We start from the raw sequence: 111251 nt of genomic DNA on the forward strand, positions 1-111251 counted from the left end.
CAACAAGTTCTCCGCGCTGAACACGGCGGTGTGGTCTGGCGGCTCGTTCATCTACGTGCCGAAGGGCGTGCACGTCGAGATCCCGCTGCAGGCCTACTTCCGGATCAACACCGAGAACATGGGCCAGTTCGAGCGGACGCTGATCATCGTCGACGAGGACGCCTACGTCCACTACGTCGAGGGCTGCACCGCGCCGATCTACCAGTCGGACTCGCTGCACTCCGCGGTCGTCGAGATCATCGTGAAGAAGGGCGCCCGCTGCCGCTACACGACGATCCAGAACTGGTCGAACAACGTCTACAACCTGGTCACCAAGCGCGCCAAGTGCGAAGAGGGCGCGACCATGGAGTGGGTCGACGGCAACATCGGCTCCAAGGTGACGATGAAGTACCCGTCGGTCTTCCTGATGGGCGAGCACGCCAAGGGCGAGGTCCTCTCGGTCGCGTTCGCGGGCGAGGGCCAGCACCAGGACGCCGGGGCGAAGATGGAGCACCTCGCGCCGCACACGTCCTCGACCATCGTGTCGAAGTCGGTCGCGCGCGGCGGCGGCCGCACGTCCTACCGCGGCCTGGTCAAGGTCGCCAAGCGGGCGCACCACTCGCGCTCCAGCGTGGTCTGCGACGCCCTGCTGGTGGACACCATCTCGCGGTCGGACACGTACCCGTACGTGGACATCCGCAACGACGAGGTGTCCATGGGCCACGAGGCCACGGTGTCCAAGGTCAGCGAAGAGCAGCTGTTCTACCTGATGTCCCGCGGCCTGGCCGAGGACGAGGCCATGGCGATGATCGTGCGCGGGTTCGTCGAGCCCATCGCGCGCGAGCTGCCGATGGAGTACGCGCTCGAGCTGAACCGCCTGATCGAGCTGCAGATGGAAGGGTCCGTCGGCTAAATGGAGTCAACACAGTCCGTGGCCTCGGAGAACAACGTTTCCGAGGCGCTCCGCGAGGGGGCCGTCATCCCGGCGGCCTCCCGCGCGGAGCGGTTCACCTCCTACGACGTCGAGGCCTTCGAGGTCCCCGGCGGCCGGGAGGAAAACTGGCGCTTCACCCCGATGAAGCGCCTGCGCGGCCTGCACGACGGGTCCGCCGTCGCCTCCGGCGAGATCACGCTGGAGACCGAGGCCGCGCCGGAGCTGAAGATCGAGACCGTCGGCCGCGACGACGCGCGCCTCGGCGAGGCGGGCGTGCCGAGCGACCGCATCGCGGCGCAGGCGTACTCGTCGTTCGCCAAGGCCACGATCGTCACGGTGCCGAAGGAGACCGAGACGTCGAAGCCGTCGGTGCTGCGCGTGCACGGCCCCGGCGAGGGCAAGGTCGCCTACGGCCACCTGCAGGTGCGCGCCGAGGCGTTCGCCAACGCGGTGATCGTGCTCGACCACGTCGGCTCCGGCACCTACGCGGACAACGTCGAGTTCGTCATCGGCGACTCGGCCAAGATCACCGTCGTCAGCGTCCAGGACTGGGCCGACGACGCGGTGCACGTGTCCGAGCAGCACCTGCGGCTGGGCCGCGACGCGACGCTCAAGCACACCGTGGTCACCCTCGGCGGCGACCTGGTGCGCGTGTCGCCCACGGCGACCTTCGCCGACCGCGGCGGCGACGTCGAGATGCTCGGCCTGTACTTCGCCGACGCCGGCCAGCACCAGGAACACCGGCTGTTCGTGGACCACGCGGTGCCGAACTGCAAGTCCAACGTGATGTACAAGGGCGCCCTGCAGGGCGACGGCGCGCACACGGTGTGGATCGGCGACGTGCTGATCCGGGCGGCCGCCGAGGCCACCGACACCTACGAGCTGAACCGCAACCTCGTGCTGACCCCCGGGGCGCGCGCCGACTCGGTGCCGAACCTCGAGATCGAGACCGGCGAGATCGAGGGCGCCGGCCACGCGAGCGCCACGGGAAGGTTTGACGACGAGCAGTTGTTCTACCTCCAGTCGCGCGGGATCGGCGAGGAGGCCGCGCGGCGGCTGGTCGTGCGCGGGTTCTTCCACGAGATCCTGGCCCGCATCGGCGTGCCCGAGGTGCGCGAGCGCCTCGAAGCCGCGATCGAGGCCGAGCTCGAAGCCGTGGGCGCCTGAGCCCGTCGTCCGTCCACTTCAGACTCTTTAGGAAAAGCAGAATGGCTACCCTGGAAATCAAGGACCTGCACGCTTCGGTGACCACCGAAGACGGAGCCAAGGAGATCCTCAAGGGCGTCAACCTGACCATCCGGTCGGGCGAGACGCACGCGATCATGGGCCCGAACGGCTCCGGCAAGTCCACCCTGTCCTACGCGATCGCCGGGCACCCGAAGTACACGGTGACCTCCGGCGAGGTGCTGCTGGACGGCGAGAACGTGCTCGAGATGAGCGTCGACGAGCGCGCCCGCGCCGGCCTCTTCCTCGCCATGCAGTACCCGGTCGAGGTCCCCGGCGTCTCGATGTCGAACTTCCTGCGCACCGCGGCCACCGCGGTCCGGGGCGAGGCTCCCAAGCTGCGCCACTGGGTCAAGGAGGTCAAGGAGGAGATGGGCAAGCTCGGCATCTCCCAGGAATTCGCCGAGCGCTCGGTGAACGAGGGCTTCTCCGGCGGCGAGAAGAAGCGCCACGAGATCCTGCAGCTGGCGCTGCTCAAGCCGAAGTTCGCCATCCTCGACGAGACCGACTCCGGCCTGGACGTCGACGCGCTGCGCGTCGTGTCCGAGGGCGTCAACGAATACAAGGCGGGCAACGAGGTCGGCGTCATGCTGATCACGCACTACACCCGCATCCTGCGGCACATCACCCCGGACTTCGTGCACGTCTTCGCCGACGGCCGCATCGTCGAGTCCGGCGGCCGCGAGCTGGCCGACGAGCTGGAGGAGAACGGCTACGTCAAGTACGCCGGCTCTCCCGAGCCCGCCAAGGCCTGACCGTTTTCCGCGCCCCGTTCCCGACGACACCGAGAGAGAGGAGTTGGCTCGATGACCACCACGGCTTCGAACAGCCCGACCAACTCTGTTCCCCTTGACGTGGCGGCACTGCGTGCCGACTTCCCGATCCTGACGCGCACCGTGCGCGACGGGAAACCCTTGGTGTACCTGGACTCCGGGGCGACCTCGCAACGGCCGGTGCAGGTGGTCGACGCGGAACGGCGGTACGTGTTCACGTCGAACTCGGCCGTGCACCGCGGCGCGCACCAGCTGTCCGAAGAGGCCACCGACGCCTACGAATCCGCGCGTGCCAAGACCGCGGAATTCGTCGGCGCGGACCCGGAGGAGCTGGTGTTCACCAAGAACGCCACCGAGGGCATCAACCTCGTGGCGTACGCGATGAGCAACGCCGCGACGGCCGGACCCGAGGCGGAGCGGTTCCGGATCGGCGAGGGCGACGAAATCGTCATCACCGAGATGGAGCACCACGCGAACCTGGTGCCGTGGCAGCAGTTGTGCCAGCGCACCGGGGCGACGCTGAAGTGGTTCAAGGTCACCTCCGAGGGCAGGCTCGACCTGTCCGACCTCGACGGGGTGATCACGCCGCGCACGAAGGTGGTCGCGTTCGCGCACCAGTCCAACGTGCTCGGCACCGTCAACCCGGTGGCCAAGCTGGTGGCGAAGGCGAGGGAGGTCGGCGCGCTGACCGTCCTCGACGCCTGCCAGTCGGTGCCGCACTTCCCGGTGGACTTCCACGCGCTCGGCGTCGACTTCGCGGTGTTCTCCGGCCACAAGATGCTGGCCCCGTCCGGGATCGGCGTGCTGTACGGCCGGACCGAACTGCTCGAGGCGATGCCGCCGTTCCTGACCGGCGGCTCGATGATCGAGCTGGTCACGATGGAGCGCACCACGTTCGCCGCGCCGCCGCAGCGGTTCGAGGCCGGGGTGCCGATGACGTCGCAGGCGATCGGCCTCGGCGCGGCGGTGGACTACCTGTCCGCCATCGGGATGGACCGCGTCGCGGCGCACGAGCACGAGCTGGCGGCGGCCGCGATCGCGGGCATCAGCGAGATCCCGGGCGTGCGCATCGTCGGGCCGACCGACCTGAAGGACCGCGGCGCCACCGTCGCGTTCGTGATCGACGGCGTGCACCCGCACGACGCCGGCCAGGTGCTCGACAGCCTCGGCATCGCGGTGCGGGTGGGGCACCACTGCGCGTGGCCGCTGCACCGGGCCTGCTCGGTGCCGGCGACCGTGCGGGCGAGCTTCTACCTGTACAACACCTTGTCCGAAGTGGACGCTCTGGTCGCCGGGATCCGCGAGGCGCAGAAGTTCTTCGGGGTGGCTCAGGACGGGGCTGCGCGATGAATCTCGAGAGCATGTACCAGGAGATCATCCTGGACCACTACAAGAACCCGCACGGGCGCGGCCTGCGCGAACCGTTCGACGCGGAGTCGTTCCAGGTCAACCCGACCTGCGGCGACGAGATCACCTTGCGGGTGAAGGTCAGCGACGGCAAGGTCGAGGACGTGTCGTACGACGGGCAGGGCTGCTCGATCAGCCAGGCGTCCGCGTCGGTGCTCACCGACCTGGTCGTCGGGCACAGCGTCGGCGAGGCGTTCGAGACCATGGACGCCTTCGTGGAGCTGATGCAGGGCAAGGGCAAGGTCGAACCGGACGAGGACGTACTGGAGGACGGCGTCGCGTTCGCCGGCGTCGCGAAGTACCCGGCGCGCGTGAAGTGCGCCCTGCTCGGCTGGATGGCGTTCAAGGACGCGGTGTCCAGCACCACCACAGGAGCTGAGAAGGCATGAGCGAAGAGACGGCTACCGACCCGCGCGAGGGGCGCACCGCCGCGGACCTGCCCGAGCAGGCCGCCGCCGTCCCCGCCGACATCGCCAAGATCGAGGACGTCGAGGAAGCGATGCGCGACGTCGTCGACCCGGAACTCGGCATCAACGTCGTGGACCTCGGCCTGGTCTACGACATCCGGGTGGAACCCGACAACACCGCGACGCTGGACATGACGCTCACGTCGGCGGCCTGCCCGCTCACCGACGTGATCGAGGACCAGACGTCGGCGGCGCTGACGTCCGGCGGCCTGGTGAACGACTTCCGGATCAACTGGGTCTGGATGCCGCCGTGGGGCCCGGAGAAGATCACCGACGACGGCCGCGAGCAGTTGCGGGCGCTCGGTTTCACTGTCTGAGGTTCGGTGCGTGCGAAGGCCGCTTCCGGTTCGCCGGGGGCGGCCTTCGGCGTGTCCGGTACTGGTGCGTCCGGGTGCCCGCGGGCGGAACGCCGAATTCTGTCGGGTTGGGTGCTGTTACTGGCTGATGACCGAACCTGACTCTGGAACCGTGGCCTCTTCCGGGGACAGACCTGGCCGCGGCCTGGCCGTCGCGGCGGTGTCCGTGGCCGCGGTGTGTTTCGCGCTCGGCGTGGCGACCTGGCTGGCCTGGCTGCTCGTGCGGCCGAGGCTGCTCATGGGCGGCGTCTACCCGATCGTGGCCGAGGTGTTCGTCCTGGTGCTCGGCGGACTGGCCTTCGTGGTGGCGCTAGCCGGAACGGTCGCGTTCACCTCGAATCCCGGGTTCGCGACGGGACAGTTCGATGTCCGGCCCGGCCACGCGACCCTGGGCCGGTGATGTCTGTATAACGACCTATACGGCACCGGATGGTTTCGGGTGTCCATTATGGACAGAACGGCACAATCCGCCCGGACGATCCCGGGCCGCGTAACGGATCCGCGGTTCTCGCCGATCCTCGCGAGGTGATCGACGGTTTCCCGGCTCCGCCGCCGGTGTCCCGCGCGCCTCGCCGGTTTTCGGCGGTGCTGGCGCTGTTCGTCGTGGTCGCGCTGGCCGGGGTGGCCGGATGCGGGTACGGGCTGGTGACGGTGTTCAGCTATCGCGGGGTGAAGGTGCCGGTGAACGCGATGGCCCCGGCGGTGCCCGCCCACACGATTGCCGTGCTCGTCAACCGGGACGGGCAGGTCTACCACCGGGGCGACGTAGTGCTGGCACGCATGCCCGCGCAACCGGACGACAAGGCATACGCCCTGATCGGCCGGGTGATCGGCGTGGGCGGCGATGACGTGCGGTGCTGCGACGGTGCCCGGCGGATCGTGGTGAACGGGAAGTCTGTCGACGAATCCTACGCGAGCGGCGACGGCCCCCAGTTCCACGTCCTCGTCCCGCTGGGCACGGTGTTTCTCGCCAGCGATCGACGCGACGTGGGATGGGACTCGCGGCAGGTGGAGGTCCGTTACGGAGGGAACAGCGGCTCGGTGCCGGTGTCCGAGGTGTACGGGGTGGTCGTGGCCACCGGAGCGAACCCGTGGTGGGTGCGCACCCTGCCCCCGACGACGGCGTTCACCGCCGCGGGGCTGCCGGGCGCGCCGGAGGTCGATCAGGGGCCGTTCGTGGGGCGGGTGCTCGTCGGGGCGGGGGCCGGGGCGTTCCTGATCGGATTCCTGGGCGCGGTGGTCACCGGGGTGCGCCGGGGCAGGAAACGCCGCCGGGCGGCCGCCGCGGAGGGGTGGGTTTCCGCCGGGTAGCGGCGGAACCGAGGATCGCTCAGTTTCCTGGGCTGCTCAACGGATTCGCCGGTCTGCCCGTGCCTGCCGTCCGGAGCGGCGGAAGACGACGAAAAGCAGCCGCAGTCCCGCCAGCGCGCTGATCATCAGCAGGTTGTAGCCGAACACGTGGTTCAGCGTCAGCCCGGGCACCAGCTGCGGGCCGCTCGAACTCGCCAGCAGCAGCACGGCCATGAGCCCGGTCGCGATGCCGACCAGGGCCAGCAGCACCTCGTGCACCAGGCCGGTCACCAGGTCGCGGTCCCGTTCGTCGGAGAACAGCCGCAGGTTCACCGACAGCCTGCCTTCCTCCAGCGCAGCGCCGATCCGGTCGACGCGACGCGGCAGGCGGCGCAGCACCGGCAGCAAGGCGGTGAATTCGTCGGTGACGGTGCGACGCAGGGTTTCCGGGCGCAGGCCGATGCGTTCGGCGGCGAAGGCGCGGGATTCGGCGACCAGGTCGAAGTCGGGGGCGAGCGTCGCGAGCGTGCCTTCCATGGTCGCCAGCGCCCGGAACACCGCGGCGATCGGCGGCGGGACGGCCAGGCGGAAGTCGGCGATGACGCGGAACAAGCCGGTGAACAAGTCGAGACCTGGTGTCCGGCCGGGTCCGAAATGCCGGGCCAGCAGGGTGCCGAGGGCGCGTTCCAGACGTTGTTCGTCGAGATCGTCGGGGCGGTGGACGATTTCGAGCAGCCCGTCGCGGACGCCGGCCGGGTCGCCGCGGTCGATGGCGGGCAGCAGCGCTTGCAGCCCGGCGCGCAGGCCGGTGTCGAGACGGCCAACGGAACCGAAGTCGAGCAGTCCCAGGGTGCCGTCTTCGAGCAGCAAAACGTTGCCCGGATGCGGATCCGCGTGGAATACCCCGCCCAGCAGCACCTGATCGAGCAGGCCGCGCAGGAAGGTCCGGGCGAGGTCCTCGCGGGAGTGCACGGAACTTGTCGAGAGCGGCTTGCCCTCCAATCGTCGCATCACCAGAACGCGCTCCGTGGACAGTGCTTTGTGGACAGTCGGCAGCGTGACGCCGGGAACCGGATGCGCGGCAATGGCTTCGATGTTCGCGGCTTCGGTGCGGAAATCGAGTTCGTCCTCAAGGGACTCGGCGAATCCGTCCGCCAGCTCCCGCACGCCGAGCGAACGTGCCCAGCCAGCGCGTTCGTACAGCACGGCGGCGAGGCGGCGGACGATGTCGATGTCCCGGTCCACCTGCTCGCGAATTCCGGGTCGTTGCACCTTCACGACGACCTCGGCGCCGGACCGCAGCCGGGCACCGTAAACCTGCGCGATCGACGCCGCGGCAAGGGGTTCGTCGTCGATGTGCGCGAAGGCGGTGAGGTCGGTTTCCTCGCGCAGCAAAGCGCGCACCTCGTCTTCGGGAGCGGGCGGAACCTGGTCGTGCAGCCGGCTGAGTTCGCGGATGTACACCGGCGGCAGGAGATCCGCGCGCGTCGAGAGCAGCTGGCCGAACTTCACGAATGTCACGCCCGCTTCTTCGAGGGCTAGCCGCAGGGATCGCGCGAGCTTCGCCGAACCGTCGGGATCCGCGGTGCGACGGCCGGTGAGGAACGAGCCGAGGCCGTGCCGGATCGCGATGCGCATGATCCGCGAGTAACGGCGGGTGCGGGCCGCGCGGGACCGCAGTGAGCGCATCCGGGCGAACAAGCCCGGCCCGCCGGACGGAATCGCGAGTTCGGCGACGAAAAGGACCAGCAGGGTCACCGCGAGCGCGCTGCCCGCCAGCGGGATCAGCAGGCCGACCGCGACGCCCGGGGTAGTCAGCACGACCAGCGGGAACGTCCGGACGACAGTGCCCGCGACGAGCCAGCCCGCCAGCGCGGCGCCGAGTGCCCGGACGATTCCGACGCGCACCCCGAGCACTTTGCGCGCCGCGGCGACGAGCGGCCACAGCACAACGACGTAGGCCAGCAGGCCGAGCAGCAGCGTTTGCATGCCGACGAGCACACCAGCGCGGCGGCGCGCGCGGATCCAGCCGCGGCGGGACGGGCCTCCCTCTCGAGGGGGAGCCTCCTACTTTCGGACGTAGTCTCCGGCGGTGGTGAACTTCTAACGTCGTCGAGCGGACAAGGGTTGCTTGCTTTCTCGACGAGCTACGGAGGACACGATGCACGCACGAGGGTTCCGGCGGATCGCCGCACTGGCCATGGCGACCGCCGCGCCGCTCGGCTTCGGCCTGGCGACCGCGCCCGCCGCGTCCGCCGCCGCGACGACCACCGTCTACTACAGCTCGGCCGGCGCGCCGGACTACGTCGCGCAGATCGACCAGGGCGCGGCGAACTGGAACGCCGCGGTCAGCGACGTGCGGCTGGTGAAGGACGAGGGCAAGGCGACGGTCGTGATCCACGAGGTGCACAGCGGGGGGTCGTACACGCAAACCGACGGGCACGGCAAGGGCGACGTCTACCTGGACACGAGCCAGGTCGCCGAGGGCTACGACCCGACCCGCATCGCCGCGCACGAACTCGGCCACAACCTCGGGCTGCCAGACCACTATTCGGGCCCGTGCTCGGAACTGATGTCGGGCCACGGGCCGGGGACGTCGTGCACCAACGCCAAGCCGGATGCGCAGGAGTCGGCGAAGGTGCAGCAGTTGTGGGCCAACGGGTTCCGGACCGAGGGCACCCGGGTGACGACGACTGTCTACTGAGGACCTGGTGAGTGTTTATGCCGGTTAGAACCGGGATCGCCGCTCACGACCGCTATAAGGAGCGAAGCCCTGGGCTTGGCGCTGCTCAAGTCGAATCCGGACACTTCGCCACCGTGTTCGAGCAGGGTGCCGGTCAGCGGTCCGGCATCACGTACGGCGTTGAGCGTGCGCCTCCCGGCCACGTCAACGGCCAACGCCAGAACGGCGAGCCACTCGTGGTCGGCGTTCTGATTTCGCTGTCCGACGAGGTGGTGTAGTAAGCGTCGGCCAGCAGGCCGCCAGAAACTCCGCGGCAGGGTCCCGCTCTGGAGGGAGGCGTTCGCCGGAACCGCCTGTCAGGATTGGCGGGTGCGTTTCTTCCGTCCGCTGGTCAGCGCGGTCACCTATCGCCGGTGGGTGTACTTGATCCTGGGCGCCGCGCTCAGCGTGCCGTACCTGCTGCTCGCCGTGGTCGCGATGCCGTCGCTGATGCCGTTCGCCACGACGGTGGGCTGGGCGAGTCTCGTCGGTTTCGTCGTGATGCTCGTCGTGCTGGCCGCGACCGCGTTCCTTCCCGCGGTGCGGGTGCTGGAAGCCGCGGCGGTGCGGGAATTGCTCGCCCAGCCTGCGCCAGGACGCGGCCGCGTGCGGTGTGCGGCGATGTTCGTGCTGCACGTCGTGGCCGGCATGTTCACCGGGCTCGCGACGCTCGCGCTGCCGGCCGGATTCGGGTTCGCGATCAACGCCGTCTTTACCGGTCGGCTTGTCGACACGCCAGATGCCCACCTGACGGTTCCGCGCGGCTGGGCGTCGGCGTGGCTGCCCGCGGCGTTCGTGGTGGCCTTCGTCGTGCTGATCTACTTCGTGTGGGGCGTCGGCGGATTGCTGCGCCGCGCGGCGGCCCGGTTGCTCGGCTGGTCCGCCGCCGAACGCATCGCGCAGCTCGAACGCCGCACCGACCTGCTCGCCGAACGCACCCGGCTCGCGCGCGAACTCCACGATTCCGTCGGCCACGCGCTGTCAGTGGTCACGCTGCAAGCCGGGGCCGCGCGGCGGACGCTGCACACCGACCCCGGCTTCACCGAGGAAGCGCTCACCGCGATCGAGGAATCGGCTCGCACCGCCCTTGACGATCTTGACCACGTCCTCGGCCTACTTCGCGAAGAAGCACGCGACCGGACGCCGCACGCGGGCCTCGCCAACCTCCCCGCGCTGATCACCGTCACGCAGCAGTCCGGCACGGATTGCCGCCTCGAAGTGGAAGGCGACATCGCGAAGGTGCCCGCAGTGGTGTCGCGCGAGGTGTACCGGATCCTGCAGGAATGCCTCACCAACGCGGTGCGGTACGCGGGCAAGGTGCCGGTGACCATCGCGTTGGCGGTCGCTGACGGGCAGTTGCGGGCCGCAGTCGCGAACCCGCTCGGCTCGGCCCGGCCGTCGCGCGCCCGCGGCGGCCGCGGCCTGCGAGGCATGGCGGAGCGGGCGGAACTGGTGGGTGGCAAGCTGGCCGCGGGGCCGGTGGGCGAAAACTGGGAGGTCGTGGTGACGGTGCCGTGGGGGAACCGGTGAGCGTGCGAGTCCTGCTGGTGGACGACGAACGGCTGATCCGGGCCGGACTGCGCGCGATCGTGGACAGCGAACCGGACCTGACCGTGGTCGGCGAGGCGGCCGACGGCGCGGAGGTGCCGGGTCTCGTCGAGCAGCTGCGCCCGGACGTCGTGCTGATGGACGTGCGGATGCCCGCGGTGGACGGGATCCGCGCGACTGGGCATCTTCTGTCCACTGTGGATAATCCGCCGAAGGTGATCGTGGTGACCACCTTCGAAAACGACGACTACGTGTACGACGCGTTGCTCGCCGGGGCGAGCGGATTCCTGCTGAAACGTGCTCGCCCGGAGGAGATCGTCGCCGGGATCCGCACGGTGCTGGCGGGGGATTCGCTGCTGTTTCCCGCCGCGATCCGGGGCATGGCCGCACGTCGTTCGCGCGCGACTTCGGCGGCGCCGCTGGATTTCCTGACCGAACGGGAACGCGACGTGCTGCGGCTGATGGCGGCCGGACTGTCCAATGGGGAAATCGCCGCGGAGCTGTTTCTGGGGTTGCAGACGGTGAAAACGCACGTCGGGAACGTGCTGTCGAAGCTCGGTGCCCGGGACCGGACGCAGGCGGTGATCCGGGCTTACGAGTCGGGCTTTGTCACGCCGACCGGCTGATGGCGACTTCCCGGCCGATGCCGCGCAGGACTTCGACGCGGTCGCTGCCGGGGCGGCTGAGGACCCAGCTGGATCCGGGGACGGCTTTGGCGCGTTTCTTCAGCGGGGCGAGCAGCCGGGAAGCGTCCCGATAGGACGGAATCGTGCCGCTGCCGCATACGAGCGTCGCCAGCGAGACCGTGACCGGCATGCCTTCGGCGGACCAGCGCGTGTCCAGCAAAGCCGCGGCGACCGTGCCGATTTCGTCCACATCGCACACGATCAGGAAATCGTCGCCGCCGACGTGGCTCACGCGCATCCGCGGCAGCCGCCGGGACAGGTCGGTGAGGGTTTCTCCCAGGGCGCGGATCAGGTCGTCGCCCGCGGCGAACCCGGCGTTGTCGTTGACGGACTTGAACGAGTCGACGTCCAGCCACGCCGCCACGAACTGCTCGCCGCTCGCGATCCGGCGTTCGACGTCGCGCGCCGCGGCCTCGCTGCCCGGCAGCCGGGTGAGCGGGCTGAGCGTGACCGCCTCTTCGACCTTCGCCTCGGCGACCCCGCGCACGACCTCGGTCACCAGCACGACGCCGAGACAGCGCCCGGCCGAATCGACCACCACGACGTCGTCGCCGGTGCGGCCCCAGTCGGCGTCGGTGACCAGTTCGAGGAATTCCAGTGCGCTCGCGCCCGCCTCGATCAGGTGCGGTTTGTCCGCCAGCCGCGCGGCGGGCCGCTTCGCGTGCAGGGCGTGCCCGTACGGGCCGGTGATGGTCACGAGGAACCGCGTCCGGTCGACTGACCACTGTGGACGGTTGTCCGCGTCGACGCCGACCACGCCGCTCGGCGCGTCCGCGGCGGCGAGCACCTCGCGGACGTCGTCGCAGGTCGCGTCGACCGGCAAGGTCGTGGCCGGACGCAGGAAATCGCCGACGCGCGGGGCCTGCGGCGGCGCGGGCGTGCGCCGGTCCTCCGGAAGGACCGCGCCGGAGGCGGGCGCGGACCGGTGCGCGGCGGGCGGCGCGAGCAGGTTGCCCTGCGCGATCCGGACGCCGAGGCTCTGCGCCGCGTCCAGCTGCGAATCGGTCTCGATCCCGGTCGCGACCAGCCGGATGTTCGTACGCGTCGTGTAGTGCAGCAGCGCCTCGACCACCGCGGTCGACGCCGGGTCTCCGGGCAGGCCGCGCAGCACGCTGCGGTCGAGTTTCACCAGGTCCACCGGCGACTGCGCGAGCAGCGCCAGCGGCAGGTCGCCGCGGCCGAGCCCGTCGAGCGCGAGCCGGAAGCCCAGTTCGGTGAGCGCGCGCATGCCGTCGAGCAGACGGCCGGTGGGCAGATGCGTGAACGGCGGGCCGACCTCGAGCACCACGTCGCGGGTGCGCCGTCCGGCCGCGCTGAGCTCGGCGATCAGCTCGTCGAAGGACTCCAGCGGGGACGCGAGCGTGCGCGCGGAGAGGTTGAGGTGCAGCGGGAGCGCACTGGGACGCTCGGCCTCCTGGCGCACCGCGGCGGCGGCCAGCCCCAGATCGACCTCGGTGAGCCGGCCCGCGCGGCGGGCCTCGGCGAGCAGTTCGTGCGCCGTGCCCCGGCCCGGCCGGGCCAGCGCTTCGTACGCGACGACTCCGCCGGTGTGCAAGCTGTACATCGGCTGGAAGGCGAATCGGACCGCACGCAGCGTCGTCACGGACGCGATACTCGCACCGTCGAAGGGACCGCGAAACCGTTGTCAGCTGATGTTCACCGACGCGGCACTTTGCCCCACCGGATCGGAGTAACAGAATGCTTTTCCGTTCCCTCGATCGGGCGCGGGAAAATTCCCGGCACGTACTCAGCCGAGCAGTCTCCGGCGAAGGCCGCCCGGGGCGGAGCGGAACAGTTTTGCCATGGTCGCGGCAGTGCCGGGCAGGTCGGCGCGGCCCGACGTGAACGCGCGCTGCGCCGGGACGGGGAGGCTGAAGAACAGGTCGAAGAATTGCGCCGACTGGGCAGGTGACATTCCGCACAATGCACGGAGTCCGTGGCGGCGCAAGGCATGCACAGCACGGGCTTCGGGCGGCCACAATGCCTTCCGGGCAGCGCTGGCCGCGGCGGGCGGGCCCGCGTCGAACGCGTCCGCGAGAGCATCCGCGACGCGAGGCGCGAGCTGCAGGGCGGTCGCGAGGCTGTAGCCGGTCGCCGGGTGCACGAGCGCGCCCGCGACCCCGAACGGCACCGCCTGGCCGCGCTTCGGCACCGGGACGTCGAGCACGATCCGCACCCGTTCGACGCGGCCTGCCGGACGGATGCCCGCCGCGGTGAGCCGCGCGTGCAGCCGCTGGGCGAGTTCGGACACCGGGAGCCCGGGCTTGCGGGCCAGGGACGTCTCCTCGACCAGGACGGACCCGTCGCCGAGGGGCAGCAGGTAGCGGAAGCTGTCCGTGCCGTCGCGCCAGTCCATGAAGACGGCGGTGTCCGCCGGGGCGAGCCGCTCGGCCTGGTCCGCGGGGAGCACGAGCCCGTACGCCGTCTGCTCGGCGCGCGGAGGACGGAGCTTGGGCGCTCCCGACGCGTCGGCGAACACGGCCGCGGCCAGCCGCCGACCGTCGGCGAGCAGGATCGTCGAACCGTGCGGGCCGTGTTCCGCGCCGGTCACCTTGCCCGTGACGACCTGGACCTTCGGGTCGGTGAGCCACTCGCGCAGCCCGGCGTTGTCGAGCACCCGGTACGCCCGGTCGACGCGGTGCTCGCGGGTCCCGAACGCCAGCGTCGCCGCCGGAGCCGCGGCGATCGCGTTGCCCGGCAGCTCAGGCACTTCGTCCGCCCACAGGGCGTAAGTGTTCGCCCACTTTCGGTGCGGATCCGGGTCGATCAGGGCAGTTTCCAGCCCCCGCCGGGCGCACGCGGCCGCCAGCGCCCGTCCGGCCGGGCCGCCGCCCGCCACCAGCACGTCGGTCATCCCGCAATCCTGCCGGACGGCCGGATACGGTGGGACACATGGACGAGACCGATCCGAGGGCAGCGCGCCGGGACCCGGAGAACGGAGCCGGCGGGTTCACCGATCTGGCGACCAGCCCGTTCCGCGTCGACCGCGACCGGATCACCGCGTCGCCGTTCTTCGCACGTCTCGGCGGGGTGACCCAGGTCGTCAGCGCGGGCGGTGCCGGGCTGCTGCACAACCGGCTGACGCACAGCCTGAAGGTCGCGCAGGTCGCGCGCGGGATCGCGGAGCGGATCACCGGGTCGAGCGAGTCGGCCGAGCTGGCCGCGAAACTCGGCGGGTGCGACCCGGACGCGTGCGAGGCCGCCGCGCTGGCGCACGACCTCGGGCACCCGCCGTTCGGGCACCTCGGCGAGCAGACCCTGGACCGCATCGCGCGGCACCGGTTCGGCCTCGCCGACGGTTTCGAGGGCAACGCCCAGACGTTCCGGATTCTCACCACGACGGACGTGCGCGGCCCGTCCGCGATCGGCCTGGACCTGACGACCGCGGTCCGCGCCGCGGTCCTGAAGTACCCGTGGGCGCGCCTGCACTACCCGCGGCCGCATCCGACCGCGATGCCGCAGCCGCCGCGTGGCGCCGCCGAACCGGACGACGCTCCGGGCACCGGCGCGAGCAAGTTTTCCGCCTATGTCACGGAATTGGACGACTTCGAGCAGGCGCGGGCCCCGTTCGCCGGGCGGATCGAGCCGTGGCAGCAAACGGTCGAAGCGTCCGTTATGGACACTGCCGACGACATCGCGTACGCGATCCACGATCTGCAGGACTTCCACCGCATCGGCGTCCTGCAACACGCTCCCGTCGCCGCCGAACTGGGGGAGTGGCTGGCGCACGCCGTCGATCTGGCTTCGCTGGACGACGCGCGGCTGAACGCCGAAATCCGCCGTCCAGGCCGTTCCCTGGAGCGGATGCGTCGCCGAATGCACCTGAAGGACAGCTGGATCGTGGACGACGACGCCTTCGCCGCGGCGGTCGCCCGGGTCCAGCGCGAACTGGTCGACGGCCTGCTCGCGGACGGCTTCGACGGCTCGACCGAAGCCGAACAGGCGACGGCCGCGTTCTCGTCGAACTGGATGGTGCGGCTGGTGGACGGGGTTTTCGTCCTGTCCTCGCCCCCGACCCGGTCCGGGCACGTCTCGCTGCGGCCCGCGCAGTGGCACGAGGTGCAGGTCCTGAAGTTCGTGCACCGGCGGTTCGTGTTGCTGCGCCCCGATCTCGCCCTGCACCAGCGCGGTCAGGCCAGCCTGGTGACGACGCTGGTCGACGCGCTGGACGCCTGGCTCCTGGACCGCGACGAGGCGTCCCGGTTGCCGCGCCGGCTGCACGACTTGATGGAACTGGCGCACGGCGAGTACTCGGCCCTCGCCCGGACCGCGCCGGAGCTGCTGGTGGGCGCGACGGGCGAGCGGGTCGAGGGCGCGGACGCGGTGCGCGGCCTGGCCCGGGGGCGGGCCGTCGTGGACTTCGTGGCCTCGCTGACGGACAAGCAGGCGGTGACGCTGCTGGAAGCGTTGTCCGGCCGGTCGAGCCAGCCTTGGTCGGATTCCTTTGTGCTGTAAATAGGTTGCGCCCTCGGGCGTCCGGTCAGCACGGTAGGCAGATGCCTTGTGCGATCCGGGAAGCCGGTGCCGGCGATTGGCCGCGGATCTGGCCGATCGTTCGGGACGTGGTGACCGAGCAGCGGACGTTTCCGTACGACCCGGCCATGAGCGAAGCGGAAGCCCGGCAGCAGTGGATGCTTCCGGCCCCGGCCCGGGTGGTGGTCGCGGTCGAGGGCGACCGGGTGCTGGGCACGGCGAACATGTACGCCAACCGGCCCGGTCCGGGCAGCCACGTCGCTTCGGGGAGTCTGATGGTGTCCCGCGACGCGCGCGGCTCGGGCGTCGGGCGGGCCTTGGCGGTCGACCTGATCGCTTGGGCGCGGCGGTCTGGGTTCGCGGCGATTCAGTTCAACGCAGTGGTCGAGACCAATGTCCACGCGATCCGGCTGTACGAAAGTCTGGGGTTCGTGACGCTGGGCGTCGCGCCGGGAGCGTTTCAGCATCCGGTCGAGGGGCGGGTCGGATTGCGCATTATGTGGCTGGAGCTGTGACCGGGCGGTTTTGCGCGGCAGGAGATTCAGGGAGGATCCGTCGCGGACGAGACTGGCTCGGCTGAACGGCCTACGACGTCCGGCGGGCCGGCCACGGCCGAGTCCAAAATAGACAGAAAGCTGCTCGTGCGGGAGAAGATGCGCACGCAGGGCCTGAGTGCGGCCGCATCGCCAAGACCACGGTGACTGCGGCACCGGGTGCGGCCTCAGCCCGCCTGAGCGATGCGGGGCCGTCGCACCACGCGGCGGCCCCGTACCGTTTCGGATATGGCACGGCAGGTCGCAGGCGGCGGACGGGCGGTGGAAGTCCCGCCCGAACGGCTCGAGCGCTGGTTCGCGCGCTTCGCCGAACGCAACGACGGCGTGCGCACCACCGTGCTCGCTGCGACACAGGTGCGGATCGAAGCCGGAAACGGCACCACGGCCACCGCGACTGTCCCGTTTGGACCCTTACGAGAGCAAGGCGAATACCCCGGACTGGCCGTCGAACCGTTGCTCCGCCACGTGCGGACGCCGAGGCTGATCGCGCTGCTGCTGGTCCGGAAAGGCGGACACTCGCTCGGACTCGCCTACGACGGCCGCGTGATTCTCTCCCGGACCGACCGCCATCGCGTGCAGGGCCGAACCGCGGCGGGCGGCTGGTCGCAGCATCGCTTCGCACGCCGTCGTGAAGGCCAGACCCGAGCCGCACTGCAGGCGGCCGCACAGGACGCCTGCGAAGTCCTGCTGCCGCGACTGTCCGAAGTGGACGCTGTGGTGCTCGGCGGCGACCGCCGGGCGCTCGACGAACTGCGCGCCGACCGACGGCTCGCGGAGCTGTTCGACCGGGCCGAGCCGCGCGTGCTGGACATCCCCGAACCCCGTCGCGAGGTGCTGGCCGAAGCGGCGCTGCGGGCCCGCGCGGTGGAGCTGGTGGTGAGAGAACAGACAGTGGACAGCGAGTGAATCCGGACACGGCCGCGAAAACCGTTCGACGCCGACCCGTACACTGGGTTCGTGGTCAACAGGGCATTGGTGCGGATTCAGAGAGAATAACCGCCCGCCCCGCATCGCACGCGGTGCTGGGGCGCTCCAGCACGTCCACCTGACCGCCCCCGTCTCCGGGAGTTCTCTTGATCACGGCCACCGGCCTTGAGCTGCGCGCCGGTTCGCGCATCCTGCTCAACGGCGCCACCCTCCGCATCCAGTCCGGCGACCGCATCGGCCTCGTCGGCCGCAACGGCGCGGGCAAGACCACCTCGCTGAAAGTCCTCGCGGGCGAGGGCGAACCGCACGCCGGCGACGTCCGGCGCAGCGGCGAACTCGGCTACCTGCCGCAGGACCCGCGCGAGGGCGACCTGTCGGTCACCGCGAAGGACCGCGTGCTGTCCGCGCGCGGGCTCGACACCCTGCTGCGCGACATGGAAAAGGCGCAGACCGCGATGTCCGAGCTGGTCGACGAGAAGCAGCGGGACAAGGCGATCAACCGCTACGCGCGGCTCGAGGAGCGGTTCTCCTCGCTCGGCGGGTACGCCGCGGAGAGCGAGGCCGCGCGGATCTGCTCGAACCTCGGCCTCGCCGACCGCATCCTCGCCCAGACGCTCAGCACGCTGTCCGGCGGCCAGCGCCGCCGCGTCGAGCTGGCGCGCATCCTGTTCGCCGCCGCCGAGGCGGGCGCGGGCGGCAAATCCGAGACGATCCTGCTGCTGGACGAGCCGACCAACCACCTCGACGCCGACTCGATCAACTGGCTGCGCGGGTTCCTCAAACAGCACGACGGCGGGCTCGTGGTGATCAGCCACGACGTCGAACTGCTCGGCGACGTCGTGAACAAGGTGTGGTTCCTCGACGCCACGCGTGGCGAGATCGACATCTACAACATGAGCTGGCAGCGCTACCTCGACGCGCGCGCCACCGACGAGAAGCGCCGCCGCCGCGAGCGCGCGAACGCCGAGAAGAAGGCGTCCGCGCTGCAGGCGCAGGCCGCGAAGCTCGGCGCGAAGGCGACCAAGGCCGTCGCGGCCAAGAACATGGCCCGGCGCGCGGAGCAGATGCTGTCCTCGCTCGACGAGACCCGCCAGGCGGACAAGGTCGCCCGGATCAAGTTCCCGGAACCGGCTCCGTGCGGGCGCACGCCGCTCACCGCGGACGGATTGTCCAAGTCGTACGGTTCGCTCGAGATCTTCACCGGCGTCGATCTGGCGATCGACCGCGGTTCGAAGGTCGTGGTGCTCGGACTGAACGGCGCCGGAAAGACGACCTTGCTCCGGCTGCTCGGCGGAATGGAAACCCCGGACACCGGATCCGTCGAACCGGGTCACGGATTGCGTTTGGGCTATTACGCACAGGAACACGAAACGCTCGACCACGAAGCGTCGGTGTGGGAGAACATCCGCCATCTCGCGCCGGACACCGGCGCGCAGGAGCTGCGGAACCTGCTCGGCTCGTTCCTGTTCACCGGCGAACAGCTCGACCAGCCCGCCGGAACGCTGTCCGGCGGCGAGAAGACCCGGCTCGCGCTCGCCGGACTCGTGTCCAGCCAAGCCAATGTGCTGCTGCTGGACGAACCGACGAACAACCTGGACCCGGCCAGCCGCGCGCAGGTTCTCGACGCGCTGCGCAGCTTCGCCGGCGCGGTCGTGCTGGTGACGCACGACCCGGGCGCGGTCGAGGCGCTCGAACCCGAGCGCGTGATCCTGCTTCCGGACGGAACCGAGGACCACTGGTCGGCGGATTATCTGGAACTTGTCCAGCTTGCCTGACCGAGTGCGTCCGTTCGGGTGCTGACCGTGTCGGGCACGGCACTGGAATGGCCCAATGTGATCGCGGTTTCGATCGTTTTACGGCTGTCGTCTGGCAATCCGGCGCGTAGTGTTCGATCATTGCCCCGGCAGGGGCCGTGAATGGCCCGGAACCACCACTCGGCGGGAAGGCGATCGACGTGGCTGATCTCAAGAAAGGCGCGCGGATCACCGGCAACACGCGCGACAAGCTGGCCGCTGACCTGAAGAAGAAATACGAGAAGGGCTCGAGCATCCGGGCGCTGGCGGAATCCACCGGACGGTCCTACGGGTTCGTCCACCGGGTGCTGTCGGAGTCCGGGGTCCAGCTGCGGGGGCGCGGCGGGGCCACGCGAGTCAAGAAGAAGTAGCGTCAGCGCGGCCGTTGCGCGGGGGGCGCGCGGTCGGTCCGGAGGCCCGGAAGGTCAGTGCGGCGCCGAGGAGTACCAGCGGGTACACGAGGTAGCCGTACCGGGTGGCCGGAGTAAGCAGGATCAACGCGCCGAGTCCGACGGCGGTTCGCGTCAGCGCAGCGGATCCCGTCGCGGGGGGCCGGCGTGCCAGCCAGATCAGCATCGCCACTGCCGCAACACCCACCAGCACCAGGGAAATCGCGGTGCCGGCCGGTCCGGCCTGTGCGATCAGATGCCCGGGCAGCGGGCTCGCCGCGGGGGAGCGGACGGCGCCCATGCCGAGCGGGAAGCGGATCACGTGCTCGGTGAACGCCGCCGGGTTCGCCAGATACACCGGCAGATGCAGCGCGATCGTCGCCGCGGCCAGCGCCGCCGCGAAGCGACCCGTTGCCGCCCAAGGATTTCCGCCGCGAGCACGTCGGTAAACGAAGACCGCGAGCACCGCGGCCGCCGGCGCGACGATGAGTTTCGCGCTGATCACCAGCGCCAGCACGAACCCGCTCCATCCTGGACGGTCCGCCGCGGCGAGCGCGAACGTCAGCACGAGCAGGCCCACGATCGCGAGGTCCGGACCGGCCACCGCCCAGGTCAGCGCGGTCAGCGGACAGGCGATCGCGAGCTGTGCGGCGAAAACCGGGATCCGGGGCCGGTTCAGCAGCCGCCAGGACGCGTACGCGCAGAGCACCGCGGCGAGCGCGAACATCCAGCGCGCGTCGGTCAGTGCGTTGAGGACCGGGCTGCCGCCGAACAACGCGCGCGGAAGCCCGAAAACGGTCATCACCGGGCCGTACGGCGTGTAGTCGTTCACTTCCGGTGCGCGGCCGAGCGCGGCGATGTCGACGTACGGGGTTCCGTGCCGCAGCAACAGATCCGCGCTGCGTTCGATCACCCACACCTCGGGCTGCGCGGCCCAGGAGAACGGGGTGATCAGCCAGTCCGTTCCGGTCAGCCGCCGGATCACGAGCATCAGCAACGGCGCGCACATCGCGAGTACGACAACGGCGCCGATTCCGATCCAGCGCGAGGAGAATTTGCCGTTAGTTTGCATTCCGCGGCGCGCGGAAATGGTGAGCCAGGCGCTGTACGCGGCGGCCAATCCGTATCCGGCGACGGCGAAATTGCCCCAGATCCGGTATCCGTAGAACTCCGAAGCGAGCGCGGTGCCGAGCGCGAAGGCGAAGCAGCCGAGATAAAAAACGAGATCCCAGGCGGCGACGCGCACGGGACGGGCCGCTTCGCCGCGCGCAGGGGCCATCAGCAGTTGCACCCGCGTTTCCTCCCCGGCTCGCCGACCCCGAAACGCCAGGCTACCGAGCCGGGCCGCACCGCCGGTGCCCCGGTCCGCGAGGGAATCGGAGTCCCTCGAGGTTCCCCTCGCGGCCGTCGGGAAGAATGCCGGTCGTCCCGGTGTTGTGCAGGGCATCTCCGGAAAAAAGTTCAACTAAACTAGAGGTTTTCACCAACTGGGGGACACTCCGATGGACAACACGTGGGCGCTGCTGAGCTCCGCGATGCGGGCGGGCGACGCGCCGAAAGCGCTGACCAGGGGAACGGTCCGCCGGGTCGCGCGGTTCGCCCGTCCGCACTGGGCGCGGCTGCTCGCCTTCCTGGTGCTCACCGTGATCTCGGCGGTGCTCGCCGTGACGACGCCGGTGCTCGCGGGCAAGGTGGTCGACGCGATCGTCGGCGGGCACGAGCTGAACGTGGTCATCTGGCTGTCGGTGGTGATCGCGGCGCTCGCGATCCTCGACGCCGGATTCGGGCTCGCCGAACGCTGGCAGTCGGCCCGGATCGGCGAAGGCATCATCTACGACCTGCGCGTGGCGGTGTTCGAGCACGTGCAGAAGCTGCCTATCGCGTTCTTCACGCGCACCCGCACCGGTGCGCTGGTCAGCAGGCTCAACAACGACGTGATCGGGGCGCAGCGCACGTTCACCGCGACTTTGTCCGGTTTGGTCACGAATGTGATCCAGCTGGTGCTGTCGCTCGCGGTGATGGTGTCGCTCTCGTGGCAGGTCACGCTCGTCGCGCTGGTGCTGTTGCCGATTTTCGTCCTGCCCGCCCGCCGGCTCGGCCGCCGCATGGCCGGACTGCAGCGCGAGGCCGCGCAGCTCAACGCCGGGATGACCACGCAGATGACCGAGCGGTTCTCCGCTCCGGGCGCGACGCTGGTGAAGCTCTTCGGCCGGCCGCGCCAGGAGGTCGCCGACTTCGGCCTCCGCGCCGGGCGGGTGCGCGACATCGGCGTCCGCACCGCGATGCTGACGCGCTGGTTCATGACGAGCCTGACGCTCGTGTCCGCGCTCGCGCAGGCGCTGGTCTACGGCCTCGGCGGCTACCTGGCGCTCACCGGGAAGCTCGAACCGGGCACCGTGGTCGCGCTGGCGCTGCTGCTGACCCGGCTGTACACGCCGCTGACCGCGCTCGCGAACGTGCGCGTGGACGTGATGACCGCGCTGGTGTCGTTCGAGCGCGTTTTCGAGGTGCTGGACCTGGAGCCGATGATCAAGGAGCCGGCCGAGCCGAAGAAGCTGTCCGCGGGCGGGGTTTCGGTCGAGTTCTCCGATGTCCGGTTCGGGTACCCGGCGGCGGACAAGTTCTCCCTCGCCTCGCTGGAGGACGTGGCCACTTTGGACAGCCGAGGCGGCGAAGAGGTGCTGCACGGCGTGAGCTTCCGGGCCGAAGCCGGGCAGATGGTCGCGCTGGTCGGTTCGTCCGGTGCGGGCAAATCGACGATCGCTTCGCTGCTGCCGCGGCTGTACGACGTGGACGCCGGTTCGGTGCGTTTGTCCGATGTGGACGTCAAGGAGCTGAGTTTCGCTTCGCTGCGCGAAACCGTCGGCGTGGTGACCCAGGACGGGCATCTGTTCCACGACACGATCCGGGCCAACCTGAGCTACGCGCGCCCGGAGGTCACCGACGACGAGATCTGGTCCGCGTTGGAAAAGGCCCGGCTGGGCGATTTGGTGCGTTCGCTGCCGGACGGACTCGACACCACGGTCGGCGAACGCGGTTACCGGCTCTCCGGCGGGGAACGGCAGCGGCTCACCATCGCGCGCTTGCTGCTGGCGCAGCCGAAGGTCGTGGTGCTGGACGAGGCGACCGCGCACCTGGACTCGGAATCCGAGGCCGCGGTGGGCGAGGCGCTCACCGGAGCGCTGGAAGGCCGGACGTCGCTGGTGATCGCGCACCGGCTGTCGACCGTGCGGGCGGCGGATCTGATCCTGGTGGTGGAAAACGGCGACATCGTGGAACGCGGCACGCACGAGGAACTGCTGGCGAGGGAAGGCCGGTACGCGGAGCTGTACCACACGCAGTTCTCGGAGGAACCTGCCGCGGCGTAGGGGCTCGTGAGTGTTGATCACGGTTAGAACCGTGATCAACACTCACGACGCGATCAGCGCAACGCGGGCACCCGGGGCTCGTACTTGGCCAGCAGCGCCGCGTTCGCCGCGTCGCCACCCTCCACATTGGAGCTGCGCCACAACGGGATGTCGAGCCCCTCGGCGGTGCCCCGGTCGTAAACCTCGGCCAGGATGAGGTTCCACAGAAACGCATTGACCACAGTGGACAGCGGTCCGGTGCGGGGCGCGGACGCCGGGTAACTGGCGTCACCGGGAATCACCAGCGAATCCAGCACCACCGTGCCCTCCTCGACCAGCGTCGTCGCGGACCGGCGGGGCGCGGCGGCCACGCAGGCCCGCGAGGTCACGGCGATCACCGCGGCGCCGCGGCGGCGAGCACCGGCGGCCAGTTCTACCGGGTACGGATTCACGCCCGACGTGGAGAAGACGACCAGCACGTCGTCCGGTCCCGGCGCGCGTTCGGCCAGCACCTCCTCGGCGAGCCCGGAACGGCGCTCGGTGCGGGTGCTCTGCTGCGCGCCGTGCAGCGGCAGCAGTTCCGGGTGGTACAGCGGATACACGCTGGCGAGCCCGCCCGCGCGGTAGAACGTCTCGGCGACCGCCGCCAGCGAATGCCCGGCTCCGGCGGTGAAGACGAGCGCGTCGGCCCGGATCACCCCCAGCAGCAGGCCGGCGGCGGCGGACACCTGCTCGGCGTTGGCCTTCGCGGCCGCCGCAAGCTGGTCCGAAGTGCTCTTCACGAGATCCGTGGCGCTCACCACACCTGCCCTTCCTCGCGGGTCCGGGGACCGAATCTATCGGGTGGACACGTTTTGTGGTGGATTACCGTGGAGTTGATCGCGACGGGGGTGCCGGTGAACGGGAAATGGCAAGGCGGCCAGGCGGATCCGGCCGTGCGGGTGTGGCGGGCCCCCGGGCAGACCCGCGCGGTGGCGCTCGTCCTGCACGGCGGGGCCGAACGCAGCACCGTGGTCGTCCGGCCCTGGCGATTGGCGTATCAGCGGATGGTGCCGCTGGCCCGTGCGCTGCACCGTGCCGGAGGGCGGCACGGCCTGGAAGTGCGGCTGATGCGGAACCGGCTGTACGGCTGGAACGGGCGGACCGAAAGCCCGGTGCCGGACGCCCGCTGGGCCCTCGACCGGATCCGCGCCGACCATCCCGGGCTTCCGGTGGTCCTCGTCGGCCATTCGATGGGCGGCCGCGTCGCGCTGCGGGTCGCCGACGACCCGGCGGTGACCGGGGTGTGCGCCCTGGCCCCGTGGACGCCGCAGGGCGAGCCGGTGGACGCCGTCGCGGGCCGTGCGGTGCTGATCGCGCACGGCACCCGCGACCGGATGACCTCGCCCGCCGAGTCCTACGCCTTCGCCGCGCGCGCCCGCGAGGTCACCGACCTGGTGGCGCGGTTCGAGATCGCCGGGGAAGGCCATTCGATGCTCCGCCATCCCGCGGTCTGGACCCGGCTGATGTGTGCTTTCACACTGGACCGGATCGGAGTGGGCGAGACGGACGAAACTCTTCGTCAGGCCTGGTCCCGCCCTTCCGCCGATCGGCTGCGCATCCCGGGGTAACCGGAGGGCGCGGCCCGGTCGCGAGGGCAGCGGGGACGAAGCGGGAATATCATGGGGAAGGGCTCGAAAGCCCGTTCGGAGGGAGTGTCTTGTCCACGTCACGAGTCGATCCGACAGTGGTCTCGCAGCCGGTGCCCGACGAATCCCGATGGCCCGGTCTCGCCACCCCGCCGCATTCGCCGCTGCGGGCGCGCGCGGCCGAGGCGCTGTTCCGGCACGCGGTGAAAACGCTGGACGTACGGGTCACGTTCCCGGACGGCACGGTGCTCGGCGCGGGCGGCCCGGACGCGCCGGAAATGCGCATCCACCGTCCCGCCGCGTTCTTCCACCGGCTCGGCGCCGACGCGAAGATCGGCTTCGGCGAGGCGTACCTGGTCGGCGACTGGACAGCGGAAGACCTGGCCGGCGTGCTGACGCCCTTCGCCGAACGGCTCGCCACGCTCGTGCCGCCCTTCCTGCAGCGGTTCCGCCGGTTCGCCGAGCGCATGCAGCCGTCGTCGGAAGAGAACACGATCGAAGGCGCGCGGTCGAACATCCACCGGCACTACGACCTGTCGAACGACCTGTTCAGCGCGTTCCTGGACGAGTCGATGATGTACTCCTCGGCGCTGTTCGGCCCGGGGGACACGCTCACCCAGGCGCAGCACCGCAAGCTCGACAGCGTGCTCGACTACGCCGGCGTGCGCGAAGGCAGCGAGGTGCTGGAAATCGGCACCGGATGGGGCGAGCTGTCCATCCGGGCGGCCTCGCGCGGCGCGAAGGTGACGTCGCTGACCATCTCGCAGGAGCAGAAAGTGCTCGCCGACGCGCGGATCGCCGAGGCGGGCTTCTCCGACCGCGTAGACGTGCGGCTGTGCGACTACCGCGAGGCCACCGGCGAGTACGACTCGGTCGTCAGCGTGGAGATGATCGAGGCGGTCGGCGCGTCCTACTGGCCCACGTTCTTCTCCACGATCGGCAAGCGCTTGCGCCCGGGCGGGCGGTTCGGCCTGCAGGCGATCACCATGGACCACGACCGGATGCTGGCCGCGGCCAAGTCCTACACGTGGATCCACAAGTACGTCTTCCCCGGCGGCATCATCCCGTCGGTGCAGGCGATCGAGGACGGGATGCGGGAGAACACCCGGCTGAAGCTGGCCGGGATGCGCGAGTTCGGCCAGGACTACGCCCGCACGCTCAAGCTGTGGCGGGACCGCTTCCAGCAGCGCTGGGACGACATCCGCGGGTTCGGGTTCGACGACGTGTTCCGGCGGATGTGGGAGTTCTACCTCGCCTACTCCGAGGCCGGGTTCCGGTCGGGGTATCTGAAGGTCCACCAGTTCGGGTTCGCCGACCCGCGCTGAGCCCGTCTCCCGCTTCCGGAACAACCCGCGTAGGGTCCCGCACGTCCAACGCAGGAGGGCCGCGCAGGAGGCTGTGCGGCCACGCGCACCACCGGATCGGGGAGACAGGCCCATGACGTACGGAGGCGACGACGGCAGGCGGCGGATGCCGCCCAGGCCACCGCAGCCCCCCGCACGCCCGCGGCAGCAGCAGCGGGCACAGATGCTGCCGCTGCCAGGGAGAGGACCCAGCCCGTACGACGGCCGCACCCGGCCGATGGGCGCGCGCGGCGAGGCCCCGGCCCCGCCGCCGCCCGCGCCGCCGAGGCAAGACCCTCCGGACTACGGGGGCCGCCAGCCGCGGCCGCGCCGTCGTCGCCGCTGGAGCATCGGCAAGATCCTGATGACGTTGCTCATCGTGTTCGTGCTGTTCCTCGGCGCGATCTGGGCGTACCTGGAGTTCACCATCAACCGGGTGGACGCGATCGGCGACTACTCCGGCCGCCCGGCCGCGGCCTCGGGCACGAACTGGCTGATCGTCGGGTCGGACAGCCGCCAGGGCATGACGGCGGCCGACGAGGAGCGCCTGGCCACCGGCGACTCGGGCGAGGCGGGCGGCGCGCGCACCGACACGATCATGATCGCGCACCTGCCGGACAATTCGACCAAGCCCACGCTGCTGAGCCTGCCGCGCGACTCGCAGGTGAAGATCCCGGGCCACGGCACCAGCAAGATCAACGCCGCGTTCTCGCTCGGCGGGCCGAAACTGCTGGTCCAAACCGTCGAAGGGGCCACCGGCCTGCACATCGACCACTACGCGGAGATCGGGTTCGGCGGGTTCGCGAACATCGTCGACGCGATCGGCGGGGTCGACATGTGCATCGACAAGGACATGAACGACCCGATGACCGGCATCGACATCAAGGCAGGCTGCCAGAAGCTCGACGGACGCTCGGCGCTCGGTTTCGTCCGGATGCGGCACGCCGAAGCGACGCCGCGCTCGGACCTCGACCGGGTGGCGAACCAGCGCAAGTTCATCGGCGCGCTGGTGAGCCAGATCGCGAGCCCCGGGACGCTGCTGAACCCGTTCGACTTCTTCCCGCTGCTGGGCTCCGCGCCGAAGGCGCTGACCATGGACACCGGCGACCACGTGCACAACCTGGTCGGCCTGGCGTTCGCGATGCGCGGCATCTCGTCGGGCGGGGTCACGACCACGACGATGCCGATCACCGACGCGTCGGCGGAGCACTGGGACAAGAAGAAGTCTGCGGAGCTGTTCGACGCGCTGAAGAACGACACCGAGGTTCCCCAGGACATCGTGGTGAACTGACGCTCGGTCGCGAGACGGCGGCGGGCTTCGCGGAAAATCGCGAGCCCGCCGCCGTTTGCGCTGTCAGGATGGCCCGATGGAAGACACGCTCACCGACGGTGTGGTCACCCTCGCTCGCTGGCGTCCGGAGCATCGGGACGTGCAGGTGGATACCGTCATGGGATCCCTGGACCATCTGGCCGCGTGGATGCCGTGGGCGATCGACGGGTACGACCTGGCCAAGGGCGACGAGTTCCTGACGCGCGCGGCTTCGCAGTGGGAGAGCGGCGAGGAGTACAACTACGCGATCTGCACCCCGGACGGCGAGCTGGCGGGCAGCTGCGGCTTGATGCGCCGCGCGGACGGGTGGGAAATCGGGTACTGGCTCGCGAAATCCCAGACAGGCAAGGGGTATGTGACGCGGGCGAGCGCTCTGCTGGTCGCTCTGGCTTGGCGGCTGGGGGCTGCGCAGGTGATGATCAAGCACGACGCGCGGAACGTGCGCAGCCAGGCGGTTCCGGAGCGGCTGGGGTTTTCCCGGGTGGGGGAGGAACCGGCGGAGGGGCGGCTTCCGTCGGCCTGCAGCGGAGTGAACGTGGTGTGGCGGCTCGAGCGGCCCGCGTAATCGGCTTGAGGCCGTTCTCGACTGGGTGCCGGTCAGGCGTCCGCACGCTCCCGCAGCACCTTCAGCGCCCGGTCAGCATGCGCGGTGAAGTTCAGCTCGCTCTTGATCACGTCCAGCACCCGCCGGTCCGTTCCGATCACGAACGTCTGCCGTTTCGTGTGCAGGGGCAGGATTTTGCGCCACACGCCGAACTGCTTCGCCACCGCACCGTCCACATCGGACAGGAGGGGGTAGTCGAAACCGTGCTTGGCGGAGAACTCGCGCTGTTTGCCGACGGCGTCCGGGCTGATGCCGACGCGTTGCGCGCCCGCCTCGGCGAATTCCGCGGCCAGGTCCCGGAAGTGGCAGCTCTCCGCGGTGCAGCCGGTCGTCATCGCGGCCGGGTAGAAGAACAGCACGACCGGGCCGTCGGCGAGGAGGGCCGACAGGGTGCGCTCCACGCCCTGGTCGTCGGGAAGGGTGAAGTCGGGGGCGAGGTCGCCGGGCTGCATCGCGGAGGGGTCCTTCCGGTCGGATCGGTGGCCTCATCTTGCCCGGGTGTCCGGTAGGCCGCGCGGCGGCCCGGGCCACCGGGCAAGGGCGGCCAACGAATGGCCAGACGCGCTACACCTCACTGGTGAGTAACGTTCGGTAGACGCCGACCGGATCGCGTAACACCCGGGGGTGCCTACGCGACCGACAGCCCATGAAGTGCACGACCGCGAATGTGGCTGCGTTGACGGCGATCATGGCTGCACTTACCGCATGCTCTGGCCAGACACCCGCCGCGCCAGAGGCGACTCAAGCTGGCCAGCCCAGCACGCCCACGTTGGCGCCGACGTTCACGATGAAGGGTGCCTTCGATATTCCGGCAAGCGGCGGCGAAAATCTGACGCAGGGGACGGCCTGCAAGGGCACAGGCACCTACGCAGACGCGGAATCTGGAGCCCCGGTGCGCGTCTACAACGCCAACGGCGAGGTGATCGCTCAAGGTGCCTTGCCGAACGGGACCTTCCAAGTCACCCCCATTGGCAGCGCGTGCGTCTTCTCGGTCACGGTGTACGCGGTCCCGGACGGGCTGCTTCAGTACGGAGTCCAGATCGGCGAGCACGGCGTTCGCCCGGTGAAGTCGGACGAGACGCACGCATGGGTGTTCCTTCACGCCAGCTGGACAATCGGGCCGAACCAGCCCCGGGCCAGCCTCGCCTGACTGCGGCAGAAGGAGCTGGGAGGTTACGGCACAGAGACCGTGGGCTTCGGCCCGTCAGCTGGCGTGCCGGGCGATCATTTCGTCGACCTCGTCGCCCGTCGCGGATTCCGCCACGAACGAACCCCGTGCCGCGAGTACGCCCTGTTCCCGCAGGCGTTCCGCGTGTCCGGCGTCGCGCACGCCCTCCGCGCCGATGCGCAGCCCCAGTTCCTTCGCTCGCGTGACCAGCTGCGACAGGTGCCGCACGTCGGTCTCGGACGGGTCGGGGACGGCCAGTGCGTCGACGACCGGGCCGCTCAGGATCACGTGCTTGACCGGGAGCTGGTAGCGCGGGATCAGTTCCAGGTCGGACGATCCGGAGATGGTGAGCACGAGCTGCGCGCCGAGGTCGGCGAGCACGCTGAACGAGTCCAGCACCTCGCCCTCGCCGTCGAAGAGCGACTCGCGGTCGGTGCACAGCCGCAGCGCTCGTGCGGGCAGGCGGTGCCGGTCGAGCTGATTCTTGACCAGCAGCACCAGATCCGGGTCGATGGCCAGCCGGTTCGGCAGCTTGATGCAGACGTCCGGCGCGGCGGGGCCGTACTGCTCGCGCCAGCGCGCGGTCGCGCCGAGCGACTCCTGCAGCAGCCATTTGCCGAGCGGCACGGTCATCCCGGTGGTCTGCGCGAGCGGGTAGAACTCCTCGGGGCCGAGTTCGCCGCGTTCGGGGTGGCTCCAGAGCAGCCCGGCGTTCACCGCGGCGATCTCGTCCGGTTTCGCGAGTTTGACCGTCGGCTGGTAGATCAGCGAGAACTCGCCGTTCTCCAGCGCACCGGCGATCACCGCGCCGAGCTGGTAGCGGTTGCGGTCTCGCGCGTCGAGCTGCGGGTCGAACAGCATCCACTGCGCCTTGCCCGCCTCCTTGGCGCGGTGCAGCGCCAGTTCGGCCGCGCGCAGCAGGTCGCCGTGGCTGCCTTCGTTCGCCGGGCGCACGACGATGCCGATGCTCGCGCTGACGCCGATGCCGTGCCCGTCGACGTACACCGGCTCGCTGAGTTCCTCCAGCACCCGGTCGGCCAGCACGACCGTCTTCTGCGCGGTCAGCTCCGGGCCGCGCAGCAGCACCGCGAAGCCGTCGCCGGACAGCCGCGCGACGTAGCCCTCGTGCTGACCGGCGAACACCGTCTCCAGCTTCCGCGAGATCGCCTTCAGCACCAGGTCGCCCATGCCGGCGCCGAGCCCGTCGTTGATCACCTTGAACCCGTCGATGTCCAGGTACAGCAAGGCGATCTCGTCGGACCCGCCCGAGCCGAGCGCGACTTCGAGCTGGGCGTTGAACGCGGCGCTGTTGGGCAGTCCGGTGAGCGAATCGTGCAGGTTCTGGTGCCGCAGCCGTTCGCCGAGCAGGTGCAGGTCGTCGTCATCGGCCGCCATGAACACCGGGAAGTACGTGTCCGGCCGGTCGCCGGGCAGCGACGCGAGCGTGACGTTCGTGGTCAGCTCGCCGTCGCGGCTGTGGCCGAGCTGTACGCTCTGGACCGTCCGGCGGGCGTCGGCGGTGAGCGGCAGGTGCTCGAGCGCGGCGCGCAGCCGCTCGGCGTCCTGCGGACCGGCGGCGAGATCGGCGATGTGCTTGTCCCGCAACGCGGTCGTGGACGTGCCGAGCAGCCGGGCCAGCGCGGCGTTCGCCTCGACCACGGTCCCGGCCGGGTCGGTGAGCGCGATGCCGAGCGGCGCGGACGAAAAGAGCGCGGTGAACCGCCGCGTGGCGCCCGCGTCCTCGGGACGGGCGGCGACCTCGCCGGCGAAGTCGAGCAGCAGGCGCTCCACCTCGGCGGGAGGGAGCGTTACTCCGTTGGTGTCGGTCAGCGCCGCCGCGTACTTGCGCGCGACGTCGACCAACCCTGGCATGGCACCAGGCTCCGGCACACTCCACCTCTTCATACGCGGACAAAGACCAGCTCAGGCCCGGTGCGGAGGATCCGAAGACCCACACTGGGTACGAGTTGGCCGCAAGTGATGCCACGGCATCACGGACCAAACAGGGTGTCTACCGGCTGAACGAGTGATGGATGCTACACAACTGGTGACATCAAGTCACCTTGAGTACACGAAGGTGGCTTGTGCTGCGGTTTTGTCTCCAGCTGTCGACCATTCCGTCCGGCGCGGCGGCCGTCAACGATAGGCCAACCGGGCGGGCAGGCCGTCGGCGGGCACCGGAAGCGAGACGTAGTCCCATTTGGCGACGTAGTCCTCGGGCACCGACCAGCGGTGCGCCCGCAGCAGCTCGTGCATGAGCGCTTTCACCTCCAGGCCGCCGAACTGCAGCCCGATGCACTTGTGCGCGCCGCCGCCGAAGGGCATCCACGCGAACCGGTGCGATTTGTCCTCGCGGCGGTCCGGGCCGAACCGCTCGGGGTCGAAGCGCAGCGGATCGGTCCAGTGCTCGGGGGAGTAGTGGTTCAGCGTCGGCGAAACCCCGACCAGCGTTCCTTCCGGCAGGTAGTGGCCGAGGACCGCAGTGTCCTTTGTGGTCTTCCGGGCCAGCGACGGCACCGGCGCGCGGAGCCGCAGCGCCTCCTTCATGACCAGGTCCAGCGTTTCGAGGCTTTCCAGCGCCTCGAGGTCCGGCAGGTCATCACCGAGCCGCAGCGACTCCTCGCGGGCGCGGTCCTGCCATTCCGGATGTTTCGCGAGGTAGTAGGCCATCGCGCTGGCGGTGATGGTGGTCGTGTCGTGCGCGGCCATCATCAGGAAGATCATGTGGTTGACGATGTCGGCGTCGCTGAACCGGTCGCCGTCCTCGGAGACGGCGTGGCAGAGCGCGGAGAACAGGTCGTCGCCGTCCGCGTCGCGCTTCGCCGCCAGGTTCTCGCCGAAATACCGCTCCAGCGTCCGCCTGCCGCGCAAACCCGCGGCCCAGCGCCCGCCAGGCACCGGATAGCGCACCACGGCGGTACCGGCGCGCACAGCGGCCACGAACGCGCGGTTGATGCGCTCGGCGTCGGAGGCCGAGCGCATGCCCATGAAAACCTGCGTCGCGACGTCCAGCGTCAGCTGTTTGAACGCCCAGTACAGCCGGGGACGGCCGGACGGCAGCACGGCGACGCCTTCGCGCAGCGCCGGGCCCATCTGCGCGACGTAGCCGCGGAGCCGGTCGCGGGTGAACGCCTCCTGCATGATCCGCCGGTGCAGGTGGTGCTCGCCGAAATCGAGCAGCATGAGCCCGCGCTCGAAGAACCGCTCGATGAAGAACTTCCAGCCCTCCTGGGAAAACGCCTTGTCCTTGTTCACGAGCGCGGCCTGGGTGGCCTCGGGCCCGGACAGCGTCACGATCCGCTGGCCGAAGACGCCCATCCACGACACCGGGCCGAACTGGTCGAAGCGGCGCAGGCTGAAGTCGAGGCCGAACCGCATCCCGTCCAGCGTGTGGCCGATCAGCGGCGGCCCGTCGTCGCCGAGCACCGGTTTCAGGCCGCTGCCCGCGGGCGGCGCGGCGAGCTCGCGGACCGGCCAGCGCGCGCCGAGCCAGCGTTCGTCGACCTTGCGCGGCAACGGGATCGCGGTCAGCGGCGGCATCCGGCCGCGCAGGTTTTCCGAGAGCCGGGTGACGCCGTCGCTTCCGGCGTGGGCGAGGCTGCCGAGCGCGCCGCCCGCCGTCGGGATTCCGGTTTTCGCGGTCGTGTCCGCCATGGCGGCCCTCCCGGTCCGGGATGTCGGTCGCCCTCCACGGTCCACCCTTGTTGACGCATTGACAATACCCGCGAGCGTGCCGTTCGGGTGATCCTCAGACGCGACTCGGCCACGCCCTGGCGAACCAGAGCGTGGCCGAGCGGTCAGCGGGCGCCTCGGGATCAGTCCCAGTCGAGCGCGCCGCCGGACTGGTACTCGATGACGCGGGTCTCGAAGAAGTTCTTCTCCTTCTTCAGGTCCATCGCCTCCGACATCCACGGGAACGGGTTTTCGTTCTCGCCGTAGATCGGGGCCAGCCCGATCTGCTGCGCGCGCCGGTCGGTGATGAAGTGCATGTACTGCTCGCACAGGTCAGCCGACAGCCCGAGCATGCCGCGCGGCATGGTGTCGCGCGCGTAGGCGACTTCCAGTTCGCACGCTTCCTGCAGCATCCCGCGCACCTCGGCCTGGAACTGCTCGGTCCACAGGTGCGGGTTCTCGATCTTGATCTGGTTGATGCAGTCGATGCCGAAGTTCAGGTGGATCGACTCGTCGCGCAGGATGTACTGGTACTGCTCGGCGATGCCGACCATCTTGTTCCGCCGGCCGAGCGACAGGATCTGCGCGAACCCGGTGTAGAACCACATGCCCTCGAAGATCACGTAGAACGCCACGAGGTCGCGCAGGAAGGCCTGGTCGGCCTCCGGCGTGCCAGTCTCGAAGTCCGGGTTCTCAAGGTTCTGCGTGTACTTCAGCGCCCACGCGTCTTTGTCCGAAATGGACGGAACCTCGCGGTACATGTTGAACAGCTCGCCCTCGACGAGGCCGAGGCTTTCGCAGATGTACTGGAAGGTGTGCGTGTGCACGGCCTCCTCGAAGGCCTGGCGCAGCAGGTACTGGCGGCACTCCGGGTTGGTGATCTGCCGGTACACCGCGAGCACGATGTTGTTGGCCACCAAGGACTCCGCCGTGGCGAAGAAACCGAGGTTGCGCTTGAGCATCTGCCGTTCGTCCTCGGTGAGGCCGTCCGGCGACTTCCACAGCGCGATGTCGGCCTGCATCGCGACCTCGGTCGGCATCCAGTGGTTGTTGCACGCCGCGAGGTACTTGTCCCAGGCCCACCGGTACTTCATCGGCAGCAGCTGGTTGACGTCGGCACGCGCGTTGATCATCCGCTTGTCGTCGACGTTGATCCGGGCCGCGCCGACCTCGATCTCGCCGAGGCCGGTCGCGTCCGTCGTTTCCACGTTGGTCATGGTGCAGGGATTCCTTACTGGCAGGCTTCGCAGTCGGGGTCGTCGATCCGGCAGGCCGCGCCCTCGGTGGCGACGAAGTCGACGTCGGTCTTCGGCATCTCCTTCGGTTCCGCCGGGACGGCCGCGGCGGGCGACGGCGACGGCGCGGGGGAGACGGCCGGAACCGCGGCGGACGGCGAAGGCGACGGCGCCGGGGAAGGCGCGGCGGCCGGGGCCGCGGCAGCCGGAGCGGCCGGTGCCGGGGTGGCGGAGACGGCGTTCAGCTTGCCGTCGGTGCCGCGCAGGGTGCTCTTCTCCACGTGCGTCGCGGACTGCGCCCGCAGGTAGTACGTGGTCTTGAGGCCCTTGTGCCAGGCGTAGCGGTACAGCTCGTCGAGCTTGCGGCCGCTCGGAGCCGCGATGTACAGGTTCAGCGACTGCGCCTGGTCGATCCACTTCTGCCGCACCGAACCGGCGTCCACGATCCACTTCGACTCGATCTCGAAGGCGGTCGCGTACAGCGCCTTGAGGTCGTCCGGAACCCGGTCGATCTGGCCGAGGCTGCCGTCGAAGTACTTCAGGTCGCTGACCATGACCTCGTCCCACAGGCCGCGTGCCTTGAGGCTCTTGACCAGGTGCGGGTTGACGACGGTGAAGTCGCCGGACATGTTCGACTTGACGTACAGGTTCTGGAACAGCGGCTCGATCGACTGGCCGACGCCGGAGATGTTGGAGATCGTCGCGGTCGGCGCGATCGCCATGACGTTGGAGTTGCGCATGCCGACGGTCTTGACGCGCTCGCGCAGCGGGGCCCAGTCCAGCGTCGTGGAGGTGTCGACGTCGAGGCCGTCGCCCTGGCGGGCGTCGATGAGCAGCTGCATCGAGTCGATCGGCAGGATTCCCTTGCTCCACAAGGAACCCTCGAACGTCTGGTACTGCCCGCGCTCCTCGGCGAGATCGGTCGAGGCCGAGATCGCGTAGTAGGAGAGGTGCTCCATCGACACGTCGGCGAACTTCACCGCTTCTTCCGACGCGAACGGCACGCCGAGCTCGAACAGCGCGTCCTGGAAGCCCATGATGCCGAGGCCGACCGGACGGTGGCGCAGGTTGGAACGGCGTGCTTCCGGGATCGTGTAGAAGTTGATGTCGATCACGTTGTCGAGCATGCGGACCGCGGTGCGCACGGTCTTCTCGAGCCGCTCGGTGTCCAAACCGGACGGAGTGACGTGCTTGAGCAGGTTCACCGAGCCGAGGTTGCAGACCGCGACCTCTTCGGTGTTCGTGTTCAGCGTGATCTCGGTGCACAGGTTGGACGAGTGCACGACGCCGACGTGCTGCTGCGGCGAACGCAGGTTGCACGGGTCCTTGAAGGTGATCCACGGGTGGCCGGTCTCGAACAGCATGGTCAGCATCCGCCGCCACAGCTCGACCGCGCGGACCTTGCGGAACACCTTGATCTCGCCGCGCGCGGCGGCCGCCTCGTACTCGCGGTAGCGCTGCGCGAACGCGTTGCCGTAGAGGTCGTGCAGGTCCGGCGTCTCGTTCGGCGAGAACAGCGTCCACTCGGCGTTCGCCTCGACGCGGCGCAGGAACTCGTCCGGGACCCAGTTGGCGGTGTTCATGTCGTGCGTGCGCCGCCGGTCGTCGCCGGTGTTCTTGCGCAGGTCGAGGAATTCCTCGATGTCGACGTGCCAGGTCTCCAGGTACGCGCACGCCGCGCCCTTGCGCTTGCCGCCCTGGTTGACCGCGACCGCGGTGTCGTTGGCGATCTTCAGGAACGGCACGACGCCCTGGGACTGGCCGTTGGTGCCCTTGATGTGCGCGCCGAGGCCGCGGACCGGGGTCCAGTCGTTGCCGAGGCCGCCGGAGTACTTGGCCAGCAGCGCGTTGTTCTTGTACGCCTGGAAGATCGAGTCCAGGTCGTCGTCCACAGTGGTCAGGAAGCAGGACGACAGCTGCGCGCGGTTGGTGCCGCTGTTGAACAGCGTCGGGGTGGACGCCATGAAGTGGAACGTCGAGAGCAGTTCGTAGAACTCGATCGCGCGGGCTTCGCGGTTGTCCTCGCGGATCGCCAGGCCCATCGCGACGCGCATGAAGAACGCCTGCGGCAGCTCGAACCGCACGCCGTTGTGGTGCTGGAAGTACCGGTCGTACAGGGTCTGCAGGCCGAGGAAGCCGAAGTCGAGGTCGCGCTCGGGGCGGATCGCGGCGGTGATCTTGTCGAGGTCGAACGTGGTCAGCTCGGGGTCGACCAGTTCGAGTTCGACGGCGCGGCGCAGGTACGCGCGGAAGTACGGCGCGTACTCGCTCGCCATCTCGTCCTGGCTGGCCTGGCGCGGGGCGCCGGCGAGGTAGCTCAGCGCTTCGCCGCGCAGCTTGTCCAGCAGCAGCCGGGCGGACACGAACGAGTAGTTCGGCTCCTGCTCGACGAGCACGCGCGCGGCCATGATCTGCGCGAGCGCCAGTTCGTCGGCGGTGATGCCGTCGTAGAGGTTGCGCTTGGCCTCGGCCAGCACCGGCTCGGCGGACACGTCCTCGAGCCCGGCGACGGCCTCGCCGACGACGTGCGAAACGCGCGCCCAGTCGAGCGGGCGCAGCGTTCCGTCGGCGCCCTTGACGCTCAGCGCGACCTCGGGGTGCGCCGGCGCGGCGGCCTCGCGGGCCTTCGCGCGCTCGTCGCGGTAGAGGACGTACGCGCGGGCGACCTTGTGGTGCTCGCCGCGCATCAGGGCGAGTTCGACCTGGTCCTGGATCTGCTCGATGTGCAGCGGGGTCTCCGGGCCGGTGTGGCGCAGCAGCGCCGCCTCGACCTGCCCGGTCAGCTCCGCGACCACGTGGTGCACGCGGGAGGACGCGGCGGCGTCGCCGCCCTCGACCGCGAGGAAGGCCTTGGTCAGCGCCACCGAGATCTTGCCCGCGTCGAAGGGCGAGACGCTTCCGTCCCGCCGGATGACGCGGACCGCGCTCGGGGCCCCCTCCGCCGCCGACGGCGGCCGCTGACCGGTTTCCACTGACATGCGTGTCTCCAACAGTTCCTCGAAATGGGCGCGTTCGAGCGGCACACGGCCGGTCAAGGCCATGCGCTGCGGTTTCGGCGAAACAGCCCGGCCGCCCTCTTCAAGCGGTCTCCCCGTCGCTGGGGGCTGCCGGTTCCCAGAGACTACATGTTGGGGTGGAGGCTCGCACGGGCCCCAAGGTATGGCGTGTCGGTCTCACCCTGGCGGGTTATCCGATCACCGAGGGCAAGATCCGAAACGGAGCTTCGCGGCGCGCAGTGCCGCACTGGCCAGGGGCCGTTTCCCGGCCAGGAAGCCCAGCGGCCCGGCGGGGTTGACCGACCAGTCAGCGGCGGCCGCGCGGGGCTTCGAACGCCACTCGACCGGGGTACGCAGCGGGCTGCCGCCGCGGTCCTGGGCGATCTCGAAGCGTATCGGGACGGTCATCGGGAGCCCGAGGCGCGGGGTGAAGGCTGCGGTGGCGATCCAGTCGTCGGAAGTCGCCGCGGTGAAGGTGCGCCCGCCGGTGAAGGTGAAGGTCGCGAGCTCCTTGGGGATGGCCCACAGCTCGCGCCCGCCGGCGAGCGAGACCTCGCTGTCGACCCAGATGTCGGTGATCGACGCGGCGAGCCCGCGGCCGCGCACGGCGACGCAGGAAAGGAGTTCGTGGTAGCTCAGCTGGCCGGACGGCAGGTAGTCGATCCAGGTGGTGAAGACGGCGGCCTGCTTATTGACCACGAGGGGTTCCGCGGGCAACGCGGGCAGCTCGTCGACGGGGACTCGCCACATCGAGATGCACGCGTCGGCGACGAGGTGCCACGGTTCGGGCGGGTAATCGGTCATTCGGTGATCCAGGGCAGATACGGCGGCAGATCGCGGTCGACGCGCAACGGGAACTCGGGCGGGCGTTTCTGGAAGAAGGAAGCGATGCCTTCGACGGCGTCGGGGTTCGAGCCCAGCTGGGAGATGAGCTTCGAGTCCACCTGGTGGACGTCGAAGGGAGACGGGGCCGAGGCCATCCGGTAGAGCAGCTGCCGAGTAACCGCCACCGCGACCGGTGCGGTGGTTTCGGCGATCTCCTTCGCCCTGGCTTGCGCTTGCGCGAGGACGTCGTCGGGGTCGTGGACCTGGTGGACGAGCCCGGCTCGGAGCGCTTCGTCGGGGCCGAAGAGCCGTCCGCTGACCATCCAGTCGACGGCCGCGCCCATCCCGACGAGGCGGGGGAGGAACCACGCGGACGCGCCTTCGGGGTAGATGCCGCGGCGGGTGAAGACGAAGCCGAACTTGGAGTCGGTGGAGGCGAACCGGTAATCGCAGGACAGCGTGATGGTGATGCCCGCGCCGACGGACGCCCCGCGCAACGCGGCGAGGACCGGTTTGTTCATGGTGAAGATCCGCTTGGAGACGCGGCCGGCTGGTTCCTGCCAGTCGTCCGGCGGCCGGTCACCGAAGTCGAAACCGCCGGAGGAGAGATCGGCCCCGACGGAGAAGTCCTTGCCGGTCGTCCCGAGCACGACCGCGCGGACGTCCTCGTCGCGGTCGGCCCGGTCGAGGGCGTGGGCGAGTTCGTCGGCCATCCGGATCGTGTAGCCGTTGCGGGCTCCGGGCCGGTCGAGCAGAACGGTCGCGACCTTGGCGGCGACCTCGTAGGCGATCTCCGCGTAGGAGTCCATGGGAGGACGGTAGGGCGCTTGTTTTCACGGTGTCAACAGTGGCCCGGCATGCTGGGGCGATGCTGAAGGTGGGCACGGTGGTGCTGGGAGTCGAGGACTTGGAGCGCGCGGTCGCGTTCTGGAGCGCGGCGCTCGGGTATGTGCGGCGGGACGACGCGACGGATTTCGTCGTGCTGCAGCCTTCCGGAGGTGCGGGGCCGCGGATCGCGTTCCAGCGGAGTTCGGCGCCGGCGCAGGAGGTGCCGCGGGTGCATCTGGACCTGTACGCGGGGGATGCCGCGGAACAGGCGGCGGAGGTCGAGCGGCTGGTCGGGCTGGGTGCGCGGCGGGTCGCCTGGCCGCATTACCCGGAGGATCCGGACTTCGTGGTGCTGGCTGATTCGGAAGGCAACCGGTTCTGCGTGATCGACACCGCGCACGGCTGACCTGAAGGTCCGTGAAGGACTCCTTGAGGGAATCAGATTCCCGCAAGGAGTCCTTCACGGAGCGTGGCCGGACCAAAAACAATCAGGCGCGCTTGATTTTTCTGCCGTCAGGGGTCACGCTGGGTCCGCACGAGGTGGTGCGGCGGACGCAGGGAGGCGCAGGAATGGCTGATCTCGCGGGGATCCTCCGGGATCTCGCGGCCGAATCGCAGGCGGTCGACGACCTGGTCGCCGGGTTGCCCGCCGAGGAATGGGCCCGGCCAACGCCGGCGCCCGGCTGGAGCATCGCGCATCAGATCGCGCATCTGGCGTGGACCGACGGCAAATCGCTGATCTCCGCGAGCCGGCCGGAGGACTGGCAGTCCGAGGTCGAAAACCTGTTGAGCATCGGCGAAAACTACGTCGACGCGGGTGCCGAGGAAGGGGCTCAGCTGCCCCCGGCCGAACTGCTGGCGCAGTGGCGAGCCGGACGAGCCGCGCTGGCCGAGGCCCTGGCCGCGGTGCCGGAGGGGCAGAAGCTGCCGTGGTACGGCCCGCCGATGAGCGCAGCTTCGATGGCGACCGCGCGCATGATGGAGACCTGGGCGCACGGCCAGGACATCGCCGACGCGCTCGGCGTCGAGCGCGAGCCCACCGAACGGTTGTGGCACATCGCCCGCTTCGGCACGCGGACGCGCGATTTCGCGTACAAGGTGCATTCGCTCGCGCCGCCGACCGAGGAGTTCCGAGTCGAGCTGACCGCGCCGGACGGCAGCACGTGGGCGTTCGGACCGGAAGACGCGAAGCAGCGGCTGACCGGCAGTGCGCTCGACTTCTGCCTGGTCGCCACGCAGCGCCGGCATCCGGCGGACACTGATCTGGTCGCGACGGGCGCGGATGTCGAGGAATGGCTGGGCATCGCGCAGGCGTTCGCCGGGCCGCCCGGGGCGGGCCGCAAACCGGGGCAGTTCGCATGAGCGCGCCGTTGCGTGTCGGGAACGCGTCCGGATTTTACGGCGACCGGTTCTCCGCGGTGCGGGAAATGCTGACCGGCGGCCCGCTCGACGTTCTGACCGGCGATTACCTCGCCGAGCTGACCATGCTCATCCTCGGCCGCGACCGGATGAAGGACCCGGCTCGTGGTTACGCCAAAACGTTCCTTCGGCAGATGGAGGAAAACCTCGGGCTGGCGAAGGACAAAGGCGTCCGGATCGTCGCGAACGCGGGCGGGCTCAACCCGGCCGGGCTCGCCGACGCGCTGCGCGAACTGGCCGCGAAACTCGGGGTCGAGGTGAAGATCGCGCACGTCGAGGGCGACGACCTGATCGCGCGCGCCGACGAGTTCGGGTTCGAGAAACCGTTGACCGCCAACGCTTATCTCGGCGCGTGGGGCATCGCGGAATGTCTCAAGGCCGGCGCGGACGTGGTGGTGACCGGGCGGGTCACGGACGCGTCGGTGATCGTCGGACCGGCGGCAGCGCACTTCGGCTGGGCCCGCGACGACTACGACGCGCTGGCCGGTGCGGTCGCGGCGGGTCACGTCATCGAATGCGGCGCACAGGCGACCGGCGGGAACTACGCGTTCTTCCGGGAACAGCCGATCGGCGTGCCGGGGTTCCCGATCGCGGAGATCCACGCGGACGGGTCCAGCGTGATCACGAAGCATCCGGACACTGGCGGTGTCGTCAATACCGGAACTGTCACGGCGCAGCTGTTGTACGAGATTACCGGCGCGCGGTATGCGAATCCGGATGTGACGGCGCGATTCGACACGCTGTCGTTGTCGGACGACGGACCGGACCGGGTGCGGATCAGCGGGGTTCGCGGGGAAGCGCCGCCGCCGACCTTGAAGGTGTGTCTGAACCGGCTCGGCGGGTTCCGGAACGAGACGACGTTCGTCCTTACTGGACTGGACATCGAGGAAAAAGCCGCGCTGGTGCGGGAACAGCTGGAAGGCGCGCTGGCGAAGCGTCCGCCAGCCGAGGTCCGGTGGACGCTCGCGCGCACCGATCACGCGGATGCCGACACCGAGGAACGCGCGAGCGCGCTGTTGCACGTCGCGGTGAAGGACAACGATCCGAAGATCGCCGGACGCGCGTTCAGCGGAGCGGCGATCGAGCTGGCGCTTGCGAGCTACCCGGGATTCCACGTGACCGCACCGCCTTCGGACGCGTCGCCGTTCGGGGTCTATTCGGCGGCCTTTGTGGACGCTGCCGCGGTACCGCATGTCGCGGTGCTGCCGGACGGATCCAAAGTAGACATCGCCCCCGCTTCCGAGACGCTTGAGCTGTCCGAAGTGGACGAGCCAGCACTGCCGGAACCGTTGCAGGCGGACAAGGTGCGGCGCGTGCCGCTCGGGCTCGTGGTGGGGGCGCGCAGCGGCGACAAGGGCGGCAACGCGAACCTCGGCGTGTGGGTGCGGTCCGAGGAAGCCTGGCGCTGGCTCGTGCACCGGCTGACCGTCGGGGAATTCCGCCGTCTGCTGCCGGAAACCGAAGGACTGCCGGTCACCCGGCATCTGCTTCCGAACCTGTGGGCGATGAACTTCGTGGTCGAGGGCATTCTCGGCGACGGCGTCGCTTCGCAGGCCAGGTTCGATCCCCAGGCGAAGGCGCTCGGCGAGTGGCTGCGAGCGCGCGAACTCGACGTTCCGGAGGCCCTGCTGTGACCGTGGATCCGTTCCGCACGCCGGAACGCACCGAACTGCGCGCGACGGTGCGCCGGTTCGTGGAGAAGGACGTGCTGCCGCACCTGGACGACTGGGAGCGGGCCGGGGAACTGCCGCGCGACCTGCATCGCAAGGCGGGGCAACTGGGCCTGCTCGGGGTCGCGTTCCCCGAATCCGCGGGCGGCGGCGACGGCAATTACCTCGACGCGCTCGTGGTCGCCGAGGAAATGCACTACGCGGGCGGGTCCGGCGGACTGTTCGCGTCGCTGTTCACCTGCGGGATCGCGGTCCCGCACATCGTCGAGGCCGGCGACCCGGTGCAGATCGAACGCTGGGTCCGGCCGACCCTCGAAGGCGAGAAGATCGGTTCGCTGGCGGTTACTGAACCGGACGGCGGTTCCGACGTCGCCGGGATCCGCACCACGGCCGTGCGCGAGGGCGACGAGTATGTGATCAACGGGGCCAAGACGTTCATTACGTCAGGGTGCCGCGCGGACTTCGTGACCACTGTGGTTCGAACGGGCGAGGCAGGCGCGCATGGGCTTTCGCTGATCGTGGTCGAGCGCGGGACGCCTGGGTTCACCGTGTCGCGCAAGCTGGAGAAGATGGGCTGGGCGGCTTCGGACACCGCTGAACTGTCGTATGTGGACGTTCGAGTGCCGGCGGAGAACCTGGTCGGTGCGGAGAACAGCGGGTTCGCTCAGGTGGCCACGCAGTTCGTCACCGAACGGCTTTCGCTGGCGGTGCAAGCCTATGCGCACGCGCAGCGAGCACTCGATCTGACGCTGGACTGGTGCCGGATGCGCGAGACGTTCGGGCGTCCGTTGATTTCGCGGCAGCTCGTCCAGCACAAGCTCACCGAGATGGCCTGCAAGATCGACGTCGCGCGGACGTACGCCCGGCAGGTCGCGATTCGGCACGTGTCCGGCGAGGAAGTGATCGCCGAAGCGTGCTTCGCGAAGAACACCGCGGTGCAGGCTGCCGAATGGGTTGTGAACGAGGCGGTGCAATTGCACGGAGGACTCGGCTATATGCGCGAGTCCGAAGTGGAGCGGCACTACCGAGACGTCCGCATTCTCGGCATCGGCGGCGGCACCACCGAAATCCTCACCGGACTGGCCGCGAAGCGATTGGGATACACCGCATGACCACTATCAGGTCCACAGTCGACACCCGGGCCGACGAGTTCGCCGCGAACCGCGAGGCGATGCTGGAGAAGCTCGCGGAGATCGACGCCGAACACGCCAAGGCGGTCGCCGGCGGCGGGGAAAAGTACGTCGAACGCCACCGCAAGCGCGGGAAACTGCTGGCGCGCGAGCGGATCGAACTGCTGCTGGACGAGGATTCGCCGTTCCTGGAGCTGTCGCCGCTGGCCGCGTGGGGCTCGGACTACCGGGTCGGCGCGAGCGTGATCACCGGCATCGGTGTCGTAGAGGGCGTCGAATGCCTGATCTCGGCCAGCGACCCGACGGTCAAGGGCGGCGCGAGCAATCCGTGGACGACCAAGAAGTCGTTCCGGGCGGCGGACATCGCGGCGCAGAACCGGCTGCCGGTGATCAACCTGGTCGAGTCCGGCGGCGCGGATCTTCCGACGCAGAAGGAAATCTTCATTCCCGGCGGCCGGATCTTCCGTGATTTGACACGTTCTTCGGCGGCGAAGGTACCGACAATCGCGTTGGTGTTCGGCAACTCCACCGCGGGTGGCGCGTATCTGCCGGGCATGTCCGACTACGTCGTGATGGTGAAGGAACGCGCGAAGGTCTTCCTCGGCGGTCCGCCGCTGGTCAAGATGGCGACCGGCGAGGAATCCGACGACGAATCCCTCGGCGGCGCGGAGATGCACGCGCGGACGTCCGGGCTCGCGGATTACCTCGCGGTGGACGAGGAGGACGCGATCCGGCTCGGCCGCGGCATCATCAAGCGGCTCAACTGGACCAAACAGGGTCCGTCCCCCAAACCGGATTACGCCGAGCCGTTGTTCGACGCCGAGGATCTGCTCGGCATCGTGCCGACCGACCTGAAGATCCCGTTCGACCCGCGCGAGGTGATCGCACGCGTCGTGGACGGGTCGGATTTCGACGAGTTCAAGCCGCTGTACGGGCCGAGCCTGGTCACCGGATGGGCGAGCATCCACGGCTATCCGGTGGGAATCCTGGCCAATGCGCAGGGCGTGCTGTTCGGCGAGGAATCGCAGAAGGCCGCGCAGTTCATCCAGCTGGCCAACCAGATCGACACGCCGCTGGTGTTCCTGCACAACACGACCGGCTACATGGTCGGCAAGGAATACGAGCAGAGCGGGATCATCAAGCACGGCGCGCTGATGATCAACGCGGTGTCGAATTCGAAGGTGCCGCACCTGTCCGTCCTCATGGGAGCGTCCTACGGGGCCGGGCATTACGGAATGTGCGGCCGCGCCTACGATCCGCGGTTCCTGTTCGCCTGGCCGAGCGCGAAATCCGCGGTGATGGGACCAGCCCAGCTGGCCGGCGTGCTGTCCATTGTGGCCCGTGCCGCCGCGGCGAGCCGCGGCCAGGAGTACAGCGAGGAGAACGACGCCGCGATGCGCGCCATGGTGGAAAACCAGATCGAGGCGGAATCGATGCCGATGTTCCTTTCCGGCATGCTTTACGACGACGGCATCATCGACCCGCGCGACACCCGCACGGTGCTCGGGATGAGCCTGTCGGCGATCCACAACGGACCAGTGAAGGGCGTCGAAGGCGGCTTCGGCGTCTTCCGGATGTGAGGGCCATGATCCAGAATCTGCTGGTCGCCAACCGGGGCGAGATCGCCCGCCGCGTGTTCCGCAGCTGCCGGGACGCCGGAATCGGCACGGTCGCGGTGTTCTCCGACGCGGACGCCGACGCGCCGCACGCGCGGGAAGCCGACGTCGCGGTCCGGCTGCCGGGCAACGCTCCGGGCGAGACGTATCTGCGCGCCGAACTGATCGTCAAAGCCGCAGCGGACGCCGGGGCCGATGCGATCCATCCCGGGTACGGGTTCCTGTCCGAAAACGCCGGTTTCGCCCGCGCGGTGCTCGACGCCGGGCTGACCTGGGTGGGCCCGCCGCCGGCGGCGATCGAGACCATGGGCTCCAAAGTGGAGTCGAAGCGGCTGATGGCCGCCGCCGGGGTCCCGGTACTGTCCGAATTGGACCCGGAAACGGTGACCGAGGCCGATCTTCCGCTGCTGGTCAAGGCTTCCGCCGGGGGCGGTGGTCGAGGCATGCGCGTGGTCCGCTCGCTGGACGAGTTGGCCGAAGCGGTGGAGAGCGCCCGTGCCGAAGCCGGGTCGGCGTTCGGCGATCCGACGGTGTTCTGCGAGCGGTACCTCGAAACCGGACGGCACATCGAGGTCCAGGTGCTCGCCGATTCGCACGGCACGGTCTGGGCGGTGGGGGAGCGGGAGTGCTCCATCCAGCGCCGGCATCAGAAGGTCGTCGAAGAAGCGCCATCGCCCTTTGTGGACGAGGCCATGCGGGCCGAACTGTTCGACGCCGCGCGCAAGGCCGCGCAGGCGATCGACTACGTCGGTGCGGGAACCGTCGAGTTCCTGGCCGGTCCGGACGGCCGGTTCTACTTCCTGGAAATGAACACGCGGCTGCAGGTCGAGCATCCGGTGACGGAGAACGTCACCGGGCTGGACCTGGTGGCGTTGCAGCTTTCGGTGGCCGAGGGCGCTCGCTTGCCTGGGGAGCCGCCTGCCGCCAACGGGCATTCGATCGAAGTCCGCCTGTACGCCGAAGACCCGTCGGCCGGTTGGCAGCCGCAGAGCGGGACGCTGCACACCTTCGAAGTGTCCGGAGTGGACCGCGAATTCACCCACGGCGCCGGGCTGCGGCTGGACTCCGGGGTCGAATCCGGTTCAGTGATCGGCGTCCATTACGACCCGATGCTGGCGAAGGTCATCACGTGGGCTCCTACGCGGGCGGAAGCCGCGCGTCGGCTCGCCGGTGCCTTGGCTGGCGCGAAGATTCACGGCGTGGTCACCAACCGCGACCTGCTGGTCCGGATCCTGCGCCACGAAGCTTTCCTTGCCGGAGAAACGGATACCGCGTTCTTCGACCGGCACGGACTGGACACTTTGGCCGCGCCGCTGGCCACTGTGGACACCGAGCACTGGTCCGCGCTGGCCGCCGCACTGGCCGATGCTGCGGGAAACCGGGCCTCCGCGACCACTCTGGGGCGGCTGCCCAGCGGTTGGCGCAACGTCCGTTCCGGCGGTCAGCGCAAGGTATTCGCCAAGGGAGACAACCGTTACGAGGTCGTCTACTCGCTGACCCGCGACGGCCTGCGTGCCGAGGGTTACGACGACGTCGCCTTGGTCGCCGCGACGCCGGACCAGGTGGTTCTCGACATCGCCGGAGTGCGCCGGACCTTCGCCGTCGCCCGGCACGGCGCGGTGTCCTATGTGGACTCTCCGTTGGGTTCGGTGACATTGACCGCCGAGCCGCGGTTCGCCGACCCCGATTCGGCACTGGCGGCGGGTTCGCTGCTCGCGCCGATGCCGGGCACGGTCGTGCGGCTCGCAGTGTCCGCAGGAGACAGTGTGCGGGCGGGCGATCCGTTGCTGTGGCTGGAAGCGATGAAGATGGAACACCGGATCTCGGCCCCGGCGGACGGCGTGGTCGCCGAACTGCCGGTCGAGGTTGGGCAACAGGTCGAAGTAGGCGCGGTGCTGGCTGTGGTGGGAGAGACCGAATGAACGCGATGAACTTCGTCGAGCCCGAAGAGCGGGTGGCGCTGCGGAAGGCCGCGGCCGACCTGGCGGGCAAGTACGGGCACGGCTATTACGCGAAAAAGGCCCGCGCGGGCGAGAAGACCGACGAGCTGTGGAACGAAGCCGGGCGGCTCGGCTACCTGGGCGTGAACCTGCCGGAGGAATACGGCGGCGGGGGAGCCGGGATCGCGGATCTCGCCGCGGTGCTGGAGGAATTCGCGGCCGCGGGCTCGCCGCTGCTGCTGATGGTGGTGTCGCCGGCGATCGTCGGGACGGTGCTGTCGCGCTTCGGCACGCCGGACCAGAAGAAGCAGTGGCTGCCCGGAATGTCGGACGGCAGCAAGAAAATCGTCTTCGCGATCACCGAACCGGACGCCGGTTCCAACTCGCACAAGATCACGACGACCGCCCGTCGCGACGGCGGCGACTGGGTGCTGTCCGGGCGCAAGGTATTCATCTCGGGCGTCGACGAGGCGGACGCGGTGCTCGTCGTGGGCCGCACCGAGGACGCGAAGACCGGCCGCCTGAAGCCCGCGCTGTTCGTGGTGCCGACGGACGCGCCCGGGTTCGAGTTCACGAAAATCGACATGGACATCGTCGCGCCGGAAAACCAGTTCTCGCTGTTTCTGGACGATGTGCGGCTGCCCGCGGAAGCCCTGGTGGGCGAGGAGGACGCGGCGATCGCGCAGCTGTTCGCGGGCCTGAACCCGGAGCGCATCATGGGCGCGTCGTTCTCGCTGGGCACCGCGAGGTACGCCCTGGACAAGGCGGTCGGCTACGCCAACGAACGGCAGGTGTGGGGCGCGCCGATCGGGTCGCACCAGGGGCTCGCGCATCCGCTCGCGCAGGTGAAAATCGAGCTTGAGCTGGCGAAACTGATGACGCAGAAGGCCGCCTCGCTGTACGACGCCGGCGACGATTTCGCCTCCGGCGAGTCCGCGAACATGGCGAAATACGCGGCGGCGGAGGTCGCGATCCGCGCGGTCGACCAGGCGGTGCAGACCCACGGCGGAAACGGGCTGGCGACCGAATACGGCCTGGGAAGCCTGGTGACGGCCGTGCGCCTGGGCCGGATCGCGCCGGTGAGCCGCGAGATGGTGCTGAATTTCGTGGGTCAGCACAGCCTCGGGCTGCCGAAGTCGTACTGAGCAAGGGTGAAGTCATGAGGTGCGTCGGCGATCGGTGGTTCGTGAGGGGAACCCTGAGGGAATCAGATTCCCTGTGGGTTCCCCTCACGAACTGCTGCCGGTGCGGACTGGCTCGGGCGGGTGAGAGCTGATGCTCCGCGAACCGCAACAGGAACGCAGCCGTACCACCCGGCGGCGGCTGATCGAAGCCGCGATGGACTGCATCGGGGAGCGTGGGTGGCACGGGGTGACCGTCGCGGTCATCGCGGAGCGGGCCGGGGTCTCCCGGGGCGCCGCGCAGCACCACTTCCCGACGCGGGAATCGCTGGTCGCCGCGGCGGTCGAGTTGCTCGGCGAGGCCCAGCTGGACGAACTGCGCACGCGCGCGGCCGGGTCGCCGGGCGGCTCGTCGCGGATCGAGTGGGTCGTCGAGATGCTGCTGACCCTCTACACCGGGCCGATGTTCCGCGCCGCGCTGCAGCTGTGGGCCGTCGCGTCGACGGACGACCAGCTGCGCGACGTGCTGGTGCCGCTGGAGGCGCGCGTCGGGCGGGAGGCGCACCGGGTCGCGGTCGAACTGCTCGGGGTCGACGAGGCCCAGCCGGGCGTCCGCGAACTGGTCCAGGCCACTCTCGACCTCGGGCGCGGGCTCGGCCTCGCCAACCTCCTCACCGACGACACCCGCCGCCGCGAGCAGATCGTGCGCGAGTGGGCGCGGACGCTCGAGTCTCGCCTGGCGGGAACCGAACAGGTCTAGGCATCGTCACATTCCCGAACCGCTACAGTGTGGCTGTTAACACATTCGGCCCAATCGGCGATAACGTTGAGTAAGTAGCCCACGAGGAAGAAGGCGATCCCGGTGTCCGGTGCAGAAGGGGTGACCGTCGAGCTGACCCATCGCGCGATGGCCATGCTCAAAGCGGTCGCGCAGCAGCGCGCGGAGATGTCCACCAGCTGCGAGCCCGACCTGTTCGTCGACGGTTTCGCTTGCTGCGACCAGATGACCGCACACGCACTCGCCAAGGGCGGCTACGTCCGTCCGGGTATCGGTGTCACCGCCGCGGGCCGGGTTCCCGCCGAACTGACCGAGGCCGGCGCGGCCGCGCTGTCGGTCACCGCCGCTGCCTGATCTTCACTCGTTCGGCCGTATCCGTGCACGATGTGTGACGGACGGCAGAACGGGGACCTCCCGGTCGGGAAGGCCCCCGTCGCCAGACCCGGCGGCCGTGATCCGCGCGCGAGGTGGTTCAGTCCACCGGGGTGACCCGCGAGTCTTCGCTCGAAGGGCGCCTGGTTCGCTCAGTTGAACCGCCGCCGGTTTGATCCGGGCCGGTCGAACCCGCCAACCTGGCCCGAGTCGGCGGAGTTGCTGCCCGGCTTGATCCGGGCCAGCCCAATCGCTGCCCAGCCGGGCCAGGGCCAGCCGAGCCGCCGTCAGTTCGGCCGAGGTCGGCAGGATCGCTGCTCGACTTGACCCGCCTCGCCGCAACCGCCACCCGGCTCAACCCAGCCCGGCCCGTGATCAGCCGTTGTACCCGGCCACGACCTTCGTGAACGCGTAGTTCTCCTGGTCGATCCCGCTGCAGCCGCCGCAGTCGCGGTTTGTCGCCCAGAACGTGACGCGGCCCAGGTGGTGTTCGGCGGCCCAGTCGCGGATCGCGGTGAAGTCCGCGACCGACACGACCTCGCCCGCGCGGTCGGTCTTGCCGTTCATCGACGACAGTCCGGCGCGGTGGTAGGCGGTGGCGTCGTCCCAGCCGAACGTCGACTTCAGTTCGCCGACCAGGCCGTCGACCGCGGATTTCGTCATCGCGACCATGTCGCCGCCGTCGGAGAAGTCGAACGGCATGAGCGACCACACGTCGACGTCCGCGCCCAGTGCCTTCGCCTGCGAGACCAGGCGCTTGCCCCAGTCGTTCGGGCCCTGCGGCGTGGTGCCCATGGTGATCACGACGCGCACGTTCGGGTTCTTCTCCTTGACGATCTTGACCGCGCCGAGGATCCGGTCCTGCACCGCCGCGTTCTCGAACTCGTCGGTGTTCTCGATGTCGAGGTCGATCGCCTTGAGGTCGTAGGCGTCGATCACCTTCTGGTACGCGCCGGCCAGTTCCTCCGGCGATCCGCAGTTCGGGCCCAGTTTGTTGCCCTGCCAGCCGCCGAACGACGGGATCACGTCGCCGCCCGCGGAGCGGATCTTCTGGATCATCGCGGCGTCGGTCCCGTCGAGCGGGCGGTTGCCGTCCCAGGCGGGGGTGCAGCCGCCGCCGGAAAGCATGAACGCGAGGGTGAACGCGCTGACGCCGGTCGCCTCCATCGCGGCGGACGGATCGCTCTGGCCGCCCCACTGGTACAGGTACGGGGCCGCGAGGACCGGGTCTCCCGCGGCCGAGGCGGTGCCGGTCGCGGTGGACAGAGCGGCGCCCGCGACGAGCGCCAGCACGCCGAGACGTCCGGCGAGTTTCCGGCGGGAACTGGTGCGGCGCAAGGATTTCATGGGTCCTCCAACGGGGGAACGCGCACCTCGCGGCGCGCGTCATCGGAGCACCTGGCGAAGCCGGACGTGGCGGCGGCGCCCCGCAGGCACTCGGGGGAGTGTGTGCGCAGTCACAATGGACTAGACCATTGAGAAGTGTCAAGACATGGGCGGGAGTGGGAAAAAACCTCACCGAGGGCGCCGAGGTCGCCGGGAGGTTCCGGGGCGCCGGTCAGCGGGACGATCGGGAAGCGGTGCGTGGCCGGGAGGGCAGCCGAGTCCGCTCAGCGAGCGCGGCCGCGCGGCTGTGTCAGGCTGGAAGGCGAGCGAACGAAGTGGGAGCGTCATGACCGAACCGGTCCGGATCAGCGGTGCCGACGTCGCCCCGGAGCAGCAGGCTGTCCGGTACGAGCTGGCGATTCTGTCGTTCCAGCTGCTCGACGGTCCGAAAGCCGCCGAGGGCGTGCTGCCGTGGGTCGAGGGGCACGGCGAGTTGCTCGGCTGCTGGCAGACGGAAAACGGTCCGCTCGGCAGGCTGGTCGTGCTGCGCGGGTTCGAGAATCAGCAAGCGCTGGACGAGGAGCGGCTGCGCGCCCGGCACAGCCGCGCACCGTTCGGCGGCGGCTGCCTGACCGACCTGTCGCTGCAGAGTTTCGCGCCGTTCCCGTTCGTGCCGCCGGTGCGACCGGGCAAGTACGGCTCGGTGTACGAAATCCGCGACTACCACCTTCGGCCGGGCGGCCTGACCGCGACGATCGACGGCTGGCGTGAAGCGTTGCCCGCACGGCATCTGGTCGATCCGCTGACCGTCGTGATGTACGCGCTCGACGGCCCGGACCGGATCATCCAGATCTGGCCGTTCGCGAGCCTGGACGAACGGCTCGCGATCCGCCGCGACCTCTACGCGAAGGGGATGTGGCCGCCGCCGGGCGCGCCGGAGGAGATTCTCGACGCGGAGTCGGTCATCGCGGTGCCGCTGGAGTTTTCGCCGCTGGCATGAGTCACGTCTGTTCGCCGATGTCCTCGAACCAGAGCGCCGGTTCCCGTTCGATGAATTCCGTCATCAGGGCGACGCAGGCGGGGTCGTCGAGGAGGTCGACGCGGACGCCGTGGTCGGCGAGCCAGCCGTGGCCGCCGGTGAAGGTGCGGGATTCGCCGATCACCACGTGCGGGATGCCGAATTGCCGGACCAGGCCGCTGCAATACCAGCACGGCGACAGCGTGGTGACCATGATCGTGTCGCGGTAGTGCGGGCGGCGGCCGGCGGCGCGGAAGGCTGCGGTTTCGGCGTGCAGGGACGGGTCGCCGTCCTGGACGCGGCGGTTGTGGCCGCGGCCGAGCAGCTTCCCGTCGCGGTCGAACAGGGCCGCGCCGATCGGCACGCCGCCCTCGGCTTTTCCGGCTTCCGCCTCTTCGCGGGCGACAGCGAGCAGGTCGTCGAGCATGCGTCACTTTCGCACGCCGCCGGGACGCCCTGGCGATCGAGGACCGAAGCTGTCCGCGAAGCGTGGCAGAGTACTCGGCATGTACGGAACGTCCGAACGCCTGTTGCGCCTGCTCTCGCTGTTGCAGGCGCGTCGCGAATGGCCTGGCCCGGACCTCGCGGGCCGGCTGGGGGTCGACGTCCGGACGATCCGCCGCGACGTCGAACGGCTGCGGCAGCTCGGCTATCCGGTGCACGCGACGCCGGGGGTCGCGGGCGGGTACCGGCTGGGTTCCGGTGCGGCGCTGCCGCCGTTGCTGCTGGACGACGACGAAGCGGTCGCGGTGGCGGTTGGCCTGCGCACGGCGGCGAACGGCACTGTGTCGGGCATCGAGGAGACGTCCGTGCGGGCGCTGGCGAAGCTCGAACAGGTGCTGCCCGCGCGGCTGCGGCACCGGGTGCGGGCGATGGATTCGGCGATGGTCCGGATCCCCGGCGGCGGGCCGACGATCGACGCGGAGCTGCTGACCGTGGTCGCGGCGGCGTGCCGGGACAACGAGCGCCTGCGGTTCACCTACGGCACCCACGCGGGCGAGGTGGCCGAACGCGACGTGGAACCGTTGCGGCTCGTGCACGCCGGATGGCGCTGGTACCTCGTCGCGTGGGATCTTGGCCGAGACGACTGGCGCACCTTCCGGCTGGACCGCATCGACGGTGTCCCGGTGCCTAGTTTCCGTTTCACGCCAAGGGAACCCCCGGCCGAGGACCTCGCCGCTTACGTGTCGAGCCGGATCGCGACCGCGCCGTATCCGCACATCGTGACCCTGCGCGTGTCGGCTCCGGCGGAAGTGCTGACGGCGTGGATTTCCCCGACGACGGCGGTGATCGAGCCGATCGACGACGAAACCTGCCGGATCCGCACCGGCGCGAAAACCTTCGAATCCATCCCGTTTTACCTGGCGCAGTGGGAATTCGACTTCGTGGTGGAGGACGGTCCGCCGGAATTGCTGGACCGGATGGCGAAGATCGCGGAACGATTCGCGCGGGCGACGTCAGGCCGGACTTCCGCCGGTGGCGACGGCGAGCAAGTCCGCGGCGGCAATTGACAGGGCTTCGGGGAAACCGTTGCTGTCACGGTGTTCCTCGGCCATCCAGCGTTCGGTCGCGAGTCGCAGGACGGAGAGTCCGAGGTCGGTGGCCAGCCGGGCGGTTTGGGGATCGATGCCGCGGTCGTTCAATGCGCTGGTGAGGGTTTCGGAGATGGTGACGAGTTTGATCAGTTCCCGTTCGCGCAGCGGGGGATTGGCGGCGATCACTGTTGCTCGGCGCAGCAGGAATTCGCGCGGACGGAATACGCGTGGCGCCGTAGCGAAGGCAGTCAGCAGGGTCGGCAGCGCGGGCGTTCCGGGCGGGACGGCGTCGATCGCGGTGACGAATTCGGTTTCCAGTTCCTGGCTGCCGCCGAACAGCACTTCCCGTTTGTCCGCGAACCAGCGGTAGAACGACCGCTCGGTGAGGTTCGCGCGCTGGGCGATCTGCGCGACCGTCGTGCGGTCGTAGCCCTGTTCCTCGAACAACTCCAGTGCGGCTTGCTCGAGCCGGTTCCGGGTGTTGCCCTCCCATCGCGCCATGGGGCCAGTGTAGCGACAGCAGATGCTGTCATCACTCTGGTAGCGTCAGTGACGACAGCTTCTGTCATCACTCACGAGGAGACGGCCGGATGCGCACCCTTCGTTTCTCTGAACACGGTCCTGCGGCCCAGGTTCTGCGGGTCGAGGACGCCGCGGTCCCCGAACCCGGGCCGGGGCGGATCCGCGTCGCGGTCCAGGCGTGCGGCCTGAACCCGGCGGACTGGGCGTTGTGCGAGGGCCTCTTCGCCGGTGACCTGCCGCGCGGGATCGGCCTGGAGGTGTCGGGCACGGTCGACGCGCTCGGCGGAGGCGCGACCGGCGTCGACGTCGGCGACCCGGTTTTCGGCATCGCGCCGTTCACCGGCCCCACCGCGGGCGCGTCTGAACAGGCGCTGCTCGATACGTGGTTCCCGCGGCCGGACGGGGTCGACGCGGTCCACGCGGCGGCTCTGCCGATGGCGGTCGGAACGGCTTACGCGGCGCTCGACGCACTCGGCTCCGGCACCTTGCTCGTTCACGGCGCGGGCACCACCACCGGGTTCGCCGCGGCGCAGATCGCGCTCCTGCGCGGCGCACGCGTGATCGTCACCGCGGGCGAAACGCACGCCGCCGCGCTCCGTTCGGCCGGCGCGGAAGTCACCGGCTACCAGGACGGAATCGCCGAACGCGTGACGGCGCTGGCCGGCGGACCGGTCGATCGCGTGCTGGATGCGGCGCCGTTCAGCGGCAAGGTGAGCGAGCTCGTGCGCACGGTCAAGGAGCCCGGACACGTGCTGAAGCTCGACCTCAGCTCGGACCAGCCCGGGGTTCAGACCATTGTCAGCTCGGGCGCTCAGCCGCGCTACGACGTCCTCGGCGAGTTCGCGTCGCTAGCGGCGGAGGGCCGGTTTTCGATCCCGGTTTCCCGGATTTTTCCGCTGGACGACTGGCGGGCCGCGCTCGAACTGAGCCAGTCGCGGCGGGCGCGGGGCAAGCTGGTGCTGGCGCTCTAGCCCGCGCCGAGCATGCGGAGGACGAGTTCGCCGTACTCCTTGCCGAGTTCAGTGGGGGTCTGCCGGGTCCGCTCGCTGTACCAGCGCGCGACGTCGACGCCCAGCGACAGCACCGCGCGCGCCGCGATCCCGACGTCGCCGACGGTGAACGCACCGGACTCGACCCCGTCGGCGATCACCTCGCGCACGCGCTGCTCGATCTTCCGCCGAAGCTGTGCGACGACCTGGTATTCCTTCTCCGGCAACGCATTCAGCTCGTACTGCACGACCCGCGCGACCGTGTGCCGCCGCGCGTGCCAGGCGACGAAATCCTCGACGAGCAACCGCATCCGCTCCACCGGGCCGGTGACGCGCCCGATCACGTCCTCGACGAGGGCCAGCGTCTGCTCGTGTCCGTTGCGGCTGATCGCGAAAAGCAGCGCGGCTTTGGACGGAAAGTGCACATACAGCGCGGCCGGGCTCATCCCGGCCGCACCGGCGATGTCCCGCGTGGTGGTGGCGTGGTAGCCGCGCTCGGCGAACGACTCCACCCCGGCGAGCATCAGCCGTCGCGCGGTCTCAGGCTGCACGTCGGGCCACAGGTCGGCCGAGAGCGTGGTCATCCGGCGATCCTCCTCTAGTCCCGCGCCGGCCGGTGAGTCCGCCCGTCGGATTCATTGTAAGCGCTCGCTCAGTGGAGGAATCCGGTGATGCATCCCGCACTCGGGGATGTCCTGCCGATGAGCAAAGCCGAGCCACGCGACTGCGGCCGGGAAAAATAGCGCCTTTGGTGGTCGCGGGCTCGCATTGTGCAGTCGCTGGAGCCAGCCGCCGGGGTGCCGGAATCAAGGTCGATCGGGGCTGAACTGCGGCATTGGCCGGGTGTATACAGCGGTGGCGGCCGGCGGCTCGGGTCGCAGCAGCGCGTTCGGTCCAGGCCGTGAGCTGTGCCGGGGGAGCTTCGTGCCAAGCCTGACCGTGGCAGGCGCGGTACGCGGCGTCCTTCGTGCGCCGGTGACGGACATGGTCGTGATGTCGCTTCGGCGGGCGCGGTCGGGTCTTCCAGGAGTTCGATCAAGACCTGGAGGGGAAGACAGCCACGGGCTGGCTCGTCTGTTTGCCTTCGCCGCCGCTCGGGTACTTTGCGATTCGCTGCACGTCCTGGTGTCTGTCGCGATAGTCGAGGGTGGGTGAAATATGCTGGCACGCATTCCCCGCACCGCAGACCGCGAGTCGTTGTCCGTGGAATTCTGCTGTGATCTGGGGCCGACGTCGCTGCGCGAGATCCGCCGCGCGGTTCAGCGGCTGCTGGCCGGCCGGGACGGTTTCCTGACTTCCGACGCGGTCCTCGTCGCCGACGAGCTCGCCGGCAACGCCTGCCGGCACGGGGCGGCCCCGGCGAAGTGCCGCCTGACCGCCGATCATGGGCGCGGCGTGTTCCGGATCGAGGTCGACGACGCGTCGTCCGCGATGCCCAGGTTGCGGTCTCCTGACCACACCGGCGGACGGGGGCTGGTCTTGGTCGATCGGCTCGCCTCGTGCTGGGGGGTCCGCAGTTTCGCGCGGCACAAGACAGTCTGGGCCGAGTTCGCGCTCGACGCCGCCGCTTCGCCTGAGCAGGGACGAAGCGTGTCACCGGGCCATCCCGATGGTGCCCTGAGCGCTTCCTGACGGGCGGTCTTTCCAGCCGCTGCGGAGCGGCGCGCGAGGAGAGGAAGCCGACCCCGCCCGCACCGTCAGCGCGCGGCTGCCCGGTCCGGTCAGGGTTGTGCCGCGGGCATAGCACGGTACTTGTCCAGCGTGGCCGGGTCTTGCAGCGACATCCACCGCATGACCTCGCTGTAGGTGGCGCACACGGTCTCCGGTTTGACGCACACCTCGCCCATGAAGCTTTCCGTGGCCTTCGCGAAGGCGCCGCCCGCCCAGTCGTTGAAGTGGTTGGCCACCACCAGCGGTGCGCGGTTGCCGGTGAACGCCGCTTCGTAGGCTCCGCGGTAGGTGTCCAAAGTGTCCTGGGTGTACTCCGCGGTGCGGGAGCTGTCCTCCCGCGCGTGGTTGAACTGGAACCACAGGTTGTAGTCCATCATGATGACTTTCTTGTGCAGCGCCGGAACCTTCACATACGGCATCCAGAACTCCCAGATGCCGTTCGCCTGGGCCGGCCACCTCACCCCGTCCGAGGGCTGGCTGGAGTCGTAGCGCATCCCCGCCTGGCGCATCGCCGGGAACGCCTGGGCCCAATCGCCCTCCAGGCACGGGGTGCGGCCGCCCTTGATCGTCGCCGGGTCGACACGCAGGCCGCGTCCGGCGCGTGCGGCGTCGACGAAAGCGAAGAACTGCCGCAGCTCGTTGTCCCATGCGGTCGTGTTCCAGCGTCCGACGCTCGGCTCGGAGCCGGTGCAGAAGTGGCCGTTGTAGTGCGTGCCGATCTCCTCGCCCTGGTCCACGGCCGTGTTCAGGTCCGCCACGAGCGTGCGCACGTCGTCCTCGGAACCGCCGAATCCGATCGACGCCTTGCCCGGCCGATGCCCCGGCCCGGCGTAACGGTCTCGCTGGGAATCGGGCAGCAAATAGATGCCCGACAGGAACCCGCTGAAGTGCGCGTGCACGGACTTCGCCAGCGGCAGCACGCGTCGCCAATGATCGTGGGATCCCGCGCCGTCGAAGGAGAACAGCACGAACTGCGGCGGCTTCTCGCCCGGTGCCAGTCTGTGCATCCACGCCGCGTCCCGGGACGGCGGAGCCGCTGAGGGCAGCGGCTTTCCGTCCGGCGGCGGACGGCCGTCGAGCACCACCAGTGCGACAGCCGCCAGCGCCACCGCGACGGCCACCGACAACCACGTTCCCGGTTTGCCGGCCAAGCGTGCCATTTCCCACCCCCTGCCCGGATCTTCCCCCTGAGGGGAAGACGCCGGGCGCAGCCTCGGGTGGCGCGTCCGTGTGACTGCACACCGAAACGCAACCTCGCCCCCAGCCAGATGCCGCGACAGCGCCGTCGACGTCACGCGGTGCGGACGCTCCGTGAGGGGAACCCTGAGGGAATCTGATAGGGCTTTGTCCGGGTGGGGGTTGTTGTTGGCATAGCGCGCAGGCCCCGGTCCAGCTGGTGAGCAGGTTCTGCGGGAGCAGGGCGGTCTGTCCGAGTGTCAGGCCGGGGCCGCGTGTTTTGGTGTGCGGGCGCGGTGTTCGGCGAGGAAGAGCAGTGCTGCGGTGACGAGGGTGACGTGGCGGTGCCAGCCGGGCCAGGTGCGGCCTTCGAAGTGGTCGATGCCGAGGGTGTCTTTGAGTTCGCGGTAGCCGGTTTCGACGGCCCAGCGGGTTTTGGCGAGCCGGACCAGGCGCTGGAGGGCGGGGCGGGCGGTGCCGGGCAGGCTGGCCAGCCACAGGTGCGCGGGCGTGGCGGGTTTCTCGTTGTCCCGTTGGACCAGCAGCCAGCGGTCGAGCAGGGCGGTCCCGGCTTTCGAGGCTCGTCGCCGGGCCGGGATTCCGGCCTCGCGCACGTGCCGCAGGCTGAAGCCGGCGACCCGGTCGCCCTCGGCGGCGGGCCAGGACACCGGGGCCCGCGCGGCGGCGCTTGCCTTCCCGCGCCCAGGCGGTGTCGGGTTCCCGCTGCCAGGGCAGCACGCTGAGGTCGCTTACCTCTGGGGCAAGCCCGCGGCGGACGCGATCGGCGCGGCCGTGACCGGCCGCGACGATCGCGGAAAACCGTTGTCCTGGGTGCAGATCGGCTCGGTCGCGGGAGCGGAGGCACCGGTTCCGTCGGCCGCTCTGCGCGCGTCGGGCCTGCAGATCGTCGGCAGCGACCAGGGTGCGGTGGGCCTGCGCGGAATCCTGGCCGAACTGCCTGCCCTCGCCGGGGAGATCGCCAAGGGCTCCCTGCGGCCCCCGGGCGGTGCCGGTGGCCGAGGTCGAGCGGGTCTGGGCCGCGACCTCGAACCCGGAGGAACGGACCGTCCTGGTTCCGTGGCTGGGCGGCAAGCAACCGGAATCGCGAACCGGTCCGTTCCGGGAGGTGCTGAAGAGGCGCGGGGTGCGACCGCCCCGCGTTCACGAAGCGCGGGGGAACGGCTCGCTCAGTGGAGGAATCCGGTGCTGTGTCCCCCGGAGCGACAGGGGCCGGGCGACCGCGAACCGAGGCTCCGGGAAGCTGCCGAGCATGCCCGGGCGCGGGGAAGCCGCCGGGAACCTGATGAACGCGAAGCAGCGCGGGGTCGTCCCTGCCCGGCGCCGCCGAGACGGCCGCGCCGCGTTGCTCCCGCTGTCGCGAGCCCTATCCTGGGCGCACGTTCGCGAAACGGAGGTTCGATGTCGATCCGCAACCCCGGGCACCTCGTCGGGACCCCTCTCGCCCGGGCGGGCCGGTGAGCTGCCCGCTGGAGCCGATCGGGGTCGTCCGCACGCCCCGGCGGCGGCGGGACCGGACGCCGGTGCAGGCCGCGCTCAACCGTGCCGAGGAGGGCGTCCTCGAAATCGCCGAGCCTTACGCCGCCGGGCTCGCCGACCTCGACGGCTTCGACTACGCCTGGCTGTTGAGCTGGCTGCACCGCAATGACGATCCCGGCGGGCCGCCGCCGATGACCCAGGTGCCCTTCCTGCTGCGGCCCACGCCGCGGCAGATCGGGGTGTTCGCCACCCGCGGGCCGCGCCGGGTCAACCCGATCGGGCTGAGCCTGGTCCGGATTCTCGACGTCACCGGCCGGAACGTGCGCTTCGCGGGCGTCGATCTGGTCGACGGCACGCCGGTCATCGACCTCAAACCGTATGTCGCGGAATTCGACCGGCCGCCCGGCGAACCCCGCTGCGGCTGGCTCGACACCGTCCCGCTCCGCGAAGGCGCCACTCCGGCGGATCTCAAGCCCGGCGCGCAGTGACGCGTGCCCGTTCGCGGGTCCGCGCCGGAGGCTCGGGCGGCGGATTCAGTAAATGCTGAGGTCGTCGTTGAAAGGGGGCGTGGCGGCCGTCACGATCGCAGCATGCAGGAAGTCGTGCCCGAACTCGTCGAGGACTGGCGAGCCGGCCGGGCAGCCGGTCTGGCCACTGTCGTGCGCACTATGAAGTCGGCACCACGTCCGGTGGGCGCTTCCTTGCTGCGCCGGGCCGACGGCGCGGCGGTGGGATCGGTATCCGGCGGCTGTGTCGAAGGCGCGGTCTACGAACTCGCCGCGGAGGTAGTCGAGACGGGCGTCCCGGTGCTGCGGCGCTACGGGGTCAGCGACGACGAGGCGTTCGAGGCCGGTCTCACCTGCGGCGGAATTCTCGACGTGTTCGTCGAGCCGGTCGACCGCACGCGCTACCCGGAACTCGAAGGGGTGGCCGACGACATCGCGGCGGGGCGGGCGGTCGGGACGGTCACGGTCATCCGGCACCCCGATCCGCGGCAGGTGGGCCGGCGTCTCGTCGTACGCCATGGTTCGGCCGAGGGCAGCCTCGGCGCCGCGGAAGTCGACCGCCTGGTGGCCGCCGACGCCCGCGGGCTGCTCGCGGCGGGCCTCAACACCACTCTGGAGTACGGCCCGGGGTGGGAGCGGCAGGGCGAAGGCATCGAGGTGTACGTCGCCTCGTACGCCCCCGCACCGCGAATGCTCGTGTTCGGTGCGATCGACTTCGCCGCGGCGACGGCCCGGCAGGGCAAGCTGCTCGGCTTCCACGTCACCGTCTGCGACGCGCGGCCGGTCTTCGCTACCCGGGCCCGGTTCCCCGACGCCGACGAACTGGTCGTCGAGTGGCCGAGCCGGTACCTCGCTCGCGAGATCGACGAGGGCCGCGTCGACGACCGCACGGTCGTCTGCGTGCTCACCCACGACCCGAAGTTCGACGTGCCGGTCCTGATGGAGGCGTTCCGGATGCCGGCCGGCTGCTTCCTCGGGGCGATGGGCTCGCGGCGCACGCACGAGGACCGGCTTCGCCGGCTGCGCGAGGCCGGCGCCGCCGAGACCGACTTCGCCCGGCTGCACAGCCCGATCGGGTTCGCCATCGGCGCCCGCACCCCCGCCGAGACCGCTGTCTCGATCGCCGCCGAGATCATCGCGGCTCAGTGCGACGGCGCCGCCGTGAGCCTCGGCGTCACCAGTGGCCCGATCCACGCACGACCGGAGTGACCCGCCCGAGCGTACGGTCACAAAGCCCGGTCGAACGCTTCGAGCGGGTTGCGGAACGGAGGTGGACATGCAGGTCCCGGCGCCACTGGAATACGAGCGGGCGACGAGCGCGGCCGACGCGATCCGGCTGCTGGAGCGGCTGGGCGGCGAGGCACGGATCATCGCGGGCGGGCACAGCCTGCTGCCGATGATGAAGCTGCGGCTGGCCAACCCGGAATACCTCGTCGACATCAACGACCTGCACGGCGAGCTCGGCTACGTCCGGCGGGTCGGGCAGCAGGTCCGGATCGGGGCCATGACCCGGCACCGCGAACTGCTCGAATCGGACGAGCTGCACGAGCACTTCCCGATCTTCCGCGACGCCGAGCGGGTCATCGCGGACCCGCCGGTGCGCAACCGCGGCACCCTCGGCGGCGCGCTGTGCCAGGCCGACCCGGCCGAGGACCTGCTGTCGGTGTGCACGACGTTGAACGCCAGCTGCGTGATCCGGGATTCGCGGGGCGACCGGGTCGTGCCGATGGAGCAGTTCTACCGCGGGCCCTACGAGACCGCGGTCGGCCAGGCCGAGATGCTGATCGAGGTCCGGCTCCCGATCCGCCCGGGCGGCAGCAACGCCTACGCCAAGGTCGACCTCCGCTCGGGCGCCTGGGCGGTCACCGCCGCGGGCGCCGCGCTGTGGCTCGACCGGCACGGCCGGATCGCCGACGCGCGGGTCGGGCTCGCCGCGGTCGGGCCGAGCACCACCGGCATTCCCGAGATCTCCGCCGCGCTGCGGGGGAGCGAGCCGGACGCCGGGGCGTTCGACATCGCCGGCCGGATCGCCGCCGAGAGCTGCCAGCCGGTCACCGACAGCCGGGGCAGCGCGGCGTACAAGCGCCACCTCGCCGCCGAGCTCACCCGTCGCACGCTCGCGACCGCCCGCGACCGGATCCTCGCCAGGGCCGAGGGGAGGGCCTGACGATGCAGGTGGGAATCACGGTCAACGGCGAACACGTCGTCCGCGAGGTGGAGCCGCGGCTGCTGCTGGTCCACTTCCTGCGCGACGTGCTCGGCCTGACCGGCACGCATTGGGGCTGTGACACCAGCAACTGCGGCACGTGCGTCGTGCTCTATGACGGCGAGCCGGTCAAGTCGTGCACAGTGCTCGCCGCGATGGCCTCCGGGCATGACGTGCGCACCGTCGAGGATCTCGAACGCGACGGGTTCCTCGACCCCGTCCAGCAGGGCTTCATCGAATGCCACGGGCTCCAGTGCGGCTTCTGCACGCCCGGGATGCTGATGACCGCGCGCGCCCTCCTCGACCGCGACCCCGACCCGGAGGAGCCCGTGATCCGGGAGGCGATCTCCGGGCAGATCTGCCGGTGCACCGGCTACGCGAGCATCGTCCGGTCGGTCCGCTGGGCGGCCGAGCACCCGGAGGTCGTGCCCGAACCGGACCTGCCGTGGCCTGTCGTCGGGACCGCGACATGAGCGCCGCCCTCGATCCAGCGGAACACGGGTTCGGGAGGCGGACGCTGCGGGAGGCGCCGCGCTTCGTCCGCGGCCGCGGCACGTACGTCGACGATGTCCAGCTGCCGGGCATGCTGCACCTCGCGGTGCTCCGGGCACCGGTGGCCCACGCCAGGATCGCGAGCATCGACACGACCGCCGCGCAGGCGCATCCCAAGGTGAAGGCCGTCGTCACCGGTGCCGACCTCGCCGAGCGCGGCCTCGCCTGGATGCCGACGCTGTCCGCGGACACGCAGGCGGTGCTGGTGACCGACAAGGTGCGGTTCCAGGGCCAGGAGGTCGCGTTCGTCGTGGCGGAGGACCGGTACTCCGCGCGCGACGCGCTGGAGCTGATCGAAGTCGAGTACGACGTCCTGCCGCCGGTCGTCGACGCCCGCACCGCCCTCGCCCCCGGCGCGCCGCTCGTCCGCGACGACGTCGAAGGGCGCACCGACAACCTCTGTTTCGAGTGGGAGAGCGGCGACGCCGCCGCCACCGCGGCGGTGTTCGAACGGGCCGAGGTCACCCTCGCCCAGGACATGGTCTACCCGCGGATCCACCCGGCGCCGATGGAGACCTGCGGCGCGGTCGCCGACTACGACCGCATCGACCGGCGGCTCACTCTCTGGTCCACCAGCCAGGCACCGCACGCCCATCGCACGCTCTACGCCGTCATCGCGGGGCTGCCGGAACACCGGATCCGGGTGATCTCGCCCGATGTCGGCGGCGGTTTCGGCAACAAGGTCCCGATCTACCCGGGCTACCTGTGCGCGATCGTCGGGTCGATGCTCACCGGCCGTCCGGTGAAGTGGATGGAGGACCGCACCGAGAATCTGGTCAGCTCGACCTTCGCGCGCGACTACGTGATGCGCGGCGAGATCGCCGCCACCCGCGACGGGCGGATCCTCGGGTTGCGCAGCCAGGTGCTGGCCGATCACGGCGCGTTCAACGCGGCCGCGACGCCGACGAAATACCCCGCCGGGTTCTTCGGGGTGTTCACCGGCAGCTACGACATCGAGGCCGCGCACTGCGCGGTCACGGCGGTGCACACCAACAAGGCGCCGGGCGGGGTGGCCTACGCCTGCTCGTTCCGGATCGCCGAGGCGGTGTACCTCGTCGAGCGGATGGTCGACCTGCTCGCCCGCGAACTGGGCATCGATCCGGTCGAGCTCCGGCGCCGCAACTTCATCCGGCCCGACGCGTTTCCCTACACCACCCGCACCGGCTGGGTCTACGACTCGGGGGACTACCCGGCCGCGATGGCCGAGGCGGTCCGGATCGCCGGGTACGACGAGCTGCGCGCCGAACAGGCCGAGCGCCGGGCGCGGGGCGAGCTGATGGGGATCGGCGTCTCGTTCTTCACCGAGGCGGTCGGGGCCGGTCCGCGCAAGGACATGGACATGGCGGGCCTCGGCATGGCCGACGGCTGCGAGCTGCGGGTGTACCCGACCGGCAAGGCGGTGGTCCGGATCTCGGTGCAGTCGCAGGGCCAGGGCCACGAGACCACGTTCGCCCAGATCGTGTCCGAGGAACTCGGAATCCCGGTCGACGACGTGGACGTCGTGCACGGCGACACCGATCTGACGCCGTTCGGGCTCGGCACTTACGGCAGCCGGTCGACCCCTGTCTCGGGTGCCGCCGCCGTGCTCGCCGCGCGGAAGGTGCGGGAGAAGGGCCGGCTGCTCGCCTCGTCCGTGCTGGAGGCGGCGGTGGCCGACATGGAGTGGGCCGACGGCGCCTACCGGGTGAAGGGCGACCCTGGCACGGCGGTGACCATCGCGGAGGTCGCGGCCCGCGCGTACGGCGCCCGCGACCTGCCGGCCGGACCCGACGGCGAGCCGCTGGAGGGCGGCCTCGAAGCGAGCGTCTCCTACAACCCCGAGAACCTCACCTACCCCTATGGCGCCTACCTGTGCGTGGTCGACGTGGACCCGGGCACCGGCAAGGTCGCCGTGCGCCGCTTCATCGCGGTGGACGACTGCGGCACCCGGATCAACGAGGCCGTGGTCGAGGGGCAGGTGCACCGCGGGCTCACCGACGGCGTCGGGATCGCGCTGATGGAGTACGTCGGCTACGACGAGGACGGCAACTGCCTCGCCGGTTCGCTGATGGACTACCTCATCCCGACCGCGCTGGAGGTCCCCGACTGGGAGACCGGCGCGACCTACATCGCCTCGCCGCACCACCCGATCGGAGCCAAAGGCGTCGGCGAATCCTCCACGGTCGGCTCGCCGCCCGCGGTGGTCAACGCCGTGCTCGACGCGCTCCAGCCCTACGGCGTGCGTCATGCCGACATGCCCCTCACCCCCGGCCGGGTGTGGGAGGCCATGCAGGGGAACCCCACGCCACCCAGCTGACCGCTCAAGGAGGAGCGCGATGAACACACACCTTGCCCGGCGCCAAGCCGAACTGGTCGCGGCCCGCAGGCCGTTCGTCCACGCGACTGTCGTCCGTGCCGCGGCGCCGACGTCGGTGAGCACCGGCGACCACGCGATCGTGCTGGAGGACGGCACCCTCGAGGGATTCGTCGGCGGCCAGTGCACCCTCGCCTCGGTGAAGCTCGCCGCGCTGGACGTGCTCCGCGACGGCGCCAGCCTGCTGCTGCGGGTGCTGCCGGAGGGCGGTCCGGAGTTCCCCGCGACCGATGGCGCCCGGGTGGAGGTCAACCCCTGCCTGTCCGGCGGCGCGGTGGAGATCTACCTTGAGCCGGTGCTGCCCGCGCCGGTCGTCCACGTCGTCGGCACCTCGCCCATCGCCCGGGCGGTCGCCGACCTCGCCGGCGCGGTCGGGTACGAGGCGACCAGCGACGAGGACGGCGCGACCGCCGCCGGGGCGGCCGCGGTGGTGATCGCCCGGCACGGCGGTCCCGAGCCCGACGACCTGCGGGCGGCGCTGGCCGCCGAGGTGCCGTATGTCGGACTGGTGGCGAGCACGGTGCGCGGGCACGCCGTGCTCGACGAGACCGGGCTGGACGAGGACCAGCGGGCCCGGGTGCACACCCCGGCCGGTCTCCCAATCAGCGCGGGAACGCCGGAGGAGATCGCGCTGTCGATCCTCGCCGAGATCGTGTCCGTGCTGCGCGCCCGGGACGCCGCCGGGCACGAGGGCTCGGAGCCGCCGCCGTCCGCCCGGCCTGCGGTCGCGACCGACCCGGTCTGCGGCATGAACGTCGTGGTCGCGCCGGACGCGATCCATCTCGACGTCGACGGGACCGACTACTACTTCTGCCGCCCAGGCTGCCGCGACGCGTTCAAGGCCGAGCACAGCGTGAGCGTGGGATGACCGGGGACGGAGCAGCTCTCGGCCGGGTGACGGGCCTGGTACTGGCGGCGGGCGGCTCGCGCCGGCTCGGCAGGCCGAAGCAGCTGCTGCCCTATGCGGGCGGCACACTGCTGGACGCGACTCTCGCGACCGCCCGCCGATGCGGGTTCGGCCAGCTCCTCGTGACGCTCGGCGGGGCGGCCGAGCAGGTCGAGGAGACGGTGGACCTGTCCGGCACGGAGGTCGTGCGCAACCCGTCGTACGGCGAGGGATGCTCGTCGTCCATCGCGGCAGCGCTCCCGGCCGTGCACGACAGCGCGCACGGCGTCGCACTTCTGCTCGGCGACCAGCCGACGGTGCGGCCCGCCGACGTCGCCGCGCTGGTCGCGGTCGCGGCGCACCGCCCGATCGGCGTCACGGCGTATGACGACGGTATCGGGCATCCCTTCTGGCTGGGCCGCGAGCTGTTCGGCGAACTCGCGACCCTGCACGGCGACAAGGGCGTCTGGAAGCTGGTCGACCGGGCGGGCGACGACCTCGCGGTCCATCGCGCCGCCGGGCCGGTGCCGCCGGACGTGGACACCTGGGCCGACTACGAGCGGCTCGTCGGCGGCGCGAGGGAGGCGCGGTGACCCGCCTCGACAGTCCCGACGCGGTGCGACGCGCACTGCTGGCCGAGGACCACTTGGTCGACGAGGGGCTGGCGACTGCCCTGCACCTGGCCGTCGACCTCGGGTTGCCGCTGCTGCTTGAGGGAGAGCCGGGCGTCGGCAAGACCGGCGCCGCGGCCGCGCTCGCCCGCGCGCTCGGGTCGCGGTTGCACCGGTTGCAGTGCTACGAGGGGCTGGGACCGCACGAGGCGCTTTACGAGTGGAACTACCAGCGGCAGCTGCTCGCGATCCGGCTGGCCGAGGCCCAGGGTTCGGCCATCGGCGAGGAAGACCTGTTCAGCGAGCGATTCCTCGAAGACCGGCCGCTGCTGGCCTGCCTGCGCCACGACGGGCCGGTGCCGCCGGTGCTGCTGATCGACGAGATCGACCGGGCCGACGACGAGTTCGAGGCACTGCTGCTGGAGTTCCTCGGCGAACGGGCGATCACCATTCCCGAGTTCGGGACTGTCCGCGCCGCGGGACCGATGGTGGTCGTGCTCACTTCCAACCGCACTCGCGAACTCCACGACGCACTGCGCCGCCGATGCCTCTACCACTGGATCGATTTCCCCGGGCCCGACCAGGTCACGGCGATCCTGCGGCACCGGGTCCCGGACGCGTCGGGGGACCTGGTCGCGGCGATCGGCCGCGGCGTCAGCCGCCTGCGGGAGCTGGACCTGGACAAGGCGCCGGGAATGGCGGAAGCGATCGACTGGGCACGGGTGCTCGCCGCGCTCGGGGCGGACGTCCCCGATCCCGCCTCCGTGGCGCCTTCGCTCGGCGCGATCGCCAAGACCCCGGACGACCTGGCCGCGGTCGGGCGCGCCATCCGGGAGGGAGCGCTGGGATGAACTCAGGCCGAGAGCTTTCCGGCCGCGAGGCAGGGAAAGGCGCCGCGAACCGGCCGCGCGCGGGCGATCGGGCGGACCCGGCCGTCCCCGCCGCACCTGGTCCCGAACGGCCGGACCGGCCCGACTTGGCGGCACTGGCGTCGTTGCTCCTCGCCCGCCTCCGCGAGGCGGGAGTGGCGGCCGACCCGCGCGGCGCGGCGGCCTTGACCGCCGCGCTGCCGGGCGTTTTCGCGGCTCCGGGCGACCGGCGTTCGAGGCTGTACTGGACCGCCAGGGTCACGCTCGTGTGCGGTCCCGGCGACCTCGCCGCCTACGACCGGGTCTTCGACGATCTCGTCGGCGTCCCGTCCGGCGGGTCGCCCGCGCCCGGCGCAACGCTGGCGGCGACCCGGCCCGCCGCCGCGCGCCGCGCCGTGCCGAACGCCCCGGCCGGGACGGAAACGGAGGGCGCGGTGCCGTGGGTGACGCGTCCGCGCCAGACCGCGGCCGGCGGGCCCGGCCGTCCCGACGGGCGGGCCGTCCCGGTGCCCGCCCCGGGGTGGGCGGCAGCGCGAGCGGCCCCGGCCTCGTTCGACGACCTCGACGAGCGGATGCTGGCCGATCTCGGGGCCCGGCTGCGCGACGCCGCGCACCGGCGCCGGACCCGGCGGCGGGAAGCGAGCCGATACGGCCGCCTCGACCTGCGGCGCACGGCCCGCCGCTGGCGGCGTACCGGAGGCGAGCCGCTGCACCTGGTCCGGACCCGGCCGCGGCACCGCCCGCGCAGGCTGGTGGTCCTGTGCGACGTGAGCGAGTCGATGCGGCCCTATGTCACCGCGTTCCTGCACCTGATGCGGGCCGCCTCGGTGGAGGCGGGGGAGACCTTCGCGTTCGGCACCACGCTCACCCGGCTTTCGCCCGCGTTGCGGCGGCGCACTCCGGCCGAGGCGGTCGCCGAGGCGAGCTTGCTCGTCGGCGACCGGTACGGCGGCACGCGCATCGCTTCGAGCCTGCGGACCCTGATCCGCTCGCCCCATGCGGAACTGCTCCGCGGCGCCGTGGTGGTGGTCGCGTCCGACGGCTGGGACACCGATCCGCCGGAGCGGCTCGCGGCGGAGATGGCCCGGATCGCGCGCCGCGCGCACCGCGTCGTGTGGATCAATCCGCGCGCGGGAGAACCCGGCTACCGGCCGCTCGTCGGCGGCATGGCCGCCGCGCTGCCGCACTGCGACTCGGTGCTCCCCGCCGCGACGCTGGCCGAACTGGCCGGCGTCGTCGACGAGCTCAGCTCCACAGCGTCACGTAGACCGCGGGGCGGAACCTCCTGATGGGCACCCCGGACCCCTTGATCATCGCCTGGGTGGCCCGAGGCGTCTGCAGGAAGCGCAGCAGTTCCGCGCTCGTCTGCTCGCGGTCCTCCTCGCGGGCGGAGGCGACCCAGACCCCGCGCTGTTTCGTGCCCTGCCCGGTCACCCGCACCAGCCTGCCCGCGGCCAGGTTGGCCGAGACCGAGAACACCACCGCGGGGGCGACCGCCGCGGCGTGGTGCACCTCCTCCAGCGCCGAGGCCTCGCTCTGGAAGATCCGCTGATGCGACTCCGGAACACGCAGCCGCTGGAGCATCGCCGGGATCGCACCCGCCGGGCCGACCGCGGACGGGCCGAGGTGCCAGGTCGCGCGGGCGAGCTCGGCCGCCGAGACCGGGCGCCCGGCGAGCGGGTGGTCCGGCGTGGTGACGACCTCGACGTCGTAGGCCAGGAAGGCGCGCTGGACGAGGCCCGGGCGGGGGCTCGCGGCGGGCGGCCCGATCGCGACGTCGATCGCCCTGGTCCGGAGGAGTTCCTCGAACTCGCTCGCCTGGTGCACGCTCAGCTCGACTTCGAGATCCGTGGCGCGCTGGGTGAAGGATTCGATCAGCCCCGGCGCCGCGTGTTCGGCGAACAGCGACGTCGCGCCGACACGCAGCAGCCGGAGCCCCTGTGCGGCCTGGCCGATCTCCTCCACGGTGCGGTTCTGCAGCCCGAGCAGCTCGACCGAACGGCTCGCCAGCCGCAACCCGCCCGGGGTGAACGCCAGTCCGGAACCGGTGCGCGTGAAAAGCGGATCGCCGAGTTCCTTGCGGAGCTGGGCGACGTGCATGGAAACGGTGGACTCCGAGACGCCGAGCGCCGCCGCGGCCGATTTGACCGAGCCGTACCGCACGACGGCGGCGAAGGCGCGCAGTTGCGGGATCGTCACCCACTCACTCCTAGGACGTTCACCCGATGATGACTCCGTCGCAGCTCAAAGCGTATTCCGCGGTGGCGCGGCTCGGCTCGGTCAAGGCGGCCGCGGCCGAACTCGACGTGAGCGAAGCAGCGGTCTCGCTGCACGTCGGCCAGCTCCGGAAGGAACTGGGCGACCCGCTCTTCACCCGTACCGGTTCCGGCCTCGCCTTCACCCCGGGCGGACTGCGGCTGGCGAGCCGTTCGGTCGAGCTGCTCGGCCTGCGCGACCGCACCATACAGGAGGTGAAACAGGCGGGCCGGGGCCGTCGCCTTCTCCGGCTCGGGGCCTCCGGACTCTTCGCCGAATACGCCGCGCCGGGGCTGATCGAGGCGTTCACCCAGCGGGCCGCGGACCTCGACGTCGAGCTCAGCACGGACGGGAGCGGGCGGTTCGAGACCCTGCTCGTCACCCGCAGCCTGGACGTGGTGATCGCGCCCCGGGACCAGCTCGGCGGGCGCGACGTCCAGAGCAACCACTTCCTCAACTACGAGGTGATCACGGTCGCGGCGCCGCGGCATCCGGCGGTGAGTTCGCCGCCGTCGGTTCGCCTGCTCCGGGAACAGCCCTGGCTGCTCGGGCCGTCGGCGATGGAGCGCGGCGGGACGGTCACCGAGATGCTGCGCCGCTTGGGCGTGCCCGAGCAGCGGCAGCGCATCTTCCAGAGCCACGCGGCGGCGATCGAGGAGGCCAAGCGCGGACACGGAGTCGCGCTCACCGTCCGCTTCGCGGTGACCGAAGATCTCGAAAACGGCGCGCTCGCCCGGGTCGAAGGACCGCTGCTGAGCGGCCGCGGCGGGTGGAGCATCGCCACTCTCGTCGGCGACCGGGCGCCCTCGTCCGCGGCGGAGCTGTGCCGCTTCGTCGCGACGCCGCGGGCGACGAGGGCGATGCTCCAGCGCCGAGGGGCCGGCGTGGGCCGGTTCCGCCCGGCGGTCCACGTGACCCTCTGGTCCTGACCCCCGTCGCGCCCTCGACCGCACTCAGCGTTCGCTTAGCCGCGAATAGACGCACGACGTGCGCGCTGGGAGGTTGGGATCTCAGGTGGCGACGGCGCTCCCCGGGGCTGCTGCGCCGAGATCCAGCAGGAGGTGCCGCACCCATGCCGGCTATCGAGTCCGACGGTCACAGTCCGGGCAATCCGCGCATCTACGAGCTGATCGAGAACGCGCCCCGCGAGGGCACCGGCGTCTCGCCGACGATCTTCGCGTACTCGCAGCTGGTCGACTTCTTCAAGATCGCCGGGCAGCCGGTGCAGGGCCCGTGGCCGCCGCACCAGCAGCCCCGGCCCGATCCCGCCGAGGCCGAGGCGGGGCCCGTCGCCGTGCCGGACCCGCAGTCCGAGTACGTCCCCCGCCGCAGGCTGTCCATCGACGGCCCGGACGGCGCCCCCACGAGCTAGGAGAGAGCCCGCATGTACCCCGGACGCTTCCGCTACGCGTCGCCCCGCGCGCTCGACGAGGCCGTCGAACTGCTCCAGAAGGCCGAGAGCGACGGCAAGGTGCTGGCCGGCGGCCAGAGCCTGATCCCCTTGCTCAAACTGCGGTTCGCGAGCCCCTCGATCCTCGTCGACATCAACAACCTGCCGGGCCTCGACCGCATCGAGGTCGAGGCGGACGGATCCTTCCGGATCGGTGCGCTCGCCCGGCACGGCATGCTCGAACGCTCCGCCGAAATCGGCAGGCGCCAGCCCACCGCGGCGGCGGCCGCGCCGTTGATCGCGGACCCGATCGTGCGCAGCCGCGGCACCCTGGTCGGCTCGGTGTGCCACGCCGACCCGCAGGGCGACTGGGCGGCGGTGATGATCGCGCTCGACGGCTCCGTCGTCGCGTACGGCCCCGAAGGCAGGCGCACGATCGCGGTCAAGGACTTCGTGACCGGGCCCTTCCAGAACGTGCTCTCCTACGACGAGATCGCGATCGAGGCGAGGATTCCCGCGCCGAAGGGGTCGGTCGCCGGCGGTTTCCTCAAACTGGAGCGCCGGGTCGGCGACTTCGCGACCGCGGGCGCCGCGGTCGGCCTGGAACTGGCCGGGGGCCGGGTGGTCCGGGCAGGCATCGCGCTCACCGGCGTCGGCAGCGCGACCATCAACGCCGAGGCCGCCGCGGGCGCGTTGCTCGACCGGCCGATCGGCGCCGACACCGTCGCCCGCGCCGCGGACCTCGCGGCCGAGGCCGCCAACCCGAAATCCGACCACCGGGGCAGCGCCGAGTACAAGCGGCACGTCGTGCACACCTTCGTCCGGCGGATCCTGGCCGGCATTGGCACCGATCAAGAAAGGGCGGCTGTCTAATGCTTTTGTCAAGCGGCAGGGGTGACTGTGGTGTGGTTGGCCTGGTACGGCTGGCGGGTGCGCAGGATCGCGTAGAGAACCGTCACGCGGCGGCGTGCGAGTGCGATGAGGGCTTGTTGGTGTCGTTTGCCTTCGGCTCGTTTGCGCGCGTAGAACGCCTTGCTGGCCGGGTCGGCTTGGATAGCGCAGAACGCGGAGTGGTAGAAGACGCGTTTGAGGTTCTTGCCGCCGCCGGTGGCTCTGCGCAGGTAGTGCATCTTCCCGGACTGTTGCAGCACAGGAGCCAGGCCCGAGGCGGCAGCGAGCGCGTCAGCGCCGGCGAATCGGGCCAGGTCGCCTGCTTCGGCCAGGAATTCGGCGGTGAGGGTGGCCCCCATTCCGGGCAGGCTCCGGACGAGGGCCGCGTCAGGGTGCTGGTCAAGAACCTCGGCGATCTCGGAATCCACGGCGGACAGACGAGCGCGCGTGGTGAGCGCATCGTTGGCCAGCTCGCGCACGAACTGCGCGGTGCGGGTTTCGCCGGGCACCCGCACGCGTTGGTGTCCGGCGGCCTCGAGCGCGGCAGCGGCAAGTCGGTCGGCGCGGTCGCTGCGGACCCCGTTGCGGTGCAGGTAGGCGGTGATCCGGGCTCGTCCGGCCCGGCGGATCTCGGCCGGTGTGGTGTAGCGCGTCAGCAGGCGCAGGTCCCCGAGGTTGGTCAGGTCCAGAGCTCGCTCCAGGCCGGGGAAGATGCCGGTCAGCATGTCGCGTGTCCGGTTGATGCGGCGGGTTTGCTCGGTCACCAGGTCGCTGCGGCGCGAGACCAGCAGGCGCAGGTCGAGGGTCAGCTCGTCGTCGCCGGTGACCGGCCGCCAGTCCTCGCGCAGCCGCAGCTGGTCGGCGATGACCCGGGCGTCGCGGGGGTCGGATTTGTGCTCGCCGCCGCGGGTGCCGTGGCGGGAGCGGTTCACGGTCAGGCCGGGCACGTGCACCAAGCGGTGTTCGGTGTCCAGCAGCATCGCGGTGACCAGGCCCGCGATTCCGCCCAGCACGTCGATGCCCACTGTCGCCGGACCGTGCTCGGCGGCGGCCTGGGCGAGCTCGGCAATGAACTCGCCGATGGCGTCGGGCGCATTGTCCACTCGCCGCGATACAAGCTCCCGCCCGGTTTCAGCCACAACGATTGCGGCCCAATGGAATTCCTTGGCGATGTCGATGCCCGCCACCAGCGTCACGGCTCCTCCGGTCCTTCAGCGAACGGCTTGGCGCGGCAACCTCATTCCGCCGTCAACGCCCTACATAGCGATGGTCCGCAGCGCCTAATCAGCGGTCAGAACAAGGTGGCGGGACCGGTGGCGGAGCCACCTGAGCCATCGGGGAGCAGCGTGATGAAAGCCATGCCGATCCCGCCCGCGCCCACCGATCATTCCGGACGACCGGCGGCACGTCATGAAGGTAGGGCGTGATGACCAGCCTGTTCGACGAAATCGCCGAGCCCGTTCCCGACGACGTCCCGGTCAACCGCGTCACGGTCACGGTCAACGGCAGGCGGCGCACGGCCGACATCGAGCCGAGGCTGCTGCTCGCCCACTTCCTGCGCCAGGGGCTCAAGCTCACCGGCACGCACACCGGGTGCGACACCACCAACTGCGGCGCGTGCACCGTGCTGCTGGACGGCAAGCCGGTCAAGAGCTGCACCGTCCTCGCCGTCCAGGCCGACGGGCGCGACGTGACCACCGTCGAGGGCATGGCGAAGGGCAGCGAACTCGACCCGGTGCAGGAGGGCTTCAAGGACGAGCACGCCCTGCAGTGCGGCTTCTGCACCCCCGGGATGATGCTGTCCGCCCGCGCCCTCCTCGACGAGAACCCGAACCCCACCGAGGACGAAGTGCGGTTCGCGCTCTCGGGCAACCTCTGCCGCTGCACCGGCTACCAGAACATCGTCAAAGCAGTGCTGTGGGCCGCCGCGAAGGAACGCGGCGACGACCCGCACAACGCCGTCGCGGACTACACCGCGGCACAGCAGAACGGAGCACACCGGTGACCCAGACGGCAGAACCACGGCCGACGGCGCCGCCGCCGCTGGACGAGATCAAGCTGGGCGGCCTCGGCGCCAGCCGCCGTCGCGTGGAGGACAACCGGTTCATCCGCGGCAAGGGCAACTACTTCGACGACGTCGTGCTGCCCGGCATGCTCCACATGGAGGTGCTGCGGAGCCCGATGGCGCACGCCCGGATCAAGTCGATCGACACCTCGAAGGCCTGGGAAATCCCCGGCGTGCGCCTGGTGCTGACCGGCGAGGCGCTGGCGACCCGCAACCTCGGGTGGATGCCCACCCTCAGCTACGACACGCAGGCGGTGCTCGCCACCGACAAGGTCCGGTTCCAGGGCCAGGAGGTCGCCGCGGTCGTCGCGGACGACCCGTACATCGCGAAGGACGCGGTCACCGCGATCCAGGTCGAGTACGAGCCCCTCCCGCCGGTCGTCAACCCGGAGCAGGCGCTGGCCGCCGACGCGCCGCTCATCCGCGACGACAAGCTCGGCCAGGAAGACAACGTCGTGTTCGACTGGGAGGTCGGCGACAAGGCGGGCACCGAGCGCGCCTTCGACGAGGCCGATGTCGTGTCCCGGGTCAAGCTGCACTACCCGCGTTCGCATCCCTCCCCGCTGGAGGCCTGCGGGGCGATCGCGGACTTCGACCGGTCGACCGGGAAGCTCACGGTCTACCTCACCACGCAGGCGCCGCACATCGTGCGCGCCGCCGTGGCGCTGATCGCCGAACTGCCCGAGCACCAGATCCGGATCATCTCGCCGGACCTCGGCGGCGGCTTCGGCAACAAGGTCCCGGTCTACCCGTCCTACGTCGTCGCGATCCTCGCCTCGATCCTCGCCGAGCGTCCGGTCAAATGGGTCGAGGACCGCACCGGCAACCTGATCTCGACCGGGTTCGGCCGGGACGTCTACCTCGACGGCCAGGTCGCGATGCGCAAGGACGGCAAGATCCTCGCGGTCAAGATGAACACCACCTCCGACCACGGGGCGTTCTTCGCCGACGCGCAGCCGAGCAAGTTCAAGATCGGGCTGATGCACTCGGCGTTCGCGGCCTACGACGTCCCGTATGCCCACCTCGCGGCGCGCGGCGTCTACACCACCAAGGCGCCCGGCGGCGTCGCCTACCGGTGCTCGTTCCGGGTCACCGAGGCGATGTTCTTCCAGGAGCGGATGGTCCAGGCCGCGGCCGAGGACGCGGGCATCGACCAGGCGGCGTTCCGCAGGCTCAACCTGGTCAAGGACGACGACTTCCCGCACCGCACGCCGTACGGCTTCCTGACCGACTCCGGCCAGTACGGCAAGGCGCTCGACCTGGCGCTCAAGGAGATCGACTACGAGGGCTTCCTCGTCGAACAGGCCGAGGCCCGCAAGCGGGGCAGGCTGCTCGGCATCGGGATCTCGACGATGACCGAGCCGCTCGGCGCGGGCAACAGCCGCGAGTACGACATCCTCGGCATCAAGATGTTCGACTCGGCCGAACTGCGGGTCCACATGACCGGCAAGGCGCTGCTGCGCACCGGCGCGAAGACCCAGGGCCAGGGCCACGAGACCACGTGGGCGCAGATCGTCGCCCACGAACTGGGCCTGCCCGCCGACGACATCGTCGTCGAGGAGGGCGACACCGACACCGCGCCGTTCGGCATGGGCACCTACGCGTCCCGGAGCACGCCGGTGGCCGGAGCCGCGATCGCGATGGCCGCGCGCAAGGTCAAGGCCAAGGCCCGCAAGATCGCCGCGCACCTGCTCGAAGTGTCCGAAGAGGACGTCGAATGGGAACTCGGCCGGTTCTACGTGCGCAGCCAGCCCTCGCGCGGAGTGACCATCCAGGAAGCGTGCCTGGCGGCGTACTCCAACATGCCCGACGGACTCGAACCCGGCCTGGAAGCGGTCTCCTACTACGACCCGCCGAACCTGACCTGGCCGTTCGCCGCGTACGTCTGCACGGTCGAGATCGACCCCGAGACCGGGGTGTGGGACGTGCTGCGGTTCGTCGCCGTCGACGACTGCGGCGTCCGGATCAACCCGCTCATCGTCGAGGGCCAGATCCAGGGCGGCCTGACCGAGGCCTACGCGATGGCGAGCATGCAGTTCATCACCTTCGACGCCGACGGCAACTGCGTCGGCTCGAACTTCATGGACTACCTGCTGCCCACCGCCTGGGAGACCCCGGGCTGGGAGCTGCACGAGGTCGTCACGCCCTCGCCGCACCATCCGATCGGCGCCAAGGGCGTCGGGGAGTGCGCCACCGTCGGCGGTCCCGCGGCCTTCGTCAACGCGGTGGTCAACGCGCTTTCGCACCTGGGTGTGCGCAACGTCGACATGCCGATGCTGCCGGACCGGGTCTACGAAGCCCTGTCCAAGGGCGTCGACGTGTCCGGCGCGCCGCCGGTGAAGACGGACTGAGAGGAGCCGCGCGATGCTCATCAACAAAGACGTCGTCGTGCCGCAGCCGATCGACAAGGTGTGGGCGTTCTTCAACGACATCCCGCAGGTCGCGGCGAGCCTGCCCGGAGCCGACCTGAACGAGGACCTCGGCGACGACCAGTACAAGGGCAAGGTCATGATCAGCATGGGCCCGGTCAAGCTGGCCTTCGGCGGCCTGGCCAAAGTGCTCGAACGCGACGACGCGGCGAAGAAGCTGGTCGTCGACGGCGCGGGCTCCGACGAGAAGGGCCGAGGGAACGCCTCGCTGATGCTCACCGCACAGCTGCTGTCGGTCGCGAAGGGCACCAAGGTGGATCTCTCGATCGACCTGACCTTGTCCGGCGCCGCGGCGCAGTACGGCCGCGGCATGGTTTCGGACGTGACGTCCGTCCTGATCGGACAGTTCGCCGACAACGCCCAGCGGCGGATCGAGGCGATCGAGCGCGGCGAGGACCTGTCCAAGCTCGAAGCCAAGTCGGCGAGCGGTCTCGCGATCGGCTTGCAGGCAGTGAAGCTCGCGTTGCTGCGCGTCTTCAGCCGCTTCTTCCTGCCCTACCAGCCCCAGCCGCGCTGAGGCTCCGCTCTCAATCGAAGGAGAACCCGATGCTGTGGTGGATCGGCAACGCGCTGTTGCTGGTGGCCGTGGTGCCCATCCTGGTCGCGTTGCTCAACCGCGTGCTGGCGGCGCTGGAGCGCATCCGCGGCGCGGCCGACGACATCCTCGCCGGCGGCGGTGCGCTCGCCGGAGAGCTGGACGGCGTGCCGGAACAGCTGGCGGTGACCGACCGGACGGTGCGCGAGGTCGCCGTCGGCGCCGCGCGGTACGGCGGCTCCGTCGCGAAGCTGCTGGGCTGAGGGGAGTACTGAGGATGCCTGCCGAAGCTTGGGTCACCCTGGTCCTCGCCGCGCTGATCATCGCGGCCGCCGCACTCGGCCTGACCCGCGTCATCTTCCACCTGAGGGCGACCGCCGCCACTCTCGACGGCGTCATCGACGGGGTCCGCGTGATCGCGGACCGCACCCGGCCGGTGCCCGCCGTCGTGCCGTCGGTCAACGCCAGCCTCAAGCCCGTCCGCGACTTCACCGAAACGATCTGAGGAGGCCTCCGATGAGCTCCACCGCCGGATGGACCCTCGGCTACGTGATCGCGATCGTCGTCGTTCTCGTCGTCGTCGCGCTCGTGGTGCCGATCCTGCTGCTGGCCCGCCGCATCGGCCGCCAGGCGGGCGACATCGACGACTCGCTCGCCGAGTCCGTCGCCAACACCGCCGCCCTGTCCGGGCTGCGCACCACCATCGACCACGCCGGGGTCATCGTCGCCGGCCTGCGGCGCGGACGCGAAAGGCTGGGTGGCTGACATGAGCCTCGCGCTCACCGAAACCGACGAAACCCTCTGGACCATCGCCAACATCGGCGGCATCGTGGTCGTGCTCGCGGTCGCCGGGCTGCTGACCGTCCTGGTCGTGCTGGTCGCCACCATCGAGAAACGCGTCACGAAGGTACGCGACAAGCTCAAGGCGGCCGCCGCCAACACCGAAGACACGGCCCTGATCGCCGAGACGGCGGCGGGGGTCGAGGCGGTGCTGGGCGAGGGCCTCAAGCACCACCTGTTCCTCGGCCGGGTCTACGAGAAGGTGAGGTCCTGAGCCATGGTCCTGACGAGCGTCCTCGTCATCGTCGCGCTGATCGCGGTGCTGGCCGGCTACTTGTTCGTGGTCGGCGGCCAGCTCACCCGGGTCGCGGCGCTGCTGGAGGAGTGCGCGGAGCTGGTGCGCGCGATCAAGGCGAACGCCGAGCCGATCCGGCCCGGTCTCGACCACATCAACCGCACCGGCGGAGTCGTCGCGGGCGCGCTGCCGCTGCTCTACGGGTTCGCCGAGGGCATCGTCACCGGCGTCTCGCCGCGGCGCGATCCCGACCCGGACGACCGCCTGCCCGCGCGTCCGGCTTCGGGCACTCGCCGCTCGCGTCTGCATGACGGCGTGGGCTACCGCCCCGAGGGCGTGCCCGCCGCCGCGGGCCACGGCCCGCCGCGCTCAGGCGCCTGACCACAGGCGCGCTCCTTTTCCGCAGCCGTCCGTGAGGGGAGCCCTGAATGAACTGGGCCCCGGAAGTTGGACTGGTTATGTAGAGGTTAGGCGGCGAGGGTCTGGGCTCGGTATTCGGCTGGGCTGAGGTCGCCGAGGGTGGTGGAGATGCGGGTGGTGTTGTACCAGTCGATGTAGTCGTGCAGTGCCGTGGTGAACGTGTCGACGGTGTCGAACGTGTTGTGGTGGAAGAGTTCTTCTTTGAGGTGGCCGAAGAAGTTCTCGGCGACGGCGTTGTCCAGGCAGGTGGCGCGGCGGGACATCGACTGGGTCAGGCCGGCGTCGGCGAGCAGGGTGCGCCAGGAGGCGTGCTGGTATTGGAAGCCCTGGATGCTCTCCTGTTTGTCAACCGTGGGGTGGCTGGCTCCTTCGCCTGTGATGGTGTGCCGGTGCTCGGCGCGGTCAAGGTCGTTCATCCGGTGGGGTGCTCCATCGTGACCGCGCCTGCGCTCCGGCGGTTGCGGCGGCGACGCGGAGGTGCCGGCAGAGTTTGGGGTCAGGTGGCCGTGTGGCGGCGGTAGGGGCGGCGGGCGATCCGTTGTTGGCCGGGGTTGAGGAGGTAGTAGACCTCGCGGGCGAGATAGCGCTTCAGGCAACGGATGATCTCGAGCTTCGAGTGGCCTTCGGCGGTCTTGCGCGCGAGGTAGGCCTGGGTTCTCGGGTCCAGGCGGATGCGGCTGACGACAGCCAGGTGCAGGGCGCGGTTGGCTTGCCTGTCCCCGCCGCGGTTGAGCCGGTGGCGCTGGGTCGTCCCGGATGACGCGGGCAGCGGCGCGACGCCGCAGAGCATCGCGAACCCTGCCTCCGACGTCATCCTGTCGGGGTTGTCGCCAGCGGTGACGAGCAGCTGTCCGGCGATCTCGACGCCGATGCCAAGCCGCGCGAGCAGCTGCGGCGCGAGTGCCTCGACCAGCGGGTTGATCAGGTCGTCGAGGTCGGCGATCTCGTCGGTCAGTTCGAGGTAGCGACGTGCCATCGACTTGAGCGCGACCCGGTAGGCGCCGATCGGGTCGGCGGCGTTCGACACGTCCGGACGCCAGGCGGCGACCACCCGGATCAGCTGCATGCGGGTGAGGTTGCGGATCTGGTCACGCACCTCGTCCGGTGCTGAGACGATCGTCATTCGCAGCAGTTGCAAGGCGTTTCGCCGCTCGCGGACCGCTTGGGCTCGTGCCGTCCGCAGGACCCGCAGCGCCTCGACGGCTCCGTCCTTGGACTTCGGGATCGCGGTCCGGCGGTTGTGCAGCGCCGCCCGGGCGGCGCTGATCGCGTCCAGGTCGTCGTCCTTGCCCCTGCGGCGGCGATCGGAGCGGTCCGGCCGGTCGACCTCGAGAACGGTCGCACCGGCCTTCGCCAGGTGCCGGGTCAGCCCGGCGCCGTAGGAGCCGGTCCCTTCGACGCCGATGCGGGCCAGCCGGCCGTGTTCGCCGATCCAGGCCGTCAGAGCCCGATAGCCAGCGCGGGTGGTGGAGAAACTGTGCGTGCCCAGTACTGTCCCGCCGTCGTCGACGACCGCCGCCACGTGCAGCTCCTTGTGCGTGTCCACGCCGGCGTACACGGTCTTCCCGGATGCTGCCGACTCCCGGGTCTGGCCCGTTCGCGCAGCATGCGCAATGCTGGTCATGTCGTCCTCTCCGATCCGCTCGATGGGCAGGGCGGCGCCGCGCATCGACCGAACCGGCGGACAAGACAGTGATGAGCGCCTGGTGGCGCAGGCTCTCCTTAGGTCACCCCGACGGCGAGGCGTAGCGCCTCGCCGGGCGCTCCCAGAGCAACCGACAGATCCGAGGAAAGACAACACTTCGTCGATCGGAGTGAGGGTCAGGAAGCTCTCGGAGCGCCCGGCACCAGCATCCTCCCGCGTCCGTCCCTCTCGCGGGCCGGGAAACCCGGGGCAACACCGGCAGAAACAGTCTCACTGTCGGAGTGCACCAGCGGGCGGGCTCCGGCGGGCAGGGTCGCGATCGCGGCGCGCAGCGAGGAGTTCGTCAGCTCCAGCGTCGGGGACGGGCCGCAGGCGTAGGCGACCACGGACCGGTCGAACAGGTCGATCACGGGCGAGAGGTAGAGCTTGCGGTCGCGGATGCGGAACTCGGTCACGTCGGTGACCCATGTGGTGTCCGGGGCGTCGGCGTTGAACTGGCGGTTGAGCAGGTTCGGCGCGGTCGTGCCGGGCCGCCCGGGCCAGGACCGGCACCGGCGCGGCCGCCGGACCTGGCAGGCCAGGCCGAGGGCGTTCATCAGCGTGCGCACGGTTTTCTTCGCCACCCGCCAGCCGTCGCGGGCCAGGACCGCGTGGATCCGCCGGTGCCCGTAGCGGCCGCGGGCGGCCTCGAACGCCTCGGCGATCGCGGCCTTGAGCCCGGCGTGCGGGTCGGGCCGGTCCAGGCGGGCCTGGTGGTAGAAGAACGTCGACCGGGCCAGGCCCGCGACCGCCAGCAGCACCGGCAGCGGATAGTCGGCCTTGAGGGCGGCGACGGCCTGGGTTTTCACCCTCGCCCCTGCTCCCTCAAGGCCCGCAATTTTTTTAGGTAGGCGTTCTCCGCCGACAGCCGCAGGTTCTCCGCCCGCAACCGCTCCAGCTCGCCGGGACCCGGCGAGTCCGCGACACCGGGCGGACGGCCTTTCGGCTTGGGCCGCAACGCGTCCTCGCCCTCGCGCCGATACGCCCGCGCCCAGTTCTCCACGAGTTTGGGCGAGGACAGGCCGTGCTCGCGCGCCAGCTCGGCCGCGGTCGCCTCGCCGCCGACATACCGGCGCACGACCTCCAGCTTGAACTCGAACCCGAACGACCGCCTGCCTGGCTTGTTCATCAGCGCTCCCGCGCTCCGCAGCCTCCAACGATCACGCAAGCGTCGCACGGCACCCGCCGACACCCCCAACCGGGACGCCACGGCCTTCGCGCCATACCCGTCCTCGAACAACGCAACAGCGGACGCCCGCTGCCACTCAGACAACGAACTGCGTGGATGCAACGAACCACTCCCCGGACAGCCGGAACTGGATTCCCAGTCCAACTCCCGGGGCGCAGTTCAGAAGGAATCAGATTCCTTCAGGGCTCCCCTCACGGACTTTCCGCGTGCGAAATGCGGGTGGGTCAGGGCTCGCGGCCGAGGCGGGGTGTGCGCCGCGATTGGTCTGGGGTGAGTCCTGTCGTGAGGGGGCCGGTGGTGTTCGGCGCGTCGTAATCGCCGATCCAGTGCCGCTCCCACGCCTGGTCGTACTGCTGTTCGTTGCAGCTGGGGCGGTAGACCGCGATCAGTTCCTGGGTGATCTGCTCCCGGTGCGCGGCGGTGCCGCCGGGCACCTCGAACGTGGCGATCTTGAGCCGGAACTTGGTGCCGGCGCGGGCGATCCAGCAGGGCGCGGCCGGATGCCGGAACGGGAAGCCCGCGGTCGTGAAGTCGTCGGTGTGCCCGACGTAGCAGACCGCGAGCCGCTCCGATCCGGGACGGCCCGGATCGGGGTAGAAGATCGCGTACACCCCGCTCGCGGAGGGCGGGGTCCATCCGGCGAGGACCCGGGGTCCTTCGAACGAGTAGCCGGCGAGCGTACCGAGACGGATCATCGGGGCCTGCTCACGCCTCGCGCTGCTCGTGGGCGAACAGCTCCTCCAGTTCGTCCTGTTCGGACATCGGAATCAAGCTCGACACCGGCCACGGGGGCAGGCCCGCCTCCCTGACCGCCTCGGCGAAAAGCTCCTTCGCCCGCTCTGCCGCCTCGTCGCGGCTGGGCGCCTCGACGAGGATCTGGACGCCGTAGGTCTGCTGGCCGATCCCGGAGGCGACCCCGTCGTGCCGCGCCACGGCGTCGGCCAGCGCCACGATCTCCTCGCGGCCCAACGGCCGATCGCCGTCGGCCTCGACGGTCACGCTCCAGCTCGGCATCTTCGTCTCCTCGCCTCATCGCAGCCGCGGCAGCACCGCGGCCAGTTTCTCCAGGCTGGCCAGGTCGTGCCCGGACAGCAGCTCGTCGATGTAGGGCGCCGCGACCATCATGCCGAGGCTGCTCGGCACCCAGTCTTCGCCGTGGTCGCCCTTGTGCGGGTTGAGCCACACGATCCGGTGACTCAACCGGGTCAGTTTCCGCAGCGCGCCGTCGAGGTGTTCGGGGGACCCGCGGTCGAGCCCGTCGGAACAGATCACCACGATCCCGCCCCGGCTCATCCCGCGCCGGCCCCAGTCGCGCACGAACGCGGCGAGCGAGTCGCCGATCCGGGTGCCGCCCTCCCAGTCGACGACCCGTTCGGCGGCGGCGCGGAGCGCGTCGTCCGGGCGGCGGCGGTCGAGCTGCCGGGTGATCCGGGTCAGCCGGGTGCCGAAGCAGAAGACCTCCACCTTGCGCGCGGAGCGGCTGGTGCCGTGGGCGAACTGCAGCAGCGCGCGGGAGTAGTCGGCCATCGACCCCGAGACGTCCAGGATCAGAATGAGCGGCCGGGCGCGCAGCCGCCGCGCGCGCCACGCGAGTTCGCCGGGCTCGCCGTGCCGGCGCACCGCCGACCGGACGACCCGCCGCAGGTCGGGGGTGCGCCCGGCGCGGGCCGGCCGGGTGCGGCGCGAGCGGCGGCGCGGGGGCACCAGGCGGATGCCTCGCATGATCCGGCGCAGCACCGCCAGCTCCTCCGGCGTGCAGTCGGCGAACGAGCGGTGCCGAGCCGTGGTCGCGGCCGAGGCCACCAGCCCCATCCGCGCCTGCCGCTCGTCCTCCGGGGTGCCTTCCGGGCCGTGCTCCGGGTCCGGCAGTTGCAGCGTCGCGTTCGCTTCCGCCCGCTGCTGCACCGAGAACGGCGGCGGGTCCTCGGGTTCGTCCGGCTCGTCGAGGAAGTAGCGCCGGAACGTGACGTCGTAGACCGGGAGGTGCTCGCGCCGGGTGACCAGGGTGGTGCGCCCGGCCCAGTAGAGGTCGACCAGGTCGGCCGGGTTGAGCAGGGCGCCCGCCGCGCCGTAGGTCATGATGTCGCCGGTGCCGACCGGCAGGCCCGCGCGGCGGAGTTCGCGGCCGAAGCCGACGAGCGTCCGCGTGAAGCCGGCGCCCGTCGCGGAACCGGCGTCCTCAGCCACCGACGACCCGCTCCAGCTGCGGGTAGACCAGGTCGAGGTCGTCGCGGTCCTTCACCACGGCGCCGAGGGTGTCCGCGGCGATCCCCGGATCGAGGTCGTGACCGCCTACTACCTCGACCGTGCGCGTCCAGTCGATGGACTCCGCGACGCCGGGCGGCTTGGCCAGGTCGAGTTCGCGAAGCCGGTTGACCGCGGCGACCACCTTGCGGGCGAGCACCTCGGGGACGCCGGGGGCGCGGGTCAGCACGATTTCCAGCTCGCGATCGGCGTCCGGGTAGCCCACCCAGTGGTAGAGGCAGCGTCGTTTGAGCGCGTCGTGCAGTTCCCTGGTGCGGTTGGAGGTCAGCACCACCAGCGGCGGGCTGTCCGCCCGGATCGTGCCGATCTCCGGGATGCTCACCTGGAAGTCGGAGAGGAGTTCGAGCAGGAACGCTTCGAACTCGTCGTCGGCGCGGTCGATCTCGTCGAGCAGGAGCACGGCCGAGCCGCCCGCGCGCACCGCCTCCAGCAGCGGCCGCTCAAGCAGGAACTCCGGGCCGTAGAGGTTCGCGACGGTTTCCTCCCCGCCCAGGTCGTTGCCCGTGAGGGCGCGGATCTGCAGCAGCTGGCGCGCGTAGTCCCACTCGTACAGCGCTTGGTGGACGTCGATGCCTTCGTAGCACTGCAGCCGGATCAGCTTCCGGCCGAGCACCGTCGCGAGCGCCTTGGCGATCTCCGTCTTGCCGACGCCCACTTCGCCTTCGAGCAGCAGCGGCCGGCCGAGCGACAGCGACACGTACGCGGCGGTGGACAGGCCGCGGTCGGCCAGGTAGCCGACGCCCTTCAGCCGCTCGGTCAACTCGGCGAGGCCGGTGACCGGGCCGGTCACCGGCGGCCCGCGACGATGTCGCCGATGGTGCCGTCGGAGGTGTTCAGCTTGCCGTCGCGGGTGAGCTGCTCGCGCCACGCGGTCCGCAGGTCGGTGCCCTGCCCGACCATCTCCTCGAAGCTGACGTCCTTCATGTTGCGGCACACCGTCGTGTTGCCGCACAGCTCGCCGACGTCGGAGGCGTTGTCGCGGTCGACCTGCCAGATCGAACGGAGCACGTCGGAGGCGGCGTCGCCCGGGGGCCGGGGGTCCGCGTCGTCGTTCATGTCGTTCCTCTCATCGGGCCCTTCACGGTAGGCCGGGGCGGGCGCCGGACGCCACGAGTGTTAAGCGACCCCTGAACTCACCTCGCGCAAGGGGCGTCCGGTCCGTCCCTCCCGAACGGCGAGCGCCTCCGCGAGCACCGCGATCGCGACCTCCGCCGGCCGGCTCGCGCCGATGTCGAGTCCGGCCGGGCCGTGGATCCGTTCGAGTCCCTCGACGCCGCGCGAGGTCAGCCAGTCCAGGCGCGCGTCGTTCATCGCGGGCGTGCCGAGCGCGCCGACGTATCCCGCGCCGCCGGAGAGGGCGGCGGCGAGCGCGTTGCCCGCCGCGCCGAGGTCGTGCATCCCGACCACGACCAGGTCGAGGGCACCGAGGCCGAGCAGGATCGGTGCCGCCTCGGCGGGGTTGGCGAACCGGAGCACCTGCCAGCCCAGCGGGCCCGCGGCCGATTCGAGCGCGTCGCCGATCGGCCCGCCGCCGACGACGGCCAGCCGGGGCACCGGCCACAGCACGGTGACGACCCGGTCCGCCGCCACCGCCGAGTCGGTGACGCCGCCCGAGAAGAGCCGGGCGGTCTCCTCGCCGAGCGAGGCCACCGAGGTGGAGTCGTAGGCCTCGACGCCGGTGACCCGGTCGCCGTCGAGGCGGACGACGAGACAGACGGCGTGGCCCGCCCACAGCTCGTCCCACGTGCCCTCGGGGAAGTCGGCCGCGGGCACGATCAGGCAGCGGGTGCGCGCACCGGCGGGCACCCCGGCGACGAGCGACCCCACTTCGTCCACGGCGACGTCCACGAGCCGCCGGGTGACGCCGCCGGCGACGAGCCCGGCCACCTGCTCGTCGAGGGCGCCGCCGAGCAGCCCGCCCATGCGGCCGCCGCCGGGGGTCAGCGCCAGCGCCTCGTCCGGACGCCGTCCCGCGATGCCGTCGGCGGACACGATCCACGCGACGTCGACGTGGGTGCCGGATCGGACACACGCCGCGACGCTCACCGAGATCTCGTACATGAGGGCAAGCTAAATCCGCTCTTTACGAGAGGCCAGTGCTTCTTAACCTTCCACTTATGAGCGTTCTGTCCACCGGCCTGCACCTGCTGTGGCCCACCCCCGTCGGCCTCTACCGCTACGACCGCGCCGGGGAGGTCAACCCGGCGCTGGTGAAGGAGTTCGCCCGGATCCGCTCCGAGCAGGAGCGAAGCCGCGGCGCGGAGCCCGGCGCGCCGTTCTTCGCCAGCGACGACGACCTCCTCGAACGGGTCGAGATGGACGGGTGGAAGCGCCTCGTCCAGTTCCTCGTGAACGGGATCGCCAAGACCGTCGAACAGGCCAACCTCGACTACTGGGCCGGGCAGGTGCAAAAGCTGACGGTGAACATCGAAGGCCTGTGGTTCCAGGCGGCGACCGGCGGGACCGCGCACGACATCCACACCCACGGCAATTGCTCGTGGTCCGGGGTCTACATCGTGCAGATCGACCCGCCGGAGGAGCGCGCGCAGCATCCGGTGTACGGCGAGGCGAACGGCGTCACGCGCCTGTACGGCCCGCACTTCGCCACGCTGGGCGGCGCCTTCGTCGACGTCGGCAACGCGTATCTCCAGCAGCCGCACCTCGACGTCGACCAGGTCGAGGGCCAGCTGCTGGTCTTCCCCTCGTGGCTGATGCACCAGGCGATGGCCTACAGCGGGACCAGGGACCGGGTGATCATCTCGTTCAACGCGAGCATCCACGGCTCCGGCGGCGACCAGCTCTTCGGCTACGGCGCCCGCTGAGGCCCGGCTTTTGCTGAACAAAAGCTCAAGCTTTCCGCGAAATCCTTGATAGACGTGTTGATTGTTCCCCCGTCATGCTGAGCCGGGTCAGCAGTTCCCGGCCAGACCGGAGGAGCAGTGGTGGATCGATGGGGAGCCGGCGTCATCCCGTACGCGGAGATGGGGTACTGGCAGCCGGACTACGAGCCGAAAGACACCGACGTACTGGCCGCCTTCCGGATCACCCCGCAGGACGGGGTGCCCGCGGAGGAGGCGGGGGCGGCGGTCGCGGGGGAGTCCTCGACCGCGACCTGGACGGTGGTGTGGACCGACCGGCTCACCGCCTACGAGCACTACCAGGCCAAGTGCTACCGGGTGGAGCCGGTGCCGAACACCCCCGGCCAGTACATCGCGCACATCGCCTACGACCTCGACCTGTTCGAGGAGGGGTCCATCGCGAACCTGACCTCCTCGATCATCGGGAACGTGTTCGGGTTCAAGGCGCTGAAAGCGCTGCGGCTGGAGGACATGCGGATCCCGACGCACTACGTGAAGACCTTCCAGGGACCGCCGCACGGGATCGTGACGGAGCGGGAGTACCTGGACAAGTACGGCCGCCCGCTGCTCGGCGCCACGACGAAACCGAAGCTCGGGCTCTCCGCGCGGAACTACGGCCGCGTGGTCTACGAGGCGCTGCGCGGCGGGCTGGACTTCACCAAGGACGACGAGAACATCAACTCCCAGCCGTTCATGCGCTGGCGTGACCGGTTCCTGTTCTGCATGGAGGGCGTCAACCGGGCACAGGCGGCCACCGGCGAGATCAAGGGCCATTACCTGAACGTCACCGCGGGCACGATGGAGCAGATGTACGAGCGCGCCGAGTTCGCCCGCGAGCTGGGCAGCGTCGTGGTGATGATCGACCTGACCGTCGGGTACACCGCCATCCAGTCGATGTCGGCGTGGGCGCGGAGGAACGGCGTGCTGCTGCACCTGCACCGCGCCGGGCACTCCACCTACACGCGGCAGAAGTCCCACGGCGTGAGCTTCCGGGTGATCGCCAAGTGGATGCGGCTGGCCGGGGTGGACCACATCCACGCGGGAACCGTGGTCGGCAAGCTGGAGGGCGACCCGCACACCACCGCCGGCTACTACGACACGCTGCGGCTCGACCACGTGCCCGCGGATCCGGTGAAGGGCCTGTACTTCGACCAGGACTGGGCTTCGCTCGCCCCGGTGCTGCCGGTCGCCTCCGGCGGGATCCACGCCGGGCAGATGCACCAGCTGCTGCACCTGCTCGGCGAGGACGTGGTGCTGCAGTTCGGCGGCGGCACCATCGGCCACCCGATGGGCATCGCGGCGGGAGCCACGGCGAACCGGGTCGCTCTCGAAGCGATGGTCAAGGCGCGCAACGAGGGCCGCGACTACCTCGCCGAGGGCAAGGACATCCTGCGGGCGGCCGCCAAGCGCAGCCGAGAGCTGGACGTGGCGCTCGCGACGTGGGGCGACATCACGTTCAACTACGAGTCCACCGACACCCCGGACGTCGTCGCGACGCCGAGCACCGTGTGAGGAGCCAGACATGCGCGTCACCCAGGGCACCTTCTCCTACCTGCCGGACCTGACCGACGAAGAGATCACCACCCAGGTCCAGTACGCGCTCGGCAACGGCTGGCCGATCTCGGTGGAGTTCACCGACGATCCGCACCCGCGCAACGTGTACTGGGAGATGTTCGGGCTGCCCATGTTCGACAACACCGACGCGGCGGCGATCATGCTGGAGATCGACGCCTGCCGCACCGCGTTCCCGAACCACTACGTCAAGGTCAACGCCTACGACGCCCGGCTCGGGCGGCAGACCACGGCGCTGTCGTTCCTCGTGCAGCGGCCTGCCGGCGAGCCCGGTTTCCGGCTGGACCGCCAGGAAACCGGCGACCGCCGCGTCCAGTACCGCACCCACGCCTACGCCGCCGACCGGCCGGTGGGCGAGCGGTACCGCCCAGCGGGGACATGAGCGAGCCGGGGCGGTCCGGTTTCGTCATGCACCGTCCGGGCTCGCCCGCGGCGACGGCGCAGGACGAGCCGCCTCCCGCCGAGGACGCCGAACTGCCCGGGGACGCTGTCGTCGACCTCGCCGAGGTGCGGTCGCGGGCCGGCGTCGGCGAGGTGCTCGCCGAACTCGACCGGGACCTCGTCGGGCTCGCCCCGGTCAAGCGGCGGGTCGAGGAGATCGCCGCGCTGCTGCTCGTGGACCGCACCCGGGAGCGGTTCGGGATCCGCGCCGCACGGCCGAATCTGCACATGTCGTTCACCGGGAATCCGGGCACCGGCAAGACCACGGTCGCGCTCCGCATGGCGGAACTGCTGAAGCGGCTGGGGTATCTCCGGCGCGGCCATCTCGTCGCGGTGACCCGGGACGACCTGGTCGGCCAGTACGTCGGCCACACCGCGCCGAAGACCGCGGAGGTCGTGAAGCGCGCGATGGGCGGGGTGTTGTTCGTCGACGAGGCGTACTACCTCTACCGCGCGGAGAACGAGCGGGACTACGGGCAGGAGGCCATCGAGATCCTGTTGCAGGTCATGGAGAACAACCGGGACGACCTGGTCGTGGTCTTCGCCGGCTACGCGGACCGGATGGACGATTTCTTCGCCTCCAACCCCGGTCTCAGCTCGCGGGTCGCGCACCACCTCGCGTTCCCGGACTACACCGTCGCGGAGCTGGAGCGGATCGGGCAGCTCATGGTCTCCGCGCTCGGCTACGAGCTGTCGGGCGCGGCCCGGACTGTCTTCCGCGAGTACCTGGAGCTGCGCGTGCGCCGGCCGCGGTTCGCGAACGCGCGCAGCGTGCGCAACGCCGTCGAGCGCGCACGGCTGCGGCAGGCGAACCGGCTCGTGCGGGAGGGCGCGGCCGACCGGGCGCGGCTCGTGCGCATCGAACCGGAGGATTTCCTCGCCAGCACCGTATTCGCGGACCGGATGTCCACAGTGGAGGGAACTGGATGAACTCGCTCGTCGAGACAGCCGCGGTGCTGGTCGCCGCGGGAAAGGGCGTGCTCGCCGCGGACGAGAGCGTCGCCACGATGTCCGCGCGGCTGGAGAAGGCCGGGGTCGCGCCGACCGAGGAGAACCGCAGGGACTACCGGGAACTCCTCGTCAGCACGCCGGAGCTGGCTGCCGGTGTCAGCGGCGTCATCCTGTGCGAGGAGACACTGCGGCAGCGCCTCGCCGACGGCAGGCCGTTCCCCGCGGCCGTCGCCGATTTCGGCATGCTGACCGGCATCAAGGTCGACACCGGCGCGAAACCATTGCCCGGCAACGAAAGCGAGACGGTCACCGAAGGGCTCGACGGGCTGTTCCCTCGCCTGCGGGAGTACGTCGCGCTGGGCGCGCGGTTCGCCAAGTGGCGGGGCGTGTACGTGATCGACGACCAGTGCCCGTCCCGTGCCGCCGTGCACGCCAACGCGCACGCGCTCGCCAGGTACGCGAGTGCCTGCCAGTACGCCGGGCTGGTTCCGATCGTGGAGCCCGAGGTGCTGATGGACGGCACGCACTCGCTGGCGCGGTGTGCCGAGGTGACGACTCGCGTGCTGGGCGCGGTCGCGGGCGAACTGGCCGCGTTCGGCGTGGATCCCGCCGCGATGGTGCTGAAGCCGAACATGGTCGTGCCGGGCGCGTCCTGCCCCGAGCAGGCCGCGCCGGGCGAGATCGCCGAGGCGACGGCAGCGGTGCTGAGGCAGACCATGCCGGACGACCTTGCCGGGGTCGCGTTCCTCTCCGGCGGGCAGAGCCCGGAGCAGGCGACCGCGAACCTCGCCGCGCTGCAGGAGATCGACGCGCCGTGGCCGCTGACTTTCTCCTTCGGCCGCGCACTGGTCCAGCCGGCGTTGGCCGCGTGGCGCGGCGATCCCGGCCGTGTCCACGAAGGACAGCGCGCGCTCTCGCAGCGGGTGCGGGCGAACTCCGCCGTGCTCGGCGAAACAGCCGCCGTGGCGCCGTGATGACCACGCGCATCGTGCCATCGGTGCTGCCGGCGGACTTCTCCCGGCTGGGCGAGGAGGTCCGGCTGCTGGAGAAGGCGGGCGTGGACCGCATCCAGTGGGACGTGATGGACGGCCGGTTCGTGCCGAACCTGACGATGGGGCCGGACGTCATCGCGTCCGTCCGGCCGCTGGTGACCCTCCCGTTCGAGGCGCATCTGATGGTGGCCGATCCGGACCGGCTGCTGCCGCGGTGGCTCGACGCGGGCTGCGGCATGGTCATCGTGCACGCCGAAGCCGCCGGGCACCTGCATCGCACGCTCGGCGACATCCGCGAACGCGGCGGGAGCGCCGGGGTCGCGCTGAACCCGGCGACTCCGCCGTCGGCCGTCGAGCACGTGCTGGACCTCGTCGACCTGGTCCTGGTGATGACGGTGAACCCGGGCTTCGGCGGCCAGCGCTACCTGCCGTCGATGGCGGCGAAGATCCGGCGGGTGCGCGAGCTGGTGGACGCCACCGGCCGGGACATCGAGGTCGACGGCGGGATCTCCCCGGACACCATCGGATCCGCGAGCGCGGCGGGGGCGCGCACCTTCTGCGCGGGCTCCGCCCTGTTCGCCGACCGGGACGCGATCGGCGAACGCGTCGCCGAGTTGCGCCGCCTCGCCGCGGAAGCCCGCCGCTGAACCCGTCCGGTGCCCCATACTGCCCGTTATGACGACATCAGCGCGGTTGCGGGCGTTCGTCGCGGTGGCGGAGACCGGGTCGGTGTGGGCGGCGGCGCGGCGGCTCGCGCTCACCGAGTCCGCGGTGTCGGCGGCGGTGTCGGCGCTGAGCAAGGACGTCGGCGTGCCGTTGGTGGAGCGGGAGGGACGCGGCGTACGGCTCACGCGAGCAGGCGAGTCCTACGCCGGCCACGCCCGCGTCATCCTCGGCCTGCACGAGGAAGCGGTCGTCGCCGCGCGCGGCGAAGCCGATCCCGGGAGCGGGCTGTTGCGGCTCGCGGCCGTCACCACGGCGGGCGAGCACGTGCTGCCGTCGGTGCTGGCCCGGTTCCTCGACCGGCACCCGCGGGTGGAGCTGCGGCTGAATGTCGGCACCAGCGACCAGGTGTGGGCCTCGCTCGCGAACCACGACATCGATCTGGCGATCGGCGGGCGGCCGCCCGCGTCCGTGCGGGAGGCGCGGGTGTTCGCGGTGCGGGACAACGAACTCCTGGTGGTGGCCGCGCCCGCGCTGGCGCCCGCGTTCGACCCGGCGACCACGACCTGGCTGCAGCGCGAACCGGGTTCGGGCACCCGTGCGACGAGCGAGGCGCTGCTGGCCGCGCGCGACCTCGATCCGCCCGCGCTCACCCTCGGGTCGAACGGCGCGGTGGTAGCGGGTGCGGTCGCTGGGCTCGGCGCCACGCTGGTGTCGCGGGACGCGGTCGAGCGTCAGCTGGCGAGCGGCGAGCTGGTGCCCGTGCCCATGGCGGGCACCCCGCTGCACAGGCCGTGGCACGCGGTCGGGCAGCGACGGCTCACCGCGGGTTCCCGGCTGTTCGTCGAGCACCTGTGCGGTGCCGAGGACGGCTGGCGTTCCCCCGGCCGTTCCACCGCGCGGGGGAGCCGCGAGGACCGGTCCGGTCCGTAGCGTCGCCCGGCATGCCTACGATCGCACCTGACCGAAACTTGGCACTGGATCTCGTCCGCCTTACCGAATCCGCCGCGATGGCCGCGGGCCGCTGGGCGGGCCGCGGCGACAAAGACGGCGCGGACCAAGCGGCCGTCGACGCCATGCGCGCCTTGGCCTCGACGCTGCCGGTGCGGGGCGTCGTCGTCATCGGCGAGGGCGAGAAGGACCAGGCGCCCATGCTGTTCAACGGCGAGGTGATCGGCGACGGCCGCGGGCCGGAGTGCGACATCGCCGTCGACCCGATCGACGGGACCACGCTCACCGCCAAGGGCATGGGCAACGCGGTGTCGGTGCTCGCGGCCGCCCCGCGCGGCGCCATGCTGGACCCGTCCGCGGTGTTCTACATGGAAAAGCTGGTCACCGGCGCGGAAGCGGCGGGCGCGGTGGACCTCGACGCGCCGGTCGCCGACACCGTCCGCGCGGTCGCGAAGGCCAAGGGCGGCGAGCCGCGCGACGTCACGGTCTGCCTGCTCGACCGGCCCCGGCACGCGGAACTGGCCCGCCAAGTGCGGGAGACGGGCGCGCGCATCTCGTTCATCGCCGACGGCGACGTGGCGGGCGCGATCATGACTGCCCGGGAGGGCACCGGCATCGACCTGCTGCTCGGTGTCGGCGGAACCCCGGAGGGCGTGCTCGCCGCCTGCGCCATGAAGTGCCTCGGCGGGGTGATCCAGGGCCGGTTCGTCGTGCGGGACGAGTCCGAACGCCGTCGCGCGCTCGACGCGGGACACGACCTCGACCGCGTGCTCGTCACCGACGATCTCGTCCGCGGCGAGGACGCGTTCTTCGTCGTGACCGGCGTGACCGACGGGGATCTCATCCGCGGCGTCCGGTACGGCGCGCACCGGGCCACGACCGAGTCGCTCGTCATGCGGGCCCGCAGCGGCACGATCCGCTTCCTGCGCAGCGAACACCGGCTCGACCGGCTCGCGAGTTACAGCGCCGTCGACTACCTGCGGACCGGACGGGAGGCGCTGGCATGAGCGGAGTGCACCGGCTGCCGGCGAACCTGGCCGGCGACGGCCGCGGGATCCTCGCGCTGGACGACGACGCCGCCACCGTGTCCGCGCGGCTGGCCGAGGCGGGCGCGCACGCAGACGAGGAAACCCGCCGCGCCTATCACGAGCTGGTGCTGACCGCGCCCGGACTCGCGGCGGGGATCAGCGGGGTCGTCCTGACCGAGGAGGCCTTCGGCGGGACGCTGCCCGATGGGGAGCCGTACGCGGAGGCACTGATTAGAGCGGGCATCGCGGCGGGGGTACGGGTCGACACCGGCGTCCATCCGCTCGCGGGACTCCCCGGCGAACACGTCACCGAGGGGCTGGACGGGTTGCGGATCCGCTTCGCCGACCTCGCCTCGCGGGGCGCCCGGTTCGCCACGTGGCGCTCGGTGTTGCGGGTAGGGGACCGGTTGCCGAGCCGCCCCGCGAGCCGCGCGAACGCGCACGCGATGGCGCGTTTCTCCGCGCTGTGCCACGAGACGGGCATCGTGCCGGTCCTCGAACCGGAACTGTCCGCGGAAGGAACGCACTCGCTCGCACATTGCTGCGCCGCGGCCGCGGTGGTCCTGTCCGACGTGTTCGGCGAACTGCGCGCGGCCGGGCTGCGGCGGCACGCCGTCGTGCTCGCCCCCACGGTGATGTCGCCAGGCGACGAGTCCGGCGAGCGCCGGAGCGCCGGTGAGATCGCGGAGGCCACGATCGGCGTGCTGCGCGCCGCGGTGCCCGGCACCGTCGCTTGCGTGGCGGTCCGCCGCGGCGACCAGGAGACCGTCGCCGCGCTGCGGGCGATCCCGGCGCCGTGGCCGGTGACCTTTTCCGTCGGCGCCGCCCGGGCATTCGCCGTCTGGCGGGGTCGCGCGGACAAGATCGCCGCCGCGCAGCGCGTTCTTCGAGCGGATGTCCGCGCGTTCAACGGAAAGGCGGACGACCGTGTCGCGTGAGGACTGGGCAGCCGTCGTGTTCGATGTGGACGGCACCCTCGTGGACAGCGAACGCGACGGGCACCGGCTGGCGTTCAACGCCGCCTTCGCCTCGGCCGGCCTGCCCTACCGCTGGGACGTCGCGGAGTACGGCGACCTGCTCGGGGTCGCGGGCGGGCGGGAGCGGCTGACCGGCTACCTGGAGTCCAAGGGCCATCCGCCGGAGCAGGTCGCCCAGTTCGCCGCGGCACTGCACGCCGACAAGACCAGGCGGCTGCGGTGGATGGTCGCGCAGGGCGCGATCAGCCCGCGCCCCGGCGTGCGCGAGCTGATCCTCGACCTCGCGCTGGCCGGAGTGCGGCTCGCGGTCGCCACCACGGGCAGCAGGGAGTGGGTGGCGCCGCTGCTGGGGAAGCTGTTCGGCGCGACGACGTTCCCGGTGGTGGTGACCGGCGACGACGTGCCCGCGAAGAAACCCGACCCCGCCGCGTACCTGAAGGTGCTGACCGAACTGGGTCTTCCGGCGGCGGACGTGCTCGCGGTCGAGGATTCGGCGGTCGGGCTGCGTGCCGCGCTGGCCGCCGGGCTCGACTGCGTCGTGGTCGCCAACGACTACACGCGCGGGCAGGATTTCACTGGTGCGCTCGCGGTGTATCCCGGGTTCGCCCGCTTCCGCTCCGACCGGAGCGGCCCGGTGCGGGGGTTGTCGGTGTTTGCGCGATCGGCGCGGTGACTGGGTCTGTGGTGCCGTGGTGTGGCGATCAGTTCCGCGCGTTCGGGCGTGCTGGTCATGCTGTGGCCGCGGGGGTTGGCGGTGTTCACGCGACCGGCACGGTGACTGAGACCGTCGTGCCGTTCTCCGGTGAGGAGGACACTTCCAGCCGTCCGCCGATCAGTTCCGCGCGCTCGGCCATGCTGGTCATGCCGTAGCCGCTGGACCGGTCGTCGCCGAAGGACATGGTGTCCCGGTCGAATCCGCGGCCGCGGTCGCGCACCCGCAGCAGGACACCCCGGTCGGTCCTGCGCAGTGTGAGGGTCGCCGCGCCGGTGCCCGCGTGCTTGATCACGTTCTGCAGCGCCTCCTGGGCGATCCGGTACAGCGCCACCTCGGTGTGCTCGGGCAGCCGGCATTCGTCGATTTCGGTCTCCACGGCCAGTTCCGCGGTGGACCGGGCGAGGCTCGCGAGGCTGTCGGCGAGGCCGAGGTCGTCGAGCACCGGCGGGCGCAGCCCGCTGACCGCCGCGCGTGCCTCGTCGAGGGTGAGGTCCGCGAGTTCGCGGGCCTTCACCAGCTGCTCGGCGGCGAACTCCGGATCGAGCGCGGCCTCGAGGTGGAACCGCAGGCTCACCAGCCGCTGGGTGATGCCGTCGTGGATGTCGCCGGCGAGCCTGCGCCGCTCGGTTTCCTGCGCGGCGATCACCTGCTCGGTGAACCGTTCGTGGGCGCGTTCCCGCGCGGCGAGCCTGCGGTGCGTGCGTGCCTGGTGCACCGCGCCCGCGAGCAGGCTGCCGATCGTGGTCAGCAGCCGCACGTCGCGGTCGGTGAACTCGCGGCGCACGCGGGTGTGCACGTTGAGCACGCCCGCGAGCCCGCCGGGGCTGCTCGACATCGGCACCGACGCCATCGAGGTGTAGTCCTCGCCGCGCAGCTCCGGGAAATACCGGTAACGCGGGTCGTCCTCCTTGCCCTCGGCGACCACCACCGGCTCGCCGTGCGAGGCGGCCCAGCCCGCGATGCCCTCGCCGAGCGGGAGCCGGACGCGTCCCGCCGCCGCGTCGAACGGGGCGGTGGCTCCGGCGAGGACCAGTGCGGAGTCCCGGTCGTCGAGCACGTGGACGAAGCACACGTCGGTGTTCGTGGCCGACACGATCAGGTCGGCGACCTTCGCCGCGAGCGCGGACAGCTCCGGTCCCGCCGAGATCGCCTCGATGATCCGGACGAGCAGGGTGTTCTCCCGCTCCGGGTCGGCCAGCCCGAGCCCGGTCACCGGAAGATCCCCTCGCGCAGGGCGACCGCGACCGCGCCGGCCCGGTCGCGCACCTCCAGCTTGCGGAAGATGGCGCTGACGTGACTTTTCACGGTTTCCTCCCCGAGCACGAGCCGGGCGGCGACGGCCCGGTTGGACAGGCCGGCCACGAGCAGTTCCAGCACCTCGCTTTCGCGCTGGGTGAGGTTGAGCCGCGCGCCCGGCCAGTACTCCCCGGCCTGCAGGCGCGCGGCGGACGCCACGGCCCGGCCCGCCATCGCCGAGTCCACCACGGTCTCGCCCTCGGCGGCCAGTTCGAGCTGGCGCACCAGGCTCTCGCCGTCGATCGACTTCAGCAGGTAGCCCGCCGCGCCCGCCCGCAACGCCTGGAACAGGTACTGCTCGTCGTCGTAGGCCGAGAGCAGGACCACCCGCCGTCCCGGGGATTTCTCCACCAGCTTCCGGCACAGGTCCAGCCCGCTCTCCTGGCCGCGGAGCCGGACGTCGGAGAGCACCAGGTCCGGGTCGAGGCCCGTGACGACGGGCTCGGCGGCCGCCGCGCTCACCGCCTCGCCCACGACCCGGACCCGGCCGCGGAATCGGGCGAGCAGTGCTTTGAGCCCTTCGAGGACCATCTCGTGATCGTCGACGAGCACCAGGCGCAGCGGCGTGGAACGCATGACCCGAGCCTAGAGCGAGCAGGGCCGCGCAGCGATCCCCCGCGCCGCCCCCGGCACGGGGGATCCGGGCCGCCGCCGGTCTCCCTAGCGTCGGCACGAACCACATCTGCGGAGGTGTTCATGCGGCTGGTCGAGATCGAAGAAGGGGCTGATCGAAGGGCGGGCACGGATGCCGACGCCCTCGCGATCACCACGATCCGGATGCTCGCCGCGGACGCGGTGCAGGCGGCGGGCAGCGGTCATCCGGGCCTGCCGATGGGCGCGGCCGCCCCGGCCTGGGTGCTGTGGTCGCGCTTCCTGCGCCACGATCCCGCCGACCCCGAATGGCCTGACCGGGACCGGTTCGTGCTCTCCGCCGGGCACGGATCGATGCTGCTGTACGCGCTGCTTCACCTGTTCGGCTACGACCTGCCCCGCGACGAGCTGCGCCGGTTCCGGCAGTGGGGATCGCGCACCCCCGGCCATCCCGAGCACCGCTGCCCGCCCGGCGTGGAGACCACCACCGGCCCGCTCGGGCAGGGGCTCGGCAACGCTGTCGGCATGGCGCTCGCCGAGCGGATGCTGGCCGCACGCGCGAACACCGCCGAGCACCCGGTGGTCGGCCACCGGACGTGGGTGCTGGCGGGCGACGGCGATCTCATGGAGGGCGTCAGCCACGAGGCGGGGTCGCTCGCCGGGCACCTCGGCCTCGGCAGGCTGATCGTGATCTACGACGACAATGACGTCACCATCGACGGGCCGGCGCACCAGAGCTGCACCGACGACGTGCTCGGCCGCTTCGCCGCGTACGGCTGGCACGTCCAGCGGGTCGCCGACGGAGAAGACCTCGACGCGCTGACCACCGCCTTCGACGCCGCCGTCGCAGCGGAAGACAAGCCGAGCCTGGTCGCCGTGCGCACCACTATCGGCCACGGTGCCCCGACCGTCGCCGGCACGCCCGAGGCGCACGGCGCGCCGCTCGGTGCGGCGGAGCTGGCCGCGACCCGTGCCGCGTTCGACTGGCCGGACGAACCGTTCCATGTTCCGGCCGAGGTCCGGGAACACTGCGCGCGGCTGGCCGCGTCCGGCGCGGCGGCGCGTGCCGGGTGGCTCGGCGTCCGCGCCGCGTGGGAGCGGGCGCATCCGGAGCTGGCGGCCGTCTGGGGCGGCGCGGCGGCGCCGCCGGCGGACCTCGAAAAGCTTCTGCCGATCTTCGAACCCGGCAGCGCGACGGCGACCCGCGCCGCGTCGGGGGCCGTGCTCGCCGCACTCGCCCCCGAGTTCGCCGGCCTGGTCGGCGGCTCGGCGGACCTGGCCGGCTCGACCTGTACCACGTTGCCCGGCACGAAAGCCGTGACCAGGGACGATCAGAGCGGCCGGACTGTCCACTTCGGAATCCGCGAGCACGCCATGGGCGCGGCGCTGAACGGGATGGCGTTGCACGGCGGATTTAGGCCGTTCGGCAGCACGTTCCTAGTCTTCTCCGACTATCTGCGGCCCGCTGTGCGGCTGGCGGCCCTGATGCGCTTGCCGGTGGTGTACGTGTTCACCCACGACTCCATTGCGGTCGGCGAGGACGGCCCCACGCATCAGCCGGTCGAGCACCTGGAGTCGTTGCGGCTGATCCCGGGCCTCGCCGTGCTGCGGCCCGGAGACGCGAACGAGACCGCCGAGTGCTGGCGGGTGGCGCTGCGCCATGACGGCCCGGTGGCGCTGGTGCTCAGCCGCCAGTCGTTGCCGGTGCTGGAACCGGTGCGCGGCAACGCGATCGCCGCGCACGGCGCCCGGATCGTGCGCGACGACGGGCGCGAGCCCGACCTGACGCTGGTGGCGACCGGGTCCGAGGTGGCACTCGCGCTCGACTCGGCCGCCGCGCTGGCCGTCGAGGGCCGGGCGGTCCGGGTGCTGTCGGTGCCGTGGCGGGAACGATTCGCCGAGGCACTCGCGGCGGGCGCCGAGCTGCTGCCGCCTTGCCCGGCGGTGTGGCTGGAGGCAGGCGTCCCGCACGGCTGGGAGGCGCTGGCCCGTCCCGGCGACACGGTGCTGGGGCTGCGGCGGTTCGGGGCGAGCGCGCCGGGGCGGGTGGTCTGCCAGGCGCTGGGCTATTCGGTGCCCGCCGTCGTGCGGGCGGCACTCGAATGCCTGGGAAAGGAGACGGCATGCCGGACAAACTGATCAGGATCCAGCGGCAGACCGGCGACGCGCCGCGGCGGCGGCCGGTCATGATCGCCATCGCCGGGGACAGCGCGGCGGGCAAGACGACGCTCACCTCCGGCCTCGTCGCCACGCTCGGCCCGGACCGGGTCACCGCGATCTGCGTCGACGACTACCACCGCTACGACCGGGAAGAGCGCAAGCCGCTGCCGTTCACCGCGCTGCACCCCGACTGCAACTACCTCGACATCATGGAGCAGCACCTGCAGCTGCTCGCGGCCGGACACCCGATCCTCAAACCGGTGTACGACCACGGCACCGGGCAGCTGGCTCGCCCGGAACTGGTCTCCCCGGCCGAGTTCGTCGTCGTGGAGGGCCTGCTTCCGTTGCACAGCAAGCTGTCGCGGGCCTGTTTCGACATCGCGATCTACCTCGACCCGCCGGAGGAGATCCGGCACGGGTGGAAGGTGCGCCGCGACACGGAGAAACGCGGCTATCGCGAGGAGCAGGTGCGGGCCGAACTGCGGCGGCGGGAACCGGAGTCGGCCGCCTACATCCGTCCCCAGCGGGCCGCGGCGGACATCGTCGTCCGGTTCGCGCCGATCCCCGGCCGGGACGACCCGCCGGGCACCCCGCTGTCCGGGGAACTGCTGCTGCGCCCGACGATCCGCCATCCGGACCTCAGCGTGGTGCTCGACGGCCGCCGGACCGTCCATGTGCGGCTGAACCGCGACACCGACGGCCGCCCGGTCGACGCGCTCCACATCCACGGCTACGCCTCGGCCGAGGAGACCGCGCTGGTGCGCAGGGCGATCTGGCCGCAGCTCGGCCTGCCCGGCGAACCGCCCGGCTCCCTCGGCGACCTCGGCGGCGGCAGGCGCAGCGAACCGCTCGCGATCACGCAGCTGCTGCTGCTGCACCATCTGCTCGGCGCGGCGGAGACCCAGCACGCGGCCTTCGCGGCGGCGACGCCGTGAGGGCCGCGCGGACCCGGGCCGCGAAGCCGGCGGCACCGGCTCCGGCACCGCTGCCCGACCTCGCGGAGGTGCTCGCCGACGACGCGGAGGAGATCCTCGCCCGGTACCCGGTGCGGCGCTCCGCGCTGCTGCCGCTGCTGCACCTGGTGCAGTCCGAACGAGGCTGCGTCGACGTCGACGGAATCTCGTTCTGCGCCAGCACTCTCGGGCTCGCCGAGGCCGAAGTGCTCGCGGTCGCCACCTTCCACTCGATGTTCCACCGCGAGCCCGTCGGCGACCACCTCGTCGCGGTGTGCACCTCGACCTTGTGCGCGGTGCTGGGCGGTGACGCGATTCGCGATTCGCTGCGCACGCACCTCGGGCTGTCCGGCGACGGCACGACCGAGGACGGCGCGGTCACGCTCGCCACCGTGGCATGTGTCGCCGCGTGCGACTACGCCCCGGTGGTGATGGCCAACTGGGAGTACTTCGACGAGATGACTCCGGCGCGGGCGCGTGAGCTGGTCGACGATCTGCGAGCGGGCCGCGCCGTGTGGCCGACCCGGGGTGTGGGTCCACTGTGCACATTTCGGCAGAACACCCGGCTGCTGGCCGGATTCCCGGATGAACGATCCTATGTGGACAGTGCGGTGACCACGCCGGGACCACGCACCACCGAGGGCGTCCGGCTCGCCGAGGCACAGGGCTGGCACGCACCGGAGGAGAAACCGTGAGGGCGCCGAGCAAACTGCTGATCACGCCGGTGCTCACCCGGTCGTGGACCGGCCGCAGGCCGTGGACGCTGCCGAGCTATCTCGGCCACGACGGGTACACCGCGCTGGCCGCCGCGCGGAGCATGCCGCCGGGGGAGGTGATCGCGCTGGTACGGGCGGCCGGGCTGCGCGGCCGCGGCGGAGCCGGGTTCCCCACCGCCGCCAAGTGGGGCGCGCTGCCCCGCGACGGCGTGTCCCGGTATCTCGTGGTCAACGCCAACGAGGCGGAACCGGGAGCGTGCAAGGACGTCCCGCTGCTGCTCGCCAATCCGCACGAGGTGGTCGAGGGCGCGCTCATCGCCGCGCACGCGATCGGCGCCCGGCACGTCGTCGTATACCTGCGAGGCGAGGTGCTGCCCGCGTTGCGGCGGCTCCAGCACGCGGTCGCCGAGGCCGCCCGCGGCGGCTATCTCGGCACGGTGTCGCTGGTGGTCCATGCCGGGGCGGGTGCGTACGTGTGCGGCGAGGAGACCGCGCTGCTCCAGTCCCTGGAGGGGCGGCGGCCGCAGCCGAGCCTGCGCTCGCCGGGCGAGCGGGCCGCCGTGCTGTACGGCCGCCCGGCGGTGATCAACAATGTGGAGACGATCGCCCGCGTACCGTCCATCGTCCGCAACGGTCCCGCGTGGTTCCGGTCCATGGGCACGGAGGACTCGCCGGGCTGCACGCTGTTTTCCCTGTCCGGGCACCTCGCCCGGCCCGGGCAGTACGAAGCGCCGTTCGGCGTGACCGCGCGCGAGCTGTTCTCGCTCGCCGGCGGGATCCGACGCGGGCACCGGCTCAAGTTCTGGTCGCCGGGCGGCGCGTCCGCGCCCGTCCTCACCGCAGGCCACCTCGACGTGCCGCTGGATCACGCCGGTGTCGCCGCGGCCGGGTCGGCGCTCGGCGCAGCCGCGGTGCAGGTGTTCGACGAGACCACCTGCGTGGTGCGGGCGGTGCTGCGGTGGGCGGAGTTCTACGCCGCCGAGTCGTGCGGCAAGTGCACGCCGTGCCGCCAGGGCACCGGATGGCTCGTGCGGGTGCTGCGCGATCTGGAGCGCGGGGCCGCGGACGCGTCGGCGCTCGGGACGCTGCTCACGGTGAGCGAAACGATCACGAGTGCCTCGTTCTGTGCGTTCGGCGCGGGTTCGACCGGCGCGCTCACCTCGTCGCTGACGCATTTTCGCGACGAGTATCTCGCGCACGTGCGGCTGCGCGGCTGCCCGTTCGACCCGGCACACAGCACGAGATTCGCGGCGGCGGGAGCGATGCGATGACTTCGGTGACAGTGTCCATCGACGGGGCGGAGGTGACCGTGCCGGAAGGCACGCTGCTCATCCGCGCGACCGAATCCGCGGGTGCCGAGGTGCCCCGGTTCTGCGATCACCCGCTGCTCACTCCGGTCGGCGCGTGCCGGCAGTGCCTGGTGGAGGTCGAGGGTCTGCCGAAGCCGGTGACCGCGTGCACCACGGAGGTCGCGCCGGGCATGATCGTGCGTACCCAGGCCACCTCGCCGGTTGCCGAGAAGGCGCAGCGAGGGGTGCTGGAGCTGCTCCTGATCAACCATCCGCTCGACTGCCCGGTGTGCGACAAGGGCGGCGAGTGCCCGCTGCAGAACCAGGCGATGGCAGGCGGGCGGGACACGTCGCGGTTCACCGGTCCGAAAAGGACGTTCGCGAAGCCGGTCCCGCTCTCGCGGGCGGTGCTGCTGGACCGCGAACGATGCGTGCAGTGCGCCCGCTGCACCCGGTTCGCCGACCAGATCGCGGGCGACCCGCTCATCGGGTTGCTGGAACGCGGTGCGGCGCAACAGATCGGCACCGGAACCGGCGCGGCTTTCGACTCGTACTTCTCCGGCAACACCGTGCAGATTTGCCCGGTCGGCGCGCTGACAAGCGTCGCGTACCGGTTCCGCGCCCGTCCGTTCGACCTCGAGTCCACCCCCACCGTCTGCGAGCACTGTGCGTCCGGCTGCGCGACGCGCACCGACACGCGGCGCGGAAAGGTGCTGCGCCGGCTCGCGGGCGAGGATCCCGAGGTCAACGACGAGTGGATGTGCGACAAGGGCCGCTGGGCGTTCCGGTACGCCACCGTCACCGACCGGCTCACGTACCCGCGCGTGCGCGAAGCGCTGACCGGCAAGCTCACCGCCGTGGCCTGGCCGCTGGCGTTCCGGGTCGCCGCGCGGGCATTAGCCGCTGTCCGCGGCCACGCGGGCGTGCTGACCGGCGGGCGGCTCACGGTCGAGGACGCCTACGCCTACGGCCGGTTCGCGCGGGTCGTGCTCGGCACCAACGACGTGGACTTCCGGGCGCGGCCGGTCTCCGCCGAGGAGACGGAGTTCCTCACCTGGCTGGCTGGCCGCCCGAGCGCGACGTACGCCGATGTCGGGTCGGCCTCGACGGTGGTCCTGGCCGGCCTCGAACCGGAGGAGGAATCGCCGATCCTCTTCCTGCGGTTGCGGAAAGCCGTGCGCACGGCGGGCACGAAGGTGTACTCGGTGGCGCCGTTCACGACCCGGGGGCTGGTCAAGCTGTCCGGCACGTTGCTCCGTGCCGCGCCGGGGGAGGAGCCGGCGGCGCTCGACGAGCTGGTGGCCGGGCCCGGTGCCGTCGTGCTGGCCGGAGAGCGGCTGGCCACCGTGCCCGGAGGGTTGTCGGCGGTGGTCCGGCTGGCCGAACGCACCGGCGCGCTGCTGGGCTGGGTGCCCCGCCGAGCCGGTGAGCGAGGCGCGCTGGCGGCGGGTGCGTTCCCCACGCTGCTGCCCGGGGCCCGTCCGGTCGCCGACGCGGCCGCGCGCGCCGATGCGGCCCGCCTGTGGCAGGTCGCCGAGCTGCCCGCGGAGCCGGGCCGCGACGTCGCGGCGATGCTGGCGGGCGACCTGCGCGGGCTGCTGGCCGGCGGGGTGGAACTGGACGACCTGCCGGACCCGCGGGCGGCGAGGGAAGCAGTGGCCCGGATGCCGGTGGTGGTGAGCCTGGAGCAGCGCCCGAGCGCGCTCAGCGAACTGGCGACCGTGGTGTTCCCCGTGGCCACGGTCGCCGAGAAGGCGGGCACGTTCCACAACTGGGAGAACCGCCCCCGGACGTTCGAGGCCGCGCTGCGGAGCGCGGGCACCCAGCCGGATCTGCGCGTGCTGGCGGGTATCGCGGAGGAACTGGACGTTCTCGCGCCACGCGACGGATCGGCCGTCCGCGCCGAACTCGCCGCGCTGGGCGCCTGGCCGGGCCGGGCCGCTCCGCCCCCTGCCGCTCCGCCCGCAGTCCACGCTCTCCCCCGGCCGCGGGCGGGGGAGGCCGTGCTCGCCACATGGCGCCCGCTGCTGGACGGCGGCCGCCTCCAGGACGGGGAGGAACACCTGGCGGGCACGGCGCGGACCCCGCTTCTCCATCTCTCCGCCGCCACGGCCGACGAGTTCGGCATCCAGCCGGGAGACCCGGTCACGGTCAGCACGGACCGAGGCGCCATCACCCTCCCCACGACGACCGCCGACCTCCCGGACCGCGTGGTGTGGCTGCCGCAACGGTCGGCGGGCAGCGCGGTGCACGCGGAACTGGGGGTCACCTCCGGCGCGGTGGTCCGGCTCAGCCGCTCGTCCGGCTGAGCCCGGACGTCGTGGACGAGATCGAGGCCGGTTCGCACTGGAAGGTGTCGCCCCCGCGCAGGGGACGGCGTCTTCCGGCGGCTGAGGGGAACTCAGCCGAAAACGAACCAGAAGAGCGTCGTCGCGGCCTTCTTCCCGGATGCGTCGGCGACTGTGACCGTCACCTGCCTGCTGTCGGCACGGGCCGGTGTCCCGGACACGACTCCGGTCGCGGGGTCGAACGTCAAGCCCGGGGCGAGCGCGGTCGACGACCACCGGTGCCGCCCGAGGACTTCAGCGGCAGGTTCACCGCTTTGCCGGTCCAGCTGTTCTGGTCGCCCGGGTCGGCCAGTGCCAGCGCCGAGGGCTGCCCGCCGGTGACGGTCAGCGGGTAGTGGGCAGTCTGCGCCGATTTCGCGCTCTTGCCGGAGATCGTGACGTCGTACGTTCCGGCCGGAGTGCTCGCGCTCGTGGCGATCGTGAGCGTCGGGTGGCCGCCGAGGCCGACGCTCGCCGGGCTGAACGCCGCCGTCGCGCCCGAGGGCAGGCCGGCGGCGGTCAAGCTGATCGCCCCGGCCGTCGGCGGGTTGCCGCCGTCCGGCAGGTGCGGGGCGAGGTCCGCGGCGTAAGCGGAGACTCTGGCGTAGACGGCGGACCAGCCGCACGAGGTCGACATCCACGAGAACACTCCGACGACCGTGTTGCCGACCAGGTACGGTCCGCCGCTGTCGCCGACGCACGCGCCGGCGTGGTGGTCGGTGTACCCGGTGCAGAGCATCGCCGGGGTCTTGTACTGCTCCTGCCCGTGGGGGCCAGTGAAGCGGCCCTTGCAGGCGCTGTCCTCGGCGATCGGGACGTCGGCCTGACGCAGCACGTTGCTGTGGGTGTTCGCGCCGGTTTCGCCCCAGCCGATCGAAATTCCTTTCGTGCCGGGCGCGCCGAGGCCTGGGTCGGTGTTGAGCTTCGGGTACGTCGTCCCGGCGGGGACCGGCAGGTCCTTGTCGAGAGTCACGACCGCGACGTCCGCGCCGACGCTCCAGTCCGAGTAGTCCGGATGCACCCACTGCGCGGCGATTTCGGCTGTGGTGCCGGTGTTTTGCGCGAGGTCGTCGTCGCCGTAGACGAACCACTTGCGGCCGGGTTTCTCCAGGAGGCAATGGGCGGCCAGCAGTACCGTGTGCGGTCCGAACAGCGTGCCGGTGCAGGACTGCTGTCCGGGGAAGGCCGAACCTTCGCGGCGCATCGAGATGATGAACGGGTGCTCGGCGGTCGTGGTCGGAGTGCCGCCTACGACGCTCGGCGAAGCAGCGGAGGACTCGTTAGCGGTGACGGTCGTGCTCGCCGAACTGCCCGCGGCGACGCTGCCCGAAGCCGGTGCGGCCGACAGCGTGAAGTCCTGCGCCGGAGGCGGGGTGTCGCCACCGGTCAGCTTGGCGGCCAGTGCGTCGGCCTTCGGGGAACCCCAGCCGGTGCACAGGTCGTAGCCGATGCCCGCGTTGTAGCTGCCGTTGCCGCCCGAGGTGACGTCGTGGAAGGTCGAGGCGTAGTCCGCCGAACCGGCGATCCGGTAGAGGCTCGGGTTGAGCTGGCCGAGCCGGGATTTCCCGCCGCTGAGGGATTTCTGGTTCAGCATCGCCGCGTAGCCCGCCCACAGCGGGGACGACAGGCTGGTGCCGCCGACGTCGAGCCAGCCGCCGTTCAGGTACACCGACAACGCGCCGGCACCGTAGTCAGCGACCATCGAAACGTCCGGGACCGAGCGGTACCGGTTCGTGCCGGGCTGCCAGTCCGGGCGCGAGTAGATCTTCGAATACCCGCTGCCGCTGCTGCCCTGGTTCCAGCACGACTCCGACCGCCACGTGCCCGCGCTGCCGGTCGTCCGCAGCTGGGTGCCGCCGACGCCGGTGAACAGCGGGTCGCTCGCCGGGTAGCTGGCCTGGACCGTTTCGTTGTCGCCCTGGTAGCCGCAGCCGGTGCCGCCCCCGCCGCCGGACGCGGAGAACATCGTGACGCCCTGCGCGGCGAGCTGGGTGTAGGAATCGTGCGAGGCCGCGATCGGGCTCGACTCGCAGATCTCGCCGTTGAGCCACGATCCGGAAAGGACGGTGATCTTGCCGTCCGAGGCGATCCGCGCCATTTCGTGCACCCACGCCTGGTCGGAGTTCGGCGCGGAGTAGACGACCTGCTTGGCCTTCGGCGCGGTCGCCGCGACGGCCAGCACGTCGAGCGTGGCCTCCGCCTGGTCGCTGCCCGGATTCGGCGCCCCGCCGTCCACCTTGACGACCTCCGGTCTGACAGCGGGTTGTTTGAAGTACTGCGTCCAGGCGTCGATGTCGGACTGCTTGAACGTGTCGAACTCGATCAGCCCGACCGTCTCGCCGGAACCGTCGTAGCCGCCGGAGACGCCGGTCATGCTGTAGGCGGTGCGCAGTTGTGCCGGGGTGTAGCCGCCGCCGGGACCGGACGGGCCCGCCGGTGCGCTCGCCCGGTGCGCGGCGGGCCGGTTCGTCAGGCCGGCGACCCCGCGGACGACCGCGGCGATGTCCGAGGGGACCGCGGTTGCCTCGGTAGCGTTGAAAAACCGCTCGCCCTTGGCTGACCGGAAGCCGGAAAGCGAGGTGCTGAACGCGGTTTCCACTGCGCCGGGGGTGCCGGACGCGGTGACGACCTGGCGGTTGCCGGTGACGTCGTCGATGCGCATCCCCTTGCCGGTCAAGTACTTCCGCACCTGGTCGACCGCACTGGCGGTGGGGCCGAACCGCTCGGTGTATTCGGCGGCGCTGAGGTAATGGCGGTACAGCGGCGAGTTCGGGTCGGCCGTGTCGGCGACGTACCGTTCGGCTCCCGCTTCGTCGCGGGGCTTGAGCGCGACGGACACGGTGACTTGGCCGGGCAGAGCGGAACTGTCCGCGGTGGCGCCCGCGGGGACGGCAGGGGCTGCGGGCAGCGGGATCACCGGCGGCGCCGGCGGGGAAAGTGTCGCTGTCGTCAGGAAAGCGGCCACGAGGAGAGTCGGACTTCGCATGTGCTGCTCCGGATTGGTGAGGAGGAATACAGCACTGCGCACGGTAAGAACCGCGTTCCCGCCTCGGCCGCGAAAAGTGGAAACCACGCCGTGGAGCCCGGATTTCCCCAGTTCAGCGGGCCGCGTTCACAGAATTGCTACCAGGTCCACTCGACGCCGATGATTCCGGCGCGGACCTCCCGCGCCGCCAGCGTCGCCGCGCCGCTCCCGGTAGCGCGCAGTTCCTCCACTTTGCGGCGGGGTGCGGCGAGGTCGCGTTGTTCGAAACGGCGAATGCTTTCGGGAACGTTCGAGCCGAATTGCACGCGGCAGGTGTAGAGGGGAGCGGGCCGGGTGAACCTGCGGTGGTATCCCTGCACCGGACGGCCGGGCGGAAACACGAATTCGTACTCCACCGCCGCGACGTCCCCGGCCCGCAGTTCCCGGTCGAAGAACAGCTCCGCGATCAGGAGCCCGCTGACCGCGTCGACCCGGGTCCGGCCCGCGCGGCAGCAGTGTCCGGCTGCGAAGCGCGGAGGCTGCCGCGCGCGGTCCTCGGTCTGGTAGTAGGTGGCCATCCGGACGACCCCGTCCACCGCGGCCTCGGCCACCAAGCGCACTCTGAGCAGGCGTTCCTGGCGATCCTCGGCCACGAGAAGTTCGTCGTGCACCGACCGCAGCCGCACCTGGTCCTCCGGCGGCAGGTCGAATTCGAGCGACGAGGGCCGCACCGACGGCCACAGCCGGCGCCGTTCGAGCAGGGGAGTCCGCTGCGGGCGGGAACACTGCCGGTCTTGCGGCCCGAGCAACGACGTGAGGCCGCCCGCGCCAAGGCCGAGCACCTGTTCGAGTTCGACGACCGCGTGCAGCGACGCCTCGCGGCCCGGCAGCGATCGCCCGGTCCGCCAGTAGGCCAGGGCGCTGCGCGACACCGTCACCCCGCGGGCGGCCAAGTGTTCGCGCAGCCGTTCCAAGGTCAGTCCGGCGCCGCTGATGGCGGCGTCCAGTGCGTCGGCGAACGAGGGCACGGCGTCCACTGTGGCCCGCAGCGGCCCGCCGGGCCAGCGTCGTTCGTCGGATACCGTGGGGGAAATGCGGACTTTCGTGGGTTCCGGAACGCCCGTGCGGGAGATCATCCTGGAACCGTGACTCGGCCTTCCGCGGGCTCGTTCGCGGTCACACTGGACACCGCGATCGAGGAATCCGGGCTGTCGCTCGACCGGCTCCAGCACCACCTCGCCGCGCGCGGGGTGCGGCTTTCGCGCTCGGCGCTGTCCTACTGGCGGCGCGGCCGGTCGCAACCGGAACGCGAGACCTCGATCGCCGCCGTCGCGCAGCTGGAATCCGTGCTGAGCCTCGAACCCGGGACGCTGACGTCGAGGCTCGGCCCCAAAGCGCCGCGCGGGCGCTGGCTCGGCGAACCCGCCTGCCGGATCGAACGCCGCCGGCTGTGGCCGCAGTTGCGGGCGTTCTCCGCCGAGCTGAAACCCCCGCCGGACGGGCAGCTGTCGTTCTGGTCGATCCACGACCGCATGCTGCTCGACGAGCACGGCGGCGAACGCGCGCTGCAGGTCCGGATGGTCGCCGAGGCCGCCGTCGACGGCGTGGACCGCATGATGGCCTACTACCAGGCCGATTCGTTCCTGACCGCCGGCCCGGTTTACCGCTGCGTGCGCTCGGCGCGGGTCGGCCGGGTCTGCGTCGACCGCGAGACCGGCATGGTCGCGGCCGAACTGCGGCTGGAGCGCGCGCTGGCGCTGGGCGAGGTGACGATTGTCGAGTACGAGATCCGGTTCCCGCCGGGATCGCCGACCGGCCACTACCACCGCCGGTTCACCCGCCCGGTCGCGGAGTACGTCTGCCAGGTCAGCTTCGGTTCGCGAGTTCCGCGCCGTGTCCGGTCCTTCGAACAGCGCGGGCTCGGCGGTCCCGAACATCCCGGCAGTCCATTGTCCGCCGGGGCCACGCACACCACGACGCTGGCGCTGCGGGACGTCCGGCCCGGCATCTACGGCACCGGCTGGCAATGGTGAACCCGGCCGGCGCCGCCAATTCTGTGAACAACCGCCGCCGACCAGGCAAGACTTCCCCCGGCGGACCAGTTGTCCACAAAGGCCTGGTTCGGAGGTGATCGGCGACTTACCGTCACGGCGCATTCACTCCCCGAACACCGAAAGGTCTTCCCCATGCGCCGTCCCTCCCGCGCCATTCTGACCTTCGCCGCCGTCGCAGCCTTCGCCGTCAGCGGTACGGCCACCGCCACCGCGACCACTGAGACGGCTGCCCAGGCGACGTCGATGGCCGCTCATTTCGGAACCGTCCCGGCCTCGTCGACGGCGAGCGCCATCGGCGACATCTACCCCGCGAAGTGGCGCAACGTGCCGCAGGACTCCGTCGTCGACGACTGGAACATGTACAACCGCGAGTGCGTCTCGTGGGCCGCGTTCAACATCGCGCGCCACGGCGAAAGCGCGAACAACTACGGCGACGCGAAGTACTGGGACGACAACGCCCGCAACAACGGCTACCGCGTCGACAACAACCCGACCGAGGGCTCGATCGCCCAGACCGACAACGGCACCTACGGCCACGTCGCCATCGTCGACAGCGTGCACGGCGGCACGGTCACCGTCGAGGACTACAACTGGGCCGGCGACGGGCACTACCTCGTGCACGACGTGAGCGCGTCGTCGTTCCGCTACATCCACTTCTACAACTGATCCCGGAGCCCGGCACGCGTTCGTTCAGCCGGGGATCGCTCCTGGCGACGACCACGGCGGCGGTCGCTGTCGTGCTGGTGCCAGGAGCGGCCGGACCAGCCCGCGAAAGCCGCTGGCGCTGATCTGGGGCAATGGCACCGGTGCCACCGTCGGCCAGTACGAACTCCTGTTCACCCATCTCGCCGGCTGGGGTTGCCCTCGTCGCCGCGGTGAACACCGGACAGTCCGGCTCCGGCACGGAGATGCTCGACGGGGCGCAGTACCTGATCGCCGAGAACGCCCGGCAGGGCAGCGTTTTCCACGACCGCGTCGACACCGGGCAGAGGGCCGCCGCCGGTCCCTCCCAGAGCGGAGGCGCCATCGCGGCCGGTGCCGACGCACGGTCCGGTGTTCTTCGTATCGGGGCAGCCGGACATCATCGACCCGGCACCTTATGTTCGCGCGCATTTCGCCGCGTGCGGCCAGGTGCCTGCCGTCTACGGGCAGTTGCGCAGCGCCATGCACTTCTTGCCGGGCGACACGCGGTACCGCTTCGTCGGTGCGAGCCCCGCGCTGCGGCAGGACACCGCGGCTGGGTCGGATTTCGCGCGCAACGGCCGGGCCGAAGAAGCTCGAACCGGGCGGGAGCGGACCGTCGATCGCGCCGGGTGCGGCAGGAACGCGACGGGGGATCCGGGTGGTGTGTCCTCTGCCGGAAGCGGTGCTGTCCGCTGGGAGCGGCACCGCTTCCGGCGCGTTCAGCCGAGTTCTTGGGCGAGCCCGACGACGATGTTCTCCGGCCCCCGTACGTAACACAGCAGGAACATGTTCTCGTACTGCACCACTTCGTCGACCAGCTCGGCTCCGTGGGCGCGCAGGCGGGCCAAAGTGTCCTCCAAGTCGTCGACCGCGAACATCATCCGGCGGATGCCGAGCGTGTTCGCGGGGGCCTTCCACGGCTCCGGGGCGATCGCCTTCGGCTGGTGGAATTTCGCCAGTTCCACCCGGCCGGGACCGTCGGGGACGCGCAGCATGGCCACGTCCTGCCGGATGTCGGCCAGTCCGACCACCTTTTCCGCGCCGCGCCAGTCCAGCGGGCCCTTGTTTTCCAGTTCCAGCCCCAGTTCGACGAAGAACGCGATGACCGCGTCGAGATCCTCGACGACGATGAGGACGTTGTCCATCCGCTTGACCGTCATGCGGTCACCGTAGCCCCGTGCGGGACCTCCCGAAAATCTTAGTGGTGCTATTCTTAGCCCAAAGCTATTCACGGGGGTGCCGGATGCCGAAGCGGACCGAGCCGGACGAGGTTGACGAGATGCTCGCGCAGTGGCGCGCCGAGGTGCCGGAGGTCGACACGTCGCCGCTCGCGGTGTTCGGGCGGCTGCATCGTGCGTTCGACCGGTACCAGCGGCAGCTGACGCGCGTGTTCTCCCGCCACGGGATCACGGTGGCGGACTTCGGGATCCTCGCCGCGCTCCGGCGGGGCGGCGCGCCGTACCGGCGCACGGCGGGGGACCTCGCCGACACCAACCTGCTCACCACCGGCGGCATCACGCAGCGGGTCGACAAGCTGGTGCAGGCCGGGCTCGTCCGCCGCGAACGCGACGAGGACGACCGGCGGGTCGTGTTCATCGGCCTCACCGAGGACGGGCTCGCGGCCACGGACAAAGTGGTGCACGAGCATTTTCCCAACGAAAACCGCATGCTGGCCGGGCTGACCGCGACGGAACGGGCGCAGCTGGCGAAATTGCTGGGGAAACTGGAGCAGTCGCTGGACCAGGCCGAGTTCGGCGGCTGAGTCCGTCGGCCCGGGGTCACTTCTCCTGGTCCCGCGGCGGAGCATTCTTCGGAGGGCGCGGATAGCGGGCGAGCATGAGCCGTTCCCGGTCGTCGGCGGGAATATTCCACTCGCGACGGGCGTGGAGGGCGCGGCGGAAGACCGCGAGCCGTACGAGGGCGAGCAGGACGGTCATCGCGAGCAGAGTCCAGGCGTAAGCGGGCAGTACGATTCCCCGATTTCCCGATTTCCCGATTCGCCGATTCGCCGGCGCGCGGATCGGGGTCGGCCGGAAAAGCTGTCATGGAGTGCGGGGACGGTAGCCAACCTCGGCATGCCCCTCGTGTCCGCCAGTCCTCCGGGCATCACGACCCCAGGCGGCCCGCGTGTCCGTTCCCGCCGGCCAGAGTGACGCCGAGTTGATCGCCGCCGTGCGTGCGGGAACGGTCAGCGCCTACGGCACCCTCTACGAACGGCACTGCGAGGCGGCCCGCAACCTGACCTGCCAGCTCGCCAAATCCGATGCGGAGGCCGACGACCTGGTGTCCGAGGCGTTCGCGAGGGTGTTCAACGCCCTGTGCACGGGCAAAGGACCCGGCTCGGCCTTCCGCGCGTATCTGCTGACCACGCTGTGGCATGTCGCCCACGACGTGACCGAAGACCTGTCCGAGCCGATCGGCAAGGACGCGGCGGCGCTGGCTGTGCCGTTCGCGGACACCGCGGTCGGCGCTCGCCGCGAAGGCGTTCGCTTGGCTGCCCGAACGCTGGCAGGCAGTGCTGTGGCACACCGAGATCGAACAGCAGAGCCCGGCCGAGGTCGCGCCGCTGCTCGGACTGACCCCCAACGGTGTCCCGGCGCTCGCCTAC

At 70.8% G+C, this 111251-nt stretch carries 112 protein-coding genes and 2 pseudogenes (2 of these 114 only partly in view); 76 read left to right on the plus strand and 38 right to left on the minus strand.

The features are described from left to right. The 8 genes from sufB to lepB form a co-directional block, all read left to right on the plus strand. Positions 1 to 892, plus strand: partial view of a Fe-S cluster assembly protein SufB gene (gene sufB / locus ATK30_RS32105; RefSeq protein ID WP_101438600.1) — the 3' portion only. The gene continues 557 nt to the left of window position 1, outside the view; only the last 892 of its 1449 coding nucleotides appear in the window; its start codon lies beyond the left edge, outside the window; it ends in the stop codon at positions 890 to 892. Further along, complete coding sequence (gene sufD, locus ATK30_RS32110) at positions 893 to 2080, plus strand: Fe-S cluster assembly protein SufD (RefSeq protein ID WP_101438601.1); 1188 nt, start codon at positions 893 to 895, stop codon at positions 2078 to 2080. It abuts the gene before it with no gap. 41 nt (positions 2081 to 2121) lie between these two features. Further along, on the plus strand, positions 2122 to 2892 hold the full coding sequence (gene sufC, locus ATK30_RS32115) for a Fe-S cluster assembly ATPase SufC (RefSeq protein WP_101438602.1): 771 nt from the start codon (positions 2122 to 2124) through the stop codon (positions 2890 to 2892). Between the two features lie 51 nt (positions 2893 to 2943). Further along, positions 2944 to 4260, plus strand: a complete 1317-nt coding sequence (locus tag ATK30_RS32120; RefSeq protein WP_101438603.1) for a cysteine desulfurase — start codon at positions 2944 to 2946, stop codon at positions 4258 to 4260. Next, positions 4257 to 4706, plus strand: a complete 450-nt coding sequence (gene sufU, locus ATK30_RS32125) for a Fe-S cluster assembly sulfur transfer protein SufU (RefSeq protein WP_101438604.1) — start codon at positions 4257 to 4259, stop codon at positions 4704 to 4706. The genes ATK30_RS32120 and sufU overlap by 4 nt, the downstream gene beginning before the upstream one ends. Then, positions 4703 to 5101: a metal-sulfur cluster assembly factor gene (locus ATK30_RS32130; RefSeq protein WP_037359221.1), complete on the plus strand. Its 399-nt coding sequence runs from the start codon at positions 4703 to 4705 to the stop codon at positions 5099 to 5101. Before sufU ends, ATK30_RS32130 begins: the two co-directional genes overlap by 4 nt. 151 nt (positions 5102 to 5252) lie before the next feature. Then, positions 5253 to 5540 (plus strand): hypothetical protein, encoded by a 288-nt coding sequence (locus ATK30_RS32135; RefSeq protein WP_244194792.1) that lies wholly within the window; start codon positions 5253 to 5255, stop codon positions 5538 to 5540. Positions 5541 to 5569: 29 nt separating this feature from the next. Then, positions 5570 to 6451 (plus strand): signal peptidase I, encoded by an 882-nt coding sequence (gene lepB / locus ATK30_RS45775; RefSeq protein ID WP_101438606.1) that lies wholly within the window; start codon positions 5570 to 5572, stop codon positions 6449 to 6451. Between the two features lie 36 nt (positions 6452 to 6487). Here the strand turns inward: lepB and ATK30_RS32145 are convergent, their stop codons facing one another. Continuing rightward, entirely contained in the window at positions 6488 to 8419 is a 1932-nt protein-coding gene (locus tag ATK30_RS32145; protein WP_101441180.1) for an ABC1 kinase family protein, read from the minus strand. 172 nt (positions 8420 to 8591) lie between these two features. Between ATK30_RS32145 and ATK30_RS32150 the strand changes: the two genes are divergently transcribed. The 4 genes from ATK30_RS32150 (at position 8592) to ATK30_RS32160 (ending at position 11326) form a co-directional block, all read left to right on the plus strand. Further along, positions 8592 to 9134 carry a snapalysin family zinc-dependent metalloprotease gene (locus ATK30_RS32150; protein ID WP_101438607.1) on the plus strand — a complete coding sequence of 181 codons (543 nt, stop codon included), beginning with the start codon at positions 8592 to 8594 and terminating at the stop codon, positions 9132 to 9134. A gap of 113 nt (positions 9135 to 9247) precedes the next feature. Beyond that, positions 9248 to 9391 (plus strand): hypothetical protein, encoded by a 144-nt coding sequence (locus tag ATK30_RS45135; protein ID WP_158242532.1) that lies wholly within the window; start codon positions 9248 to 9250, stop codon positions 9389 to 9391. 91 nt (positions 9392 to 9482) lie between these two features. Continuing rightward, entirely contained in the window at positions 9483 to 10682 is a 1200-nt protein-coding gene (locus tag ATK30_RS32155) for a sensor histidine kinase (protein WP_101438608.1), read from the plus strand. After that, the gene (locus ATK30_RS32160; protein WP_101441181.1) at positions 10679 to 11326 is read left to right on the plus strand and encodes a response regulator; all 648 of its coding nucleotides are present in this window, start codon (positions 10679 to 10681) and stop codon (positions 11324 to 11326) included. Before ATK30_RS32155 ends, ATK30_RS32160 begins: the two co-directional genes overlap by 4 nt. Here the strand turns inward: ATK30_RS32160 and ATK30_RS32165 are convergent. Together ATK30_RS32165 and ATK30_RS32170 are read right to left on the minus strand one after the other, a co-directional pair. Beyond that, positions 11310 to 12989, minus strand: coding sequence for a GGDEF domain-containing protein (locus ATK30_RS32165; protein WP_101438609.1), 1680 nt, complete (start codon positions 12987 to 12989; stop codon positions 11310 to 11312). The two genes, ATK30_RS32160 and ATK30_RS32165, sit on opposite strands and share 17 nt — an antisense overlap. A gap of 144 nt (positions 12990 to 13133) precedes the next feature. Then, the gene (locus ATK30_RS32170; RefSeq protein ID WP_101438610.1) at positions 13134 to 14240 is read right to left on the minus strand and encodes a lycopene cyclase family protein; all 1107 of its coding nucleotides are present in this window, start codon (positions 14238 to 14240) and stop codon (positions 13134 to 13136) included. A gap of 38 nt (positions 14241 to 14278) precedes the next feature. On the opposite strand from ATK30_RS32170, the gene ATK30_RS32175 reads away from it, so the two are divergent. The 6 genes and pseudogenes from ATK30_RS32175 to ATK30_RS32195 all read left to right on the plus strand — a co-directional run bounded on the left by ATK30_RS32175 (position 14279) and on the right by ATK30_RS32195 (position 19504). Further along, the gene (locus tag ATK30_RS32175; RefSeq protein WP_101438611.1) at positions 14279 to 15841 is read left to right on the plus strand and encodes a deoxyguanosinetriphosphate triphosphohydrolase family protein; all 1563 of its coding nucleotides are present in this window, start codon (positions 14279 to 14281) and stop codon (positions 15839 to 15841) included. A gap of 41 nt (positions 15842 to 15882) precedes the next feature. After that, positions 15883 to 16374 (plus strand): GNAT family N-acetyltransferase, encoded by a 492-nt coding sequence (locus tag ATK30_RS32180; RefSeq protein WP_101438612.1) that lies wholly within the window; start codon positions 15883 to 15885, stop codon positions 16372 to 16374. Positions 16375 to 16641: 267 nt separating this feature from the next. Next, on the plus strand, positions 16642 to 17319 hold the full coding sequence (locus ATK30_RS32185) for an acVLRF1 family peptidyl-tRNA hydrolase (protein WP_167442038.1): 678 nt from the start codon (positions 16642 to 16644) through the stop codon (positions 17317 to 17319). 158 nt (positions 17320 to 17477) lie between these two features. After that, positions 17478 to 18065 (plus strand): annotated as a pseudogene (locus ATK30_RS47565) (ATP-binding cassette domain-containing protein); the annotation flags it as partial. Positions 18066 to 18188: 123 nt separating this feature from the next. Next, entirely contained in the window at positions 18189 to 19115 is a 927-nt protein-coding gene (locus ATK30_RS47570) for an ABC-F family ATP-binding cassette domain-containing protein (RefSeq protein ID WP_416332928.1), read from the plus strand. A 179-nt stretch (positions 19116 to 19294) separates the two neighbouring features. Further along, positions 19295 to 19504, plus strand: a complete 210-nt coding sequence (locus tag ATK30_RS32195) for a helix-turn-helix domain-containing protein (RefSeq protein ID WP_003071237.1) — start codon at positions 19295 to 19297, stop codon at positions 19502 to 19504. Here ATK30_RS32195 and ATK30_RS32200 read toward each other — a convergent pair. Next, positions 19491 to 20801, minus strand: a complete 1311-nt coding sequence (locus ATK30_RS32200; protein WP_208637701.1) for a glycosyltransferase 87 family protein — start codon at positions 20799 to 20801, stop codon at positions 19491 to 19493. The two genes, ATK30_RS32195 and ATK30_RS32200, sit on opposite strands and share 14 nt — an antisense overlap. A gap of 223 nt (positions 20802 to 21024) precedes the next feature. Between ATK30_RS32200 and ATK30_RS32205 the strand changes: the two genes are divergently transcribed. After that, positions 21025 to 22890 carry an ABC transporter ATP-binding protein gene (locus tag ATK30_RS32205; RefSeq protein ID WP_101438616.1) on the plus strand — a complete coding sequence of 622 codons (1866 nt, stop codon included), beginning with the start codon at positions 21025 to 21027 and terminating at the stop codon, positions 22888 to 22890. A gap of 53 nt (positions 22891 to 22943) precedes the next feature. Here the strand turns inward: ATK30_RS32205 and ATK30_RS32210 are convergent, their stop codons facing one another. After that, positions 22944 to 23672, minus strand: coding sequence for a sugar isomerase domain-containing protein (locus ATK30_RS32210; protein WP_101438617.1), 729 nt, complete (start codon positions 23670 to 23672; stop codon positions 22944 to 22946). Between the two features lie 66 nt (positions 23673 to 23738). On the opposite strand from ATK30_RS32210, the gene ATK30_RS32215 reads away from it, so the two are divergent. The 4 genes from ATK30_RS32215 (at position 23739) to ATK30_RS32230 (ending at position 27735) form a co-directional block, all read left to right on the plus strand. After that, a complete protein-coding gene (locus tag ATK30_RS32215) occupies positions 23739 to 24479 on the plus strand; it encodes an alpha/beta hydrolase (RefSeq protein ID WP_244194793.1) in 741 nt (246 codons plus the stop codon). An 89-nt stretch (positions 24480 to 24568) separates the two neighbouring features. After that, positions 24569 to 25822 (plus strand): SAM-dependent methyltransferase, encoded by a 1254-nt coding sequence (locus ATK30_RS32220; protein WP_101438618.1) that lies wholly within the window; start codon positions 24569 to 24571, stop codon positions 25820 to 25822. A gap of 112 nt (positions 25823 to 25934) precedes the next feature. Then, positions 25935 to 27131, plus strand: coding sequence for an LCP family protein (locus ATK30_RS32225; RefSeq protein ID WP_101438619.1), 1197 nt, complete (start codon positions 25935 to 25937; stop codon positions 27129 to 27131). Positions 27132 to 27207: 76 nt separating this feature from the next. Then, positions 27208 to 27735, plus strand: coding sequence for a GNAT family N-acetyltransferase (locus ATK30_RS32230; protein WP_101438620.1), 528 nt, complete (start codon positions 27208 to 27210; stop codon positions 27733 to 27735). Between the two features lie 32 nt (positions 27736 to 27767). Here ATK30_RS32230 and ATK30_RS32235 read toward each other — a convergent pair whose 3' ends face one another. Next, the gene (locus tag ATK30_RS32235) at positions 27768 to 28226 is read right to left on the minus strand and encodes a peroxiredoxin (protein WP_101438621.1); all 459 of its coding nucleotides are present in this window, start codon (positions 28224 to 28226) and stop codon (positions 27768 to 27770) included. Between the two features lie 194 nt (positions 28227 to 28420). On the opposite strand from ATK30_RS32235, the gene ATK30_RS44835 reads away from it, so the two are divergent. Then, positions 28421 to 28924 (plus strand): hypothetical protein, encoded by a 504-nt coding sequence (locus tag ATK30_RS44835; protein ID WP_143271453.1) that lies wholly within the window; start codon positions 28421 to 28423, stop codon positions 28922 to 28924. Between the two features lie 54 nt (positions 28925 to 28978). Here the strand turns inward: ATK30_RS44835 and ATK30_RS32245 are convergent, their stop codons facing one another. The 6 genes from ATK30_RS32245 to ATK30_RS32270 form a co-directional block, all read right to left on the minus strand. Beyond that, complete coding sequence (locus ATK30_RS32245) at positions 28979 to 30814, minus strand: diguanylate cyclase domain-containing protein (RefSeq protein ID WP_167442039.1); 1836 nt, start codon at positions 30812 to 30814, stop codon at positions 28979 to 28981. 264 nt (positions 30815 to 31078) lie between these two features. After that, a complete protein-coding gene (locus tag ATK30_RS32250) occupies positions 31079 to 32482 on the minus strand; it encodes a cytochrome P450 (RefSeq protein WP_101441183.1) in 1404 nt (467 codons plus the stop codon). Between the two features lie 275 nt (positions 32483 to 32757). Beyond that, on the minus strand, positions 32758 to 33831 hold the full coding sequence (locus ATK30_RS32255) for a ribonucleotide-diphosphate reductase subunit beta (protein ID WP_101438624.1): 1074 nt from the start codon (positions 33829 to 33831) through the stop codon (positions 32758 to 32760). 14 nt (positions 33832 to 33845) lie between these two features. Next, on the minus strand, positions 33846 to 36827 hold the full coding sequence (locus ATK30_RS32260) for a ribonucleoside-diphosphate reductase subunit alpha (protein ID WP_101441184.1): 2982 nt from the start codon (positions 36825 to 36827) through the stop codon (positions 33846 to 33848). A 216-nt stretch (positions 36828 to 37043) separates the two neighbouring features. Then, positions 37044 to 37649 carry an acetoacetate decarboxylase family protein gene (locus ATK30_RS32265; protein WP_101438625.1) on the minus strand — a complete coding sequence of 202 codons (606 nt, stop codon included), beginning with the start codon at positions 37647 to 37649 and terminating at the stop codon, positions 37044 to 37046. Further along, on the minus strand, positions 37646 to 38479 hold the full coding sequence (locus tag ATK30_RS32270; protein ID WP_101438626.1) for an enoyl-CoA hydratase-related protein: 834 nt from the start codon (positions 38477 to 38479) through the stop codon (positions 37646 to 37648). The genes ATK30_RS32265 and ATK30_RS32270 overlap by 4 nt, the downstream gene beginning before the upstream one ends. A 59-nt stretch (positions 38480 to 38538) precedes the next feature. Between ATK30_RS32270 and ATK30_RS32275 the strand changes: the two genes are divergently transcribed. From ATK30_RS32275 to ATK30_RS32315, 9 genes are all read left to right on the plus strand, one after another. Next, complete coding sequence (locus tag ATK30_RS32275) at positions 38539 to 38904, plus strand: VOC family protein (protein ID WP_101438627.1); 366 nt, start codon at positions 38539 to 38541, stop codon at positions 38902 to 38904. Between the two features lie 164 nt (positions 38905 to 39068). After that, positions 39069 to 39860: a TIGR03084 family metal-binding protein gene (locus ATK30_RS32280; RefSeq protein WP_101438628.1), complete on the plus strand. Its 792-nt coding sequence runs from the start codon at positions 39069 to 39071 to the stop codon at positions 39858 to 39860. Beyond that, positions 39857 to 41551 carry an acyclic terpene utilization AtuA family protein gene (locus tag ATK30_RS32285; protein ID WP_101438629.1) on the plus strand — a complete coding sequence of 565 codons (1695 nt, stop codon included), beginning with the start codon at positions 39857 to 39859 and terminating at the stop codon, positions 41549 to 41551. The genes ATK30_RS32280 and ATK30_RS32285 overlap by 4 nt, the downstream gene beginning before the upstream one ends. Continuing rightward, positions 41548 to 42699 (plus strand): acyl-CoA dehydrogenase family protein, encoded by a 1152-nt coding sequence (locus ATK30_RS32290; protein ID WP_101438630.1) that lies wholly within the window; start codon positions 41548 to 41550, stop codon positions 42697 to 42699. The genes ATK30_RS32285 and ATK30_RS32290 overlap by 4 nt, the downstream gene beginning before the upstream one ends. Then, complete coding sequence (locus tag ATK30_RS32295; protein WP_101438631.1) at positions 42696 to 44297, plus strand: acyl-CoA carboxylase subunit beta; 1602 nt, start codon at positions 42696 to 42698, stop codon at positions 44295 to 44297. Before ATK30_RS32290 ends, ATK30_RS32295 begins: the two co-directional genes overlap by 4 nt. A 5-nt stretch (positions 44298 to 44302) precedes the next feature. After that, the gene (locus ATK30_RS32300) at positions 44303 to 46255 is read left to right on the plus strand and encodes an acetyl/propionyl/methylcrotonyl-CoA carboxylase subunit alpha (protein ID WP_101438632.1); all 1953 of its coding nucleotides are present in this window, start codon (positions 44303 to 44305) and stop codon (positions 46253 to 46255) included. Next, positions 46252 to 47418 carry an acyl-CoA dehydrogenase family protein gene (locus tag ATK30_RS32305; RefSeq protein WP_081684917.1) on the plus strand — a complete coding sequence of 389 codons (1167 nt, stop codon included), beginning with the start codon at positions 46252 to 46254 and terminating at the stop codon, positions 47416 to 47418. The genes ATK30_RS32300 and ATK30_RS32305 overlap by 4 nt, the downstream gene beginning before the upstream one ends. Before the next feature lie 130 nt (positions 47419 to 47548). Next, positions 47549 to 48154, plus strand: a complete 606-nt coding sequence (locus ATK30_RS32310; RefSeq protein ID WP_037814758.1) for a TetR/AcrR family transcriptional regulator — start codon at positions 47549 to 47551, stop codon at positions 48152 to 48154. 102 nt (positions 48155 to 48256) lie between these two features. Continuing rightward, positions 48257 to 48526, plus strand: a complete 270-nt coding sequence (locus ATK30_RS32315; protein WP_101438633.1) for a hypothetical protein — start codon at positions 48257 to 48259, stop codon at positions 48524 to 48526. A gap of 393 nt (positions 48527 to 48919) precedes the next feature. On the opposite strand, the gene ATK30_RS32320 is transcribed toward ATK30_RS32315, so the two are convergent. Beyond that, positions 48920 to 49891, minus strand: coding sequence for a chitinase (locus ATK30_RS32320; RefSeq protein WP_051172432.1), 972 nt, complete (start codon positions 49889 to 49891; stop codon positions 48920 to 48922). A 325-nt stretch (positions 49892 to 50216) separates the two neighbouring features. On the opposite strand from ATK30_RS32320, the gene ATK30_RS32325 reads away from it, so the two are divergent. Next, a complete protein-coding gene (locus tag ATK30_RS32325; protein WP_101438634.1) occupies positions 50217 to 50870 on the plus strand; it encodes an NIPSNAP family protein in 654 nt (217 codons plus the stop codon). A 1-nt stretch (position 50871) separates the two neighbouring features. Here the strand turns inward: ATK30_RS32325 and ATK30_RS32330 are convergent, their stop codons facing one another. Beyond that, positions 50872 to 51315 carry a nucleoside deaminase gene (locus ATK30_RS32330; RefSeq protein ID WP_101438635.1) on the minus strand — a complete coding sequence of 148 codons (444 nt, stop codon included), beginning with the start codon at positions 51313 to 51315 and terminating at the stop codon, positions 50872 to 50874. A gap of 79 nt (positions 51316 to 51394) precedes the next feature. Between ATK30_RS32330 and ATK30_RS45430 the strand changes: the two genes are divergently transcribed. Then, the gene (locus ATK30_RS45430; RefSeq protein WP_167442040.1) at positions 51395 to 52399 is read left to right on the plus strand and encodes a helix-turn-helix transcriptional regulator; all 1005 of its coding nucleotides are present in this window, start codon (positions 51395 to 51397) and stop codon (positions 52397 to 52399) included. Here the strand turns inward: ATK30_RS45430 and ATK30_RS32345 are convergent. Continuing rightward, complete coding sequence (locus ATK30_RS32345; protein WP_101438637.1) at positions 52346 to 52924, minus strand: TetR/AcrR family transcriptional regulator; 579 nt, start codon at positions 52922 to 52924, stop codon at positions 52346 to 52348. The two genes, ATK30_RS45430 and ATK30_RS32345, sit on opposite strands and share 54 nt — an antisense overlap. An 89-nt stretch (positions 52925 to 53013) precedes the next feature. Here ATK30_RS32345 and ATK30_RS32350 point away from each other — a divergent pair, with 89 nt between their 5' ends. Beyond that, entirely contained in the window at positions 53014 to 53916 is a 903-nt protein-coding gene (locus ATK30_RS32350) for an NADP-dependent oxidoreductase (RefSeq protein ID WP_101438638.1), read from the plus strand. On the opposite strand, the gene ATK30_RS32355 is transcribed toward ATK30_RS32350, so the two are convergent. Next, the gene (locus ATK30_RS32355) at positions 53913 to 54518 is read right to left on the minus strand and encodes a TetR/AcrR family transcriptional regulator (protein ID WP_037814765.1); all 606 of its coding nucleotides are present in this window, start codon (positions 54516 to 54518) and stop codon (positions 53913 to 53915) included. The genes ATK30_RS32350 and ATK30_RS32355 overlap by 4 nt on opposite strands. A gap of 574 nt (positions 54519 to 55092) precedes the next feature. Here ATK30_RS32355 and ATK30_RS32360 point away from each other — a divergent pair. After that, positions 55093 to 55566, plus strand: a complete 474-nt coding sequence (locus ATK30_RS32360; RefSeq protein ID WP_051172429.1) for an ATP-binding protein — start codon at positions 55093 to 55095, stop codon at positions 55564 to 55566. An 89-nt stretch (positions 55567 to 55655) separates the two neighbouring features. Here the strand turns inward: ATK30_RS32360 and ATK30_RS32365 are convergent, their stop codons facing one another. Together ATK30_RS32365 and ATK30_RS47575 are read right to left on the minus strand one after the other, a co-directional pair. Further along, a complete protein-coding gene (locus ATK30_RS32365) occupies positions 55656 to 56765 on the minus strand; it encodes a polysaccharide deacetylase family protein (protein ID WP_043833812.1) in 1110 nt (369 codons plus the stop codon). 276 nt (positions 56766 to 57041) lie between these two features. Further along, positions 57042 to 57449: a transposase gene (locus ATK30_RS47575; protein ID WP_208637464.1), complete on the minus strand. Its 408-nt coding sequence runs from the start codon at positions 57447 to 57449 to the stop codon at positions 57042 to 57044. An 807-nt stretch (positions 57450 to 58256) separates the two neighbouring features. Between ATK30_RS47575 and tsaA the strand changes: the two genes are divergently transcribed. From tsaA to ATK30_RS32415, 9 genes are all read left to right on the plus strand, one after another. After that, positions 58257 to 58766 (plus strand): tRNA (N6-threonylcarbamoyladenosine(37)-N6)-methyltransferase TrmO, encoded by a 510-nt coding sequence (gene tsaA, locus ATK30_RS32375; protein ID WP_158242533.1) that lies wholly within the window; start codon positions 58257 to 58259, stop codon positions 58764 to 58766. A 102-nt stretch (positions 58767 to 58868) separates the two neighbouring features. Beyond that, a complete protein-coding gene (locus ATK30_RS32380; protein ID WP_093574295.1) occupies positions 58869 to 59993 on the plus strand; it encodes an XdhC family protein in 1125 nt (374 codons plus the stop codon). 67 nt (positions 59994 to 60060) lie between these two features. Continuing rightward, positions 60061 to 60951: an FAD binding domain-containing protein gene (locus tag ATK30_RS32385; RefSeq protein WP_043833840.1), complete on the plus strand. Its 891-nt coding sequence runs from the start codon at positions 60061 to 60063 to the stop codon at positions 60949 to 60951. Positions 60952 to 60953: 2 nt separating this feature from the next. Further along, on the plus strand, positions 60954 to 61463 hold the full coding sequence (locus ATK30_RS32390) for a (2Fe-2S)-binding protein (protein WP_043833808.1): 510 nt from the start codon (positions 60954 to 60956) through the stop codon (positions 61461 to 61463). Further along, the gene (locus ATK30_RS32395) at positions 61460 to 63838 is read left to right on the plus strand and encodes an aerobic carbon-monoxide dehydrogenase large subunit (RefSeq protein ID WP_043833807.1); all 2379 of its coding nucleotides are present in this window, start codon (positions 61460 to 61462) and stop codon (positions 63836 to 63838) included. Before ATK30_RS32390 ends, ATK30_RS32395 begins: the two co-directional genes overlap by 4 nt. Before the next feature lie 19 nt (positions 63839 to 63857). Continuing rightward, complete coding sequence (locus ATK30_RS32400) at positions 63858 to 64763, plus strand: XdhC family protein (protein ID WP_043833805.1); 906 nt, start codon at positions 63858 to 63860, stop codon at positions 64761 to 64763. Further along, the gene (locus tag ATK30_RS32405; RefSeq protein WP_043833803.1) at positions 64760 to 65374 is read left to right on the plus strand and encodes a nucleotidyltransferase family protein; all 615 of its coding nucleotides are present in this window, start codon (positions 64760 to 64762) and stop codon (positions 65372 to 65374) included. The genes ATK30_RS32400 and ATK30_RS32405 overlap by 4 nt, the downstream gene beginning before the upstream one ends. Further along, on the plus strand, positions 65371 to 66243 hold the full coding sequence (locus ATK30_RS32410) for an AAA family ATPase (protein ID WP_043833802.1): 873 nt from the start codon (positions 65371 to 65373) through the stop codon (positions 66241 to 66243). The genes ATK30_RS32405 and ATK30_RS32410 overlap by 4 nt, the downstream gene beginning before the upstream one ends. Further along, positions 66240 to 67550 (plus strand): vWA domain-containing protein, encoded by a 1311-nt coding sequence (locus tag ATK30_RS32415; RefSeq protein ID WP_081684915.1) that lies wholly within the window; start codon positions 66240 to 66242, stop codon positions 67548 to 67550. The genes ATK30_RS32410 and ATK30_RS32415 overlap by 4 nt, the downstream gene beginning before the upstream one ends. Here the strand turns inward: ATK30_RS32415 and ATK30_RS32420 are convergent. Next, positions 67507 to 68460: a LysR family transcriptional regulator gene (locus ATK30_RS32420; RefSeq protein WP_043833800.1), complete on the minus strand. Its 954-nt coding sequence runs from the start codon at positions 68458 to 68460 to the stop codon at positions 67507 to 67509. The genes ATK30_RS32415 and ATK30_RS32420 overlap by 44 nt on opposite strands. A gap of 26 nt (positions 68461 to 68486) precedes the next feature. Here ATK30_RS32420 and ATK30_RS32425 point away from each other — a divergent pair, with 26 nt between their 5' ends. The 3 genes from ATK30_RS32425 (at position 68487) to ATK30_RS32435 (ending at position 70780) form a co-directional block, all read left to right on the plus strand. Beyond that, the gene (locus ATK30_RS32425; RefSeq protein WP_198545251.1) at positions 68487 to 69446 is read left to right on the plus strand and encodes a LysR family transcriptional regulator; all 960 of its coding nucleotides are present in this window, start codon (positions 68487 to 68489) and stop codon (positions 69444 to 69446) included. Positions 69447 to 69589: 143 nt separating this feature from the next. Further along, complete coding sequence (locus ATK30_RS32430) at positions 69590 to 69889, plus strand: hypothetical protein (protein WP_043833798.1); 300 nt, start codon at positions 69590 to 69592, stop codon at positions 69887 to 69889. Positions 69890 to 69901: 12 nt separating this feature from the next. Next, the gene (locus ATK30_RS32435) at positions 69902 to 70780 is read left to right on the plus strand and encodes an FAD binding domain-containing protein (protein ID WP_101438640.1); all 879 of its coding nucleotides are present in this window, start codon (positions 69902 to 69904) and stop codon (positions 70778 to 70780) included. 8 nt (positions 70781 to 70788) lie between these two features. Here the strand turns inward: ATK30_RS32435 and ATK30_RS32440 are convergent, their stop codons facing one another. Continuing rightward, positions 70789 to 71994 (minus strand): IS110 family RNA-guided transposase, encoded by a 1206-nt coding sequence (locus ATK30_RS32440; protein ID WP_037366834.1) that lies wholly within the window; start codon positions 71992 to 71994, stop codon positions 70789 to 70791. A gap of 230 nt (positions 71995 to 72224) precedes the next feature. Between ATK30_RS32440 and ATK30_RS32445 the strand changes: the two genes are divergently transcribed. Genes ATK30_RS32445 through ATK30_RS32480 form a run of 8 tightly spaced genes read left to right on the plus strand, consistent with a single transcriptional unit; the run spans position 72225 to position 77283 of the window. Beyond that, on the plus strand, positions 72225 to 72803 hold the full coding sequence (locus tag ATK30_RS32445; protein ID WP_043833794.1) for a (2Fe-2S)-binding protein: 579 nt from the start codon (positions 72225 to 72227) through the stop codon (positions 72801 to 72803). Further along, a complete protein-coding gene (locus ATK30_RS32450) occupies positions 72800 to 75214 on the plus strand; it encodes an aerobic carbon-monoxide dehydrogenase large subunit (RefSeq protein WP_081684914.1) in 2415 nt (804 codons plus the stop codon). The genes ATK30_RS32445 and ATK30_RS32450 overlap by 4 nt, the downstream gene beginning before the upstream one ends. 13 nt (positions 75215 to 75227) lie before the next feature. Then, positions 75228 to 75809 carry an SRPBCC family protein gene (locus ATK30_RS32455; RefSeq protein WP_043833792.1) on the plus strand — a complete coding sequence of 194 codons (582 nt, stop codon included), beginning with the start codon at positions 75228 to 75230 and terminating at the stop codon, positions 75807 to 75809. A 29-nt stretch (positions 75810 to 75838) separates the two neighbouring features. Further along, positions 75839 to 76090 carry a hypothetical protein gene (locus tag ATK30_RS32460; RefSeq protein WP_043833791.1) on the plus strand — a complete coding sequence of 84 codons (252 nt, stop codon included), beginning with the start codon at positions 75839 to 75841 and terminating at the stop codon, positions 76088 to 76090. Positions 76091 to 76104: 14 nt separating this feature from the next. Continuing rightward, the gene (locus ATK30_RS32465; protein ID WP_043833789.1) at positions 76105 to 76332 is read left to right on the plus strand and encodes a hypothetical protein; all 228 of its coding nucleotides are present in this window, start codon (positions 76105 to 76107) and stop codon (positions 76330 to 76332) included. An 11-nt stretch (positions 76333 to 76343) separates the two neighbouring features. Next, positions 76344 to 76592, plus strand: a complete 249-nt coding sequence (locus ATK30_RS32470) for a hypothetical protein (protein ID WP_043833788.1) — start codon at positions 76344 to 76346, stop codon at positions 76590 to 76592. Between the two features lies 1 nt (position 76593). Beyond that, entirely contained in the window at positions 76594 to 76881 is a 288-nt protein-coding gene (locus ATK30_RS32475; RefSeq protein ID WP_043833786.1) for a hypothetical protein, read from the plus strand. A gap of 3 nt (positions 76882 to 76884) precedes the next feature. Continuing rightward, positions 76885 to 77283: a hypothetical protein gene (locus ATK30_RS32480; RefSeq protein ID WP_051172424.1), complete on the plus strand. Its 399-nt coding sequence runs from the start codon at positions 76885 to 76887 to the stop codon at positions 77281 to 77283. An 86-nt stretch (positions 77284 to 77369) separates the two neighbouring features. Here ATK30_RS32480 and ATK30_RS32485 read toward each other — a convergent pair whose 3' ends face one another. The 11 genes and pseudogenes from ATK30_RS32485 to ATK30_RS32530 form a co-directional block, all read right to left on the minus strand. Then, positions 77370 to 77738: an IS3 family transposase gene (locus ATK30_RS32485; RefSeq protein WP_244194767.1), complete on the minus strand. Its 369-nt coding sequence runs from the start codon at positions 77736 to 77738 to the stop codon at positions 77370 to 77372. An 80-nt stretch (positions 77739 to 77818) separates the two neighbouring features. Further along, a complete protein-coding gene (locus tag ATK30_RS32490) occupies positions 77819 to 78946 on the minus strand; it encodes an IS110 family RNA-guided transposase (RefSeq protein ID WP_244194795.1) in 1128 nt (375 codons plus the stop codon). A 197-nt stretch (positions 78947 to 79143) separates the two neighbouring features. Beyond that, positions 79144 to 79815 carry an IS3 family transposase gene (locus ATK30_RS46505; RefSeq protein ID WP_244194796.1) on the minus strand — a complete coding sequence of 224 codons (672 nt, stop codon included), beginning with the start codon at positions 79813 to 79815 and terminating at the stop codon, positions 79144 to 79146. Further along, a complete protein-coding gene (locus tag ATK30_RS46510; RefSeq protein ID WP_101438641.1) occupies positions 79812 to 80135 on the minus strand; it encodes a helix-turn-helix domain-containing protein in 324 nt (107 codons plus the stop codon). Before ATK30_RS46510 ends, ATK30_RS46505 begins: the two co-directional genes overlap by 4 nt. 33 nt (positions 80136 to 80168) lie before the next feature. Next, positions 80169 to 80339: pseudogene (locus ATK30_RS47340) on the minus strand (helix-turn-helix domain-containing protein); the annotation flags it as partial. 80 nt (positions 80340 to 80419) lie between these two features. Further along, complete coding sequence (locus tag ATK30_RS32505; protein WP_051172422.1) at positions 80420 to 80890, minus strand: hypothetical protein; 471 nt, start codon at positions 80888 to 80890, stop codon at positions 80420 to 80422. Positions 80891 to 80900: 10 nt separating this feature from the next. Further along, a complete protein-coding gene (locus ATK30_RS32510; RefSeq protein ID WP_043833785.1) occupies positions 80901 to 81209 on the minus strand; it encodes a hypothetical protein in 309 nt (102 codons plus the stop codon). A 15-nt stretch (positions 81210 to 81224) separates the two neighbouring features. Further along, complete coding sequence (locus tag ATK30_RS32515) at positions 81225 to 82382, minus strand: vWA domain-containing protein (protein WP_244194797.1); 1158 nt, start codon at positions 82380 to 82382, stop codon at positions 81225 to 81227. Next, positions 82375 to 83250: an AAA family ATPase gene (locus ATK30_RS32520; RefSeq protein ID WP_043840318.1), complete on the minus strand. Its 876-nt coding sequence runs from the start codon at positions 83248 to 83250 to the stop codon at positions 82375 to 82377. Before ATK30_RS32520 ends, ATK30_RS32515 begins: the two co-directional genes overlap by 8 nt. Continuing rightward, a complete protein-coding gene (locus tag ATK30_RS32525) occupies positions 83247 to 83516 on the minus strand; it encodes a hypothetical protein (RefSeq protein ID WP_043840315.1) in 270 nt (89 codons plus the stop codon). The genes ATK30_RS32520 and ATK30_RS32525 overlap by 4 nt, the downstream gene beginning before the upstream one ends. 60 nt (positions 83517 to 83576) lie before the next feature. Then, positions 83577 to 84521: an XdhC family protein gene (locus tag ATK30_RS32530; protein WP_051173301.1), complete on the minus strand. Its 945-nt coding sequence runs from the start codon at positions 84519 to 84521 to the stop codon at positions 83577 to 83579. Positions 84522 to 84577: 56 nt separating this feature from the next. On the opposite strand from ATK30_RS32530, the gene ATK30_RS32535 reads away from it, so the two are divergent. From ATK30_RS32535 to ATK30_RS32580, 10 genes are all read left to right on the plus strand, one after another. Further along, a complete protein-coding gene (locus ATK30_RS32535; protein ID WP_043840312.1) occupies positions 84578 to 85282 on the plus strand; it encodes a putative 2OG-Fe(II) oxygenase in 705 nt (234 codons plus the stop codon). Between the two features lie 120 nt (positions 85283 to 85402). Continuing rightward, a complete protein-coding gene (locus ATK30_RS32540) occupies positions 85403 to 86830 on the plus strand; it encodes a form I ribulose bisphosphate carboxylase large subunit (RefSeq protein WP_232791568.1) in 1428 nt (475 codons plus the stop codon). A 10-nt stretch (positions 86831 to 86840) separates the two neighbouring features. After that, positions 86841 to 87272 (plus strand): ribulose bisphosphate carboxylase small subunit, encoded by a 432-nt coding sequence (locus ATK30_RS32545; RefSeq protein WP_043840309.1) that lies wholly within the window; start codon positions 86841 to 86843, stop codon positions 87270 to 87272. Then, positions 87269 to 88261 carry a CbbX protein gene (gene cbbX / locus ATK30_RS32550; RefSeq protein ID WP_043840307.1) on the plus strand — a complete coding sequence of 331 codons (993 nt, stop codon included), beginning with the start codon at positions 87269 to 87271 and terminating at the stop codon, positions 88259 to 88261. The genes ATK30_RS32545 and cbbX overlap by 4 nt, the downstream gene beginning before the upstream one ends. Further along, a complete protein-coding gene (locus ATK30_RS32555) occupies positions 88258 to 89256 on the plus strand; it encodes a class I fructose-bisphosphate aldolase (RefSeq protein WP_043840304.1) in 999 nt (332 codons plus the stop codon). The genes cbbX and ATK30_RS32555 overlap by 4 nt, the downstream gene beginning before the upstream one ends. Next, the gene (rpe, locus tag ATK30_RS32560; RefSeq protein ID WP_101438642.1) at positions 89256 to 89921 is read left to right on the plus strand and encodes a ribulose-phosphate 3-epimerase; all 666 of its coding nucleotides are present in this window, start codon (positions 89256 to 89258) and stop codon (positions 89919 to 89921) included. The genes ATK30_RS32555 and rpe overlap by 1 nt, the downstream gene beginning before the upstream one ends. Before the next feature lie 28 nt (positions 89922 to 89949). Further along, complete coding sequence (locus ATK30_RS32565; RefSeq protein WP_043840302.1) at positions 89950 to 90870, plus strand: LysR family transcriptional regulator; 921 nt, start codon at positions 89950 to 89952, stop codon at positions 90868 to 90870. Positions 90871 to 90881: 11 nt separating this feature from the next. Further along, a complete protein-coding gene (glpX, locus tag ATK30_RS32570) occupies positions 90882 to 91895 on the plus strand; it encodes a class II fructose-bisphosphatase (protein WP_043840300.1) in 1014 nt (337 codons plus the stop codon). Next, positions 91892 to 92854 (plus strand): class I fructose-bisphosphate aldolase, encoded by a 963-nt coding sequence (locus tag ATK30_RS32575; RefSeq protein ID WP_043840299.1) that lies wholly within the window; start codon positions 91892 to 91894, stop codon positions 92852 to 92854. The genes glpX and ATK30_RS32575 overlap by 4 nt, the downstream gene beginning before the upstream one ends. After that, positions 92844 to 93566, plus strand: a complete 723-nt coding sequence (locus ATK30_RS32580) for an HAD-IA family hydrolase (protein WP_043840297.1) — start codon at positions 92844 to 92846, stop codon at positions 93564 to 93566. Before ATK30_RS32575 ends, ATK30_RS32580 begins: the two co-directional genes overlap by 11 nt. An 85-nt stretch (positions 93567 to 93651) precedes the next feature. Here ATK30_RS32580 and ATK30_RS45785 read toward each other — a convergent pair whose 3' ends face one another. Together ATK30_RS45785 and ATK30_RS45790 are read right to left on the minus strand one after the other, a co-directional pair. Continuing rightward, the gene (locus tag ATK30_RS45785) at positions 93652 to 94821 is read right to left on the minus strand and encodes a GAF domain-containing sensor histidine kinase (protein ID WP_200864595.1); all 1170 of its coding nucleotides are present in this window, start codon (positions 94819 to 94821) and stop codon (positions 93652 to 93654) included. Continuing rightward, complete coding sequence (locus ATK30_RS45790) at positions 94818 to 95480, minus strand: response regulator (protein ID WP_198545250.1); 663 nt, start codon at positions 95478 to 95480, stop codon at positions 94818 to 94820. The genes ATK30_RS45785 and ATK30_RS45790 overlap by 4 nt, the downstream gene beginning before the upstream one ends. Positions 95481 to 95600: 120 nt before the next feature. On the opposite strand from ATK30_RS45790, the gene tkt reads away from it, so the two are divergent. From tkt to ATK30_RS32610, 5 genes are read left to right on the plus strand one after another with little or no spacing between them, the layout of a single operon-like run. After that, a complete protein-coding gene (gene tkt, locus ATK30_RS32590) occupies positions 95601 to 97634 on the plus strand; it encodes a transketolase (RefSeq protein ID WP_067579050.1) in 2034 nt (677 codons plus the stop codon). After that, positions 97619 to 98590 carry a phosphoribulokinase gene (locus ATK30_RS32595; protein WP_051173300.1) on the plus strand — a complete coding sequence of 324 codons (972 nt, stop codon included), beginning with the start codon at positions 97619 to 97621 and terminating at the stop codon, positions 98588 to 98590. The genes tkt and ATK30_RS32595 overlap by 16 nt, the downstream gene beginning before the upstream one ends. Then, the gene (gene nuoE, locus ATK30_RS32600; protein ID WP_051173299.1) at positions 98587 to 99303 is read left to right on the plus strand and encodes an NADH-quinone oxidoreductase subunit NuoE; all 717 of its coding nucleotides are present in this window, start codon (positions 98587 to 98589) and stop codon (positions 99301 to 99303) included. Before ATK30_RS32595 ends, nuoE begins: the two co-directional genes overlap by 4 nt. Next, a complete protein-coding gene (locus ATK30_RS32605; protein ID WP_232791566.1) occupies positions 99300 to 100595 on the plus strand; it encodes a complex I 51 kDa subunit family protein in 1296 nt (431 codons plus the stop codon). Before nuoE ends, ATK30_RS32605 begins: the two co-directional genes overlap by 4 nt. Next, positions 100592 to 102922, plus strand: coding sequence for an NADH-quinone oxidoreductase subunit G (locus ATK30_RS32610; protein ID WP_051173298.1), 2331 nt, complete (start codon positions 100592 to 100594; stop codon positions 102920 to 102922). Before ATK30_RS32605 ends, ATK30_RS32610 begins: the two co-directional genes overlap by 4 nt. Before the next feature lie 92 nt (positions 102923 to 103014). Here ATK30_RS32610 and ATK30_RS47345 read toward each other — a convergent pair whose 3' ends face one another. The 3 genes from ATK30_RS47345 to ATK30_RS32620 form a co-directional block, all read right to left on the minus strand. Continuing rightward, on the minus strand, positions 103015 to 103122 hold the full coding sequence (locus ATK30_RS47345) for a hypothetical protein (protein ID WP_158242534.1): 108 nt from the start codon (positions 103120 to 103122) through the stop codon (positions 103015 to 103017). Positions 103123 to 103145: 23 nt separating this feature from the next. Further along, complete coding sequence (locus ATK30_RS32615; RefSeq protein WP_101438643.1) at positions 103146 to 105926, minus strand: trypsin-like serine protease; 2781 nt, start codon at positions 105924 to 105926, stop codon at positions 103146 to 103148. 137 nt (positions 105927 to 106063) lie between these two features. Further along, entirely contained in the window at positions 106064 to 107041 is a 978-nt protein-coding gene (locus ATK30_RS32620) for a PE-PGRS family protein (RefSeq protein WP_101438644.1), read from the minus strand. 9 nt (positions 107042 to 107050) lie between these two features. Here ATK30_RS32620 and ATK30_RS32625 point away from each other — a divergent pair, with 9 nt between their 5' ends. Both ATK30_RS32625 and ATK30_RS32630 read left to right on the plus strand, forming a co-directional pair. Continuing rightward, entirely contained in the window at positions 107051 to 107938 is an 888-nt protein-coding gene (locus tag ATK30_RS32625; protein WP_101438645.1) for a PE-PGRS family protein, read from the plus strand. A 153-nt stretch (positions 107939 to 108091) separates the two neighbouring features. Then, on the plus strand, positions 108092 to 108625 hold the full coding sequence (locus ATK30_RS32630) for a CHAP domain-containing protein (RefSeq protein WP_093574288.1): 534 nt from the start codon (positions 108092 to 108094) through the stop codon (positions 108623 to 108625). Between the two features lie 737 nt (positions 108626 to 109362). Here the strand turns inward: ATK30_RS32630 and ATK30_RS32640 are convergent. Next, positions 109363 to 109803, minus strand: a complete 441-nt coding sequence (locus tag ATK30_RS32640) for a VOC family protein (protein ID WP_101438647.1) — start codon at positions 109801 to 109803, stop codon at positions 109363 to 109365. 83 nt (positions 109804 to 109886) lie between these two features. Between ATK30_RS32640 and ATK30_RS32645 the strand changes: the two genes are divergently transcribed. Continuing rightward, positions 109887 to 110405, plus strand: coding sequence for a MarR family winged helix-turn-helix transcriptional regulator (locus ATK30_RS32645; protein WP_101438648.1), 519 nt, complete (start codon positions 109887 to 109889; stop codon positions 110403 to 110405). A gap of 16 nt (positions 110406 to 110421) precedes the next feature. On the opposite strand, the gene ATK30_RS45145 is transcribed toward ATK30_RS32645, so the two are convergent. Continuing rightward, positions 110422 to 110580 carry a hypothetical protein gene (locus ATK30_RS45145; RefSeq protein WP_158242535.1) on the minus strand — a complete coding sequence of 53 codons (159 nt, stop codon included), beginning with the start codon at positions 110578 to 110580 and terminating at the stop codon, positions 110422 to 110424. Positions 110581 to 110815: 235 nt separating this feature from the next. Here ATK30_RS45145 and ATK30_RS32650 point away from each other — a divergent pair, with 235 nt between their 5' ends. Further along, positions 110816 to 111251 carry the beginning of a sigma factor gene (locus ATK30_RS32650; RefSeq protein WP_416332929.1) on the plus strand. 566 nt of this gene lie beyond the right edge of the window, so 436 of the gene's 1002 nt are visible here — the first part of the coding sequence; its start codon is at positions 110816 to 110818; the stop codon falls past the right edge of the window.

The organism is Amycolatopsis echigonensis (assembly GCF_002846615.1).
Lineage (GTDB): Bacteria > Actinomycetota > Actinomycetes > Mycobacteriales > Pseudonocardiaceae > Amycolatopsis > Amycolatopsis echigonensis.

Bases quoted from the DNA above. Each gene is read 5' to 3' on its own strand.
- ATK30_RS32525 (WP_043840315.1), bottom strand. From the start codon at position 83,516: ATGAACGACGACGCGGACCCCCGGCCCCCGGGCGACGCCGCCTCCGAC.
- ATK30_RS32145 (WP_101441180.1), bottom strand. From the start codon at position 8,419: ATGCAAACGCTGCTGCTCGGCCTGCTGGCCTACGTCGTTGTGCTGTGG.
- ATK30_RS46510 (WP_101438641.1), bottom strand. From the start codon at position 80,135: ATGAACAAGCCAGGCAGGCGGTCGTTCGGGTTCGAGTTCAAGCTGGAG.
- ATK30_RS32325 (WP_101438634.1), top strand. From the start codon at position 50,217: ATGACCGAACCGGTCCGGATCAGCGGTGCCGACGTCGCCCCGGAGCAG.
- ATK30_RS32595 (WP_051173300.1), top strand. From the start codon at position 97,619: ATGCCGGACAAACTGATCAGGATCCAGCGGCAGACCGGCGACGCGCCG.
- ATK30_RS32205 (WP_101438616.1), top strand. From the start codon at position 21,025: ATGGACAACACGTGGGCGCTGCTGAGCTCCGCGATGCGGGCGGGCGAC.
- ATK30_RS32345 (WP_101438637.1), bottom strand. From the start codon at position 52,924: ATGGCGCGATGGGAGGGCAACACCCGGAACCGGCTCGAGCAAGCCGCA.
- ATK30_RS32245 (WP_167442039.1), bottom strand. From the start codon at position 30,814: ATGCCAGGGTTGGTCGACGTCGCGCGCAAGTACGCGGCGGCGCTGACC.
- ATK30_RS32320 (WP_051172432.1), bottom strand. From the start codon at position 49,891: ATGAAATCCTTGCGCCGCACCAGTTCCCGCCGGAAACTCGCCGGACGT.
- ATK30_RS32285 (WP_101438629.1), top strand. From the start codon at position 39,857: ATGAGCGCGCCGTTGCGTGTCGGGAACGCGTCCGGATTTTACGGCGAC.
- ATK30_RS32365 (WP_043833812.1), bottom strand. From the start codon at position 56,765: ATGGCACGCTTGGCCGGCAAACCGGGAACGTGGTTGTCGGTGGCCGTC.
- ATK30_RS32475 (WP_043833786.1), top strand. From the start codon at position 76,594: ATGAGCCTCGCGCTCACCGAAACCGACGAAACCCTCTGGACCATCGCC.
- cbbX (WP_043840307.1), top strand. From the start codon at position 87,269: ATGAGCGAGCCGGGGCGGTCCGGTTTCGTCATGCACCGTCCGGGCTCG.
- ATK30_RS32255 (WP_101438624.1), bottom strand. From the start codon at position 33,831: ATGACCAACGTGGAAACGACGGACGCGACCGGCCTCGGCGAGATCGAG.
- ATK30_RS32505 (WP_051172422.1), bottom strand. From the start codon at position 80,890: ATGATCCGTCTCGGTACGCTCGCCGGCTACTCGTTCGAAGGACCCCGG.
- ATK30_RS32480 (WP_051172424.1), top strand. From the start codon at position 76,885: ATGGTCCTGACGAGCGTCCTCGTCATCGTCGCGCTGATCGCGGTGCTG.
- ATK30_RS32300 (WP_101438632.1), top strand. From the start codon at position 44,303: ATGATCCAGAATCTGCTGGTCGCCAACCGGGGCGAGATCGCCCGCCGC.
- ATK30_RS32395 (WP_043833807.1), top strand. From the start codon at position 61,460: ATGAGCGCCGCCCTCGATCCAGCGGAACACGGGTTCGGGAGGCGGACG.
- ATK30_RS44835 (WP_143271453.1), top strand. From the start codon at position 28,421: ATGAAGTGCACGACCGCGAATGTGGCTGCGTTGACGGCGATCATGGCT.
- ATK30_RS32435 (WP_101438640.1), top strand. From the start codon at position 69,902: ATGTACCCCGGACGCTTCCGCTACGCGTCGCCCCGCGCGCTCGACGAG.
- ATK30_RS32565 (WP_043840302.1), top strand. From the start codon at position 89,950: ATGACGACATCAGCGCGGTTGCGGGCGTTCGTCGCGGTGGCGGAGACC.
- ATK30_RS32120 (WP_101438603.1), top strand. From the start codon at position 2,944: ATGACCACCACGGCTTCGAACAGCCCGACCAACTCTGTTCCCCTTGAC.
- tkt (WP_067579050.1), top strand. From the start codon at position 95,601: ATGCGGCTGGTCGAGATCGAAGAAGGGGCTGATCGAAGGGCGGGCACG.
- ATK30_RS45145 (WP_158242535.1), bottom strand. From the start codon at position 110,580: ATGACCGTCCTGCTCGCCCTCGTACGGCTCGCGGTCTTCCGCCGCGCC.
- ATK30_RS32530 (WP_051173301.1), bottom strand. From the start codon at position 84,521: ATGTACGAGATCTCGGTGAGCGTCGCGGCGTGTGTCCGATCCGGCACC.
- ATK30_RS32235 (WP_101438621.1), bottom strand. From the start codon at position 28,226: ATGCAGCCCGGCGACCTCGCCCCCGACTTCACCCTTCCCGACGACCAG.
- rpe (WP_101438642.1), top strand. From the start codon at position 89,256: ATGACCACGCGCATCGTGCCATCGGTGCTGCCGGCGGACTTCTCCCGG.
- ATK30_RS32180 (WP_101438612.1), top strand. From the start codon at position 15,883: ATGCCTTGTGCGATCCGGGAAGCCGGTGCCGGCGATTGGCCGCGGATC.
- ATK30_RS32510 (WP_043833785.1), bottom strand. From the start codon at position 81,209: ATGCCGAGCTGGAGCGTGACCGTCGAGGCCGACGGCGATCGGCCGTTG.
- ATK30_RS32250 (WP_101441183.1), bottom strand. From the start codon at position 32,482: ATGCCGCCGCTGACCGCGATCCCGTTGCCGCGCAAGGTCGACGAACGC.
- ATK30_RS32385 (WP_043833840.1), top strand. From the start codon at position 60,061: ATGCAGGTCCCGGCGCCACTGGAATACGAGCGGGCGACGAGCGCGGCC.
- ATK30_RS45430 (WP_167442040.1), top strand. From the start codon at position 51,395: ATGTACGGAACGTCCGAACGCCTGTTGCGCCTGCTCTCGCTGTTGCAG.
- sufU (WP_101438604.1), top strand. From the start codon at position 4,257: ATGAATCTCGAGAGCATGTACCAGGAGATCATCCTGGACCACTACAAG.
- ATK30_RS32425 (WP_198545251.1), top strand. From the start codon at position 68,487: ATGATGACTCCGTCGCAGCTCAAAGCGTATTCCGCGGTGGCGCGGCTC.
- ATK30_RS32400 (WP_043833805.1), top strand. From the start codon at position 63,858: ATGAACACACACCTTGCCCGGCGCCAAGCCGAACTGGTCGCGGCCCGC.
- ATK30_RS32405 (WP_043833803.1), top strand. From the start codon at position 64,760: ATGACCGGGGACGGAGCAGCTCTCGGCCGGGTGACGGGCCTGGTACTG.
- ATK30_RS32575 (WP_043840299.1), top strand. From the start codon at position 91,892: ATGAGCGGAGTGCACCGGCTGCCGGCGAACCTGGCCGGCGACGGCCGC.
- ATK30_RS32640 (WP_101438647.1), bottom strand. From the start codon at position 109,803: ATGACGGTCAAGCGGATGGACAACGTCCTCATCGTCGTCGAGGATCTC.
- ATK30_RS32185 (WP_167442038.1), top strand. From the start codon at position 16,642: ATGGCACGGCAGGTCGCAGGCGGCGGACGGGCGGTGGAAGTCCCGCCC.
- ATK30_RS32615 (WP_101438643.1), bottom strand. From the start codon at position 105,926: ATGCGAAGTCCGACTCTCCTCGTGGCCGCTTTCCTGACGACAGCGACA.
- ATK30_RS32445 (WP_043833794.1), top strand. From the start codon at position 72,225: ATGACCAGCCTGTTCGACGAAATCGCCGAGCCCGTTCCCGACGACGTC.
- sufD (WP_101438601.1), top strand. From the start codon at position 893: ATGGAGTCAACACAGTCCGTGGCCTCGGAGAACAACGTTTCCGAGGCG.
- ATK30_RS32280 (WP_101438628.1), top strand. From the start codon at position 39,069: ATGGCTGATCTCGCGGGGATCCTCCGGGATCTCGCGGCCGAATCGCAG.
- ATK30_RS32415 (WP_081684915.1), top strand. From the start codon at position 66,240: ATGAACTCAGGCCGAGAGCTTTCCGGCCGCGAGGCAGGGAAAGGCGCC.
- sufC (WP_101438602.1), top strand. From the start codon at position 2,122: ATGGCTACCCTGGAAATCAAGGACCTGCACGCTTCGGTGACCACCGAA.
- glpX (WP_043840300.1), top strand. From the start codon at position 90,882: ATGCCTACGATCGCACCTGACCGAAACTTGGCACTGGATCTCGTCCGC.
- ATK30_RS32545 (WP_043840309.1), top strand. From the start codon at position 86,841: ATGCGCGTCACCCAGGGCACCTTCTCCTACCTGCCGGACCTGACCGAC.
- ATK30_RS32455 (WP_043833792.1), top strand. From the start codon at position 75,228: ATGCTCATCAACAAAGACGTCGTCGTGCCGCAGCCGATCGACAAGGTG.
- ATK30_RS32295 (WP_101438631.1), top strand. From the start codon at position 42,696: ATGACCACTATCAGGTCCACAGTCGACACCCGGGCCGACGAGTTCGCC.
- ATK30_RS32225 (WP_101438619.1), top strand. From the start codon at position 25,935: ATGACGTACGGAGGCGACGACGGCAGGCGGCGGATGCCGCCCAGGCCA.
- ATK30_RS32460 (WP_043833791.1), top strand. From the start codon at position 75,839: ATGCTGTGGTGGATCGGCAACGCGCTGTTGCTGGTGGCCGTGGTGCCC.
- ATK30_RS32645 (WP_101438648.1), top strand. From the start codon at position 109,887: ATGCCGAAGCGGACCGAGCCGGACGAGGTTGACGAGATGCTCGCGCAG.
- ATK30_RS32470 (WP_043833788.1), top strand. From the start codon at position 76,344: ATGAGCTCCACCGCCGGATGGACCCTCGGCTACGTGATCGCGATCGTC.
- ATK30_RS32490 (WP_244194795.1), bottom strand. From the start codon at position 78,946: ATGACCAGCATTGCGCATGCTGCGCGAACGGGCCAGACCCGGGAGTCG.
- ATK30_RS32175 (WP_101438611.1), top strand. From the start codon at position 14,279: ATGGACGAGACCGATCCGAGGGCAGCGCGCCGGGACCCGGAGAACGGA.
- ATK30_RS32275 (WP_101438627.1), top strand. From the start codon at position 38,539: ATGCTGAAGGTGGGCACGGTGGTGCTGGGAGTCGAGGACTTGGAGCGC.
- ATK30_RS32430 (WP_043833798.1), top strand. From the start codon at position 69,590: ATGCCGGCTATCGAGTCCGACGGTCACAGTCCGGGCAATCCGCGCATC.
- ATK30_RS32150 (WP_101438607.1), top strand. From the start codon at position 8,592: ATGCACGCACGAGGGTTCCGGCGGATCGCCGCACTGGCCATGGCGACC.
- ATK30_RS32380 (WP_093574295.1), top strand. From the start codon at position 58,869: ATGCAGGAAGTCGTGCCCGAACTCGTCGAGGACTGGCGAGCCGGCCGG.
- ATK30_RS32310 (WP_037814758.1), top strand. From the start codon at position 47,549: ATGCTCCGCGAACCGCAACAGGAACGCAGCCGTACCACCCGGCGGCGG.
- ATK30_RS45790 (WP_198545250.1), bottom strand. From the start codon at position 95,480: ATGCGTTCCACGCCGCTGCGCCTGGTGCTCGTCGACGATCACGAGATG.
- ATK30_RS32360 (WP_051172429.1), top strand. From the start codon at position 55,093: ATGCTGGCACGCATTCCCCGCACCGCAGACCGCGAGTCGTTGTCCGTG.
- ATK30_RS32390 (WP_043833808.1), top strand. From the start codon at position 60,954: ATGCAGGTGGGAATCACGGTCAACGGCGAACACGTCGTCCGCGAGGTG.
- ATK30_RS32535 (WP_043840312.1), top strand. From the start codon at position 84,578: ATGAGCGTTCTGTCCACCGGCCTGCACCTGCTGTGGCCCACCCCCGTC.
- ATK30_RS32130 (WP_037359221.1), top strand. From the start codon at position 4,703: ATGAGCGAAGAGACGGCTACCGACCCGCGCGAGGGGCGCACCGCCGCG.
- ATK30_RS32355 (WP_037814765.1), bottom strand. From the start codon at position 54,518: ATGACCACGCTCTCGGCCGACCTGTGGCCCGACGTGCAGCCTGAGACC.
- lepB (WP_101438606.1), top strand. From the start codon at position 5,570: ATGGTTTCGGGTGTCCATTATGGACAGAACGGCACAATCCGCCCGGAC.
- ATK30_RS32260 (WP_101441184.1), bottom strand. From the start codon at position 36,827: ATGTCAGTGGAAACCGGTCAGCGGCCGCCGTCGGCGGCGGAGGGGGCC.
- ATK30_RS32330 (WP_101438635.1), bottom strand. From the start codon at position 51,315: ATGCTCGACGACCTGCTCGCTGTCGCCCGCGAAGAGGCGGAAGCCGGA.
- ATK30_RS32200 (WP_208637701.1), bottom strand. From the start codon at position 20,801: ATGGCCCCTGCGCGCGGCGAAGCGGCCCGTCCCGTGCGCGTCGCCGCC.
- ATK30_RS32305 (WP_081684917.1), top strand. From the start codon at position 46,252: ATGAACGCGATGAACTTCGTCGAGCCCGAAGAGCGGGTGGCGCTGCGG.
- ATK30_RS32350 (WP_101438638.1), top strand. From the start codon at position 53,014: ATGCGCACCCTTCGTTTCTCTGAACACGGTCCTGCGGCCCAGGTTCTG.
- ATK30_RS32485 (WP_244194767.1), bottom strand. From the start codon at position 77,738: ATGAACGACCTTGACCGCGCCGAGCACCGGCACACCATCACAGGCGAA.
- ATK30_RS32620 (WP_101438644.1), bottom strand. From the start codon at position 107,041: ATGATCTCCCGCACGGGCGTTCCGGAACCCACGAAAGTCCGCATTTCC.
- ATK30_RS32170 (WP_101438610.1), bottom strand. From the start codon at position 14,240: ATGACCGACGTGCTGGTGGCGGGCGGCGGCCCGGCCGGACGGGCGCTG.
- ATK30_RS32610 (WP_051173298.1), top strand. From the start codon at position 100,592: ATGACTTCGGTGACAGTGTCCATCGACGGGGCGGAGGTGACCGTGCCG.
- ATK30_RS32630 (WP_093574288.1), top strand. From the start codon at position 108,092: ATGCGCCGTCCCTCCCGCGCCATTCTGACCTTCGCCGCCGTCGCAGCC.
- ATK30_RS32230 (WP_101438620.1), top strand. From the start codon at position 27,208: ATGGAAGACACGCTCACCGACGGTGTGGTCACCCTCGCTCGCTGGCGT.
- ATK30_RS32265 (WP_101438625.1), bottom strand. From the start codon at position 37,649: ATGACCGATTACCCGCCCGAACCGTGGCACCTCGTCGCCGACGCGTGC.
- ATK30_RS32555 (WP_043840304.1), top strand. From the start codon at position 88,258: ATGAACTCGCTCGTCGAGACAGCCGCGGTGCTGGTCGCCGCGGGAAAG.
- ATK30_RS32270 (WP_101438626.1), bottom strand. From the start codon at position 38,479: ATGGACTCCTACGCGGAGATCGCCTACGAGGTCGCCGCCAAGGTCGCG.
- ATK30_RS32465 (WP_043833789.1), top strand. From the start codon at position 76,105: ATGCCTGCCGAAGCTTGGGTCACCCTGGTCCTCGCCGCGCTGATCATC.